This is a genomic window from Paenibacillus sp. Y301, assembly GCF_059445505.1.
In genome coordinates this window covers 519,043-634,385 of sequence record NZ_JCAIUL010000001.1, presented here as the reverse complement: position 1 = coordinate 634,385, position 115,343 = coordinate 519,043, and the positions used below count along the sequence as shown (strand labels likewise).

At 40.3% G+C, this 115,343-nt stretch carries 100 protein-coding genes, 2 pseudogenes and 1 other annotated feature (2 of these 103 only partly in view); of the genes and pseudogenes, 31 read left to right on the top strand and 71 right to left on the bottom strand.

From position 1 onward, the window contains the following. Nucleotides 1-142, top strand: partial view of a hypothetical protein gene (locus tag AC1D69_RS03090; RefSeq protein ID WP_495454663.1) — the 3' end only. Its footprint begins 506 nt before the window's first position; only the last 142 of its 648 coding nucleotides appear in the window; its start codon lies beyond the left edge, outside the window; the stop codon is at nucleotides 140-142. A gap of 370 nt (nucleotides 143-512) precedes the next feature. Beyond that, nucleotides 513-1,241 carry a hypothetical protein gene (locus tag AC1D69_RS03085; protein ID WP_495454662.1) on the top strand — a complete coding sequence of 243 codons (729 nt, stop codon included), beginning with the start codon at nucleotides 513-515 and terminating at the stop codon, nucleotides 1,239-1,241. 130 nt (nucleotides 1,242-1,371) lie between these two features. Here the strand turns inward: AC1D69_RS03085 and AC1D69_RS03080 are convergent, their stop codons facing one another. After that, the gene (locus tag AC1D69_RS03080; RefSeq protein WP_495454661.1) at nucleotides 1,372-2,508 is read right to left on the bottom strand and encodes an SGNH/GDSL hydrolase family protein; all 1,137 of its coding nucleotides are present in this window, start codon (nucleotides 2,506-2,508) and stop codon (nucleotides 1,372-1,374) included. A 160-nt stretch (nucleotides 2,509-2,668) separates the two neighbouring features. Next, the gene (locus AC1D69_RS03075) at nucleotides 2,669-2,989 is read right to left on the bottom strand and encodes an MOSC domain-containing protein (RefSeq protein WP_495454660.1); all 321 of its coding nucleotides are present in this window, start codon (nucleotides 2,987-2,989) and stop codon (nucleotides 2,669-2,671) included. Nucleotides 2,990-3,202: 213 nt separating this feature from the next. Here AC1D69_RS03075 and AC1D69_RS03070 point away from each other — a divergent pair, with 213 nt between their 5' ends. Further along, entirely contained in the window at nucleotides 3,203-4,669 is a 1,467-nt protein-coding gene (locus tag AC1D69_RS03070; RefSeq protein ID WP_495454659.1) for an ATP-binding protein, read from the top strand. 581 nt (nucleotides 4,670-5,250) lie between these two features. Beyond that, nucleotides 5,251-5,610 carry a putative zinc-binding protein gene (locus AC1D69_RS03065; protein ID WP_495454658.1) on the top strand — a complete coding sequence of 120 codons (360 nt, stop codon included), beginning with the start codon at nucleotides 5,251-5,253 and terminating at the stop codon, nucleotides 5,608-5,610. 142 nt (nucleotides 5,611-5,752) lie between these two features. Here AC1D69_RS03065 and AC1D69_RS03060 read toward each other — a convergent pair whose 3' ends face one another. Further along, nucleotides 5,753-6,340 carry a TetR/AcrR family transcriptional regulator gene (locus tag AC1D69_RS03060; protein WP_495454657.1) on the bottom strand — a complete coding sequence of 196 codons (588 nt, stop codon included), beginning with the start codon at nucleotides 6,338-6,340 and terminating at the stop codon, nucleotides 5,753-5,755. A 143-nt stretch (nucleotides 6,341-6,483) separates the two neighbouring features. Between AC1D69_RS03060 and AC1D69_RS03055 the strand changes: the two genes are divergently transcribed. The 3 genes and pseudogenes from AC1D69_RS03055 to AC1D69_RS03045 all read left to right on the top strand — a co-directional run. Beyond that, complete coding sequence (locus tag AC1D69_RS03055; RefSeq protein ID WP_495454656.1) at nucleotides 6,484-6,855, top strand: MFS transporter permease; 372 nt, start codon at nucleotides 6,484-6,486, stop codon at nucleotides 6,853-6,855. A gap of 187 nt (nucleotides 6,856-7,042) precedes the next feature. Further along, nucleotides 7,043-7,231, top strand: a pseudogene (locus AC1D69_RS03050) (helix-turn-helix domain-containing protein); the annotation flags it as partial. A gap of 9 nt (nucleotides 7,232-7,240) precedes the next feature. Continuing rightward, nucleotides 7,241-7,450, top strand: a pseudogene (locus tag AC1D69_RS03045) (DDE-type integrase/transposase/recombinase); the annotation flags it as partial. A gap of 128 nt (nucleotides 7,451-7,578) precedes the next feature. Here AC1D69_RS03045 and AC1D69_RS03040 read toward each other — a convergent pair. The 5 genes from AC1D69_RS03040 to AC1D69_RS03020 all read right to left on the bottom strand — a co-directional run bounded on the left by AC1D69_RS03040 (nucleotide 7,579) and on the right by AC1D69_RS03020 (nucleotide 14,343). Then, nucleotides 7,579-8,640: a DUF871 domain-containing protein gene (locus AC1D69_RS03040; RefSeq protein WP_495454655.1), complete on the bottom strand. Its 1,062-nt coding sequence runs from the start codon at nucleotides 8,638-8,640 to the stop codon at nucleotides 7,579-7,581. A gap of 18 nt (nucleotides 8,641-8,658) precedes the next feature. Then, a complete protein-coding gene (locus tag AC1D69_RS03035; protein ID WP_495454654.1) occupies nucleotides 8,659-10,077 on the bottom strand; it encodes a PTS transporter subunit EIIC in 1,419 nt (472 codons plus the stop codon). A gap of 26 nt (nucleotides 10,078-10,103) precedes the next feature. Continuing rightward, nucleotides 10,104-10,991 carry an N-acetylmuramic acid 6-phosphate etherase gene (gene murQ, locus AC1D69_RS03030; RefSeq protein WP_495454760.1) on the bottom strand — a complete coding sequence of 296 codons (888 nt, stop codon included), beginning with the start codon at nucleotides 10,989-10,991 and terminating at the stop codon, nucleotides 10,104-10,106. A gap of 700 nt (nucleotides 10,992-11,691) precedes the next feature. Next, on the bottom strand, nucleotides 11,692-12,231 hold the full coding sequence (locus tag AC1D69_RS03025) for a YkvA family protein (RefSeq protein ID WP_495454653.1): 540 nt from the start codon (nucleotides 12,229-12,231) through the stop codon (nucleotides 11,692-11,694). Nucleotides 12,232-12,333: 102 nt separating this feature from the next. After that, nucleotides 12,334-14,343, bottom strand: a complete 2,010-nt coding sequence (locus AC1D69_RS03020; RefSeq protein ID WP_495454652.1) for a methyl-accepting chemotaxis protein — start codon at nucleotides 14,341-14,343, stop codon at nucleotides 12,334-12,336. Between the two features lie 870 nt (nucleotides 14,344-15,213). On the opposite strand from AC1D69_RS03020, the gene AC1D69_RS03015 reads away from it, so the two are divergent. From AC1D69_RS03015 to AC1D69_RS03005, 3 genes are read left to right on the top strand one after another with little or no spacing between them, the layout of a single operon-like run. Beyond that, complete coding sequence (locus tag AC1D69_RS03015) at nucleotides 15,214-15,540, top strand: PadR family transcriptional regulator (RefSeq protein WP_044876632.1); 327 nt, start codon at nucleotides 15,214-15,216, stop codon at nucleotides 15,538-15,540. Continuing rightward, nucleotides 15,540-15,944: a permease prefix domain 1-containing protein gene (locus AC1D69_RS03010; RefSeq protein ID WP_495454651.1), complete on the top strand. Its 405-nt coding sequence runs from the start codon at nucleotides 15,540-15,542 to the stop codon at nucleotides 15,942-15,944. The genes AC1D69_RS03015 and AC1D69_RS03010 overlap by 1 nt, the downstream gene beginning before the upstream one ends. Nucleotides 15,945-15,959: 15 nt before the next feature. Then, the gene (locus AC1D69_RS03005) at nucleotides 15,960-16,592 is read left to right on the top strand and encodes a hypothetical protein (protein ID WP_495454650.1); all 633 of its coding nucleotides are present in this window, start codon (nucleotides 15,960-15,962) and stop codon (nucleotides 16,590-16,592) included. An 859-nt stretch (nucleotides 16,593-17,451) separates the two neighbouring features. Here AC1D69_RS03005 and AC1D69_RS03000 read toward each other — a convergent pair. Then, on the bottom strand, nucleotides 17,452-18,027 hold the full coding sequence (locus tag AC1D69_RS03000) for a hypothetical protein (RefSeq protein WP_495454649.1): 576 nt from the start codon (nucleotides 18,025-18,027) through the stop codon (nucleotides 17,452-17,454). A 169-nt stretch (nucleotides 18,028-18,196) separates the two neighbouring features. Beyond that, on the bottom strand, nucleotides 18,197-19,207 hold the full coding sequence (locus tag AC1D69_RS02995; protein ID WP_495454648.1) for an ABC transporter substrate-binding protein: 1,011 nt from the start codon (nucleotides 19,205-19,207) through the stop codon (nucleotides 18,197-18,199). 163 nt (nucleotides 19,208-19,370) lie between these two features. On the opposite strand from AC1D69_RS02995, the gene AC1D69_RS02990 reads away from it, so the two are divergent. The 3 genes from AC1D69_RS02990 to AC1D69_RS02980 are packed head-to-tail and all read left to right on the top strand — an operon-like array spanning nucleotide 19,371 to nucleotide 22,245. Next, the gene (locus AC1D69_RS02990) at nucleotides 19,371-20,357 is read left to right on the top strand and encodes a FecCD family ABC transporter permease (protein ID WP_495454647.1); all 987 of its coding nucleotides are present in this window, start codon (nucleotides 19,371-19,373) and stop codon (nucleotides 20,355-20,357) included. Continuing rightward, a complete protein-coding gene (locus tag AC1D69_RS02985) occupies nucleotides 20,354-21,397 on the top strand; it encodes a FecCD family ABC transporter permease (RefSeq protein WP_495454646.1) in 1,044 nt (347 codons plus the stop codon). Before AC1D69_RS02990 ends, AC1D69_RS02985 begins: the two co-directional genes overlap by 4 nt. Before the next feature lie 20 nt (nucleotides 21,398-21,417). Then, entirely contained in the window at nucleotides 21,418-22,245 is an 828-nt protein-coding gene (locus AC1D69_RS02980; protein WP_495454645.1) for an ABC transporter ATP-binding protein, read from the top strand. A 270-nt stretch (nucleotides 22,246-22,515) separates the two neighbouring features. Here the strand turns inward: AC1D69_RS02980 and AC1D69_RS02975 are convergent, their stop codons facing one another. Beyond that, nucleotides 22,516-23,967: a 4-hydroxyphenylacetate 3-hydroxylase family protein gene (locus tag AC1D69_RS02975; RefSeq protein ID WP_495454644.1), complete on the bottom strand. Its 1,452-nt coding sequence runs from the start codon at nucleotides 23,965-23,967 to the stop codon at nucleotides 22,516-22,518. A gap of 155 nt (nucleotides 23,968-24,122) precedes the next feature. Here AC1D69_RS02975 and AC1D69_RS02970 point away from each other — a divergent pair, with 155 nt between their 5' ends. Both AC1D69_RS02970 and AC1D69_RS02965 read left to right on the top strand, forming a co-directional pair. Next, entirely contained in the window at nucleotides 24,123-24,398 is a 276-nt protein-coding gene (locus AC1D69_RS02970; protein WP_495454643.1) for a GNAT family N-acetyltransferase, read from the top strand. A gap of 38 nt (nucleotides 24,399-24,436) precedes the next feature. Further along, complete coding sequence (locus tag AC1D69_RS02965; RefSeq protein ID WP_495454642.1) at nucleotides 24,437-25,297, top strand: GNAT family N-acetyltransferase; 861 nt, start codon at nucleotides 24,437-24,439, stop codon at nucleotides 25,295-25,297. Between the two features lie 165 nt (nucleotides 25,298-25,462). On the opposite strand, the gene araA is transcribed toward AC1D69_RS02965, so the two are convergent. Further along, nucleotides 25,463-26,956: an L-arabinose isomerase gene (gene araA / locus AC1D69_RS02960; RefSeq protein WP_495454641.1), complete on the bottom strand. Its 1,494-nt coding sequence runs from the start codon at nucleotides 26,954-26,956 to the stop codon at nucleotides 25,463-25,465. 323 nt (nucleotides 26,957-27,279) lie between these two features. Here araA and AC1D69_RS02955 point away from each other — a divergent pair, with 323 nt between their 5' ends. Both AC1D69_RS02955 and AC1D69_RS02950 read left to right on the top strand, forming a co-directional pair. Next, nucleotides 27,280-28,143 (top strand): class I SAM-dependent methyltransferase, encoded by an 864-nt coding sequence (locus AC1D69_RS02955; RefSeq protein ID WP_495454759.1) that lies wholly within the window; start codon nucleotides 27,280-27,282, stop codon nucleotides 28,141-28,143. Between the two features lie 4 nt (nucleotides 28,144-28,147). Next, nucleotides 28,148-28,861 carry an RluA family pseudouridine synthase gene (locus tag AC1D69_RS02950; RefSeq protein WP_495454640.1) on the top strand — a complete coding sequence of 238 codons (714 nt, stop codon included), beginning with the start codon at nucleotides 28,148-28,150 and terminating at the stop codon, nucleotides 28,859-28,861. A gap of 630 nt (nucleotides 28,862-29,491) precedes the next feature. Here the strand turns inward: AC1D69_RS02950 and AC1D69_RS02945 are convergent. Continuing rightward, nucleotides 29,492-30,202 (bottom strand): glycosyltransferase family 2 protein, encoded by a 711-nt coding sequence (locus tag AC1D69_RS02945; RefSeq protein ID WP_495454639.1) that lies wholly within the window; start codon nucleotides 30,200-30,202, stop codon nucleotides 29,492-29,494. Between the two features lie 125 nt (nucleotides 30,203-30,327). After that, complete coding sequence (locus tag AC1D69_RS02940) at nucleotides 30,328-30,789, bottom strand: MarR family winged helix-turn-helix transcriptional regulator (protein ID WP_495454638.1); 462 nt, start codon at nucleotides 30,787-30,789, stop codon at nucleotides 30,328-30,330. A gap of 216 nt (nucleotides 30,790-31,005) precedes the next feature. Here AC1D69_RS02940 and AC1D69_RS02935 point away from each other — a divergent pair, with 216 nt between their 5' ends. Both AC1D69_RS02935 and AC1D69_RS02930 read left to right on the top strand, forming a co-directional pair. After that, nucleotides 31,006-32,022, top strand: a complete 1,017-nt coding sequence (locus tag AC1D69_RS02935) for an SDR family oxidoreductase (RefSeq protein WP_495454637.1) — start codon at nucleotides 31,006-31,008, stop codon at nucleotides 32,020-32,022. Between the two features lie 87 nt (nucleotides 32,023-32,109). Beyond that, complete coding sequence (locus AC1D69_RS02930) at nucleotides 32,110-32,970, top strand: AraC family transcriptional regulator (RefSeq protein ID WP_495454636.1); 861 nt, start codon at nucleotides 32,110-32,112, stop codon at nucleotides 32,968-32,970. Between the two features lie 271 nt (nucleotides 32,971-33,241). Here AC1D69_RS02930 and AC1D69_RS02925 read toward each other — a convergent pair whose 3' ends face one another. The 3 genes from AC1D69_RS02925 to AC1D69_RS02915 all read right to left on the bottom strand — a co-directional run bounded on the left by AC1D69_RS02925 (nucleotide 33,242) and on the right by AC1D69_RS02915 (nucleotide 35,091). Next, the gene (locus tag AC1D69_RS02925) at nucleotides 33,242-34,114 is read right to left on the bottom strand and encodes a class I SAM-dependent methyltransferase (protein ID WP_495454758.1); all 873 of its coding nucleotides are present in this window, start codon (nucleotides 34,112-34,114) and stop codon (nucleotides 33,242-33,244) included. Next, nucleotides 34,086-34,808, bottom strand: coding sequence for a hypothetical protein (locus AC1D69_RS02920; protein WP_495454635.1), 723 nt, complete (start codon nucleotides 34,806-34,808; stop codon nucleotides 34,086-34,088). Before AC1D69_RS02920 ends, AC1D69_RS02925 begins: the two co-directional genes overlap by 29 nt. A gap of 88 nt (nucleotides 34,809-34,896) precedes the next feature. Further along, complete coding sequence (locus AC1D69_RS02915) at nucleotides 34,897-35,091, bottom strand: hypothetical protein (RefSeq protein WP_495454634.1); 195 nt, start codon at nucleotides 35,089-35,091, stop codon at nucleotides 34,897-34,899. A gap of 265 nt (nucleotides 35,092-35,356) precedes the next feature. Between AC1D69_RS02915 and AC1D69_RS02910 the strand changes: the two genes are divergently transcribed. Further along, on the top strand, nucleotides 35,357-35,563 hold the full coding sequence (locus AC1D69_RS02910; protein WP_495454633.1) for a hypothetical protein: 207 nt from the start codon (nucleotides 35,357-35,359) through the stop codon (nucleotides 35,561-35,563). Between the two features lie 492 nt (nucleotides 35,564-36,055). Then, nucleotides 36,056-38,896: a glycosyl hydrolase gene (locus tag AC1D69_RS02905; RefSeq protein WP_495454632.1), complete on the top strand. Its 2,841-nt coding sequence runs from the start codon at nucleotides 36,056-36,058 to the stop codon at nucleotides 38,894-38,896. 105 nt (nucleotides 38,897-39,001) lie between these two features. On the opposite strand, the gene AC1D69_RS02900 is transcribed toward AC1D69_RS02905, so the two are convergent. The 24 genes from AC1D69_RS02900 to AC1D69_RS02785 form a co-directional block, all read right to left on the bottom strand. Continuing rightward, nucleotides 39,002-40,222, bottom strand: coding sequence for an MFS transporter (locus tag AC1D69_RS02900; protein WP_495454631.1), 1,221 nt, complete (start codon nucleotides 40,220-40,222; stop codon nucleotides 39,002-39,004). A 68-nt stretch (nucleotides 40,223-40,290) separates the two neighbouring features. After that, nucleotides 40,291-40,713: a MarR family winged helix-turn-helix transcriptional regulator gene (locus tag AC1D69_RS02895; RefSeq protein WP_495454757.1), complete on the bottom strand. Its 423-nt coding sequence runs from the start codon at nucleotides 40,711-40,713 to the stop codon at nucleotides 40,291-40,293. A 250-nt stretch (nucleotides 40,714-40,963) separates the two neighbouring features. Continuing rightward, entirely contained in the window at nucleotides 40,964-43,396 is a 2,433-nt protein-coding gene (gyrA, locus tag AC1D69_RS02890; protein WP_495454630.1) for a DNA gyrase subunit A, read from the bottom strand. Nucleotides 43,397-43,407: 11 nt separating this feature from the next. Next, nucleotides 43,408-45,390, bottom strand: coding sequence for a DNA topoisomerase IV subunit B (gene parE, locus AC1D69_RS02885; protein WP_495454629.1), 1,983 nt, complete (start codon nucleotides 45,388-45,390; stop codon nucleotides 43,408-43,410). A 76-nt stretch (nucleotides 45,391-45,466) separates the two neighbouring features. Next, a complete protein-coding gene (locus tag AC1D69_RS02880; RefSeq protein WP_495454756.1) occupies nucleotides 45,467-46,447 on the bottom strand; it encodes an ABC transporter permease in 981 nt (326 codons plus the stop codon). Nucleotides 46,448-46,451: 4 nt separating this feature from the next. Beyond that, complete coding sequence (locus tag AC1D69_RS02875) at nucleotides 46,452-47,429, bottom strand: ABC transporter ATP-binding protein (RefSeq protein WP_495454755.1); 978 nt, start codon at nucleotides 47,427-47,429, stop codon at nucleotides 46,452-46,454. Between the two features lie 29 nt (nucleotides 47,430-47,458). Beyond that, complete coding sequence (locus AC1D69_RS02870) at nucleotides 47,459-48,328, bottom strand: GDSL-type esterase/lipase family protein (RefSeq protein WP_495454628.1); 870 nt, start codon at nucleotides 48,326-48,328, stop codon at nucleotides 47,459-47,461. A 256-nt stretch (nucleotides 48,329-48,584) separates the two neighbouring features. Continuing rightward, complete coding sequence (locus tag AC1D69_RS02865) at nucleotides 48,585-49,421, bottom strand: CAP domain-containing protein (protein ID WP_495454627.1); 837 nt, start codon at nucleotides 49,419-49,421, stop codon at nucleotides 48,585-48,587. A gap of 262 nt (nucleotides 49,422-49,683) precedes the next feature. Further along, nucleotides 49,684-50,691: a galactose/methyl galactoside ABC transporter permease MglC gene (gene mglC, locus AC1D69_RS02860; protein WP_495454626.1), complete on the bottom strand. Its 1,008-nt coding sequence runs from the start codon at nucleotides 50,689-50,691 to the stop codon at nucleotides 49,684-49,686. Between the two features lie 21 nt (nucleotides 50,692-50,712). Next, on the bottom strand, nucleotides 50,713-52,224 hold the full coding sequence (locus tag AC1D69_RS02855; RefSeq protein ID WP_495454625.1) for a sugar ABC transporter ATP-binding protein: 1,512 nt from the start codon (nucleotides 52,222-52,224) through the stop codon (nucleotides 50,713-50,715). A gap of 135 nt (nucleotides 52,225-52,359) precedes the next feature. After that, entirely contained in the window at nucleotides 52,360-53,388 is a 1,029-nt protein-coding gene (locus tag AC1D69_RS02850; RefSeq protein WP_495454624.1) for a galactose ABC transporter substrate-binding protein, read from the bottom strand. Between the two features lie 133 nt (nucleotides 53,389-53,521). Beyond that, complete coding sequence (locus AC1D69_RS02845) at nucleotides 53,522-54,499, bottom strand: substrate-binding domain-containing protein (protein WP_495454623.1); 978 nt, start codon at nucleotides 54,497-54,499, stop codon at nucleotides 53,522-53,524. After that, on the bottom strand, nucleotides 54,496-56,202 hold the full coding sequence (locus tag AC1D69_RS02840) for a sensor histidine kinase (RefSeq protein WP_495454754.1): 1,707 nt from the start codon (nucleotides 56,200-56,202) through the stop codon (nucleotides 54,496-54,498). The genes AC1D69_RS02845 and AC1D69_RS02840 overlap by 4 nt, the downstream gene beginning before the upstream one ends. A 94-nt stretch (nucleotides 56,203-56,296) precedes the next feature. Then, complete coding sequence (locus tag AC1D69_RS02835) at nucleotides 56,297-57,979, bottom strand: response regulator (RefSeq protein WP_495454622.1); 1,683 nt, start codon at nucleotides 57,977-57,979, stop codon at nucleotides 56,297-56,299. A 160-nt stretch (nucleotides 57,980-58,139) separates the two neighbouring features. Next, a complete protein-coding gene (locus AC1D69_RS02830; RefSeq protein ID WP_495454621.1) occupies nucleotides 58,140-58,595 on the bottom strand; it encodes a GNAT family N-acetyltransferase in 456 nt (151 codons plus the stop codon). Then, a complete protein-coding gene (gene purT / locus AC1D69_RS02825; RefSeq protein WP_495454753.1) occupies nucleotides 58,585-59,775 on the bottom strand; it encodes a formate-dependent phosphoribosylglycinamide formyltransferase in 1,191 nt (396 codons plus the stop codon). Before purT ends, AC1D69_RS02830 begins: the two co-directional genes overlap by 11 nt. Nucleotides 59,776-59,955: 180 nt before the next feature. Beyond that, the gene (locus AC1D69_RS02820) at nucleotides 59,956-61,818 is read right to left on the bottom strand and encodes an ABC transporter ATP-binding protein (protein WP_495454620.1); all 1,863 of its coding nucleotides are present in this window, start codon (nucleotides 61,816-61,818) and stop codon (nucleotides 59,956-59,958) included. After that, nucleotides 61,815-63,587, bottom strand: coding sequence for an ABC transporter ATP-binding protein (locus AC1D69_RS02815; protein ID WP_495454619.1), 1,773 nt, complete (start codon nucleotides 63,585-63,587; stop codon nucleotides 61,815-61,817). Before AC1D69_RS02815 ends, AC1D69_RS02820 begins: the two co-directional genes overlap by 4 nt. 357 nt (nucleotides 63,588-63,944) lie before the next feature. Continuing rightward, nucleotides 63,945-67,610 carry a dynamin family protein gene (locus tag AC1D69_RS02810; RefSeq protein WP_495454618.1) on the bottom strand — a complete coding sequence of 1,222 codons (3,666 nt, stop codon included), beginning with the start codon at nucleotides 67,608-67,610 and terminating at the stop codon, nucleotides 63,945-63,947. 191 nt (nucleotides 67,611-67,801) lie between these two features. After that, nucleotides 67,802-68,074: an NAD/NADP transhydrogenase alpha subunit gene (locus tag AC1D69_RS02805; protein ID WP_495454617.1), complete on the bottom strand. Its 273-nt coding sequence runs from the start codon at nucleotides 68,072-68,074 to the stop codon at nucleotides 67,802-67,804. 30 nt (nucleotides 68,075-68,104) lie between these two features. Beyond that, the gene (gene nth / locus AC1D69_RS02800) at nucleotides 68,105-68,779 is read right to left on the bottom strand and encodes an endonuclease III (RefSeq protein ID WP_495454616.1); all 675 of its coding nucleotides are present in this window, start codon (nucleotides 68,777-68,779) and stop codon (nucleotides 68,105-68,107) included. A gap of 89 nt (nucleotides 68,780-68,868) precedes the next feature. Beyond that, complete coding sequence (locus AC1D69_RS02795; RefSeq protein ID WP_495454615.1) at nucleotides 68,869-71,631, bottom strand: S-layer homology domain-containing protein; 2,763 nt, start codon at nucleotides 71,629-71,631, stop codon at nucleotides 68,869-68,871. Between the two features lie 80 nt (nucleotides 71,632-71,711). Further along, nucleotides 71,712-72,395, bottom strand: coding sequence for a GerMN domain-containing protein (locus tag AC1D69_RS02790; RefSeq protein WP_495454614.1), 684 nt, complete (start codon nucleotides 72,393-72,395; stop codon nucleotides 71,712-71,714). Nucleotides 72,396-72,519: 124 nt separating this feature from the next. Then, entirely contained in the window at nucleotides 72,520-73,938 is a 1,419-nt protein-coding gene (locus tag AC1D69_RS02785; RefSeq protein WP_495454613.1) for an N-acetylmuramoyl-L-alanine amidase family protein, read from the bottom strand. Nucleotides 73,939-74,137: 199 nt separating this feature from the next. Between AC1D69_RS02785 and AC1D69_RS02780 the strand changes: the two genes are divergently transcribed. After that, nucleotides 74,138-74,419: a hypothetical protein gene (locus AC1D69_RS02780; protein WP_495454761.1), complete on the top strand. Its 282-nt coding sequence runs from the start codon at nucleotides 74,138-74,140 to the stop codon at nucleotides 74,417-74,419. 147 nt (nucleotides 74,420-74,566) lie between these two features. Here AC1D69_RS02780 and AC1D69_RS02775 read toward each other — a convergent pair whose 3' ends face one another. The 4 genes from AC1D69_RS02775 to leuC form a co-directional block, all read right to left on the bottom strand. After that, nucleotides 74,567-75,118: a GerMN domain-containing protein gene (locus AC1D69_RS02775; protein WP_495454612.1), complete on the bottom strand. Its 552-nt coding sequence runs from the start codon at nucleotides 75,116-75,118 to the stop codon at nucleotides 74,567-74,569. 33 nt (nucleotides 75,119-75,151) lie between these two features. Continuing rightward, nucleotides 75,152-76,624, bottom strand: a complete 1,473-nt coding sequence (locus AC1D69_RS02770; protein WP_495454611.1) for an N-acetylmuramoyl-L-alanine amidase family protein — start codon at nucleotides 76,622-76,624, stop codon at nucleotides 75,152-75,154. A gap of 308 nt (nucleotides 76,625-76,932) precedes the next feature. Then, nucleotides 76,933-77,535, bottom strand: a complete 603-nt coding sequence (gene leuD, locus AC1D69_RS02765) for a 3-isopropylmalate dehydratase small subunit (RefSeq protein ID WP_495454610.1) — start codon at nucleotides 77,533-77,535, stop codon at nucleotides 76,933-76,935. Between the two features lie 24 nt (nucleotides 77,536-77,559). Beyond that, nucleotides 77,560-78,981 (bottom strand): 3-isopropylmalate dehydratase large subunit, encoded by a 1,422-nt coding sequence (gene leuC, locus AC1D69_RS02760; RefSeq protein ID WP_495454609.1) that lies wholly within the window; start codon nucleotides 78,979-78,981, stop codon nucleotides 77,560-77,562. A gap of 189 nt (nucleotides 78,982-79,170) precedes the next feature. On the opposite strand from leuC, the gene AC1D69_RS02755 reads away from it, so the two are divergent. Then, a complete protein-coding gene (locus AC1D69_RS02755) occupies nucleotides 79,171-80,082 on the top strand; it encodes a LysR family transcriptional regulator (protein WP_495454608.1) in 912 nt (303 codons plus the stop codon). A 16-nt stretch (nucleotides 80,083-80,098) separates the two neighbouring features. Here the strand turns inward: AC1D69_RS02755 and AC1D69_RS02750 are convergent, their stop codons facing one another. Next, nucleotides 80,099-80,917: a carbon-nitrogen family hydrolase gene (locus AC1D69_RS02750; protein WP_495454607.1), complete on the bottom strand. Its 819-nt coding sequence runs from the start codon at nucleotides 80,915-80,917 to the stop codon at nucleotides 80,099-80,101. Nucleotides 80,918-81,070: 153 nt separating this feature from the next. Between AC1D69_RS02750 and AC1D69_RS02745 the strand changes: the two genes are divergently transcribed. The 7 genes from AC1D69_RS02745 to mtnB all read left to right on the top strand — a co-directional run bounded on the left by AC1D69_RS02745 (nucleotide 81,071) and on the right by mtnB (nucleotide 88,684). Next, entirely contained in the window at nucleotides 81,071-82,282 is a 1,212-nt protein-coding gene (locus AC1D69_RS02745) for a pyridoxal phosphate-dependent aminotransferase (RefSeq protein WP_495454606.1), read from the top strand. Nucleotides 82,283-82,611: 329 nt separating this feature from the next. Next, the gene (gene proB / locus AC1D69_RS02740; RefSeq protein ID WP_495454605.1) at nucleotides 82,612-83,715 is read left to right on the top strand and encodes a glutamate 5-kinase; all 1,104 of its coding nucleotides are present in this window, start codon (nucleotides 82,612-82,614) and stop codon (nucleotides 83,713-83,715) included. A gap of 288 nt (nucleotides 83,716-84,003) precedes the next feature. Next, a complete protein-coding gene (locus tag AC1D69_RS02735; RefSeq protein ID WP_495454604.1) occupies nucleotides 84,004-85,257 on the top strand; it encodes a glutamate-5-semialdehyde dehydrogenase in 1,254 nt (417 codons plus the stop codon). Nucleotides 85,258-85,278: 21 nt separating this feature from the next. After that, nucleotides 85,279-86,136, top strand: coding sequence for a pyrroline-5-carboxylate reductase (gene proC, locus AC1D69_RS02730; protein WP_495454603.1), 858 nt, complete (start codon nucleotides 85,279-85,281; stop codon nucleotides 86,134-86,136). After that, on the top strand, nucleotides 86,137-87,348 hold the full coding sequence (locus AC1D69_RS02725) for a 2,3-diketo-5-methylthiopentyl-1-phosphate enolase (RefSeq protein WP_495454602.1): 1,212 nt from the start codon (nucleotides 86,137-86,139) through the stop codon (nucleotides 87,346-87,348). It abuts the gene before it with no gap. Continuing rightward, nucleotides 87,348-88,031 (top strand): 2-hydroxy-3-keto-5-methylthiopentenyl-1-phosphate phosphatase, encoded by a 684-nt coding sequence (locus tag AC1D69_RS02720; protein ID WP_495454601.1) that lies wholly within the window; start codon nucleotides 87,348-87,350, stop codon nucleotides 88,029-88,031. Before AC1D69_RS02725 ends, AC1D69_RS02720 begins: the two co-directional genes overlap by 1 nt. Next, nucleotides 88,028-88,684 (top strand): methylthioribulose 1-phosphate dehydratase, encoded by a 657-nt coding sequence (gene mtnB / locus AC1D69_RS02715; protein ID WP_495454600.1) that lies wholly within the window; start codon nucleotides 88,028-88,030, stop codon nucleotides 88,682-88,684. The genes AC1D69_RS02720 and mtnB overlap by 4 nt, the downstream gene beginning before the upstream one ends. Nucleotides 88,685-88,900: 216 nt before the next feature. Here mtnB and AC1D69_RS02710 read toward each other — a convergent pair whose 3' ends face one another. The 10 genes from AC1D69_RS02710 to AC1D69_RS02665 all read right to left on the bottom strand — a co-directional run bounded on the left by AC1D69_RS02710 (nucleotide 88,901) and on the right by AC1D69_RS02665 (nucleotide 98,540). Further along, nucleotides 88,901-90,034, bottom strand: a complete 1,134-nt coding sequence (locus AC1D69_RS02710; protein WP_495454599.1) for a hypothetical protein — start codon at nucleotides 90,032-90,034, stop codon at nucleotides 88,901-88,903. Between the two features lie 23 nt (nucleotides 90,035-90,057). After that, entirely contained in the window at nucleotides 90,058-90,507 is a 450-nt protein-coding gene (locus AC1D69_RS02705; RefSeq protein ID WP_495454598.1) for a hypothetical protein, read from the bottom strand. Continuing rightward, on the bottom strand, nucleotides 90,504-90,992 hold the full coding sequence (locus AC1D69_RS02700) for an RNA polymerase sigma factor (protein ID WP_495454752.1): 489 nt from the start codon (nucleotides 90,990-90,992) through the stop codon (nucleotides 90,504-90,506). The genes AC1D69_RS02705 and AC1D69_RS02700 overlap by 4 nt, the downstream gene beginning before the upstream one ends. 217 nt (nucleotides 90,993-91,209) lie before the next feature. Further along, nucleotides 91,210-91,917, bottom strand: a complete 708-nt coding sequence (gene deoD, locus AC1D69_RS02695; protein ID WP_495454597.1) for a purine-nucleoside phosphorylase — start codon at nucleotides 91,915-91,917, stop codon at nucleotides 91,210-91,212. A gap of 147 nt (nucleotides 91,918-92,064) precedes the next feature. After that, on the bottom strand, nucleotides 92,065-92,988 hold the full coding sequence (locus AC1D69_RS02690; RefSeq protein ID WP_495454596.1) for an EamA family transporter: 924 nt from the start codon (nucleotides 92,986-92,988) through the stop codon (nucleotides 92,065-92,067). 207 nt (nucleotides 92,989-93,195) lie between these two features. Beyond that, nucleotides 93,196-94,965, bottom strand: a complete 1,770-nt coding sequence (locus tag AC1D69_RS02685) for a DUF4179 domain-containing protein (RefSeq protein ID WP_495454595.1) — start codon at nucleotides 94,963-94,965, stop codon at nucleotides 93,196-93,198. Next, nucleotides 94,943-95,527: an RNA polymerase sigma factor gene (locus tag AC1D69_RS02680; RefSeq protein ID WP_495454594.1), complete on the bottom strand. Its 585-nt coding sequence runs from the start codon at nucleotides 95,525-95,527 to the stop codon at nucleotides 94,943-94,945. The genes AC1D69_RS02685 and AC1D69_RS02680 overlap by 23 nt, the downstream gene beginning before the upstream one ends. A gap of 218 nt (nucleotides 95,528-95,745) precedes the next feature. Next, the gene (locus tag AC1D69_RS02675) at nucleotides 95,746-96,300 is read right to left on the bottom strand and encodes a hypothetical protein (RefSeq protein ID WP_495454593.1); all 555 of its coding nucleotides are present in this window, start codon (nucleotides 96,298-96,300) and stop codon (nucleotides 95,746-95,748) included. 88 nt (nucleotides 96,301-96,388) lie between these two features. Beyond that, nucleotides 96,389-97,612 (bottom strand): MFS transporter, encoded by a 1,224-nt coding sequence (locus AC1D69_RS02670; protein ID WP_495454751.1) that lies wholly within the window; start codon nucleotides 97,610-97,612, stop codon nucleotides 96,389-96,391. A gap of 52 nt (nucleotides 97,613-97,664) precedes the next feature. Further along, nucleotides 97,665-97,927: a binding site (T-box leader), on the bottom strand. A gap of 49 nt (nucleotides 97,928-97,976) precedes the next feature. Then, a complete protein-coding gene (locus tag AC1D69_RS02665; protein WP_495454592.1) occupies nucleotides 97,977-98,540 on the bottom strand; it encodes a DUF1697 domain-containing protein in 564 nt (187 codons plus the stop codon). A 333-nt stretch (nucleotides 98,541-98,873) separates the two neighbouring features. Between AC1D69_RS02665 and AC1D69_RS02660 the strand changes: the two genes are divergently transcribed. After that, entirely contained in the window at nucleotides 98,874-99,674 is an 801-nt protein-coding gene (locus AC1D69_RS02660; protein ID WP_495454591.1) for an AAC(3) family N-acetyltransferase, read from the top strand. A gap of 187 nt (nucleotides 99,675-99,861) precedes the next feature. Here the strand turns inward: AC1D69_RS02660 and AC1D69_RS02655 are convergent, their stop codons facing one another. From AC1D69_RS02655 to AC1D69_RS02585, 15 genes are all read right to left on the bottom strand, one after another. After that, the gene (locus tag AC1D69_RS02655; RefSeq protein WP_495454590.1) at nucleotides 99,862-100,563 is read right to left on the bottom strand and encodes a DnaD domain-containing protein; all 702 of its coding nucleotides are present in this window, start codon (nucleotides 100,561-100,563) and stop codon (nucleotides 99,862-99,864) included. A 17-nt stretch (nucleotides 100,564-100,580) separates the two neighbouring features. Then, nucleotides 100,581-101,876 (bottom strand): asparagine--tRNA ligase, encoded by a 1,296-nt coding sequence (gene asnS / locus AC1D69_RS02650; RefSeq protein ID WP_495454589.1) that lies wholly within the window; start codon nucleotides 101,874-101,876, stop codon nucleotides 100,581-100,583. Between the two features lie 41 nt (nucleotides 101,877-101,917). Then, nucleotides 101,918-103,123 (bottom strand): acetate/propionate family kinase, encoded by a 1,206-nt coding sequence (locus AC1D69_RS02645; protein WP_495454588.1) that lies wholly within the window; start codon nucleotides 103,121-103,123, stop codon nucleotides 101,918-101,920. Continuing rightward, on the bottom strand, nucleotides 103,120-103,992 hold the full coding sequence (locus AC1D69_RS02640) for a 3-hydroxyacyl-CoA dehydrogenase family protein (protein ID WP_495454587.1): 873 nt from the start codon (nucleotides 103,990-103,992) through the stop codon (nucleotides 103,120-103,122). The genes AC1D69_RS02645 and AC1D69_RS02640 overlap by 4 nt, the downstream gene beginning before the upstream one ends. Nucleotides 103,993-104,128: 136 nt before the next feature. Continuing rightward, nucleotides 104,129-105,631, bottom strand: a complete 1,503-nt coding sequence (locus AC1D69_RS02635) for an AAA family ATPase (protein WP_495454586.1) — start codon at nucleotides 105,629-105,631, stop codon at nucleotides 104,129-104,131. Beyond that, nucleotides 105,624-106,154, bottom strand: a complete 531-nt coding sequence (locus tag AC1D69_RS02630) for a hypothetical protein (protein WP_495454585.1) — start codon at nucleotides 106,152-106,154, stop codon at nucleotides 105,624-105,626. The genes AC1D69_RS02635 and AC1D69_RS02630 overlap by 8 nt, the downstream gene beginning before the upstream one ends. Nucleotides 106,155-106,386: 232 nt before the next feature. Continuing rightward, nucleotides 106,387-106,902, bottom strand: coding sequence for a cell wall elongation regulator TseB-like domain-containing protein (locus AC1D69_RS02625; protein WP_495454584.1), 516 nt, complete (start codon nucleotides 106,900-106,902; stop codon nucleotides 106,387-106,389). A gap of 35 nt (nucleotides 106,903-106,937) precedes the next feature. Then, the gene (locus tag AC1D69_RS02620) at nucleotides 106,938-108,251 is read right to left on the bottom strand and encodes an amidohydrolase (protein WP_495454583.1); all 1,314 of its coding nucleotides are present in this window, start codon (nucleotides 108,249-108,251) and stop codon (nucleotides 106,938-106,940) included. Continuing rightward, nucleotides 108,214-108,888: a redox-sensing transcriptional repressor Rex gene (locus AC1D69_RS02615; RefSeq protein WP_495454582.1), complete on the bottom strand. Its 675-nt coding sequence runs from the start codon at nucleotides 108,886-108,888 to the stop codon at nucleotides 108,214-108,216. The genes AC1D69_RS02620 and AC1D69_RS02615 overlap by 38 nt, the downstream gene beginning before the upstream one ends. Before the next feature lie 39 nt (nucleotides 108,889-108,927). Further along, the gene (gene dinG / locus AC1D69_RS02610) at nucleotides 108,928-111,786 is read right to left on the bottom strand and encodes an ATP-dependent DNA helicase DinG (protein ID WP_495454581.1); all 2,859 of its coding nucleotides are present in this window, start codon (nucleotides 111,784-111,786) and stop codon (nucleotides 108,928-108,930) included. Nucleotides 111,787-111,948: 162 nt separating this feature from the next. Continuing rightward, a complete protein-coding gene (locus tag AC1D69_RS02605) occupies nucleotides 111,949-112,578 on the bottom strand; it encodes a tetratricopeptide repeat protein (RefSeq protein WP_495454750.1) in 630 nt (209 codons plus the stop codon). Between the two features lie 127 nt (nucleotides 112,579-112,705). Then, nucleotides 112,706-113,089, bottom strand: a complete 384-nt coding sequence (gene panD, locus AC1D69_RS02600) for an aspartate 1-decarboxylase (RefSeq protein ID WP_495454580.1) — start codon at nucleotides 113,087-113,089, stop codon at nucleotides 112,706-112,708. Next, nucleotides 113,082-113,978 (bottom strand): pantoate--beta-alanine ligase, encoded by an 897-nt coding sequence (panC, locus tag AC1D69_RS02595; protein WP_495454749.1) that lies wholly within the window; start codon nucleotides 113,976-113,978, stop codon nucleotides 113,082-113,084. The genes panD and panC overlap by 8 nt, the downstream gene beginning before the upstream one ends. Continuing rightward, complete coding sequence (gene panB / locus AC1D69_RS02590; RefSeq protein WP_495454579.1) at nucleotides 113,978-114,847, bottom strand: 3-methyl-2-oxobutanoate hydroxymethyltransferase; 870 nt, start codon at nucleotides 114,845-114,847, stop codon at nucleotides 113,978-113,980. The genes panC and panB overlap by 1 nt, the downstream gene beginning before the upstream one ends. A 305-nt stretch (nucleotides 114,848-115,152) precedes the next feature. Further along, on the bottom strand, nucleotides 115,153-115,343 hold the final stretch of the coding sequence (locus tag AC1D69_RS02585) for a biotin--[acetyl-CoA-carboxylase] ligase (RefSeq protein ID WP_495454578.1). Its footprint extends 781 nt past the window's final position; 191 of the gene's 972 nt are visible here — the last part of the coding sequence; the start codon falls outside the window, past its right edge — the gene reads right to left on this strand; the stop codon is at nucleotides 115,153-115,155.

Sequence of the window (115,343 nt, the reverse complement as noted above, 5' to 3'; positions counted from 1 at the left end):
GCTTGGCGGATATTGGGTTAATGCTCTGGAACAAGGTAAGCATGAGGTATCTGGAACTGATGTAGAAGAAAAAACCATGCAAGCTACGAATGACCAATATAATGAACTGAAGAAAAGTGTATTAGAAAAATATAAACAATGACTATACCAGGTTAACCAAAGTAGTGCCTAGATTCAGGGAGACCACTAAAAAAGTAGTGTTTTTGGAAAACTCATGAATTTTAGAGGGTCAAATATGACTCCCTATACGTAAAACGAGCCTTAGAAGCAATTCTAGAGGCTCGTTTTCTTTCACATATTTTTCCGTTCTGAAAAAGCGGACTTTATCAGTGACCTCAGATTCAGGCACTACTTTTTTTTGTTAGATGCACAGACTAGAAGCCCGAGTAATTGATACCTTTCCAAACCGACTTATCATCGGCTTAACAATGGTATTGAATAAAAATACCAAATAAAAGAAATAGATTAATAGGATGAATAAAACATTCAAAACTGGCATCATTTCTTGTGCATTGGTACTTAACTTAAGTCTAGTATCCGTTGCTATGGCTGCACCAGACGACTCCAATGCAGCCCAATCATTTACTGAGGTTCAGACTTCTGGAGTCTCCAAAGCAAAAGTTGGAATCTATCAAGGCGACGAAGCCATCATTATGGATGACAAGGGTAACCAAACAACCGTAGGTGAGCTTGAAAAATATACAAGCTTCGTTGCACCGACGGATGCTATTGGTAAAGATATCATCAAGTCTTCCCTACAATTTGAACAAATAACTCCCTTTTCTTCAGTTGCCTATGGAAGCGCTTGGGCTTATTATCAAGAAAATTCAACCAGCATTAACTGCTACGGTTACGCAGTTGGAATTCCTTGGGCAATGAACCCTGGTGATGGTGATGGTACTTCAAATGTATTTGATACTGGCTACTTTACTAACGTTAATTACGGTGCTGGACTTGCCGTTTCAGACGGAAATTACAACCAATTATACCTGAATAATTCATGGATAATTCTTTCCAGTAGAACAGCTGCGATAAATAGCGATGAGCATCGTATCGCTTTCCGAGTCGGCTGGATTGATTCTAATAACAACGGAAAAGTTGATGTTTATTCAGATGTGGTTGACTATCACTTCATGGTTCAGAATGACACTGGTAAATGGTCAGAAAAACATGGTGAGGAACCATCCATTAACACTGGTATTACTCACCCAAGCTCTTTTAGCTGGAATCTTTACACTTGAATCAATTTCATAAATTCAAAGCCTTACTGTGCTTAAGTTTTTAGAACACAAGCATAGACGGCTTCGCCGTCCTTTAGCGGCGATGAAACGTTTAGCGTTGAAATATAATTCTATTTATAAGCAGAAATACTTATAAATTCTTATATTTTAATAAATCCTTCAAATACGCAGCTAACTCTTTCGCTGTTTGCTCATGGGCTAATACTCCAGGATGGCTTCTTGCACCGACAGTTTCCTCTGTCATATTGGGAAGTTGAACAACAGAGACCTTCTTCTCACCTGTGTTCTTGCTATAGGCATCGACCGCACGATAGATCGCTGGCATCATGGGGATACCTAGCATTCCGTAAGCCCATACGATGTGTGCATTTTTATTATTTTTTCTAAGCTCCATCAGAAACTTCTCGGCAGCGTCCTCAAAAGCTTGTATATCATCCTTATGAAAAGTACCATCATCATTTAATCGTTGCTTATGGATCTCCCCTGTTATGCTATCTTCCCATTCTGGTGAATGAAAAGCTCCCCCATCGTTTGTTCCAAGATTAACGACAACAACATCTGGCTGCCACGTATCAAAATGATATTCTTGCATAGCACCCAAAGCTTCATTCTTAGCTCCAGTAAGAAGACCACACACCTGCTCATAGCACGCTGGAATGTTACCCTGTGGATTATTATCCCAACTTGTAAGAACTCCCCACCCACTCTGGGAAATCACTCTATAGTCTGCATTCAGAGCATCTGCTGTCATCGCAGTATAATTATGTATTGCACTAAACCACATCGGAATCCAATCTTCTTCAGCTTGAGCTCCAATCGCTCCTTCACCGGAAGTAATACTGTCACCAATAAATTCTATTTTAAAAGGTTTGTCCTCCACAGGTAGAAATTCTCCATCCGCCTTCACAGCATGAATCTGCAAAGAGCAATCAGGGTCCCCACTCATCGCTTGCACATCTTTTACAATACGAACATTATTCACAACACTGTTATTCATGCCTCTAAATATACAAACCCAATACCTTCCTGCTGTTAGCATTTGTCTACTTACTGGAACTGAGTTAATAACTACACTAATCCAAGGCTCATAAACATCATAATCCACTTCTACTTCAATCCACAACTCAGATCCCTTTACATTGAATTCAATCGCACTACCTGTCCAAAATAATGTTAAAGGAGAAAGACTTCCTGTTGTTCTACCATGAACTTTTAAATGTTCGATTTCAGATAAAGCATGTACCTGCAATTGATCATTCTGATTCATTATATTACCTCCTAATTTCCCCTACACGGCATTAATGCATGGTGTTTATTAATAAATCTTTTGGTTATTTCTCCTACAATAATCGGAAGCTGCATCCAGACATAAGCATGGTTACTTGCGTCCAATCTATATGATTTCTGTTTTTTTTGAAAAGTGTATGTCATGTAAACCCCTCGTTTTCCGTTAAGAACGCTGCCTTCTCTGCCGCCACCTTCTGTGTGTTCGCATAACTTTGCCCTTTACCTCTATGAGATCTGTTCAATTCCCCCAACAGTTTTGGTTCCTTTTCAAGGGTATCAAGGTTCATCGTTATGACCATACATATCTCACAAAAACTATCCACCTGTAGCTGCACATCTCCTATGGAGAGCCGCCGCCCAATCCAATCCCCTTCGAATAGCGATTCATCGTTCAGAGCGATAACAAAATTCCCACGAAACTGCCGTTGATCCAGTGATTGCCCCCCCCCCCCGAATTTCACCAACGATTGATTGCAATTAAAATGCCTCCACTTACTATAAAATACAACTACAACTATTCTCTCATTCTACAAGAATTCCTAATTACTTGAAATTATATATATTTAATTAGGATATATGTTTTATACTATGACTGTGACTGTGACATATATTGCAGATTGAAATAATGCTCTGAACCCTATTCCTGGAATTATAAAAAGAGGTGACTTGCAGTGATGCCAAATGAAATCCCAAGTTATGACTTTGTCTTTACACAAGCTGCAATGGGTATGGCTTTTATTTCGTTTAAGGGAACCCTTCTGAAACTGAATTCTGCATTATATGATCTTTTGGGATATGATCCGAATGAGTTTGATTCATCCTCTCCTTCCGTCCGTACCCTTCTAGAACAAATCTATGAAAACGCTCAGTTGCGAAAGTCAGTTCCATCCATGAACATCAAACCGTATCGATATGAACAGAATTACCCCCATCCATCTGGACACCGGTTATTACTAGATATCAGTATTTCTATCATTCGGGATGCCAATGACGCACCTCTGTTTTATTTTGTTCAATTTGAGAATAAGACCAGCGCCAGACAAATGGAGATTCACCTAGAGGTTGCGAAGACAAATCTACTTGAGAAAGAGAAATCTTTCCTGAAACTGTTGGAAGAACTGCCTCAAGCCATCCTTATAACTAAGCAAGGGATTATTCAGTATGCGAATCCAGCAGGATTACAATTAATTCATGCAGAGAGCCTGGATCAAGTACTTGGTCTGTCCACTATGGATATTATAGATCATTCCAATTATGAAATCCTCACAGAACGAAGAAGAAAGTTTTACAGTGATAAAACATTAGACTCTGTCTGCTACCTAATCAATTGTTTAAATGGTCAGCAGAAATATGTGGATGGAGTTACATTACCGATTACATATAAGGGAAACGGAGCCTTCATCGGAATATTTAAAGATATATCATATCAAATGCTGGAAGATGAACGGATAATCCAATCCGAGAAGTTATCTACTGCGGGGCAATTAGCAGCCGGAATTGCTCATGAAATACGGAATCCCCTTACAGCCATTAACGGATTTATGAAGCTACTTCGCTCTTCTGAGCGGATGAATAATAAATATTTTTCTATTATTGAGTCAGAACTAAAACGCATCGAATTCATCGTCAATGAGCTACTTGTCTTATCCAAACCTCAAACGACGCATATCAGTAAACCTGTGGATTTGTTGTCGTTACTAGAGCAAGTAATCACATTAATGAACGGACAAGCAGCGTTGAAGAACATCAATATTCTCCCTGTATGTACGGATAAATATATATGGATTCATGGTGAGAATTATCAGCTTAAACAGGTATTTATTAATTTATTTAAAAATGCGATGGAGGCGATGAATAACGGAGGAAACATAGTTATTCATATTCTAACAAATGAAAGTGAAGCTCGAATCAGTGTGAAAGATGAAGGTTCCGGGATGACAGAAGATCAGATCAATTCACTTGGTAAGCCGTTTTATACGACCAAAGAAACAGGAACGGGTCTTGGTTTTATGATCACTCAGAATATTATACATAACCATGGCGGAGCAATCACTGTAGAAAGTCTCCCCCATCAAGGCACCACTTTCACTGTGATCATTCCAACAATTATAGTGCCAGCTGATGTTCAACCATTTCCATGACTATTACGTTAGACGATCTCAAGAGTCACATCTTAAATCTAAAATCAAATGCTAGTACTTAGAGTCATATTATAGCTACCTGGAGTCCATTACATACAGCAATTACATATAGCAAAGCAGTGATTCTCCTGATATTGGACAAACGCTGCTTTGTGTTATTGGTCGCCCTTCTATCTGCTTCAATAGGCTTACGACCTTTGGTATCCCGTTAGCATTCAAAATGTGTAATAATGCTGTGTTTAGAGTCAACTGTGTCCGTTAGCGACTTCATCCCTGCCTGCAAATGTTATCGAACGAATCAAACTAGCGGAATCTTCAACAGCAAGCCTTGATATTTGTCCTTTTTCCGCTTCTAGTAGCAAGATATCAGATTTTAGACGGTGTTTGGACAGCTTCCTTAGCTCTTTAGATCCAATGGATACCAAAAATTTCGTATCTCGATTGGAGAATAAAATACCATTTTATTCACAACTAAAAGTGACCCCCCTCACAGGTCAGTCATTAAATTCAGGTTATGATACTAAAGATTTATTCAATGCAGACATACACGGATCAAAATTAAATGTGAGGAGAGGTCCCCAATGATTAAAAATGATTTTCCTCTTGTTTATTCATGTTCTGGATGTTCCTCGGCAGCGCAGACCGCCAACATGATTGCAATTAAAATGGATCGAGAAAACCTAGCTGAAATGTCCTGCATCGCTGGTGTCGGTGGTGATGTCAAATCGCTTGTCAAAACAGCAAAGTCAGGACGTGACATCATTGCAATTGACGGTTGTCCCTTGGCCTGTTGCAAGAGTTGTTTAGCTAAACATGATGTTCAACCTACGTATCATTTCGATTTATCTAAGTATGACGTTCCCAAACTTAAAGGAAAAGATCCAAACCCCGATCAATTCTTGAATGCTTACAATCAGATTCTTGAACTAGTAGCTAAATAACAACGGTTTGACCCCTCAGTGAGCCGCGGAACCCTTTTACAGCATAGAAGGATTCTGCCCCATTGAGGTTTCCCTCATGATATGTCCTATTCTACAAAATAGATAATAATAACAATATGAAATGGAATACTATCTATACTTATCACATTTTCCTTATAAAAAAGATAATCTTAATATACATATCAGCCATTTCTTCAGGTGATTCTGCTAGGGCTTTATCAAGCCATTGTTCAATCAATCCTAAAAAAGCTGAAGTAGCAAATGACGAGATATAATCACTTGGAATCGTCAAATTTCGAAAAAACATCTCATTTTTTATCATTTTCTCACTAAAGTGTTTAACGAAAAATTGTTTAAGCCGCTTATGAAAACCGTAGTGATTATTTTCCCCTAAGAACACTTTGAAGCAATCTGCATTTATTTGTATATAGCGAAAAACTTCAACAGCCAGCCTTGAGATTTGCCCTTTTTCTGCTTCTAGTAGCAAGATATCTGGTTTTAGACGCTGCAAATGCAATTCGAGCCCACTTAATAAGCTTTCCTCCATTTGGCTAAGAAGATCATATTTGTCCTGAAAATGTAAATAAAAAGTTCCCCTGTTAATAGCTGCAATGGCTGTGATATCCCGAACAGATACTTTCATGAAGTGCTTTTCCGTTAGCAGCTTCAAAAAGCTATTCTGGATTTTCTCTTTCGTCTTTTCGATCATTTCATCGTAGATTGATTTCATGCCATTTCCTCCGTCAATGAACAGTTACATCCTTATTGTTTATTGCTTTGATTGTATCAACAACTTAAACTAATACTATACCACACGACAGTGTGTTGAATACATCTTAATCGCGGAAGGTGACCCCATTGAAAAAGACAAATATGATCATAATGGTTGTAACATTTCTAATTGCTGCAGGAATGCTCACGAGTGCGATAATAACGAATAATGATGTCAAAATGTATATACTCATCTTTTTTGCAGTTGGTTCAGGTTTAGGATTGTTGCGCGTGTTCGTTAACAGTTCCATCAAAAGAATGAAAGGTAAAGGGTGGCTAACCAAAGTATTGTTCTTCGCTGTTTTGCTTGGCATAGGGCTACCGTTCCAAGCTTGGTTTAGAAATAACGTTCTATTCAGCATGGATTCGGCCTATTTAGCGAGAAGTATCATTTCTATGGTTTTAGGCGTCTTTTTTATGACAACATTCTTCAGTTATATGACCAAGAAAAGAAAGATAAAGAGCGTGCAATAAGGTCTTCGACCCTTTTATCCTTCTGCCAACTTCGCCATCATAGCTTAATTTAAAAACACCTCGGTGTCGATCTCAATCTCAATTGATTAATCACACCCAATAACCAAGACCCCTATACATCCTTAAGTGCACCCCTTAGAATTGACATTGGATAAAACCCCTGGTTTGTCCGATGTAATTCTAGAGGATTCATTTTTTATGCCAACGACAAAAGGAAAAAGGAAAGCCATTTAACAAGTACACGTTTGAAATCAAGATTGAGGCGATACGCCTTCATATTGAAGAAGGTTGGACGTATCGAAGGCTTATGGAGAGGTTTGAAATCACAGACCGGCATCGTTTAAAAGTATGGATGAGAAAGTATAGAGAACTCGGTGAGTTCGGACTTTCTGCCATTAAAGACTTGTTTAACAATGAAATTATTGCATATGAGATGAGTAACCGAAACGAAAATGAACGGGTATTGCAGACGTTTAAGCAGGCGTGGACTCAGCAAAAAGACGTAACTGGACTGATCATTCACAGCGATCAGGGATTCCAGTACACGTCTCATGCGTACCATGACATGCTGCCAAGGTTGGCGCCCTATATTTGATTTTACAGCCAACATCGACCACAACGAAGGCTAAATAAGCTGCCTCCGGTAGAGTTCCGGAAGCAGCTTACAGCCTAGGGTCTTTTTTCAGTGTCTATAAAATGGGGTCTTGACCATGGGAGTAATCATTAAGTAGCAGTTGTAAAGGAAAAACGGCTTCCACCTTTTCTAATGTAGTCCAATAGTGGAATGTCTTCTTCTATAACATGACCAATCACATTAACGCCTTCATGTGCCGGCAGATCCGTTAACGTGATCTGTAACTCATGTTCATAGCGACCATACAAATAATTATCGACAGTAATACTTCCTTTAGGTCGCTTGGTCGTATGGATAGGTGAAATATTTTTATCCATTATAAAACGATGTTCATCAGTTCTTGCAGTTTCTGAGCGAACCACATCACGAGCAGCGTCAAGACGATTTTGATGAACAATATCCCATAATGCATAAGGCAGTTCCTTGGTTACTCGCAAAGGAATAACTCCTTCCTCATACCTTTGAAATTGATGCTGAGACCATTCTGAAAGTGTTAAATCTCCAACAAAAATTTTATCCACGCCACAATCTTTCTCCAATTCCAAGTAAGCTAGAAAAGAAGATTGATTCCGATGCTTCTCTAATGTAGGTAAACTTTCAAATAATGGTTTTCTCTTCAGCCCGTCTCCAGGAATAAAGGCCATTGTCGTAATGCTTTCAGATTGCAGCCATCTGTTCTTCTCTATAAACGTTTTTTTATCAAGACCTGTTTCGGGACGGGGATAATAATTATGCCAAGCTTCAATGTTCTCAAGACAAATATGATGATCCTTTAATGTAGCTAAGAACTCTGCTGTTAAGGTGCTTGCGTTTAAGGCAATTTTCATTTTTTGCGAGTAGGCAGCAATTTCATGGGCGCCAAATCCAAAATCCATCCGCAAACCTGTCACACCTGATTGCAATAAAAAGGGGAAAGAAAATTTCTCCAACGCTTTCCCAGAAATATCTGCCATCAAGTCCATGTCTAATTGTTTTGCAGCGTTTGCAATTTCCAGGAATTTCTTCTTCAATGTTTCTATATCATCTTCTGGCATATGAAGGGATGTAAATATTTCTGTACAACCTGCTTCCTTCATTTCTTTCATATAATTCATGTTTTCTTCTAACGTCCGGTCCGCTACAAAAATTGAAATTCCTAACAATCGAATCACCTCAGTATTTCTAGTTGTTTAATCCTGTTCTGCCATAGCCTCTTTTGGTACACCGAAGAAATAAGTGGTTATAAACCCACCAGCATAAGCTGCAATTAACCCTATTACATATTTCAACCATAATCCATTCGCGATCAATGGAATTAACGCCAATCCAGATGGCCCAATAGCAATCGCTCCAACGTTGCCAAATAAACCAATGACCGCACCACCAATACCTCCACCAATACAAGCTGTAATAAATGGCCGACCTAACGGTAAGGTTACCCCATAAATTAATGGCTCACCGATTCCTAGAATACCAACTGGAAGAGCACCTTTTATCATGTTCGTTAATGATTTATTCTTCTTGCAACGAATCCATAATGCAATGGATGCCCCTACTTGACCCGCACCAGCCATAGCAAGCATCGGAAGTAATACCGTCATCCCTGAACTACTAATCATCTCAATGTGAATCGGCGTCAATACCTGATGCAGTCCCAACATTACAAGTGGTAAAAACGCTGCTCCTAATACAAAACCTGAGAATGCACCACCCACGTCTATCGTCCAGTTAATCGCTCCGATTAAGTTATTAGAAATAAATCCAGCGAATGGCATAATGAAAAATATCGTAAACAGCCCCACGACTAGTAAGGCTATTGTAGGTGTAACGATAATATCAATTGCATCCGGAATAACTTTACGCAAATATTTTTCAACGATAGATAAAATCCATACTGCGATTAGTACACCAATAATTCCTCCTTGCCCTGACGTTAAAGGCGCACCGTTAAATATATTATGAATGGGCAGTTCAGCTGTAGCACCTGTTAAAAGCGTTATCCCACCGATTACTCCACCAAGTGAAGGAGTAGCACCAAATTCTTTAGCTGCATTGATACCGACATATATGACTAGGTAAGTAAAAATTGCATTTTTGATAACATTTGATATTGTTACATATTGCTGCCAAGTTGTTGCGTCTAAGTTGCCTGCTGTAATATTGTTAGCTAGAATCGAGCCAATACCCGCAATTAAACCCGCTCCAACGAATGCAGGAATTAGGGGTATGAAAATATTTCCTATTTTACGCAAAAAGTTTTTGAACGATGTATCATTTTTCTTTTTTAATTGCGCTTTCATTTGTGCACCTTTTGCTTGTAAATGTTCAGCCGAAGATGAACTTCTACCCTCCGAGACACTTGCTTCTAACACTTTACCAAATTCTTCTGCTACTTTGGTCACTACCCCTGGTCCGAGAATGATTTGATACGTTTCATCTTCCACTACACCTAGAACCCCATCAATCTTCTTCAATTGCGCTTCAGCGATTCGACTGCGATCAACAACAGTTACTCGAAGACGAGTCATGCAGTTGGTATATGAGGATACATTTGAACTACCACCGACAGCCTCTAATATTTTGACAGCTAAATCATGATATTTACTCATGTTTATGCCCCCTTCTTACTTTCAAATTATTTTATCGCTTGACGTACAAAACCTTGTGATTCTTCCAAACGTCGTACAGCTTCTTCTTTAGTAAGCGAAGCAAGAATCATTACAATTGCAATTTTCGGTTTATGATCTGCCTTTTTCAAATAATCTTCTGCTGTTTCAGCATCACAATCTGTCGCATCCATAACAATACGTTTAGCACGTTCTACCAGTTTTTCATTAGTTAACTGTACATCTACCATTAAATTACCATATACTTTCCCCGTACCAATCATCGAAGCTGTTGATAGCATATTGCAAATTAATTTTTGAGAGGTCCCAGCTTTTAAACGAGTTGACCCTGTTAACACTTCCGGTCCGTTTACGACTTCAATCGCAATCTTGGCAACTTTACCAATTGCTGAATCTTTGTTGCAACTCACGGCTACGGTAGGCGTTCCAATAGAATTGGCATATTCTAATCCACCGATTACATAAGGCGTGCGTCCGCTAGCGGCAATTCCTACGACAACATCTTTGGCTGTTAGCTTAATATCTTGTAAATCTTGCACCCCTAATTGTTCATTGTCCTCTGCACCTTCGACCGCTTTAATAAATGCTTTCTCTCCACCAGCAATTAGCCCAACTACCTCTTCAGGTGCTGTCCCAAATGTTGGTGGACATTCAACAGCATCTAGCAAGCCAATACGTCCACTCGTTCCAGCCCCCATATAAATTAAGCGTCCACCTTGTTTGATCGCCATTGTAATTACTTCTACGGCTTTGGCAATTTGCGGAATTTCTTGTTTAACAGCCTGTGGGACCTTTTGGTCTTCTTCATTCATCACTTCCAGAAGTTCAAGAGGTGTTAATTCATCCAAGTTCATTGTCTTCTTATTGCGAGTCTCTGTTGTCAAATGCTCTAACATGATTTTTATCATCATCCTTTTCCGTTAATGAAATCGCTTTCTAAATGAAGGATAACATCTTTGAAATACTATTTCAATAATATTTGATTACCATTAAAATAAAGTGCCAAAACGCAGGAACTATCTCTATACTCAAGAAACGTCTTCAGGAGAGATTGAATGCCACCATTCCAATAGTGTCTAATTTTATGGGGTATAGATATAGTTATGTGGCACGCCTTCTAGGTATTCTTCCATTGAATTGGCGGTGTAATAGAATTCATTGGACATGTTCTCTTCTCAGCTCCCATCTTTGCATCATTAGACAGACAAAAAAGAGATCCATTAAGAAAGTAACATCCTTTCTATACTGAATCTCTAGTTAACCAGTCGATTGATTGCACGGTATTCGAATATACATTTTACATTTAAAAGCAAGGCTCTGTTTTCAAAAAAGGATTGGAAACAGATTATAGTGGTATTATCTCCTTACGGCAGACACTGAAAAAAGTGTTCATAATATTATGGAGTTAACAGTATTGATCGGAGTGGAGGCCTTTTTTTGGAATACTATTATCCCATAATAGTATCTCCTAGAGAATCTCCAAAGTTACTTATTGTTAGAATGAGTACAATGACGATAACTACTAACACGAGTGCAATAGCAACCCTTTTATGGGTAATCCTCATGTAACCATCCGTTATTTCTCCGTAAAAATGATTATTTCACAAACCATTCTTTCGCTTTCTGTCTATGCACATCTGTTACATGGACACTAATAATCTTATAAGCGGCCCAGAACGCAGCAGCATCATCCGTATAGCCCAGAGCCAAAATAACATCAGGAATGGCATCAAAAGGTAGTAATATATAGGCAAGTGCACCCATCGCTATTACTCTTGCTGATAATGGTGTATTGCTGTCTATGGCACAGAAGTACATCGTTACCGCATCTTTCGCAAAAGGGATTTTAGAAGCATGTTTTTTGATTTTTTTTAAAAATCCTTCCTTCACATACTCCTCTTTTTTTGCATCGTTTCCGATTTTTGACGTCCAAGAACTTACATCAACTTTGTCGTCCGGGGCAAATTCGGTATCAATCTCAAGAGCTTTGGCTAATTCATTATTTGACTTATACCCACCTAATACAACTAGACTACTAAATGTACCTTTACAAGATCCACATAAAGCTTCATCAATCTTTTGTGTATTAACATCATTAACTTGACCACAGTGTGGACATTCCAACGATTTAATCATAAGTTAGTCATCCCTTCCTATTTCAACAAGTTATTTATTTCGATTATAAATTACCTATTGTGCTCCTGGCAAATGGACCTATGGATGACGATTTCATTCAAGCTATTCATCTTTTATATTAAAATGTTCCACAAGGATCTCAAGTTCGTTGGCCGTGGCACTCACTTCCTCCGCGGAGCTCGCAAAGTTAATTATCGTCGCTGACTGTTCTTCAATTGCAGCAGAAACGTTATTACTATTCATTGCTGTTAATTCCGAAATGTTGCCCATCGAATCAATGAGACTGATGATCTGATCAGAGGTTGCTACTTCATCCTTAGTGATATCCAAGATTTCCTGTACATTTTCACTTATCCGTTCTACTGATTCAATAATATGAACAAAGGCATGATCCGTTTCCTGAACAATTAGCACACCTTCTGTTACAGCTTCAGATGCCCCTCTCATGGCAATCACAGCCTTCTCAATTTTATAAACCATACTATGAACCAATTCTGATATTTCTTCTGAACGAATATGAGATTCTTTCGATAGTTTCTTGACCTCACTAGCTACTACGCTAAATCCTGCACCGTTTTCATCCGCTCTTGCCGCCTCAATTGCAGCATTTAAAGCAAGCAAATTCGTTTGTTGAGATATCGAATTAATTGTTCCAATAATTGTAGAGACCTTATCCGACATTTCATTAATTGAAATCAGTATATCTTCGGTCTCCTTTGTACTGTTGCTAATGGCATCCATAGCCTTTACAGCATTCAAAACACCCGTTCTTCCTAACAAGGCTACCTTGTTTGTTGAAACCGCACTAATAGATGTAGCTTCCGCTTTAACTTGGGCCATCTGAACTAGACTCGACAACTGTACGAGAACCTGGGAAGCATGAATGACGGATTGATTATTATTTTCTGCACCAGAAGCAATTTCCTCAGTACTAGAACTAATGTCCTGAATGGATGCACTTATCTGCTCTGAAGATGCTGCCATTTCTTCAGACATGGAGCACAATACGTTAGAGCCTACTCTTATCTTTTCTATAATATCTGCCTGCGTATCTATCATCGTATTAAAAGATTGACTCAATTCTTGAAGCTCATCACCCGTTCTTAAGGAGGTATGTATGGTTAAGTCACCCTCACCAGCTATAGCCATCGCCTTCTTCAGTTTACCAATTGGTTTGATAATATTTAGTGTTGTAAATAAATAGCCTAGTATCATGGCAACAAAGATACAGATTACTATGATCAAGATCGTTTCGTTACGGATTCTGATGGCCGGTTCCATGTAATCCTCATAATTTGCGGTAGTGGCTACAATCCAATTACCCGCAGGTTGAAAGGTTACATACTTATACACGCCTTCATATGTGTAGAATCCTTGACTCGTTTCCCCAGCCTTCATCTTTTGTAAGAGTGCATTTAATTCGTTATTATCTGTTCCACCAAGATTCTCTACAAGTTCTTTTTCCTTTACTGGATGGGAGACGAATAGTCCTGTTTGGTCAATCATATAAGCATAACCGGTATCTCCTATCTTGATCTCAGATGCAGACTGCGAGATTGTATCAAAAAGTATTGTTGCAACCAATACACCCGTTGTGTGACTGTCATTCTGTAAAGGTAATGCGATGGCTACAATAGGATTATTAGTATCTTTTGAAATAATTACATTACTAATAGCTTCTGATCCTTGAAGCGCATTCTGAAAATATTCTCTATCACTCAGGTTCATGTCCGGTGATTCTGAACTATTAGTAATAAGTGCCGTTCCTTTTACATCAGTAATGATCAGCGATTCTATTAAATCCATATTCTCTTCTTGAATACTCGATATATATTGATAGACATTGTCCATTAAATCACGATTCATAGGGTCTATCGTAAGTTTGTCTAACGCATTATTCTTGGTTAATATTTGCAGATAATTCCTTGCAACTTCTAATTTATTATCAATCGTTTTGGCAGCTGAAGATGTAGTATTTATGAGTTCCTCTTCTATTATTGTTTGTGTGGATTGAGATGCCAAATTATAAGACATTATTCCAGAAATAGATAAAGGAATACTAATGATCAAAAACAAGAGTATGCTTATTTTTACTTTTAGACTAACCTTCATTGCTATCCTCCCCATTATCTTATGCATAGTAGATCTGTGTCATCTTTATCCTTAGGAACGGTTATAACAAATTTCGTACTATCGTATCGTTTAACGTTTTATCAATATGAATCCGTATTATGAATCATTTCTACATGCTCCGATAAACAACAAATTAGAAATAAACCTCTCCCTCCCTCATCAAACAAGTCATCATTGTCAATCTCCTCTGGAATGGAGAACTTCTCTGTTTCATCACCCCAGTCCTTCACTTGTATATTCTAGTGCATAACTTTTAGCTTACATCTGATATAAATAAATTGGCTTTGTACAATCTTTTTGGTTCCCATGATAATGGGCATTCATTATGGCCTCTGCCAATATAAATTTAACATCAAATGCGGATACTTCTATTCTTCAACAGCATCAACAAGTAATGTTGCAAGATGATTATTCTCAATATATACATCCATAATGCTCCATACACTGAGAATAACTCGGATTTTGAAGCAGGTTTTTTACAATGCTTATCCTTTGACATGAACATATTCCTCTCTATCATATGTAAGCTCTAGATGTGATTTAAGGACTATTTACCTAGTTATAAAGTAGCATATCATATTTAATAATATCCAGTTTCAGGACAATAAGATGTGATATTAGATATAGTACCTCTGATATCTCATAAATAAACAAATTTAAGGTAAATCTTATTCATCTAAATGAATATGTATTTTTTGAATTCACGATTTCTTCAACATCGTAACAAATGTATTATCCACAAGAAGTTCCCTCAGATATATTCGCCTATAATTACTTTGACAGATAGAGCAATGTATGATAATTTTACTCTATCAGGTAGAACACTTTTTTCCAAGAAGGAGGATACTAATGGTTCGTAGTGACATCATTCGTGGACATTTAGATGCTATTATTTTGAGGCTCATTTATGAGAAGGATCAATACGGTTATGAAATCTCCAAAGAAATCAGTCTACGGACAAATGACCGCTTTCAGATTAAGGAAGCCACCTTATATGCCGTATTCCAAAGGTTAGAGCGAAGAGAATTAATTGAATCCTATTTCGGAGACATTTCGCATGGGGGCAAACGTAGATACTATAAAATTACGAAGCTTGGCAAGGCCTATTTCAAAGAAACGGTTGAAGAGTGGCAAGAAATTAAGGAAATAATAAATATTTTTATGGAGGGTATGTAATGCGCCAAATTAAAAATCATGTTAAGGAATTGTTTAGAGATGTCCCTGCAAGCGATCACAAAGAATTGATGATGCAAGACATTATTCAGAACTTGGAAGAGAAAGTTAGCGACCTGATCTTTAGTGGTAAAGATGAGGAAGATGCTATTAACAAGGCCATTGTTGAATTTGGTGATATTGAAGATATTAAAAAAGAGTTGGGTACGAACCGATTGCCCGCTAAAAACCCCAAACGTTATTCTTTGCATTTAGGATTCTCACTTTGGGGAAGCGGACTTATTACGGCATTGTTCGTGTTTATCAATCTTTATTATTCACCAGATGTGATCTGGTTCGTGTATCCCGTGTTCGCTGTCGCTTGGTGGCCACTCTCGATGTTCTATAAATGGTTAGGAATGAAATAAGGAGGCGTTCAAATAATGAATAAGCAACAAGCAAGTTTTGCTACCGTTGCAAGTGTGCTAAGCATCCTGTTTTTTGCCTTTATTAATTACAGTACCACACCTCATGAGATATGGTTCATCTATCCATCCTTTGCTATTCTACAATGGCCGATCTCAGGCTACTTTTTGAATAAAGGAAAACTTCATCACTATTCAGCTATCACCTCATTCATCCTCATTGCGTTTCTAATCATCGAGAATATGCTAAAAAGTCCGGATCATATATGGTTTGTATTTGCAATCTACCCCATTCTCTTGTGGCCTGTCCTTATGTATTTAGGGAAATATCGTTCAACATTAACAACCGCCATCATTGGAAGTATAGGTACAATCCTGTACTACGCAGTGCTCAACACATTCTACGCACCTCAGTATCCTTGGGTCATATATCCCACCTTTCTCGTATTATGGTGGCCTTTAGCTATATACTTCGGGAGAATCAAGAAACATTACGCATTCTCTATTGCAGCAAGTATCCTCACAAGCTTATTTTTCATCACAACAAATGTTATTTCTACCGCGAACACCATCTGGGCAGTCTATCCAATCTTCGCCATTCTTTGGTGGCCCCTTAGCACGTACTATTATGGCAAGCGGAGAACACGGTAATAATATAATTGGAGATCAAGGCAATCTAATCATGACATACAAAATACACCTCTTAGCTGTTGCCACAGAAAAAGATACACATATCGCATATAGTTCTGCTAACAAAGTAAATTCACATATTTATATCCAAATATATATGACAGATTGTCTCTACGATTTGCTCTTGCCTCTGATCTCAAGACTAAATACCGCTTGAAGCGGTTGAAATCAGAGGGCAAGCTTATACTTCTGATGTAGCAAACTTGTAGGCGAATGCTTGCGCATCTCCATGATGATAACCTATCTCTGCATGATTTCATTTACCTGGAAATTATCCAGCTAAATGATGGGTAGAACCCGTTAAATCCCTCTATAACAGGAAATTTTCCAGTTAATATTGTATATTATTCAATAATTTCGGTATATCGTTCGAATTAAATGGAGAAATTCCAGTTAACTGATCTACGAAGTGTTCACTAGTCATATTAGCAGGAGTATTTCCTGTTATTATTAATGTGACTTCCGTTTCATTCCTTCATCCTGCTACTTCTTACATACTCCATTGTTTCAACACACAATTAAACTTAGTGCTTAGAGCCTTAGTGAATTATTGAATTAGTTACTTAGAGACTTAGAACATTGTTTATTTCGAAGAATTAGTTACTCAGTGACCTAGAGTATTAGTAACTTCGAAGCATTAGCGACATCGCGACTTAGTGTATTAGTAACTTCGAAGCATTACCGACATCGCGACTTAGAGCATTAGCGACTTCACGACTCAGAGTCTTACATCCTAACATCACTAAATCCCTAAATCCTTAGAAAGGGTCAAAAGGGTCAAAAGCCTTCCAACAACCGGAAGGCTTATTCATTCTCTTCATTATTTTAAAGTAGTCACTTCCGTCTCTAATAGCTTATACAGAAAAGCCATCGCAACAAAGAAAAGAAGGTCGACGAAAACAATAGTTAACGTTGGATAATCCGTCGTGACCATCACACCCAACATAGCCCCCATCATCCCTCCCATTATACCTGAGAGCATCCCGTCCATCGAAGCAAGAAGACTTAGTGGCAATCCTAATATATAGCCGACAACTATGCCAAAGAGAACGCCAATGACGGCAGACAATAATAATCGTTCAATTAGTATTCCCGCGATCGTTCCAACAACCATACTCGAGAGCATCCCCGCTGTCATTGTTGCCATCATACCTGACATTGTAGAAAGCGTTGATCCTTGTTTATGCAACCGACCCATCAGAACGGCTATGAGGAATATAACGATAATAAGAGAAATGATACCTGTATAAATCGTTAATGATGAAGTTCCTGTATTGTTAGTAGCATGACCCTCCCCATGAACATGGGCTAACACGGTTATACCTGGAATAATACAATACCCCACAATAATTACGCCGATGATTCTAACCCACATGAGCTTATACAGAGTTTTCATCCCACGTACCTCCTTCTCACATGTACCTACTAAATTAAGCCCTAATCTCGACCGTAACAGCAACATCTCATTAAATATATGGGTAAACAAATAGGTTATGCTATTTCTCATCATACAAAAACAGCCGACCCGTCTTGGGCCGACTGTTTCAATTCATTTATTCGCTTCTTTATTTCACATCATAAATGATGTAGAGCTCATCTAAGACTAGGTTAGCTGCTTTGATCCCACCTGCTGTATTCCAGATCGCATCATCCACACGATATACTCGTCCTTCTTTAACCGCGCTTAGACCTTTCCATAACGGATCATTGACCCATTCCTTTTCTGTATCGTTAGCTTTACCATCACCTGTGTCGTAAGTAAAATAGAACAAACGATGAGCATCCACTTCTGGTAAACGTTCTTTAGTGATTTCATCTACAAACGTTTCTTTACTATTCAATGTCATATCATTACGAGCAATACCGATCTGGTCGAAAATAATACCTGAGAATGTATCTCCATGATATACACGTGTCTTTCCGGCCATGAACCGAACCACGGACACCGTTTCTTTCAGTTTATCGCCAGCCTTAGCTTTGAAATCTTCAACTCTAGTGTCAAAAGCAGCCAGTTGCTTATCTGCTTCTTCTGATTTACCTAGTGCTTCAGCATAGAGCTTGAAGTTGATTTTCCAGTCACCACGTAGTGTTTCAGATTCAACTGTTGGTGCAATGGCCTTCAATTGCTCGTAGATCTCTTCATGACGCATCTTGTTAGCGATGATTAGATCTGGTTGCAATCCTGCGATTAACTCCAGATTAGGTTGTCCTTCTTCGCCTAACTCTTGAACACCTTCCATATCTTTTGCAATGTGATCATACCAAGGACTACCTGTCCATGATTTAACAGCTCCAACGGGTTTAATTCCAAGAGCCAACACGGCTTCAGTTCCTTCGTTGGTTAGAACGACTACACGTTGTGGTGTTCCTTTAATCTCAGTATCCCCCATAGCATGTTTGATGGTACGAACTTGGTCCGAGGATTGCTCTGTACCTACTGCATCGTCACTAACTTTATTAGACACATTTGCTGAATTATTATTATTAGATCCACAACCCGTTACGATCATTATTAGAATAAGAGTGCTTAGTACCCATCCCATTCTGGTCTTGGTCATATTGCCTTTCTTTAACATGCTAAATCCCCCTATGTATTAATAATTATTCCTACTGTGACCATAGTAATAATTATTCACCATATTGTCAATGAAAATGATTATCAATTGCATTGACACATGTACGTGAATCTACTAAAATTCTACTGTAGACTTACGCAAATGAAGCAGAAAGTAGGCATATATGAGATTACTTGGTCTTGCAAGTTCATTGTTATTACTAGTTGTAGCTATTATATGTAGTGTTATATATGGAGTTACCGATATTCCGTTATCCTCCATATGGGATTCTTTCCTTCATTATGATCCATTATCACAACAACATTTAATCATTCAAACGGTACGCGTCCCACGCGCCCTGATTGCTGCAGCTGCCGGTGCAAGTCTAGCAATAGCAGGAGCATTAATGCAAGTCATTACTCGTAATCCCATCGCTTCACCTAGCTTATTCGGGGTTAACTCGGGCGCTGCATTTATGGTCGTTATTGCATCAGGATGGCTCGGAATCAGTGGTATGCAATCACTGACTTTATTTGCTCTACTAGGCGCGGCCATAAGCGGATCTATCGTATTTTATCTTGGAAGTATCGGAAAAGATGGTATGACACCTATCAAAATTACGCTCGCAGGTTCATCCATTGCTGCCTTTTTTCACTCTATGACGCAAGGATATATGCTCACCAATGGTAAAATGTTCGATCAGATCCTCGTGTGGTTAGTAGGCTCTGTTGCAGGTAGAGATATGAATGCACTCATCAATGTGTTACCGTATCTATTGGTTGGCTTCGTTATAGCTCTATCACTCTCTAGACATCTTAACGTGTTATTAATGGGAGATGATGTTGCACAGACCCTTGGTCAACGTACGGTTGTAATCAAAACCCTAGCTTCTATTGCTGTAATTCTCCTTGCTGGGGGATCTGTCGCTATGGCTGGTCCAATTGCATTTGTAGGCATTATCATCCCACATATTGTCCGATTTCTCGTCGGCAACGATTACCGGTGGCTCATACCATACTCCGCCCTATTAGGCGGGATATTATTAGTAGGCGCAGATATTGGTTCCCGTTACATAGCTATGCCCAAAGAAATACCTGTTGGCGTAATGACGGCCATCCTTGGTGTGCCATTCTTCGTCTATATCGCAAGGAAAGGAAAACGAGTGCAATGAGTAAATACACATCACTGCGATGGAATAAGTCGAAATTTTCTTTCCTAATTGAGAAACGAACGCTATGGATTACTACGATATTATTTATTCTTACCGCCGCGCTTATTGTGATTAGTACTGGAATTGGTAGTAAATATGTGTCTCCTCTTGAAGTGATTCAGACGTTTGCCGGTAAAGGAAGTAGCGTGAATGACGTCATCATTATGAAACTCCGCCTTCCACGGATTATTATAGCCGTACTTGTAGGTGCCTCTTTAGCCGTTTCTGGTGCTGTTCTTCAAGGGATCATTCGCAACCCACTTGCTTCACCTGATGTAACGGGTATTACGGAAGGGGCTTCTCTTGGTACCGTACTGTTCATTTTCTTCTTATCTGAACATGTATCGATCCAATGGGCTCCCTTAGCAGCGATCATCGGTGCATTCGTCGTAACCGCTCTGCTCTATCTTCTGTCATGGAAGGATGGCGCATCCCCATTAAGGATGATTCTCATAGGAACGGGGTTATCTGCTGCTTTTAAGTCCATTTCTTATATGTTTATCATATCAGGCGCCTTTGTTCTTGCTAACAAATCAATGACATTTATGACTGGGAGCATCTATGGTTCGTCTTGGGAGAAAGATGTTACTACATTACTACCATGGGTTCTCATCTTACTCCCATTAACTTGGATTCAAGCACGACACGTGAATGTGCAAGCACTTGGAGATGATGTGGCTACAAGCGCTGGCGCAAACGTACAACTACACCGACTTATTCTACTATTACTTAGTGTTGCCCTGGCAGGTGCTGCTGTGGCAATAGGAGGCGCAATTACATTCATCGGTTTGATGGCACCTCATATGGCTAGAAAGCTAGTTGGTTCATCCTTCGGCGGATTGCTCCCTGTTAGTGCATTATTGGGTGCTCTGATATTACTTATCTCAGACCTAGCTGCAAGAACGATTTTTACACCTCTTGATATTCCAGCAGGCGTATTCACTGCAGCCATTGGGGCACCGTTCTTCTTATATTTACTATATCGTAGTCGAAATGCATAACTGAAGGAGGAATGACCTTAATGAGCATACTTGAAGCCAAAGACTTGGCCGTGTCCTACGGAGGAGTCTTCATCTTTGATCATTTAAACCTAGAAATACCTGAAGGGAAAATTACCGTCTTTATCGGTAGCAACGGTTGTGGCAAATCGACATTATTACGCTCATTAGCCCGTCTCCTTAAACCAGCGCAAGGCGAGATTCAATTGGACGGATCGAATATCTCAAACCTGGCTTCCAAATCATTAGCTAAGCAACTCTCTCTCCTTCCCCAAGGCCCCGTTGCTCCAGAAGGACTGACCGTCTTGCAATTAGTTAAGCAAGGTAGATATCCCTATCAGTCTTGGCTTCAACAATGGTCTAAGGAAGATGAATATGCTGTAAGCTCTGCAATACAAGCGACAGGTATTGAAGATTTAACGGAGCGGTCTGTTGATTCTTTATCTGGAGGTCAGCGTCAACGTGCCTGGATTGCGATGACACTAGCTCAACAGACCGATATTATATTACTTGATGAACCAACAACTTACCTTGATTTGACTCATCAGATCGATGTGCTAGATTTATTAAGTGAATTAAACGAACGAGACGGTCGTACAATCGTTATGGTCCTTCACGATATTAATCTGGCTTGCCGTTATGCGGATCATATCGTAGCCATTCAAGACGGAGCTGTATATACACAAGGACATCCTTCAGATGTCATTAATGCCGAAACCATTGAAGCTGTATTCCGCTTGAAATGTGAAGTAATGCCAGATCCTATATATGACTCTCCTATGATTGTCCCACAAGGTAAATTGCGAAGAAAAAGACAGAATTCACTCGGAGTTAATCTCTCCTCCATGTAAACACAGACAAAGAGCGCCACAATAGGCGCTCTTTGTCTGTTTATTCCTACGAAGTACTCACTTGAATAAAGTGCATATACATCCATTATGACTTTCCTTTTCCAACCACGAGCTCCATGATCATAATCATCAGCACAAGCAGTTGAATGAGCTGTTCTACGGTCATATCCGTCCGCCTCCATCTTATACAAGAATGGCTCTTTCGGACGGTTTCCCTCTCCTGTAAATCCGGACGTTCCCCCTACCATAGATATGCAAGTTAATAAGTGATTATGTCAGAAAATCATTCACTTTCTTGATTAAATGATCTTTATGCGAATAACCTTGAAATAGTCTCCTATTCACAGTATTAGCATCACCGAAGAAGAATCGCTCATATAGCGACTGTCGACCTCCAAACCCACTTGCACTTAGCTCCCATGCAAGTCGAAATAACTGTACCTTTTTCTTTGCATCCATGGAATTACCTTCTAAATAAGTACTTAAATAAGGTTCAATTTCCGTATTGAAGTCCGCTTCCGACGGAATCATAATGATGCCACTCGCTCCAATGAGTTGAATGATCTCCAACATACGAGGATATATTTTGGGAAACAACACGTTAGCTGTCCATAGCGAATTACGATCTGGCAACATACCTCCCCATCGATCAGCAGACGCATTAACCTCGGAAGCTATTAACAACGCCTTTAAGGTCTCGACACTAACGATCACTTCAGATACCTTTTCTATAATCTGTGGTTGTGCCCCTAGATCAAGAGACTCCACCATATTAAGAATGACACCTAGTAAGAACTCAGCTTTTGTAATGTACCTACACAATACTTGATGGGCAGAATGTGTATGAAATCCACTCTCACTAAATAAACGTTGAGATAAACGATCATTACCCGCAACAAATACACGGTTCCATGGAACAAGCACATGATCAAATACGATCAATGTATCCATTTCTTCGTACCTCGAACTCAACGGATAATCGAAGAGCGAACCCCCACCAACCATACTCTCACGGCAAATCCATTTCATCCCTGGTAAATTGTTAGGAACAGCAAATACAAAAGTATTGGGATTATTCGTCTCTTGAAGGTAGGTTGTAACCGGTGGATGAACCCATATCTCATCCGAAGTAACCCCTTGTGTAGCCAATAAAAAGGCACCGTTCACAATAATTCCATCCTTATTTGAATCTACTATCTTTGCCGCTTCGGTATCAAAAGATCCATTATCCATTAATTTCAGGACCCTACTTGCATGAGGTTGAACAAACACATGTGAAAGTGTCACGTCATTCTCACGGCAATACACATAATAATCTCTTAGATTCTGTGCATATTGTGGTGATCCCTCTGACAATATTTCAGAAGCAGCGTTAAATGACATCAAGGCCGTATTCATATAGTCCGGCGAACGGCCCATGAATCCTTGGTGCTGTTCACCCCACAATACCATCATCTCACGACGTCTGGCCACGTCTTCTTTGCTCTTGGGGTGCAGAAAAGACAGTCCTACTGGATTACCGGTTGTTGGAGAGCTAAAGGTCATTTTATTCTTATACATAGGCTCATGTTGCATATCGTACATGGAGGATTGTGTAACCATTAACCCTCGAAATGCTCTGTGATTAGATATCCGTCCCGAGAGCTTCTCTCCATGAAACCAGACTTCGGGCTTAGAGTGATCGATCTGCTGTATATATTGTGAACCTGTCTTGATCCCCATGTGTTAACCACCTTCTAAGCTTAATAATACCTCAGCATATTCTTTTCACCCAGGGTGAGAAAGGGGCAGACGCCCATTGTTTACAGAATACTTCACAACATTGGATTTCCTAGACTGTCAAATGTTACAATCTACAATATAAGGAGGCTTTGCCAATGAGTAACAACATTCAATCCGAAAAAGGAAGATTCTATATTGAAGAAGATGGACAGATGCTAGCAGAGATTACGTATAGTAGACCTGAACAACAGCAACTTCTTATTGATCACACATACGTATCTGAGACGCTTAGAGGCCAATCCATCGGTGAACAACTTGTTCGCCATGTTGTCGATCAGGCTAGACAAGAGAACAGTAAGATTATTCCAGAATGTAGCTACGCCAAACACCAATTCGAGAAACATCCAGAATATGCAGATGTATTGAAGTAACCTTTTCATGGGAGAGGACAAATTGGAGGAATCTGCACTTGCTTAATCAACAACAACTACAGGATATTCAAACACTTCAACACCTTTGTGAGAATACCGACGCTATCGCCCTTAAGCTTAATTGGGAATCATTACGTTCCCGAAAAGCAGAGGAAAAGAATGATTATTTCCATTATTCAGATGATGGGAATACGCTAATCGGCTTCCTAGGTGTCTATAAATTTGGTGCTAAATTTGAGATTTGTGGTATGGTACATCCCGCGTATCGTCGACAAGGGATATTTACATCCCTATTTCAAAAAGCCACACAGGACCTATTTGAAGTAGGCTATTCATCACTATTACTAAACACACCTGCTAATTCGGTCTCTGGGAAACAATTCCTTCAATCGATCCCTTGTCAATATGAGAGTTCGGAATATCAGATGCGATGGGATTCTGCTCATATCCAGGACCCAACAGGCTCTAATGAAGTAGATACACCTCAACATGATGTTACCCTTCGCAGTGCTATCGATGATGATATCGAAGAATTGCTCCGTCTGGATAAAGAAGGATTTGGAATGAGTGACGACGATATACTTGATATGAAGAAGTCCTTAACTGAAGATGGGCTACAGCATATGTATGTTGTGAACTCTGACAGTGCAACTGTTGGAAAAGTTAATGTTGTCCCAATGGAAGCACAAACATGGATCTACGGCTTCGTAGTGGATCAAGCTCTTCGTAGTCAAGGGATTGGTCGTAAAACACTCCAGCTCATTATTGAGCAGGAACGGCCTAAGGAGAAGGAAATCTGGCTAGAAGTAGCCGTTCAAAACCCTAAAGCCTTGAAGCTATATGAAGCCTGTGGGTTCGTTACACAGGAGCAACAAGATTATTATCAATACAGTGGATAACGGATCGGATCGAAAAATAAAGTGCATCATTTCTAAAAAAGAAAAAGAGACGTTCAAACGGAATCGTTTGAATGTCTCTTTTATCGTAGATAAGTATCTCCACAGGGAATCGTTTGACCCTCATATGAAAGAATATTGCATTATTGGCTAAATCAAATGATAAAATTAAGAATTCATTTTCCAGTACATATCGTTCCAACGAAGCTCATTCTTAAACAGTTGTGGCGTTGTATTCTTGTCAATGATGACACACTCGATACCCACCACTTCTGCCCAATCTACAAGCTGTTCTGTAGTCACTTTATATGAGAATACGGTATGATGCGCTCCCCCTGCAAGAATCCAGGATTCCGCAGATACCGCAAGGGATGGTTCCGGTTTCCACATGACGCGCGCAACGGGAAGTTTCGGCATATCATGAATGGCTTTAACGGCATCAACTACATTAATGATAAGACGGAAACGATTCCCCATGTCCACCAGAGAGGCAACAAGTGCCGGGCCACTACGACTATCAAAAATCATGCGAGCAGGATCTTGACGATCCCCAATGGACAATGGATGAACTTCAATGCGTGGTTTGTCAGCAGCAATCGTTGGACATACTTCCAACATATGAGATCCTAGAATTAATTCGTTCCCTGGTTCGAAGTGATATGTGTAATCTTCCATGAAGGAAGTACCCTCATTACGAGCAATGATCTTCATGAGACGAAGTAAAGCAGATGTCTTCCAATCTCCTTCTCCACCGAATCCATACCCTTGTTCCATCAGACGTTGAACAGCAAGTCCTGGTAATTGCTTCATTCCATGTAGATCTTCGAAGTTCGTTGTAAAAGCGGAGAATTCACCTTGCTCAAGGAATGCCTTCATACCAAGCTCAATACGAGCCTGTTCAAGAATAGCTTCTTTTACTGGACCCGCAGATTTCGCCTGTTCAGATAATACATATTTCTGTGTATATTCTTCAAAGAGTGCATTAACATCACCTTCAGACACGCCACTAATCACATCAGCTAGATCACCGATCCCATAAGCTCTTACATCCCAGCCTAACTTGATCTGTGCTTCTACTTTATCCCCATCTGTAACGGCAACATTACGCATGTTGTCCCCGAAGCGAGCCAGTTTAAGATGTTGACTTTCATTAATTGCTGAAGCCGTTGCCATCCAACTACTAATGCGCTCCACAACAGCAAGATCATCCCAATAACCCACAACGACTTTACGAGGAATACCCATACGAGCACCGATAAATCCAAATTCACGATCACCGTGTGCAGACTGATTCAAGTTCATGAAGTCCATATCGATGGCATCCCAAGGGATGTCACGGTTAAATTGCGTGTGTAAATGTAGAAGTGGCTTCTTCAATTGCAAAAGACCCGCAATCCACATTTTGGATGGAGAGAATGTATGCATCCATGTAATAATACCGGCACAATTCTCGTCACTATTTGCATCGATACACAATCTACGTATTGAATCTGGGTTCGTAAGAACGGGTTTATTTACAATTTCAAATGTGACATTGTCATGACGATTAAGGCCTTCTACTATTTTACGGGAATGTTCTTCTACTTGTTGAAGTGTTTCTGGACCATATAAGTGCTGACTCCCGGTTACAAACCAGAATTGAAACGGTTTCACTTTTAACATGAATAAATCCTCCTCTAATAACTTCCATAGATATTTCATGCAAGCTTCACTATCAGGTTGAAAAGTTCACACCGTATTGTACGTACAACTAGAAGTGCTAATCATTCTTTTTCAAAAGGTTACATATGATAACTGCCTAACGTATCACTTGTTTAAATATCACCTTGTACGTACAACTTGTTACATCCCCATTTTAACCTCATGGAACGAAGATATCAAGTACATATTCAAAACCTTTTCCTTCATAAGATGTATTGTGTGGGACAAATGTTGTACAATATAAGCTAAATGACTTTTAGACTGAAATGAAGGATGGATTAATGATGTATGTAGCACACGACTGGAAAGATTACGAATTATTAGACACAGGTGACGGTGATAAGCTTGAAAGATGGGGCGATGTCTTCTTACGTAGACCTGATCCACAGATCATTTGGCCACTAGAGAATGAAACTGACGCATGGCGTAAAGTCCATGGTCATTACACTCGTAGTTCAGCTGGTGGCGGTCAATGGGATATGAAGAAACCTATTCCAGATCGCTGGACTGTTTCTTACGATAAGTTGAAATTCCACATAAAACCAACGAATTTCAAACATACTGGACTATTTCCAGAACAAGCTGTGAATTGGCGCTGGATGATGGACAAAATTTCAGCTGCAGGTCGTCCGATTAAAGTATTGAATCTATTCGCATATACAGGTGGTGCCACGGTTGCAGCAGCTTATGCGGGTGCAGAGGTTGTACACGTAGATGCAGCTAAAGGTATGGTGCAATGGGCGAAAGAGAATCTTCATCTTTCCGGTCTACAAGACCGGCCGGTACGATTCATCACTGATGACGTATTTAAATTCGTACAACGTGAACAACGTCGTGGGAATAAATACGACGCTATCATCATGGATCCCCCTTCCTATGGTCGTGGTCCTGGTGGCGAGATGTGGAAGCTGGAGTCCAGCTTGTATCCGTTTCTTGAGAGCTGTATGGAAATTATGTCAGACAACCCTCTCTTTATGCTCATCAATTCCTATACGACTGGGATTTCACCAACGGTTCTGACCAATATGTTGTCTATGACTATGGCTCGGAAATATAGTGGTAGTATATCTTCAGGGGAAATTGGTCTTCCTATTTCTTCATCAGGCCTAACTCTTCCATGTGGTATTCTAGGTCGCTGGGAGGCTTAAATCTATGAAGCAAGAGGATACATCGAATTCCACTATACCTATCCTCTATGAGGACAACCATCTTCTTGGCATTGTTAAGCCTGTGAATGTTCCTACCCAAGAAGACGCATCGGGTGATCCCGACCTCGTGAATATTCTTAAACAGGATATTAAGGAACGGTATAATAAACCCGGCAACGTATACGTTGGGCTTGTTCATAGACTAGATCGACCTGTTGGAGGCGCAATGATTTTCGCGAAGACATCCAAGGCAGCTTCCCGTCTATCCGAAACTGTTCGAAGCCGTAGTTTCCGTAAAGTCTATTTAGCCGTCGTACACGGAACCCTATCTTCCCCACAAGGAAGATTACACGATATGCTGTTAAAAGATCCTAAGACGAATACTGTATCTGTTGTTGCGCGTGGTACAGCCGGAGCCAAAGAAGCGATCCTAGATTACAAAGTGATCGGAACCTCAGGTTCTTTAAGTCTAGTCCAAGTCGAACTTCTTACAGGGAGATCCCATCAGATTCGTGTACAGTTCAGTCATGCTGGTTACCCCCTATATGGTGATCAGAAGTACGGTCGTGGGGTGAACAAGGTTGGACAGCAAATCGCCCTTTGGTCGGTATTTGTTGGCTTCCCTCATCCCGTCACGAAGGAAGAAGTGACATTAATCTCTACACCGCCATCCCAATATCCTTGGGACTTATGGCCGCAAGATCAGATTAGATTATAGTGGAACAATTTCTATTCTTGGATGTCACTGACAAAGTCGACACATTGTGTAGGATGCCGCTACGATAACGGATTGTCCTTACGATCGCTGTTGCCCTCAGATTTCTTGATTGTATAACCCCCTATAGCGGTTGAAATCCGATGGCAAGATTATGCTTCCGATGTAGCTTTCCTAAGGAAAGCTTTTAGACGAACGCTTACGCTTCTTCAGGACAATTCCGTCATCTTCACTGCTTCGAACGTATTCCATTTTTTTCTTTACAGGCATCTATTTCACAATCTCTTTGTGCAAAAGGTGCCTGTTTTTTCGTATGATAAAGGTATCAAATCTAGACGGGTGTTCATGATGCTTCCCTCTATAAATATTGTCTCGATAATGGTCGCAATGCAGTGCCAAGGTGCGATGGCAGTATTCTCCGTCAATCTGAAACGAAACATAACTTTCTTGATGACAGAAAAAAACTGAAATACGGCGTAAAGAAAGGCGACCTTCCGTTTATAAATTGAACGAAAGATCACCCATTTTATTTTGTATGTTCACTTAAAATTAAACACGAAAGTTTTTCAGTTCCCTCCTAATCTTGAGGTGCTTTTTTGATCCTATCGTATATATGGAGCTTGAAACTTCGTGCTATTCGCCTTTTATTCTATACTGAACGACTCTTTTCTTGATCCACCCCAACATTATTGCATCCTTGTACCCAAGAAATGTTCGTTTATACAAACCATACTTTGAACCGCCATGCTTCTTGCTTTTCCTATGCGTTACGGAAACCTCAATAACAGAGAATCCATTCATTTTTGCCAGTGTGGGGAGAAATTGATGCATGCCATTATATAAGTAGAAACTCTCAGCCACTTCCCGTTTCATTAACTTCAGCGGACACCCTGCGTCTCTAATGGTATCACCTGTCAACCAATTTTGAATGCCATTTCTAATGCGTGAACATACCTTTTTAATCCAAGCATCCTTTCGATCCGTTCGTTTGCCATTAACAAAGTCCACTCTTTCAATAAAAGGCATTAATCTAAAAATATCTCGGGGATCTGTTTGTAAATCTGCATCAATTAATGCAATTAATTCGCCCTCTGACTTTCTAATGCCTGCCCAAATAGCCGCCGTTAGACCACAGTTTTTCTCAAAATGAATTACTTTTACGAACTCATCTGTACTCGCTATGTCATTCAGAACACTTGCGCTGCGATCCTTGCTGCCATCATTAACAAGTATAATCTCATAACTCTCAACTCTATCTTTTATTGCATCTGTAATACTACGATGAAGTTCTCTAATATGATCTTCATTATTGTACATCGGTGCGATTACAGATAACTTAATCATTCCGATTCACCTCTAACATCCACGATTTATTGTTCCATTCCATTCTCAAACAACCGACTCCGACCCATTATATCATCCTGTAAAATAAACTTCTTTCATGGACGGACAATGGCTTGCCATGTCTGTTATGATTTAAGTTCCTTCGACTCTCTAGAATATTCATAAACTTCTTCAAGCAGCATAATAAGTGTTGTAACTTTCTCCTCTCCAAGCCTCTCAATTAGACCCGTAAAGTGAGTGCTTACTCGCTCCCATGCTCTTTGAGTAAATTCCTCTCCACAATCTGTGAAGCGGAGTAATGTTATTCGTTTGTCCTTGGAGTCAGGTACACTCTTTACGTAACCATATTCAATTAATTGTTTCGTCACTTGAGTTACCGATGGAGAGGTTACGATTAGTTTTTTACTAATATCTGAAATGCTGACCCCGATATCACTCTCATCTGTCGTTAATTGTTTAATACACAGCAACACTCTGACCTCACTTGGTCGAATACCGAGGTTTTCTTTCTTACCCCAATCGATTTTAATAAATTTATCAAAAATCCCGATCATTTCTCTTGCGAGCAACGAGTTAGAATCATTCATTATCTTAAACACCTCTTTTTCAGGTAATAACATGTCAACCTAGTAAATATCCATTTACTGCAATAGTATTATTAAAACACAATACATTTAGGTTAGCAACCTATCCTTTTTTTGAACTAATTCCGAAGATTTATCTTTAAATCATACTCTACTGGTTAAAGTTCGCGCTATAATGATAGTGAAGGAAAGCGTTATACTATTTTACGGAGGTGGATCATGAAAGCACTATTTATTGGAGGAACAGGAACCATTAGTTCTGCTATCACAAGACAGTTATTGGACCAAGGGTGCGACCTTTATCTTCTAAATAGAGGTACGCATAATGATACTCTGCCAGCTGGAGTAAAGATCATTACAGCGGATATTCATGACGAAGAGAATGTATCTTCACTTATTGAACATATGGAGTTTGATGTCGTTGCAGATTTCATAGCATTTGAACCTAGTCAGTTGGAAAGAGATGTTCGACTGTTCAAAGGTAAGACGAAACAATTTATATTCGTAAGTTCTGCCTCTGCCTATCAGACCCCTCTATCCGATTATCGAATTACGGAGGGAACCCCTCTATCGAATCCGTTCTGGGAATATTCAAGAAATAAAATTGCTTGTGAAGAGTATCTGATGAAACAATATCGTGAACACGGATTTCCAATCACCATTATAAGACCAAGTCACACCTATGATGAACGTTCCATTCCGCTGGGTGTACATGGAGCAAACGGAAGTTGGCAAGTTGCTAAACGTATGTTGGAAAGTAAACCTGTAATCATTCATGGCGATGGTACATCCTTATGGACAATGACACATAATCGTGATTTTGCGAAAGGCTTTATCGGCTTAATGGGAAATATCCATGCGATTGGTGAGTCCGTACATATCACGTCAGATGAATCTGTTACTTGGAATCAAATATACGAGATCATTGCAGATGCCTTAGGTGTGAAACTCAACGCAGTACATGTATCATCCGAATTCTTGGCTGCGTCTAGTAAAGAAGATTTCAGAGGTGGACTTCTAGGGGATAAAGCTAATTCTGTCGTATTTGACAATAGTAAACTGAAAAGGCTTGTACCTGAATTCGTGGCAACCACTCGACTTGATCAAGGTATTAAGCAGACTGTTCAACACATACTCGCACATCCTGAACTTCAAAAAGAAGATAAGGAGTTTGATATTTGGTGCGATAAGCTTGTCCATGCATTAGATGCCGCTCTCATGACAATGATCGAATAAGACATGTAACCTGTCTTTAGAGAGCACGGAGGAACAGGTGCGGAGAACCTCATCATGATAGTATGAATTCAAGAGGAGATGGCAACCATGGAATGGCTTATCCGAATGAAGGAAGCTTTGGATTATATGGAGAGCAAGATGGAGGAAACCTTACTTATTGACGATATCGCAAAAGTAGCATACTCCTCCCCTTTCCACTTCCAGCGCATGTTCTTCATGCTGACCGGTGTATCGGTTGCAGACTATATTCGCAGACGTAGATTGACACTGGCTGCTCAGGAACTAGCAATCTCCAAAGTTAAAGTGCTAGACGTAGCTCTGAAATACGGATATGAGTCTCCTGAATCTTTCGCTAAGGCGTTCCGAAAGGCACACGGCATTGCACCTTCTACAGCGCGCGAGCCAGGAATACAACTTAAAGCGTTCCCCCGCCTCTCCTTCCACTTAGCTTTGAAGGGAGATAAAGAAATGGAATACAGAATCGTGGAAAAGGAAGCATTTACTGTTATCGGCAAACCCATTCAGCTTACGACTAGAGATGGGGAGAATACACGCGAAATCCCCCTCCTTTGGCAGAAAGCAAACGAAGACGGCACCTCCGATAAGCTTATCGAGATTGGTGTTGACAAGGATTTAATGGGTATCTGTACAGGTATGGAGCATGACAAAGAAACATTTTCTTATTGGATCGCTGTGGAAGGACGCCCTGAAACCGACCCACAAGGTTTCGCAACCACTGTTATTCCTGCTGCGAATTGGGCCATCTTCACTTCTGTAGGGCCCATGCCGCACGCCATTCAAGAGGTTTGGGAACGGATCTTTCAAGAATGGTTCCCTGGAACAGGGTATGAGCACGCGGGTGGAGCCGAGTTTGAACTGTATCTGCCTGGTAATCCAAGTGCTGAGGATTATCGCTGTGAAGTGTGGATTCCAATTAAGAAAAAATAATTCAGTTTATCGTTACTTCGACTTCTGTAAATAAAGTAAAAGAGGATAAGCATAAACGATCTCGTCGTCCTTTAACGACGAAGAAACGTTTAGCGTTGAAATATAAGCCATTTATAAGTGGAAATACTTATAAATTCTTATATTTCAAAAAAAGGCGACTTCCGTTCAGATTGAACGAAAGTCGCCCTTTTTAACCGATATTGTAAATGACGTTCTCGTTAGATTAATGGCAAGGACCCTACCTCTGCAGCATTTAACATCAACAATCTATCTATTCAACGGTACGTCCAATGTATAGAAGATGCGAGGAAATCCCCAACAACGATGGATCTTGAGCATTTTGTATAAGGAAATTGATCAACTGATCATATTCTTCTTGACCCCTCTGTTGCCAATATGACCATTGCTCTTCGTTCAATAACGCCCCGACATTGGTTGAACCAATCAGCTGAATAGATTCAAACCCATGACTCTCCATGAAAGGGTTAATATCTTCTACATTGTAGAAGTAGGCCCCGGTATATCTTCCTTCATCTGTATGATTAAAAATACCATCCTGCATAAACACTTGAATAGCATCCATATTGTCATTCGGTCTCCAATGATTCGGGGATAACAGCGACGCCAGCGCATGATTCGTACGAGAACGAAAAGCAACAAATACGTAATTCCCCTTCTTCGTCACTCGATGAAGTTCTTGGATAGCCATCCGACGGTCTCTCCCATCCTGTAGATGATACATCGGACCCAGCATTAACGATGCATCGAAGGAATCAGCTGCAAACACCGATAAATCCCGAGCATCCGCTACATGAAACCCATTAAAGAGTGCCTCCACTCGGAACTCACATGACTTTTCTCTAGCTATGTCTACAAGTTTAGGTGTGAGGTCAGCTAATGTCATTCGGTATCCCTGCTGAGCAAGTCTCATAGCATATTTACCTGGCCCTGCACCATTGTCTAGAATATGACCTGTGGGCGGTAAATACTTATTGATGTAATGACAATTCACGGTGAATTCAAGAGGTTCACGGTCTAAGCGACTCCACTCCCTCTCCCCGAAGCTATTATAATAATTCAATACCGAATTTGTCATGTGGATATCACCCTTCACTTCATTCCCACCTTCGCTCATGAACGCCATCACTCAAAGTAATCATCAATCCAGACCCAATGGTTCCCGTCATGCTCACAGAATAATCTATATCATAATCAAACTTCACACCATAGATTTCTTCTGAATGTGGCGCTAGATCCAACGAAGACAATCGGATATCAGGTAAGTTAGATAGCGGCTTGCCATAAAAAATAGGAACTTCGATGACAGGAGTTATTTCAACAGTATTTCTACTATAATTGGTTAATGTTAATTGACAGGTACCTGTATATTTGTTTTTTTCAAGAACATAATTACAACTAACATGATCCCGTTCCACTTCTACAGCATATACACCTGATGCAAATAACTGTTGATACGTCGTTATAACCCAACCTGGAGCACTATTCAATAACATCATAATAAGAATGAATGCTACAAATAGCCCCCGATTAAGAGCTCTGTCTAATACAAAGAATAAGACCACCAATATCAACAATACACCTATGTTCGCGTAATGAAATCCCATGCCATTCTCACCCGAGTGTATGGGTAACCCTACCCATTGAAAGAGCATTTCAGCCACAGTCAGCGGCCCAGGATAGCGAATGCACAATATAATCACTAACAACAACAGAGCCATCGCTATAATCAAAGACCGTCGATCACGAACGAACGGCGGCCGATCTTCCACTCTAAGGTCGTATAAATGGACAACATTATTCTTCTTTTTTATGAACATTCGGAGTCCCCTTCACTGTGTCGTTATCATATATAACGCCAAGTAGTTCATAAGGTTACAACCTTTTAGCTAAAATAACTTGAATGGCTTAATGTACTATCTCCGTATAGACCTTCCCATTCAACGTTTCGATCTCTACACGATCACCTAATTGCAGAACAAAATTCAGAAATTTACGATTTATCTCTAATCCATTTAACTTCATGACCTTCACATTCTCTAATTCCCAACCAAATTCATCATGTACATCCATATCAAAAATAACATCATATAACGTTTGCATCCTATCACCCTTCATTTCCTCATGTATAAATCAACGTAAGTATCATACCATCTAGCAAACATAACTACACACAAATAATTTCATTCTATGAATCTGCAAAAACAGACTATTGCTAGCTAATATTCGAAAGAATAGAGTCATAAATCATCAAAAAATAGTGGAAAATTATTAGTTTCAAGCTGCATGATATGACAATCTTTTTCTAACATAAATGATATATTTGTTCTACACCTAGTGAACTAGGTGCATAAACGGAGGGATTAATATGGGAGATTTAGAAAATGCTATCGTATTAGAAGATGAAGTCGTTGTTGATGAATTAGAAGTAACTGAATCAGCAGATCCCATCGAAGATTTAACAGAAGAAGTTGTTAATGAAGATGCCGATGAGGAAGAAGACGAAGATGAAGATGATGGTGAGGAAGAAGTAGAGCTTGATGAAGAAGTTGAAACAGAAGACGATCTCATCTAAATTATAAGTTTATTTTAACTCCCCCTTCATAATAAAAAAACATACGTGATAAAATTAACCTGTTCATTTATGAACAGGTTTTCATTTTGCTTCAGAGTCCCTCTAACGCCCCCCTAATAGATGATATCTTAACGAAAAATTTCGAACTCTTCTCTCACCTTATCTCCACAACCAAGAATCTCTCCTTCCCAAGATATTTTCTATTATTTTACGAAAATAATAATAGGGCTTTCGTAACCTATTTTTAACAAATTTATGGGTTTTTCGGATCATTTCGTTGATAATTAGTAACAATAGCTTGACTTGGTAATATTTGGTGATTAAGAATGAAGGTGTATACACCGTACAGCGCTGATATCTTGAGGTTCCATCATTACCTACAAATCATCCTAAGAAAGGAGACGCTCACGTATTTATCACGGTAAACATCATTGTAATCCTATGTATGCAAGTCATCCAATCCAATAATCTATTCTACAAAGGAGGATTTAAGTGAAGAAGATCATCTTGTATCTATTGATGCTATGTTTAGGTCTAGTATTACCGGCAAAAATGTATGCGTTTTCAGGCGAGATTAACGTAGGACAGGGATCGTATTCTACAATCCTTCCCTCCGGGGCAAATGCTGTACAGTCAGCCATATCTAAAACTTCCAATGTCACAGGTAAAATGCCTACAAACGATTGGTGGAGTAATCTAGCATGGGATAACTATTCAGAAGCACAATATCCACATCCACTCGCGATGAAGAATCAATCGGATGGCATACGGATTTATTATCCTGGCTCAAGAATCACAGCACAACCGGGATATATTGCTGGGTGGATGGGCGACATTCATGACTTCACGGTGGGACATACCTCAGAATCCGTATTCCCAGATGCTAAAGTGGACGGATTTAGTGATTGGTTTGTCAAAGCATTGTATCAAAAAGGAAACAACTCGATGAATGTGTCCTATGGGCACGGTTCTCCCTACGTGTATTTCACTTATGCAGGAGGAAACCCTAAGCTAAAGTTCTATACACCTCCTACAGTATGGTCTGGTGGAGCGAGTAGCTCCGTTCTTGGTATTACGATCGAAGGTGCACATTATGGGCTCTATGGCCCCACCGGGAGCACTTGGAGCGGAATCTCAACAACAACGTTAACCAACAATTTAAACGGCAAAAATTACTTCTCCATCGCCTCTCTTCCGGATTCATCGGTGGCAACTTTAAATAAATACAAACAATACGCGTATTCTCATGTGACGGATACCAAGTCCAACTACACTTACAATGAAAGTAGCAGCGAAGTAACGACAACCTTCACCGTGAGTACGGTGGCCAAAGAGGGAACTCAGACGGGGACGATTATGGCACTTTATCCTCATCAATGGAAAAACTCTCAGAATGCCACTCTATCTTACACTTATCCATCCGTAAGAGGATTGATGAAGACAGTCGAAGGATCCTCTTTTCAAACGAAGCTGAAATTCACAGGGGTTCTGCCTTCGTTACCTGATCAGGGTACTTATGACAAAAATAAATTAAATCAATATCTTAATGAAGCTGCACAAGAAGTATATTCGGATGCTCCAGATACGTACTGGGTAGGTAAACGTCTCGGTAAGCTAGCGACGCTGGCTCCCATTGCCGATCAGATGGGGAATACGGCGGTAGCATCCCAGTTCCGTAGTGAGATCAAGAGCAGGCTCATAGATTGGTTCACAGCAAGTGATTCATCTTCTAATTTAAAAAGCACTAACTTATTTTATTATAACAACAATTGGGGAACTGTTATTGGGTATCCCGATAGTTATGGATCCGCTCTTGAGTTGAACGACCATCATTTTCACTATGGATATTACATCAAAGCAGCGGCGGAAATTGCACGCTTGGATAAGAATTGGGCAAGTGATACGAATTGGGGCGGGATGGTCAAACTGTTGATCCGCGATATCGCCAATGTAGACCGTAATGACACCTCATTCCCTTACCTCCGAAACTTTGATCCGTATGCTGGACATTCTTGGGCATCCGGCCATGCCCGATTTGGAGACGGTAACAATAATGAGTCTTCTTCTGAAGCTATGAATGCTTGGGCAGGAATGATTCTTTGGGGTGAAGCTACCGGAGATAAAACGATTCGCGACGCTGGAATTTATCAGTATACAACCGAAATGAATGCTATTAATGAATATTGGTTCGATGTCGATGGCACTAATCATCCGGCAGGATTTACGAAGGAAACAGCAAGTATGATCTGGGGCGGGAAGACCGTTGGTGATGCCACATGGTGGACGGCTAACCCTGCAGAAGTGCATGGAATTAATTGGCTCCCTATAACATCTGCTTCACTGTATTTAACACAACATCCAGGATACGCCGCGATAAACTACAATGCTCTCTTATCCGAAAGCGGCGGTAATTTCAGTCCATGGGAAGATATCGTATACATGTACCGAGCCATTTCAGATCCATCTGATGCCAAAGCGAAATTTAATGCCCGGTCATCAACACTTGTACCAGAACAAGGTAACTCCAAAGCAAACGCCTATCATTGGATTTATAATCTAGATGCTCTAGGTAACGCAGACCGCAGTATTACAGCAGATTACCCCATGTATGCCGTATTTAATAAAAATGGCGTTAGAACATACGTAGTATACAATATGACGAGCAATGTCAAAACCGTAACTTTCTCTAATGGTCAGCAAGTGACTGTGCAGCCTAATAGTTTCAACATTGGTAATGGAGGAGGAACAATACCTCCGCCACTAGATACACAAGCCCCTACGGCACCGAATACTCTAACTGTCTCATCTAAGACAGCAACATCCGTTAGTTTAAGTTGGAATGCTTCCCAGGACAATGTAGGCGTTACTGGCTATGAAGTATATCGTGGCGGTACCTTAGCTACTTCCGTATCTGGTGCATCAGCTACCGTGAGTGGTTTAACAGCGAACACCTCGTATACTTTTACAGTAAAGGCCAAGGACGCTGCTGGTAACCTCTCTCCTGCTAGCAATGCAGTTTCTGTTACGACCGATTCTCCTAACGGAGGAAACGGAGAAATTGTAACAAACGACTATACCGCTGGGGTTACTCGACTCAGTTCCTCTGAAGCACAAATCTATTTCAGACCTGTCGTGGCGGCGTCATATGTAGATGTTCACTATACCGTTGCAGGAGGAGGACAACTAAATTATCGTATGACGAATAACAATGGAACATGGGAACAGGTTATCTCTAACTTGAACAATGGACATGTCATTGATTATTGGTTCACTTATGAGAAATCAGGACCACAATATGATTCACCGCATTATCAGTACACTCATTCCCAATAGTGTTTAAAGCAGAACATTAAACCTATCTGCATAAGTCAAAATAGGCGACTTCTCGTTCGATTATGAACGGAAGGTCGCCTATCTGGAGTACTGCACTATTCAAATCTACTCATCTGCTAATTCCATTCCCTTGGTCTCTTTACCCAAAAAGAGTACAGCAGCAGCGCCAATGAGGATCACCACGAAAAACATCATAAAGATAACTTTCAGTTCAATTCCTTTTGTTATAAGTCCACCCACTAATAATGGAGCGATAACTCCTCCTATACGTCCCATGGCCGTTGCAAGCCCAACGCCTGTCGTCCGCACCTTTGTTGGATATAACTCTGGACTGTAGGCATATAAACCTCCCCAAGCTCCCAAGTTAAAGAACGATAGAAATATTCCTGACGTTATTAGCATCCCTACGGATGTGGAATATCCAAACCACGCGGCACTAAGAGCTGTCATCACTAAGTATGTGATAAGGACGAATTTGCGTCCGAATTTCTCAATGAAATAAGCAGCGGTGAAATATCCAGGGAGTTGAGCTAAAGTCATAATAAGGACATACTCAAAACTCTTAACTAACGTGAACCCTTTCATTGTCATAATGGAGGGTAACCACAGGAACATACCATAATAGGAAAACACGACAGTGAACCATAAGATCCACAACATAATCGTAGATCGTCGATGCTCCATTGACCATACCTGAGCTACTTTTTCACGAAAAGAAACTTTACGTACCCCACTTTGTTTGATGAACCGAGGTGGGTCCTCAATCGCACGTCTTAGATAGAGAGCGTATATTGCAGGGACTGCACCAATGACGAAAGCGGCCTGCCAACCAAATTCAGGAATTATAAAGTAGCCAATCAGTGCAGCACAGATCCAACCGACTGCCCAAAAACTCTCCAGGAGCACTACGGCACGTCCACGTTCCTTCGCTGGCATAGATTCAGATACAAGTGTAGACGCTACAGGTAGCTCTCCACCGAGTCCAACACCTGATATAAATCGTAATACACACAATACGCCGAAGCCTGTTGCAAGGGCAGATAATCCGCTTGCGATCGAGAATATTAATAACGTCCACAACAATATAGATTTACGTCCATATCGATCTGCCATAACTCCTGCTAAGGCAGCGCCAAGAACCATCCCTAAGGAACTTATACTTGTTAGAAAACCAACCTGTCCCGCTGTCAGGGACCATTCCACACTAAGCGCTGCAACGATAAATGAAATGATACCCACATCCATGGCATCGAACAGCCAACTAAGACCTACACCAAATAGTAATTTACGTTGTTTAGGATTACGTAACACTTCCATCTTGTTCATTATGAAAGACTCCCTTTGTTGTCTCAACAGAGTTACTCTAACCTTGTACACAGCTTACCCTTAAATATTCATACCACTTTCGTAGTATTCGCTGTAATTTTTCCAAGAAGATATACAAGTAATTGTTGATTATGTGATGATATACGATTTAACACCGTGGATAAAAAAGCATCGCGAATCTGTATACCGCGCTCTGCCTCCTGTTTGCCTTTCTCTGAAATGGACACCCAGACGATACGGCGATCTTGACTATCACGCTCTCTACCTAACAGACCACTCTTCTCCATTCGATCCAATAGCATCGTGACTGCCGCTGGACTTGTAGCCAAATAAGGTATGAAATCGGAAGGTTTCATCGTGCCACGTTCCATGATGACCTCAAGAACAGTTAACTGAGCTTCTGTCAGTACAGGTGCAAGTTCACTTTCCATATGTAATTTATAATCTTTGCTAAGCTGGGACCATAATTTCGCGAATTCGGAAGTTTGCAACAGTATACCTACCTTTCTATATACCACTTCGTTTATATCATTAACTTTCGCGAAATTTGTTCCATTTCCTTCCTATCTCCTAAAATTTTCATTTTATTAGCAAAAATGGCCTCACCATTCTTTCGCGGTGAAGAAACGTTTAGCATTGAAATATAAGCCTAATTATAAGCAGAACTACTTATAAATTCTTATATTTTAAAGAAAGCATCCTCACTACAATCGTAGTAGAATGCCTTCTATCTTACCTATTTTACTTCTCGAACAAATCATTAATCTGATCATTTTTGTCTAGATGAATCAGTTGTTTACCCGTCGATTTACGATCGGATATTGGCGTTTGTTCGGAAGTCATCTCAACTGTAGTCCCCGCTTGACTCACAGCTACTAAATGAACGGGTTCCTTACAATAGAATGCGCCTACCAAGTGACTTCCATTTGGTTTGACACGTTTACCCTCTTTGAATTCAAATGTCGGTAATCCTTTGCCTCCGCGACTTTGGGATAAGTAGTCTACCAACAGGGATCGTTTGGCATAACCAATATCGCTGACCGTAAGAATTTCACCTTCATCGTCCTCCACCCATAGAGCAGACACGATCTCGTCACCTTCACGTAATTGCATTCCTCGTACACCCGTGGATACGCGACCCATCGAGTTCACTTCTTGTTCTTTAAAGCGAATACTCATTCCTAATTTACTTACGAGTAGTATGTCTTTACTGTTATCGCTCATCGTAACGGAGATGATCTCATCTGCCTCAGCTACTTTACAAGCAGCGACAGCATTTGAACGATTCGTCATATACTCTTTCAGTTCCGTACGTTTAACTTGGCCTTTTCTAGTAACAAATACAAGACTCTTACCTGGATCATCGAGTGTTGAAACCGGTATGAAGCCAACAATCTCATCTTCTTTGGCAAGATGTATGACATTCACGATGGCCGTACCGGCATCTTTCCATTTAAACTCTGGAATCTGATGAACAGGTAGTATAAAGTATTGTCCTTTTTGAGTGAAGACCAATAAGTTTTCGAGTGTGTTTAACTCAAGTACTTTTTTAAGGTAATCGCCGTCTTTCACTCCAGACCCTTCACGATCACCGCCCGATCTAGTAAACGACTGCATACTAGTTCGCTTAATATAACCATCGTTAGAGAGGGTCACAATTACATCTTCTGCATTAACCAATACTTCAAGATTCACCTTCAGTTCTTCAACTTCACCCTGAATAACAGATCGGCGGTCTATTCCATATTTTTCTCTTATGTCCATAAGTTCTTTACGAATGACTGCTAACAGCTTCTTTTCACTCTCAATAATGCCGCGTAGCGTAGCAACCTTCTTATTAATCTCGTCCATTTCTTTCGTTAATGTCGTGATCTCTAAGTTCGTAATTCGATATAGTTGTAAAGTAAGAATCGCATCCGCTTGACGCTCCGTGAAGCCAAACATCCATTGTAAGTTGTTCTGAGCATCCTGTCGGTTCTTAGAAGCTTTGATGGCTGCAATGACTTCATCTAGAATGTTAAGTGCCTTCACTAGGCCTTCGAGCACATGGAGACGATCTTCAGCTTTATTCAGATCATATTTCGTTCTACGAGTGACTACTTCACGTTGATGTTCAATATAAGCCTGGAGAATCGGTTTAAGCCCTAATTGATGAGGAGCCTTGTTCACGATCGCAACCATATTGAAGTTATACGTGATTTGTAAATCCGTTTTTTTCAACAAATAAGCCAAGATTCCTTGTGCATCGGATTCTTTCTTCAATTCAATAACGATACGAAGCCCTTCACGACCACTTTCATCACGCACCTCAGCGATACCCTCAACCTTTTTCTCTAAACGGATATTCTCCATAGCGGTTACAAGGCGTGACTTAACTACCTGAAAAGGGATCTCCGTGATCACAATCTGCTGCTTTCCACCACGCATAAATTCAATATCCGTCTTAGATCTTAAATAAATGCGTCCTTTACCTGTGCGATAAGCATCCATGATGCCTTCTCCACCCATGATTGTTCCACCAAGGGGAAAGTCTGGACCTTTGATAAAAGTCATCAATTCTTCCAGTTCAATCTCTGGTTTCTGCATGACTGCTATACATGCATCGATAACCTCACGCAAATTATGCGGAGGAATTTCAGTTGCGAAACCTGCAGAGATCCCACTCGCACCATTAACGAGAAGATTAGGATATCTCGAAGGTAATACCGTTGGTTCTTGTGTGGTGTTATCGAAATTGTCCTTAAATAATACAGTACCTTTCTCGATATCACGCAATAATTCTAAGGCAATCGGTGATAACCTTGCTTCCGTATAACGCATAGCTGCCGCTGGATCATCATCGATGGATCCCCAGTTACCATGTCCATCGATAAGCGTATGTCCCATTTTCCAGGGTTGTGCCATACGTACCATACCATCATAAATCGACGAGTCTCCGTGTGGATGGTAATTCCCCATCACATCTCCGACCGCCTTAGCTGACTTACGATATGGTTTGTCAGGCATATTCCCTGAATCATACATCGAATATAGAATACGTCGCTGAACAGGCTTCAGTCCATCACGTACATCGGGAATCGCACGATCTTGAATAATATATTTAGAGTACCGTCCGAAACGGTCACCAACGACCTCTTCTAAATAGGCCGGTAGATATTCTTCTGATAAGCTCATCTATTCACCTTCTATTCCTCAACTTCAGTAAAGTCAACATTATCAACAATCCAGCGTTTACGAGGATCAACTTTGTCACCCATCAAGGTGGATACGCGTCGCTCTGCTTTCGCTGCATCTACAATCTGTACTTTCAGTAGCGTTCTCATCTCTGGATTCATCGTTGTCTCCCATAACTGCTCAGGATTCATTTCTCCGAGTCCTTTATAACGCTGCAATTCGTATTTGTCTCCGAATTCTTTCAAATAATTCGCTAACTCTTCGTCGCTCCATGCATAACGCATCGTCTCGAGTTTACCCGATTTACGTGTAATCTTGTACAATGGCGGCTGTGCAATAAAGACCTTACCAGCATCAATAAGTGGTTTCATATAACGATAAAAGAACGTCAGAAGCAATACTTGAATATGCGCTCCATCCGTATCCGCATCTGTCATGATAATAACTTTAGAATAATTGCTGTCTTCCACTTCAAAATCAGTTCCAATCCCTGCCCCAATAGCCGATACAATCGCGCGATATTCCTCGTTCTTGAGGACATCAGCTAGTTTAGCTTTCTCTGGATTCAGCGGTTTCCCTTTCAAAGGTAGAATCGCTTGAATCTTAGAGTCTCGACCTTGTTTAGCTGAACCACCCGCGGAATCTCCTTCAACGATGAACAATTCTGTTCGAGTCACGTCTTTAGACTGTGCAGGTGTGAGTTTACCATTCAGGTTTGAGCTTTCACTACGCTTTTTACCCGTACGCATATCATCACGTGCTTTGCGAGCAGCTTCACGCGCTCTCGATGCCTGAACTGCCTTCTTAATCAATGTCTGCGCGACTTGAGGATTCTCTTCTAGGAAAATTTGCATGTTCTCCGAGACAATCGCATCCACCATGCTCCGTGCAGAAGCACTCCCTAGTTGGTCTTTGGTCTGGCCCACAAATTCAACGTCCGACATTTTGACACTGATTACCGTCATCATGCCTTCACGTAAATCTGTCCCTTCCAGATTCTTATCCTTCTCTTTCAGGAGGCTAGTTTTCCTAGCATAATCATTCATTATTCGAGTATAAGCTGTCTTAAATCCTGTCTCATGCGTACCGCCACCCCGCGTTGGAATGGAGTTAACGAATGAGGCCAGTGTCTCTGTATACCCTGCATTATACTGAAGGGCAACTTCAACTTCCACATCATCCTTCTCGGCATTAAAGTGAATGACGTCATGCAACACATCTTTACCTTCATTGAGGAATTCAACGAATTGGCTAGCACCACCTTCGTAATGAAATTCATCTTGTTTATCCGAACGAAGATCTTTCAACACAATACGAAGACCCGAATTCAAGAATGCAAGTTCCTGTACCCGTTCCGCCAACGTATCATAATTAAAGTGAATCCCATTTGCGAAGACACGAATATCTGGTTTGAATGTCACTTTGGTTCCTGTCTTGTTGGTATTTCCCAACACTTCAAGACCTGTAGAGGGTTCCCCTACATGTTCTACACCTTTTTTATCTACCCAATATTCGAAACGTTGGCGATGTATTTTACCATCACGATAGATTTCGACTTCCAGCCATTCTGATAAAGCATTGGTTACGGAAGCACCAACACCATGAAGTCCGCCTGATTTCTTATATCCTGAACCTCCGAATTTACCTCCTGCATGCAGGATTGTAAATACAACCTGAGGTGTAGGTATACCTGTTTTATGAATTCCTGTAGGAATACCGCGTCCATTATCTTGAACCGTCACGGATCCGTCTTTGTGTAATGTTATTTCAATTCTTGTGCAGTATTTGGCAAGATGTTCGTCCACCGCATTATCAACGATTTCCCATACTAGATGATGAAGTCCCGATGTACTTGTACTACCAATATACATTCCTGGTCTCTTGCGAACCGCAACTAGACCTTCGAGCACTTGAATGTCGTCTACATCGTACCCGGTATGGCCTTGAGCGCCGTCCTTGGAAGACTCTGCAAACAAATCGATCTGATCGACCATTCATGCTCCCCCTTTGTAAATCTTTATGTAGGATGTTCATCCGATGCAAACAGATGTTTTGTTATCCTTGTCCATTTTAATTCAAGATATCCCTTTTCGTAAAGACTCCGAATGAAATAATCACCGATATAATCGCCCAAATCCCCAGTACAATCAATGAAAAGTTAAGATTCATACCTTCAATAGGTGCTGGTGTACCGGCTAAATAATTCGTAAGTTGCAAGTTTACCATAAATAAATATTTAGCGCTTGTCCATGCTGATGCCATATTTGTCAAAATCGTACCAGCTATGAGTGCCGCCATCATCACGACGATACTTGCCGCAGTACTTCTAACTAACACAGACACCATAAATGCAAGCAAGGCCACAGTTACAGCTACGAACCATATTAATCCGCATTGCATCAACATATACTCCCATTGGGGTATCGCATGTACTGTTGACATATCCACATTAGAACCACTAATCTGAAACCCAGTAAACACGGGAATATTAAATCCCTTATATCCAAAAAAGGCTCCTGAGATCAAATAACTTATTACAAAAGTAGATAATACAATCAACGATACAAACATGATCATTGTAATCATCTTACTCAGCAGTACCTTCCACCTTTTTACGGGTCTTGTCAACAACATCTTGATCGTACCTGATGTCCTTTCACCCGATACAATATCCGAAGCGATAGCCATAATCAACAGCGGAATGAATAAAGAGATGGAATTATCCATAAACTCGCGTGTAAATGTCACCCCGTTGGGTTCTTTGGGATTAACATCATGGTCTAGATAATACTGTAGCTGTTGCACGAAAATAAGTCGATACTTCTTCCATTCCTCCGGTACACGATCGCTACCCAGTGAATTCTGATTATCTGTTATTTGCTGCTGCAGTTCAAGCTTCCAATCGCCATTGAACTTGTCTCGACTAAGCTCTGATGAACGCATTTGAGCATATGTGAAAATCGGCACCAGAACACATAGAATAAGTAGAATGACATAAAATCGTTTTTTCTTAATGATCTTAATACATTCATTTTTAATTAGAGGTACCATATGACTACTCAATGTTCTCACCTGCAGTCATTTGTAGGAATAGTTGTTCAAGTGTTGGATTAATCTTATTGACACCCTTCACAGCGATATCCGCCTTAACCAATTCTGAGATGATCATCGGAATAAGATCCTCCCCATTCTGTGTCACCACTGCATTCACTGACATACCCGCAACGATAGTATCATCGAGCTTAGATTCTGCCGACTCTACCAGCTGAACCCCTTCAAACTTAGATAATATATCTCGCCCCGCTTGCATAGGTTCCATTTCCCAAATGACATATTCAGCATTCTCTGACACCAATTCATTTACCTCACCCACAGCAAGTACTCTTCCTTGACTGATAATCGCTACACGATCACATAACAGTTGGATTTCGCTTAACAAATGACTGGATACAAATACCGCTAGACCTTCTTCTGCCAATTTTCGTATAAACACACGTAATTCCTTAATTCCTTTGGGATCAAGACCATTCGTAGGTTCATCGAGAATAAGTAACTTAGGACGACCCAATAGCGCTTGAGCTATACCAAGTCTCTGACGCATACCGAGTGAGTAAGTACTTACCTTATCATGGATACGTTGATCTAACCTAACAATATCTACGACTTCTTGAATTCTCACAACATCTACACCGGGTTGCATACGGGCAAAATGTTCCAAGTTCTCCCATCCTGTAAGATAAGTATACACTTCTGGATTCTCGACAATCGATCCTACATATTGTAAGGCATTCTCTTGATCACGGTTAACATCATAACCATAGACTTTTATGGTTCCACTACTGGGTTTAATCAGGTCAACCAACATACGTATCGTTGTCGTCTTGCCCGCACCATTGGGACCTAAGAAACCAAATATTTCACCCTCTCGCACGTCAAAAGTAACATCCTTAATAATCATTTTTTTACCGATTTTCTTATTCACATGTTCTACAGATAGAACAATATTGTCCGCGCGCTTCAATTCCCTTACCATAGTCAACTACCTCCCTCCAGAATGTCTTCTTACTGTATCCCCTGAACTATACGGTCCGCGATTTGTTGGTACCCCTCAGCGTTTGGGTGAAAATGATCTGTTGATAAATATCGTTTCAAATTGGATGTGAACAAATCATATGTAGGAACTACCGTCATATTCTCATAGTTATTCATCGTCGTGAGTGCTACATTGTTCCATGTCGCTACAGCCTCGTTACCCACCGTTCTCAATTCGGTTAGATCCCCGAATGGATTATACAAACCCACATATACGATATAAGAATCAGGATTAATCTCTCTTATTTTCTCCAACACAGTTTTCAGTTGTTCGGTTGCTTTAGGCAATGCACGCAATATCTTATCAGCTGTTACCTCTTCTACCGTAGTTGTCGACTTTGTATCTGCTGAATCATTAGAATTGTCAGAACTCCCAGCATCAGCTAAAAGCAATTGAGCTCCTTGAAATAAGTCATTTCCCCCAATAGAAAGAATGATAATATCCGCCTGTTTCAGGACGTATTGAACACCTGTCTCGTCCAACTTAGATACGAGTCCATCCGTAGTTAACCCGTTAATGCCTAAGTTGTTAAGTAATATAGACTTCTTACCCGTGTTCTTCGCAAGAGCATCCACACTTCTTTTCACGAACCCTCTTCCGGTCTGATCTCCCGTGCCTTTGGCTAAGGAGTCTCCGATAGCAGCAACCTTGTATTCCTTCTTGGTTTCCATACTATCCTTTACACCCGCTCCTTGTTGTTGTGTTGGAGCTATCATCTCTTTACCTGCCTGTGGTGCATTAATATCCTTTATGGCATATATAAATCCAGCTAGCAATATGAATGTCGTCACGATCGAGACGATACTCACCAAGCGCCAGATCCACTGTGATGATTTCATGTTCAATACCTCCCTTATTCTTGGTGTACCTGTCATCATTTTACCTAATACTTGGATTACCTATATTTAGTTTACATTAAAACTTCTAAATCAAATTTGCAAATGACGAGTACCCTAAAGACGATATAACAAAGAGTCAAAGTGTGTTATTCACCTTGTTTCGGGGTATGTAATGATCATTTAACACACAAAAAAGCGGCTGGGCATCTTATTAGAATAGCCCAGTCGCTAAATATATAATGTTTCTGTTTGTTTATTATTTGCTAATAAATTCTTGTACCCAGTGACCATTATAGAAACCCACGCCAATCGTTGTGAAGTTAGGGCTCAAAATATTGGCACGATGCCCTTCACTGTTCATCCACGAATTCATAACGTCAGCAGGTGTTTTTTGACCTTTGGCAATATTCTCACCCGCATAGCTATAAGAGATACCATAAGTCTTCATCATATCAAATGGAGACCCATAAGTTGGTGAATTATGATCAAAGTAATTATTGTTACTCATATCTTTAGCTTTATCTAGAGCCATGTTTGCTAGTTTAGAATCTACAGTCAATGCTTTAAGACCTGCTTTAGTACGTTCCTGATTTACTAGATCTACGACCTGTGCAGCAACACTTGATTTATCTGTAGTTGTAGTATTCGTTTCTGGAGTTGTTACTGGTTTAGTTTCTGGTTTAGTTTCTGGTTTTGCTTCTGGCTTAGTTTCTGGTTTTGCTTCTGGCTTAGTTTCTGGTTTTGCTTCTGGCTTAGTTTCTGGTTTTGCTTCTGGCTTAGTTTCTGGTTTTGCCTCTGGTTTTGCTTCTGGTTTTGCTTCTGGTTTTGCCTCTGGTTTAACCTCTGGTTTTGCTTCTGGTTTAGTTGTTGGTGTTGTAGGCTTAATCGTTGTTTGTGTCTTGTCTAACACGATAACTTTCCAATTTCCATTAACACTATGATTCTTAGCCCACTCTTGAAGAACTACATTGATATCTGTATAGTTACATATTTGATTGGAGGCAGCCGAGGCCGATCCAGGTAATGCAAGTCCAACTGCTAAAATAGAAGCAAATGTACCTGTCATAACTGTTTTGATCATTGATTTTTTCATATATAATACATCTCCCTAAATTAATATCGTATTTTCGTATCTCGAGGTTACAAAAAGGTTACAAAACTGTCATCAACAACAAAACTATTGTAACATGCTAGAATCTATTTTTGATCCTACAGATTTTGGGATTCGCCTCCAAACCTTGATATATCCATAGAAAATTAACTTTCCCAACAGAAAAAACCTTATATAAACGCACAATGTGCGTTCATATAAGGTAGAACTATGATACTAATTATATAAGATGGTTCAGTTCATCTTATTTCTTCGCAGCGTATTTACGCATATCGAAGGCTACTGCAGCAACGATGATCAGACCTTTAATAATCAGTTGCCAGTAAGGACTGATACCTATGAATGTTAGACCATAGTTAATAATTGTAAAGATCAGTACCCCAACAACAACTCCAGGAACTGTACCAATTCCACCCGTCGTTGATACACCACCAACTACGCAAGCTGCTATTGCATCAAGCTCGTACATATTCCCGTAATTATTCGTTGCTCCACCTGTTCTAGCGGACTCAAGCACACCGGCAAGACCATAAAGTGCTCCTGCAATAGCGTAAATATAGATTAAATATTTGGCTACATTAATACCAGATACTTTAGCGGCTTGAATGTTACCACCAATGGCATACATATTTTTACCAAGCTTCGTTTTATTGAAGATGACCCATACTACGAATGCTACAAAAATTGCGATAAGGACAATATAAGGTAAGGAGAACTTCCCTTCTCCGATGGAACCCGTTCCTATAATCGTAAAATCATCTCGAAGACCCGCTATAGGCTGGGAGTTATTCGGTTCCATATCCACATATAAGGAGTTAATTCCATACACGGCAACCATGGTCCCTAATGTAGCTATAAAGGGTGGTACATTAAGTTTTGCTACAATAAATCCATTCAGAAGTCCACAAAGCAGACCTACGAATATAGCAATTGCAACCGGGATGATAAACTGCATTTGCGGAAGATCTGGAAAGAAGCGAGCAGCATACTCCGCCTTCTGTAACATTGAAGCAGCAATAACTGCCGTTAACCCAACAATTCGACCTGCGGAAAGGTCAGTTCCAGCTGTAATAAGAATAAATGCAACACCTAGAGCTATAATAGCACGTGTAGATGATTGAATTAATACATCTCGCAATGAGTTAATAGATAGAAATGCTGGATTGTACGCTGTAATCCCAACAATCAGTACAACTAAAACAATATAAATCGCATACTGCGACGCAAAACCTTGTAATCTTTTCGTATTCATGAATATTCTCCCTTCGATGCCTTAATGCTGCGCGGCCAGAGTCATAATTTGTTCTTGAGTGGCAACATTTCCCTCAACGATTCCAGTTAGTCGTCCTTCGGACATCACCATAATCCGGTCAGACATCCCAAGCAGTTCAGGCATCTCAGATGAGATCATAATGATGCTTTTTCCTTGTTTCGCCAAGTCAGCAATAATGGAATATATTTCGTATTTTGCTCCTACATCAATTCCACGTGTGGGTTCGTCTAACAAAAGAATCTCTGGTTCCGTTAGCAACCATCTAGCTAATAATACTTTCTGCTGATTTCCACCCGACAAATTCATCATTAGTGTGCGAGTAGTCGGTGTCTTCGTACGTAGTTTTCCAACCATATGATCGACTTCTTTTTTCTTCTTCTTCTCATCAAGTAACAAATAGGGCTTCTGATACCGGTCCATATTCGCGATGGCGCCATTCTCATGAACCGATAATACGGAGAAAATACCCGTAGCTCGACGTTCTTCAGTAAGTAGGGCCATGCCATAACGTTTGGCATCTTCCGCCGATTTCACTTTGATCTCTTTGCCATTCAAAGATATCGTCCCTGAAACGATTTCTCTAAGCCCAAATAATGCTTCAATAAGCTCCGTGCGTTGCGCTCCAACTAAGCCACCGATTCCCAGAATTTCGCCTTTACGAAGATCAAATGTTATATTCTTAAATGAATTTGACTGTATCGAAGTTAATTCATGTACTTTCAAAATAACATCACCAGGCACATTTTCTTTTTCTGGGAACCGATTCGTAAGATCACGACCAACCATCTTCGATATGATACTATCTGTCGTTAATTCCTTTGCTGGCCAAGTCCCAATCTTCTTCCCATCTCGCATAATGGTAACATCGTCAGAGATTTGCAGAATCTCTTCCATTTTGTGCGATATATAAATAATGGCTACTCCTCGCTTCTGTAGGTCGCGGATAATGCGGAATAAGTGTTCTACTTCAACGCTCGTAAGCGAAGAGGTTGGCTCATCCATCACAATAACCCTCGAATGGAAGGAAACAGCTTTCGCGATTTCAATGGATTGAATTTTGGAAACAGATAACTTTCCAACAATGGTGTCCGGCAACAAATCAATGTCAAGTTCCTTGAATAGGTCTTCTGTATCCTTATACATTTTCTTATGATCAATAAACTGTATGGGACCGAATCCTCTGGTTGGAAACCGACCTAACCAAATGTTCTCCATCACATTGCGAAAAGGGACCGGATGAAGTTCCTGATGAATCATCGAAACACCTTGATTTAGTGCATCCTTGGAATTGTGTATTTCAACTTGTACACCATCCAACATAATCTGACCAGCATCTGGTTCATAAATACCGTAAAGACATTTCATTAGCGTTGATTTCCCAGCGCCATTCTCGCCCATGAGAGCGTGTACTGTTCCGGGACGAACTTGTAAGGTAACACCATCCAAGGCTTTTACACCCGGGAATTCCTTGGTGATATCTTTCATTTCTAGCAAAAACTCATGTTCAGCCATGGTCTCCACCGCCTCCTCCTACCTGACATATGTGTTGCCTTTAGAGGCACATCATTTTATATACGGATTCTTTCTTGTACAATCATTAGAGAGCTGGATTCTCGTGAAACATCCAGCTCCCCGAATGAATTTCCCTTATTTAACTTCGTCAACGTTGTCTTTTGTAATTTTCTTATATTGAATCCATACATATTGATTATCAGTGATATCAAAACCTACGTTTTCTTTTGTTGGTGCCTCACCGTTAGCTAATAGCGTAGCTAGAATAACAGAAGCTTTACCTTGATTATTCGCATCATTAAGTACCGTTCCAAGCATCGTTCCATCTTGTAATGCTTCAATTGCTGGTGCTGTAGCATCAACACCTACAACCGGCATATATTTATCACCTTTGAAATAACCAGCAGCTTTAAGAGCTTCAATAGCGCCTAATGCCATATCATCATTATTCGCAAGCACAGCTTCAATCTTGTCTCCATTTTTGCCTAAGAATGCTGCCATTTTTTCTTGTCCTTTAACGCGATCCCACATGGCCGTATCTTCAGCAAGTTTTTGTACTTTGATCCCTGCTGCTTCAATGGCTTCGACAGAATACTGTGTACGTAACTCAGCATCTTGGTGACCTGGTTCACCCATTAACATGGCATATTGGAGAACTCCGTCTTTATTCTTATCTGCTTCAGGATGCGCCTTCCAGTAATCAACAATAAGCTCCCCTGACATCGTTCCTGATTCTTCCGCTTTGGCTCCAACATAGTAGACTTTATCCCATTTCTTCATATCATCTGGAAGTGGCTCCCGGTTGAGGAATACGACAGGAGTATCTGCAGTCTTCGCTTTATCAATAATTACGCCAGCCGCAGTGCGGTCTACGGGATTAATCAATAGAGCATCCGTTTTCTTTGTAATAAACAGATCAACTTTGTCATTCTGAGTCGGTTGGGAATTCTGACTATCAACAATCTCTACCTTCGCTTTACCTTCAGCATTCGTTTTAATGGAGTTACGAACACCTGTCATGAAGGTATCATCAAATTTATAAATGGCTACCCCAATTTGAGGTTCTTTACCTCCGTCTGCTGAGTTTGAGCACCCTGCCACAACAGAACCAAGCAGTGCCCCTGCGAGTATAGCTGGTGTAATCTTCTTCAATCTTTTGTTCATTTAAATAGACCTCCCCATGACTTTTCTTTGACTTTGCATATCCTCTTGGATACGTTTTCATTATCGCTGATAACCTTACATAACCAAATATAAAATACTCATGTTTTATATAAAAATTCTCATGGTTTACTTTTCATCTAACAAATGGAAATAGTTGCTTCTGGTTCTCTGGCCATAACATATTATCAAGATCGATCAATTTAGAGCCTGTATCTACTCTTTCGGGAACATGAATCCCTTCAATCGTTTCAACAGCATGTTGGACAGCTAAATATCCATTGCTATATGGATTCTGAATAACCGTTGCTTGGACAATCCCTTCTTGTAACATTTCAATGACCTCGGGCGGACTATCAAATGTAATGACTTTCACTTTTCCACCTACGCCTAGCTTCTGGACTTCTTGTGATACACCAATCCCCGCCACTTCGTTTAACGCGATTATGCCTCTGAGATCAGGGTATTTCTCCAGTAATTCATTCGTTAAGCGCGCCGCAAGCTGCACATCAGAACCACAGTACACGATATCCATCACAGTAACATTAGGGAAACGTGCAATATAATCCAACATACCGGATGCCCGCTCACCCGCATTACGAGAGCCCTCAACAAAACTGACTAATCCAACCTGACCTCTACCACCAATCAATGTAATCAATCTTTCTGCTGCCCTCTGCCCCGCTTCATAATTATTAGTTCCTACAAAAGTCTTCACTCGAGCAGAAGCTACCTCTGAATCCATGGAGATAACAGGTACCTTGTGATAGGCTGCGCGATCGGTTACTTGTGCTAATTTCATATAATCACTGGCTGATAGGATGATGGCGTCCGTTTTTTGCTTTATCGCATCATCAACCAACTGAACTTGTCCCTCGATGTCATTCTCGCTATCTGGACCAAGGAAGGTTAAATCCACGTTGTATTCTTTCGCAGCGACCTCTGCGCCCATCTTAACGGTATTCCAAAAAGCACCACTGTCCATCTTTACAATCATCGTTACTTTACGTACAGTATCTGTCATGCGTAAACTTGTCGAACTCTCCGAACAAGAAACCAACATCAGAGAAAAGGTTGCCATAAGAACCATGATGATTTTCATACTTCTACTCATAACAATCCCTCTCTTTCCACACGATCTGTTTCGTTCGTTATCATTGGGAGGGTAATCGTAACCGTCGTACCCTCTTCTAATTCACTCTTGAATGTCAAGCCGTAAGCCTTGCCGTAATACAATTGGATGCGTTCATGGACATTCTTCACACCTACGCCTGATCCCCCTGCACTTTTCACTCTACCTGTTAACAGTTGACTCATAACTTGTGGAGTCATCCCGAGACCGTTATCCGTAACTGAAATAATAACTTTCTCACCTTCAATTTTTACTGTGATCTGTATCCACCCTTCGTCTGGCATAAGCTCGATACCATGATAGATGGCATTTTCTACTATGGGTTGAATTATGAGTTTCAATGTTGTACAACTTAATGCCTCATCTTGGATATCCATCTTGTAATTGAATTTGCTCTTATATCGTATCTTTTGAATTATTAAATAATGCCGAACATGCTCTAACTCTTCCTCTAGCGTAATCATATTTCGTCCTTCACTCAGACTTATTCGGAATAGCTTAGACAATGAAGTAATTGCGGTGACGACGTCCTCATTCTTCCCACGCTCCACAAGTCGGATGACAGAATTTAATGTATTATATAAGAAATGTGGATTAATCTGAGCTTGAAGTACATCTAGTTCACTTTTACGTTTTGCTTCCTGTTCATGTATGATCTGCCCCATCAACTGCCGAATCCGATGTAACATGAGATTGAATCTCTTAGATAATTGTTCTACTTCATAAGCACCTTTCACATCAATAGGTGTGCTCAAATCCCCTTGCCCTACCAGCTTCACAGCCTTTTCCAATCGGCGGATAGGTTGCGATATTTTGGCTGAGACAAAGATAGAGATCAATAGAACTACGAACATCACAATCGTAAGAAACCATACAACAAAATGATTAAGGTCCCTCTTCGTCGTAACAATCTCATCCGCATAGGCCACACCTACAACCTTCCAACCAATGGGCTTTACCGTTCTAACCGTAATATATCTTTGTTCTTCTGTTGAGCTATCCATATAACTCCCAAAGGCATATTCAAATACAGGCTCAATATTCTCATACTTAAGACCTGCATAAATTAACTGTTGCTGTGGATGGTAGATAATATTACCTAAGGAATCGATAATATAGGCATATCCCTTTTTGCCCAGACTTACTTTACTGCTTAGCTCGTCAATTGTTCGAAAATTAACATCAACCAATAGAATTCCCTGTTTCAATTCGCCATTTTCCTTATAATTGATCATTCTGCTTAATGAAACAACCCATTTATACTGTCCTTTGTATAAGTTCTGAATATGAGGTTGTGAGAAGGAAACGGATTCAGGTTGCTTAAGTGCGGATTGAAACCAACTTTGTTCCGTTAACTGTGTATTTCGTCTCATATTGGCATCAGGAACGTCCAATACCATGTTGCCTTGTGGAGTAAACAAGGCAACAGAGACTAAATCCCCGCGAGTATGTAGAAGTGTCGTCAATTGTTCTTTCAATAATGTATTTGAAATATTCTCCGTTTGATCAATCTGCTGTTCAACAACTTCATATATATCCTGCATTCCCTTAACATAGATCTCTAAGCTTGAGTTCACCTGTTCTATAATTTGTTGAATGTTCAGATACGCGTTTTCTTCAGCTGACTTTGCGAACTTGTTGTAGAGTAATAGGCTGACTAACAGAACCACAACAACTGTAATCATTGAGAATGAAATCGTAATGATGACCTGAATACTTCTGACATTAAATGAAAGAGGGACTTTTGGTTTTTTTGAAGATTTCGGTCGACGTGAATATTTAATGTTCACTCATAGCAGCCCCCGTGTTATTTCGATATTCTTTAGGTGAAATACCCAATCTCTTACGAAAACAAAAGCTGAAATAATTAGGGTCGATAAACCCCACCTTCTCCGCAATTTCAAACGATTTCATATCACTTGAACGTAGTAAATCCTTTGCAGCATCCATGCGTAGTTGCATCAAATAATTAACAAAAGTCATCTTCACTTCTTTTTTGAAAATGCTACTAAAGTAACCTGTACTAATGTGCAAATGTTTGCATACTTTGTTGATTGAAATATCACTCTCATGATAATGAACCGCTATGAAAGCTTTCGCATCTTCAACCAGCTGATTATAATTCGATTGACGCCCTTTCGAAATGTGATTCATAAGTTTAATACAAATACCGGTTATCCATAGTTTTACTTCATTCAAGTTATTAAACTTAGTAATCTCTGCAAATGGATACTCGTTAGATCCAAATATCTCATCAAATTCCAATCGAAACTCTTTGGCCACTTTCATGAGTGATGTTAGAATTTCTAGAACATATACATGACAATCCTTTACTGTTAGCTGTGTCATCTCTAAATCTGCAAATAGACCTGCTACGGAATCTCCTACTTCCTGAGCAGTCTCAACTTTAATAGATCGGATCAACGCCTGTTGTTTCAATTCATCATAGTGAAGTGGCTCATACAGAAGTGGGTCATGGCTTGTCTCCACATCGTAGATCCATATCACACGGTTATTTCCTAATATCAATCGATAATCTAATGCCTGTAACGCCTCATTATAGGAATGATGCACACCTTCAACGGAATGTGTAATCGTTCCTGCGCCAAGCGTGACGGTAAGCTTCAAGTATTTTTCTACATTCTGTCGAACCTCTTCTAACACTTCAAACAAACGTCCACCTGTCTTATCTGTTGCTTCTTCTTGATCCATTAGCAATAGAACTACATCATCGTTATGTAGGAACACCTCGCCAATCTGGTACTTTTGGCAAATCTCATTTGTAATATTCAGCACCGCGAACAATTGTAACTGTCGATCCTTAGTATCTTTCATAGACTCTGGAGCGTTAAGTACCTTTGGCTGTTCTATTACTTGTAACTCTGAATGGTTATAATCCACTCTTATAATAGAGGCCATATAGGAGTTGGCTATTAGATTAAGCTCATAACTTAGACTTTTCTCTTGAATCTCTGCAATAGGTACTCTTTTGGATACTAAAGATGATAAGAACATTCCTCTCAAAAGTGGTAGACTTTTTCGATAATGCTGCATTAGATTATCTAAGTTATCTTTCTCCGAGGCCTCTTCATCTAATTTATGTTTCACTTTTAACAGAATGTCGACAAGTTCTTTAGAAGAGAATGGTTTTAGTACGTATTCATCAATTTGCATTTTGATCGCTTTCTGTGCATATACAAATTCATCATATCCAGTCAGAATGATAATCTTCATATTCGGGTAATGCTTGCGAATCCATTCAGCAAGATCCAATCCATTCATAAATGGCATGTGGATATCCGTTACAACGACATCCGGTAAATGTCTTTCAATTAACTCCATCGCTTCTCGCCCATTCTCTGCCTTGTCTATGACCTGAAAACCGTATTCTTCCCATGCAATTTCTTCAAGTAAGCCTTCTCTCACATCTTCTTCATCATCTACCAAAATAAGATTATACATGTCATCCCTCATCGCTATAATGTAAACGCTTACCTAATTTAAAAAATTGGGTGTGATTTATGCAGGTATTGTATATCAAATCCCCAAATGATGTAAACAAAAAAAATCCCAACCCGATAAGGGATGGGATGGGATGGGGACGCTATGGCATTAGGTTGTCCTATAATTTTTTATTAAAACGATAACCTGTCTTTGTAAAGCCGATATGCTCATAAAATGCATGTGCAGGGGCACGCTCAACACGATTGCCACTAGTGAGAAACAGTAGTGTACTTCCTTGTCCCTTGCTCCATTCTACAGCTTGCTGAATCAATCTTTTACCTAACCCTTGACCTTGGAATTCTTTAGCTACTATGATCGCAGTAATCTGGGTAGTTCGTTCAGTACGACAAAAGGATACAACCTGGTGCAAGCTGATTTTGCCTACGACCTGACCATCAACTTCAGCTACCAAAGTGCAATACAAAGGACTGGACTCCATTTCTTCCATCCGTTCCCTCATCACACTTAGGGTTGTAGGATAGTTAAGTTCACGCATTAATGCAGTAATAGTCTCCAAATCATTCCATTGAAAATTACGGATACATAATGTAGGAGCAGACAAACTACTGTTCATGATCATATACCTCCACTTTTAATAGAGTAGCAGCATGTTTAGCTGTCTCACGAGCAATCTCTACATTCTCAGTACTACTTAGAGCAACGGCCATTCTTCTACCTGGCTTACATTCACCCTTACCAAATACCCTCACTTGAGTACGTGGTAATGCAAGAGCTTCAGCAACTCCGCTAACTACAAAATCAGAACTAAAACTATGGGCCTTCAGTGTTGCTGATGCACCCGGTGACAGAAGCTCTACTTGTTCAATTGGTAACCCAAGTATAGCTCTAACATGTAAAGCAAATTCCGATAAATCTTGCGTCACCATAGTGACCATACCGGTATCATGAGGACGTGGTGATACTTCACTGAACAGAATTCCATCGGATGTTAGGAATAATTCAACGCCAAAAACGCCGTAACCACCTAATTCATCCGTAATTGCTTTTGCAATGGCTTGTGACTCTTCAAGTTGTGCAATACTCATCTGATGCGGTTGCCAAGACTCCACATAATCGCCATCTTTTTGAATATGGCCGATCGGTGGGCAGAACAGCGTACCGGATACAGAACGTACCGTAAGAAGCGTAATTTCACTGTCAAACTGAACAAAGGATTCGATAATGACACGCATACTTTTAGCTCGTCCACCTTCTAATGCGGCAGACCAACAAGCTTCTACATCATTTGAACTCCTACATACACTTTGCCCTTTACCAGACGAACTCATAATAGGTTTTACTACACAAGGAGTTCCTAATTCAGCCACTGCAGCCTTTAATTCATCTAAACTGTCTGCGAATCGGTAGCTAGCGGTTGGCAACGATAAAGTCTCTGCTGCCAAACGGCGAATCCCTTCGCGGTCCATAGTTAGATTTGTAGCACGTGCCGTTGGAACTACATGATAACCTTCTTGTTCTAAATCCAATAGAGCGTGTGTTGCAATCGCTTCAATCTCAGGAACAATAACATCTGGTTGTTCTTGTCGAATAATGCATTTCAAAGCTTCAGCATCAAGCATATCGATCACATGGGACCTATGTGCAACCTGCATTGCAGGGGCATCTTTATAGCGGTCCACGGCAATGGTCTCAATTCCCAAACGCTGGGCCTCAAGTACCACTTCTTTTCCTAATTCTCCACTGCCCAGCAGTAACATTTTCCTGGAATATGCAGAAAAAGGAGCACCCCACACCACTTGCCATCCCCCCTATAGTTCTTTCATCTCTATTTTCAGGGTTTGGCAAGAATAATGCAAGAGTACTCTGCAAGTTTTCATCAAATTTCACAAATAATTTATCATAAAATAGATACATTCGGGTGAAAAGCTTGTTTAAATTTGAAGGATATGGAACGATTGTGTAATATTATATGATTAAATGAATTTAAATTGGGCTTCGATCAGGCCATTATAAATGCCCTTTCGTTTAATTAGTTCCGCATGACTTCCCTCTTCCTTAATTTCTCCATGATCTAGCACAACAATTTTGTCCGCATGTCGGATCGTTGATAATCGATGGGCAACAATAAAGGATGTTCGCCCTTCAAGAAGAACTTTCAATGCTTCTTGAATTTTAAGTTCGGTCTCTGTATCAATGCTTGCCGTAGCTTCATCAAGAATTAATATTCGAGGATTGGCTAGTAACGCGCGAGCAAAGGACAGTAACTGACGTTGACCCATAGACAGCATATTTCCGCGTTCCTCTACTTCTGTCTCATACCCTTTAGGTAACTTCGCGATAAATTCGTGCGCGTTTACAGCTTTAGCTACTGCTTCAATCTCCTCATCCTTAGCATCTAGTCTTCCGAATCGAATATTATCTCGAATCGTACCTGAGAAGATAAATGTATCCTGTAGAACAATACCAATCTGGCTACGTAGACTTTCTACTTTTACATCTCTAATATCGTATCCATCAATTTTGATCTGACCCTCTGTGATGTCATAGAAACGACTTAATAAATTAATAATCGTACTTTTTCCTGATCCTGTATGCCCCACCAATGCGATCGTCTGACCTGCCTCAACATTTAAGTCAATTCCTTTTAAAGCTTGGCGACCCTTCTCGTATTCAAAGACAATATTCTCGAACGTAATATTCCCTTTAATCTGCGGTATAGGTAACGCATTTGGTTTGTCATCAATATTAGGCTTCTCATCCATAAATTCAAATATACGTTCCGATGAAGCCATGGCGACCAACAATTGATTATACATTTGTCCTAGACGGTTAATAGGATCCCAGAAGTTACCTACATAACTAGAGAAAGCTACCAGTAACCCTACCGTTAATTCTCCCTGTTGGATCAAGTAAGCACCTAACCAGAATAGGATCAACGTTCCGAAACCACCTGTGATTTCTATAAGCGGTCCAAACCCTTGGTTCATGGTCGTCGCTTTATCCCAAGATTTCTTGGCATCTTTGTTCATCGCGTCGAAGAATTCCATATTTTCCTTCTCTTGCGTATACGCTTGAGTGACACGAATTCCTTGAATTGACTCATTCAGATGCGAATTGATACGAGATCCCTTCATGCGAACTTCCTGCCATGCTCGACGGATCTTCACCCGTAATTTCGTAGAAATAAAGAACATGATGGGAACAGTGATAATTACCGCAATCCCAAGCTTGAAATTGATCAATAATAAGATAATAACGATACCTACTAATTGAACCAAGTCAATCATTAAGTTGACAACACCATTGGTAAATAGCTCCTGCAGTGAGTTCACGTCATTCGTGACACGAACAAGCACCGAGCCTGCAGGTCTTTTATCAAAAAAGTTAAAGGATAACTTTTGAATATGCTTAAATAGATCTGCACGGAGGTCAAAAATGACCCTCTGTCCAATAATATTCATATATTTAATCCGAAAAGCAGTAGCTACCCACTGAATTGCGTATAGAACTAAAATACCCGCAGCAATCATATATAAGAGCTTCAGACTAGGGCTATCAGGTGATATCGCCTTATCGATCGCCATACTGGTTAGATAAGGAACTGTTAATTTGGTTATTGTTCCAAGAATCATCATCAATCCAATGAGAGGAAGCAACTGTCTAGCATAAGGTTTCATGTATGCAAATAATCGTCGGAACTGTCCCCAATCAAACGCTTTATCGATAATTACATCATCCTGATATACGAATCTTGCTCCGCCGGTACTTGCAACTTTTGCTTTCTCTGTGTTCCCAGATTGATCTTTCTGCCGATCTGTATTTACACGATCACTCATGATTTCACCTGCTCTTCTGCTTCATCATTTATCCGGGCAATATGGTCAGCGTACTGAATTTGGTAAACATCACGATAAGGACCTGGAACACGTATTAATTCTTCATGTCTTCCTCGCTGAACAACATTACCTTCATCCAACACAAGTATTTCATCCGCGTGGCGTAAGGATGAGATACGATGAGCAATGATAAATGTCGTCCGACCCTTCATCACTTCCTGGAACCCTGACTGAATTTCATGCTCTGTCTCCATGTCAACGGCACTCGTTGCATCGTCCAGAATAAGAATTTTGGGATTCTTCAGCAATGCCCGCGCAATAGCGATCCGTTGTTTCTGTCCCCCAGAAAGCCCCATACCACGTTCACCAACTACGGTATCGTATCCATCTGACATTTCCATAATAAATTCATGGGCTTTTGCAAGCTCTGCCGCACGAATGATTTCGTCCATCGTTACATCCTTTAATCCATAAGAAATGTTATTCTGAATGCTAGAAGAGAAAAGGAATGTTTCCTGAAATACGGAGGCAATCTGACTTCGCAAACTGTGTACGGTAATATCTCGAATATCGGTTCCATCCAACTTGATGGATCCTTCATTAACGTTATAAGCGTGCATTAATAACTGAATGATTGTTGATTTACCCGAACCTGTTCCACCTAGAAAACCAATAACAGAACCTGAAGCGGCATCAAAGTTAACATCCTTAATGGCTGCTATCTTATTACCATAAGCAAAAGTAACGTTCTCAAACGTCACATTCCCTTTAACTTCCTCCGTCTGAAGATCTTTTGCGCCTTCTCGGTCTTGGACATCAATCGGATGATTAAGTAGCTCTAAGACACGTTCTCCTGATGCTTCCGATTGCGTATAGTTATTTATTAAGTACCCAATATTCCACATAGGCCCAATTATGTACCAGACTAAGCTAAAGAATGCAACTAATTCTCCTAATGAAAGTGACCCGTTAATAACAAAGGTTCCTCCTACGGTAAGTAACAGTACCACTGTTATGGAAGCCAAGAACTCCATTAATGGGAAGAATCGACTCCATAATGTTGATGTAAAAATTTGATTCGTCTTATACCGTTCATTACGAACGGAGAACTTCTCTACTTCATAAGGTTCACGGGCAAATGATTTAACGGTTCTTACACCTGTGACATTCTCTTGTACAGCCGTAGTTAATGTACTAAGAGCGATCCGCATTTCTTGGAATGCTGGATGAATCTTACCTTCAAATCTCAAAGCTACAATGATTAAGAATGGAACACTGATCATGGTCACTAACGTTAACTGCCAGTTAATCGAGAACATCATGATGGAACCAAACACAACCATTAGAATGGTATTCATGATCTGTGCTAATCCAAAACCGATAAAGTTACGAATCGCCTCTAAATCACCTGTAAGACGAGACATTAAATCTCCAGTCTTAGCCGTGTCATAATAACGAAAGGATAGAAATTGCAACTTCTCATAGCAAGCGTTACGTAAACGGTAAGCTAGATGGTTACCCAATCTGCCTCCGAGCATTCCACTTAGAAACTGCATAATCGCCTTTACAATGACGACTAGAATTACGGTTAAAGCGAGCATAGGTACTTTGTCAAACTGCTTGGGGGTAATGACATCATCAATTAGAATTCGAAGCAGGTTAGGTGTTACCAGTCCTAATGCAGTGGAAATCGCTAAGAATAGAATTGATAGATACAAAAACTTCCGTTTGTCCCAGAAGAAGCCCTGCAGTTGCCTGAGAACATTCATGTTTCTCCTCCTTTGGATAGACTGTACTAAAGTTTACAATCCCCTAAAGTCTGTCATTTTGAGTAAAATCCAGAATATAGGGTATTCCCCTTTAGTTCAATCCCTTTAGATACATTAGATCTAACTAATTCATTTAGTAATATGTGAACATTAATGAAGTTTAACATCGTCTTTAAAAGGCGGCAAAGACCATAAGCTAGCATAATCAGGCACGATACCTTCCCATAGGTCAAATATTAGACACAATCATGATATATTTATTAAATGTTGCCAATTACTCCATATCCCTAGGTAACACAAGCATAAAAAAAGAAACGCTATTAAAGCGCTTCCTTCAATAATCTATTTTTTCCAATTTTAGTGTGTTATTTGCTCATATGACTTCAGTTTCTCAGCTAAATCCAGCCACGATACAGGAGAATCTGTTAATTGTAGCGTACTTTCCATTGCGCTATAGCTTTCTAATAATTGCTCCTCTAATAGTGAAACCTGTCGAGTCAGAGCTTCACTATATTCATGAATATAGAAATGACATAAGGAAGATTCTTGCGCTTTAACAGCTTCTGTTATGTTTTCATTAAGCATAGGTTCTACGATCATCTTCAATTTGTCACGGCCCTTACCTTCAAAAAATAACTTAGGGGATTTGAAAGTAGACCACAGCGTACTCCAATCTATCTGTTGATGGAACTGACTGCTGTGCAAATCAGGAATAATCCAGTCTTGTTCTTCTTTGATAGGGGTAAGTAATAATCCTTCGTCAAGAGCATTAATCTGATCTGTGACCCGTACTGCAGCTTCTAGAAGAATAGACTTCGCTTTTAACTCAAGTCGTAATGTCGTAGCCCATAGTTCTTGATCGATTTCCCTTAATAAAGATTGTTCTAATTCACGACCGCAATCGATAAAGATCCCTTTCAATGATCCTGTTCCTTCGCGGAGTAATGATGGATGAAAGGCCTCATTAAAAAAAGCTACCCAATTATAATCCATTCGCTTCCTTACGTGGAATAACAATTCTACCGCCTCTTGCTCAATGATTCTATCTTGTCCTGAAACCTGCGTAAATTGGCTCAACATGGACTTCGCCTTCGCATAGATGTTCTCAAGTTCAAGTCGTCGTATCTCTCGAGTCTCCTCATCTTGCTGTGATAATCGATCCCATTCTTCGGCACGTCTACGCGCAGATACAATCTCTTGTCTAGCAGCCTGAATAGACAATCCCGGAAGTTCTTTCCCTGCAAAGTCACCCAGTGCAGTTTCAAAAGTTGTAAATCCAGAAGATAACCTTTGGGAATCATTATCTGTAAGTTTTCCTTCTAAGGCATTCATACTAGACACAGCATAAATATGCGGTGAGCCAATGCCATTACTTTTCAAGTTGGTTTGAACATGTTCAATCACTTGATCCAACTCATCACTTGATTCTGCCAAATCCGCGGCGTTGATAATAAAGAACATCTTATCCAGTGCAAAGCTATCCTTCACTCTTCCTAACTGAGAGAGGAATTGGCGATCACCTTTGGAAAAGGCATGGTTATAATAAGTAACAAACACCAAGGCATCTGCATGCTTCATATACTGAAAAGTTACGCCCGTATGTCGTGCATGTAATGAATCGGCCCCTGGTGTATCCACTAGAATAATCCCCTGCTCCGTTAGGTCACAACTATAAAACAAATCTATTCGTTCAACAAAACAGGATTTGGTCTCATCTGCTACAAACACGCGATATTCTGGGAGCTCAACGGTTTGGACCGTTCTTAATAACCGTTCAGCATTTGCCCAACCTAGGGAAGCGGCCTTTAAGAAACTATAGTGAGGTAATCCCGCAGGATGTATCCCTTCGGATGATAGGGAATTTACGACATCACTCCAATGCATCGGATCCGGTTCCCCTAATCTAAGGATAGAGAACGATATTCTTAGATCTTCCATAAGTGTCTCACGCGACTTCATAACCACCTGTGCTGTTCCATGCACAAATTCATCATGTGGCGCAAGAATCCGATTAATCGCCGCGGTTGTTGGATGTGGCGATACCGGTAACACGTCTTCGCCTAGCAAAGCGTTGGCGAAGGAAGATTTACCGGCGCTGAATGCCCCGAACAGCACCAGCGTGAACGTGCCGCCCTCCAGGGCAGCGGCACGTTCACGGATTCCCCGCGCGGCGGAAGCCATCGCGGGGTACTGCTCTAGCAGCGCAGCAGCGCCATGCAGCTGCGCAGCCGCGCTTGCTAGCCGCTGGCGGCGGCCTGTGGCCGCACCGCCGCGCGGGTGTGCCCCGCTACCGCTGTGCGGCGGGGCAAGAACTTGCGCGGGCGCAGCGCGTAGCGCGCCCGCCTCAGCCGCCTCCGCAGGAGCGGGCGGCTGTAAGGGCTGTAGGGGCCTCACCGCCGGCAGAAGGCCGGGGGTGAGGCTTAGGCGCAGCGGCAGAAGCTCGGCTAGAGCTGCCGCGTGCGCGGTCTCCTCCCGCTGGAGCGCAGCGTAGCGGGAGGCGGCGACCGACTGCTGTTGCAAGTCGGTCAACTGCTGGCTCAGATGTTGCAGCTCGCGTGCAACATCCTCTTCTAAGCGTAGCAGAAGTTGTTCAGTGAACGTCATTAGGCTAAGCCGATATTGGCTTTTTATATGTTCTGCTACACTACGGCAATAATTTAGAACGTACTCACCTGACAAGATTGCATCAGACTGAAGCGTCTTTACAATCATGTCTTCATCCATCGTGGGAATACAAAGATCCATCTTCTTCGACCATTCATCATTCCATAAATGATGTTTCTCACCCCAGGCTGCAATGGATTGTCGAATATGCCATTCAACTTGTGATGAGACTTGTTCTTGAAGCTTCCGAAGAAATATAGCTTTTCTATGATCTTGTTCGATACGTGTCTTATTTCCAGCTAACCATAATCCCTTTTTGAATCCAGGCTTTCGACTTTCTACAAAATTGTAAGCTATATCTCTTAATTCTGCGGGCATAAGATTGGCATTGTCCAAGATTTTATTTATATCCTGACGTAACGTTGCTCTTTCTTCCTGTATACGATTTCGAAGCCGATCCTGTTCTTGAACTAACGAGAGTCTCTCATCTTCCAACCGATTTAAATATTCCATTCCTCCGAGTTCTACAAGGAGGCTTTCCTTTTCATCCGCTAGAGATGCTACGTATTGCTCAAGATGATCATCCACAATATGTTGGGCCGAGCAGGAGACACTATATTGTACTAATGCATCCTTTTGCATGATTAACTCTTCTATTAATCCCTTCAAACTCTCATATTGATTATAAGGATGATCGGCATCTTTGAGTGAATTAAAGAGTAATCCAGCATACCGCACCTGCCACCGATCAAAAGCCGAGACCACTCCCTCACGGTACGATTGGAAAGACAACTCCTGTTCACGATGTTTATCAATCTGGTTTACAATAAGATACAGTGGTTTCCCCCAATCTGACAGACTTTTAGCAAACACCAGGTTATTCTCCGATTGAACATGATTATAATCCATCACATAAAAAACAACATCGGCCAAATGAAGAGCTGAATGCGTAGCTTTCTTATGTCCATCATCTGTAGAATCCACTCCTGGAGTATCCATTAGAACGCCCTCAGAAGTAAGAAAGGGAATGTGTTCCCATATTTCTACCGCAGAATAAGCGCCCCCGTTAGTACAATACTCATTAAGCTCATCTGTAGTTACCTCTTGGGGGATATGACCGCCCTCAGGTGTATAAATAAGCGCACGAGATAACCCATTTCGAATCGTAACGACATTGGCACTCGTTGGTACAGGACCCGATGGTAGTACATTCATCCCACATAATGCGTTAATTAGACTCGATTTACCTGCTGAGAAATGACCGCACCATGCGATCGTAAGTTCACTTAATTGTTCCTTATGTATTAAATCATCCATCGTATCTATTGCTTTACTATCTCCCCAAGATGATAGTTGACTCTTAAGCGCTTCCAAGGATGCACGGTTATTCTTCCTGTTGCTCTCTGTCGCTGCCATCATGGTCTACTCTCTCCCTTGTCCCTTGTGATCTATCTCATAGAAATAACACTATTCTAACATTTCAAGAGTCTTAGTGAAATGCCTTTACCCTAAAAAAATAAAACCGAAGAAAATTCCTTCGGTTTTATTACACAACTTCGTTGAAAGTTGAAAGACCTTGTAACTAAAGCATCGAGGCAGTGATTATGAACCTACGCCAATACAGTCTCAAGGTCAGGCATCAATATCTCGAACACAGAACCATGTTGAAGAATCGTAACCCCACGTGATTTATCTTTCATAACCACAACTTCTGGTTTCTGTGACATGCGCTCCAAGTAGAACTCAGGTACTTCTCCAGAGTGGCTAACCGTAATACCTTCTACTTCCTTTTCTTCATTCTCTTCAAAAACAGTTTCCACAACATTCTCAAAAATATCGGAGAACGCTTCAAAATTATTTGTGTATACAGAAATGCACTTCATCTGACATCCCATCCCATCTCTAATGTTCAACTATCCTATATTCTCTTTATCTTTCCTGATTTGGGCCATCTTCATACGTTTTTTGCCTTCACGACATACGTCAAGAAGCGGACAAATTTGGCACTGTGGATTTTGAGCCTTACAATGATAGCGCCCAAAGAAAATAAGTCTATGATGAGTATCCGTCCACTCTTCGCGAGGAACCTTCTTCATCAGCTTTTTTTCCACTTCGAGTACAGAGTCTTTCCAACCTGCTAAACCCAGTCGTTTGGATACTCGCTCTACGTGTGTATCTACTGCAATAGCAGGAACACCAAATGCATTAGACACGACAACATTCGCCGTCTTTCGCCCTACTCCTGGAAGTAAAATCAATTGATCATGTGCTTGAGGAACATCACCGTCATATTGTTCAATCAATATTCGGCATAAATTCTGAATATGCTTGGCCTTATTCCGAAAAAGACCAATACGTCGAATATCCTGCTCCAGTTCCTCAAGAGGAACTGAGATATAATCTTTAGGTGATGTATACTTTTGAAACAAATCTTTGGTGACCTTATTTACCGTCTCATCTGTACATTGAGCAGAAAGTAATACGGCAATTGTCAGTTCAAAAGCGTTACTATGGATCAATTCACAATGCGCCTCAGGAAACATTTCTGCTATTGTATTCAGAATGTGGCGTACCGTTTCAGACTTCATGATGAATTCCTCCTGCAAAAAAACCGTCATGATACAGGAAGTACCCCCCGTATCAAGACGGTGTATTTCATGACCATTCCCAAAGCAGATTATTGTTTCTGTATCTCCACAATAACGTCATTGTTTAAATACACTACAATATTATCATTTTCTTTGAGAGATTGCACGAGTAATGTCGTGTCACCTTGATGAATATATGCGTTTGGTGACAAAACATAACTATTAGTATCTGTCGCACTTTGTCGTTTAACGAATAATTCCTTGGTCACACTATCATATTTCCAGAAATCACGATTTGCTGAATTTATAACTTTGATAATCGAAGTTCCATCCATATCTTTACGCAATTCCACACGATCGGTTGGAATAAGACTATTTAAGTTAATATTAGTAGTTCCAGCACGAACGATTTTAACAGCACCATCTACCTTAAAGACTTCTGTGGTACCATTGTAATTTTTAAATGTCACATTCTTAGTTGTCGCATCAACTTTCAGCACTTCGCCTGTTAATAATTTAACTATTTGTGCTGAAGAAACCGTGTTACCACTGAAATTCACATTTATAAACTGGCCTGCTTGCAGATCAGAAGCTTTCAACGTTTCTCCACTAATTCCTGTAATTGCTGCTTGATCAAAATAAACTAAGCTAGTAGTTCCACTATTTTTCAAATAGACTCGATTACCTGTATCCGTAGACGCGACTTCAAATTGACTGGAAGATTTAACATTGATTTTAAATGCAACACTCTGATTGTTTGAAAGCACCAATGATACTTCGCTTCCAACTTTCACATCAGATATATTCAGATTACTCTTACCATGCCACTCAATCAAAGGTGATTCATAACCAACAATAACACTATTCCCTCCAGCCACTTGAAGGGTAATTTTCTTGGTACTTGTATCCACCACAGTCACAATTCCATCGTATTTATTAATAACTTCTAGTGATAACGCGCGGTTACTTATATAACTCAGATTAATTTTACGAGTACTTGTTAAGAGTGGTTCAATGCCAGCTAACGTAGGAGTTGCCGCATTATAAATCAACTTAGTCTTGTCATCTAATGTTACGACAAATGGCTTATTATTGGAATCCAACAGAGTCAATATCTTAGTCTTTGAATCATAGGATACAACAGTTGAAGAAGGTTTCTGCTCCATTTGTCTATTCAGTACAACAATCTTTTTAACTACTTCTTTAGAGTCCAAAGTCAATTCTAATTGATCACCCGCAGAAACATCAGCGATCAGATCAGAAAGTACAGGTTTATCAATGCCACTAATCACAATTTCAGGTTTATCAGATAGAAGTTTAACTTCTAATGAACCTCCTGTTTTTTTATAGGTAATCGTATTCCCGTTAGAACCAAGTTCATATAGAGAACCAAGAACCTTGCGCTCAACAGCTTGAGTAACTTCTACGGAACGAATCATATTGTTTTGAATTGTATAGTTAATCGTTGAACCTATTTGCAGTTCCGCTGGAGTCAATATTTGATCATGGTAACGAATCATAGAAGAATCATCCCATTTGTAACTTTCAATGCTACCTGCAGCATTCTTTATTCCTATTGTCTTAGAATTAATCTCTAGCGTTTCCAACGTTCCTGTAGCTGTCTTATTCACAATGCCTGTTTTCACTTGAACAATGAGAATACTCTTATTCGTAGTGTAGTTTTCACGTTTAATAATAATTTGACTTCCCGCAGTTAAATCTTTAGATTCAATCTTATTCCCACTCACATCTAGGAAAACGGTGCTGCTATCATAATTATATGAAGCAAAACCTTTATCGTCAGATACCCCTAAAGAATTACCTTGGAATAAGCGTTCAAAGGTAGTCTCTATACTCTCTACTTGTTCCTTTGGATCCGTCACTTCTACGTATACAGCTTTGCCAGCATTCTCAACGACCATCACTTTAGAATATATTTTAAGCTCAGATAAGGGAATCTTCTTTTCTGAAACACTAGTATAATAAGAAGTCGCACTATCTAACGAGAAATTACGTACACTCCCATTAATGTATAGACTAATAGCATTGTCACTCAGTCCTGTAACAACACCTTCCTCAGAATTAGCATATTTCGTATCCATGAATGCTTCACCACGGCTGAAGAAGGTCGCTAGCTGAGCACGAGTTACAGATCCCAACGGGTCGAAGAGATTTCCTTCTACACCTGTAGTTAACCCCATCTCAATTGCTGTGTTCACATAACCAAGTTTGGATGCGGAAATTTTACTATTATCCACAAAGGATGTTGCTTTATTCGCGAATGAGGCAGCCTCACTTTCCTTTCCAATAGAGCGCACTAACAATTCAGTAATCCATTCGCGACTTGCTCTTGTCTCACCCCAAGTCGTTTTCGATTTAGTATCATCCACTACTAACTTCGAATCCAACAAATTCTTCTCGATCGCTAGCGTGACAAACGGCTTGAAATAATTATTCACAGTTGCATTAGCTGGCCAAGTTACTGTGGTTCCTGAATTTAATTGATCCTGAATATTCATGAACCGAATAGCCATTGTTACTGCTTCCTGTTGTGTTACATAATCATTAGGTCTAAATAAACCCTTGTCACCTAAAAGAATACCTTGAGACGCTAATTTATAAATGTGCTTTTCTGCCCAGAATCCACTCTTTACATCGCTAAATAAGCTGCTTGTTGTAACTGATTGATTCGTAACCATGGGTGTTGTCACATCTCCGGCAAAGGCAACCGTTCCTGAGCTCAAAGTCACCATACTGACGAGTATAGCTGACACTACTTTTTTAGAGTTTATAGAATTACTACGTTTAATAGAATTACTTCGTTTAATAGAATTACTACGTTTGGACTGCATATGGTTTCCCCTCTCTAAATCAAAAACTCCTACTACAAAAATAGTATATTCGACATTTGAGCTCTATTTCCTGCTTTTTTTTAATTCTTCATCATGGGATGCTCTAAATCGACATGCCCCATTAAACTTTCTACTTGTTCTCCATCTACAAGAAGTTCTATCGATTTCACTTCTGCAAATTGAAAAAACGTGTTTTGTAGAGCTTCGAGTGCGAACATCTCTCCACCTGAACCAAGACGCGCTTCGTCAGGAAGATGGATATCCATCGTCATAGCTCCCTTATTAATTTCGATAGATTTCAAATCTACCTTACCCCATAAAGGTACTAGTTCATCATTACCGCTAGTTTGTAGCGCCATAAAGGCTACTTTATATTTTTCTAGATCATCCTTAAATGAAATTTCTTGTTTAGACGATTTCAATTCCATTTCCTGCGTATCCGTATAATACACTGTGATCGTTTCTTTATTAGATGACGTTTGATTCTCTACCACATTACCTTTGTCTTCTGCACCCTTATCTAGGGTACCATCATCATCGTCATCATCAACAATTCCTTTTTCTTCGTTCTCTGTTACCGTATTACTTGCATTATTTCCGTCCGAGGCATTCGTTGTTGGAGCATTCTCTTCAGGTACAGTCACAATTCCAGATTGATCTTCATTCGGGACATTGTTAAGCGCTACCTGTGGTTTATCTCCGCAACCTGTTCCAATAACTACGACTAACGCTAGGAGTCCCGTACACCACCCTATTTTATTCATGATCTTCCTCCTAAAAGTTTTGTATCGATACTTCATGATATACTTCGTCAAAACTCACATCAGAAGCATTACCAAAAGTTTTGTAGCGATACTTCTTGATATACTTCGTCAAAACTCTTAAACATTAATTTACTCCAAGGTATTCCTTGATTCCATCCACAATACCTTGAGCCACCCGATTTTGCAGGCTATCTGTAAAGAGTGCAGACTCATTACTCTTATTACTTAGGTACCCAGCTTCCAGTAAAACAGCAGCCATATTCGTCTCACGAATAACATGGAAATTCCCGTAAAGAACTCCGCGGTCTGTGAAACCAGTAGCTTTCACGATATATTTATGCATAACATTAGCAAACGCCTTACTACTACTATTCTTATAGTAAGTTTCAGTTCCTGCTGCGGTAGAAGACCCAGCACTATTTGCATGTATGGATACAAATACATCCGCATTTAAATCATTAGCTATTTTAACACGTTCTTTTAACTCTAAGAAGATATCATTACTTCGTGTCAGAACAACGTCTATATTAGATTCGTTTTTTAGTAATTTCTCTACTTTAAGTGCAACGGCCAAATTGTAATCTTTTTCTTTCTTTCCTGTTATACCAATAGCTCCTGGGTCTTGATTACCGTGTCCAGCATCTATAACAGCGATTTTTTTACCATTCCCACCCACCTGTGGTACTCCGGAACCCGAATTTGACGTATTTAAATCTACAATAAGTAAACTGCCTTCAGCATATAATTTATAATTTTTAGCATAATTCAAATCTATCACAATTCTCACTGTCGATGGGGAATCGTTATAGAGGGAGTAACGAATTGTAGATACATCACTATAACCCATCACAGAAAATGTTCCTTGTGAATTACTATCTAGTTGATTACTTGATCCAAAAGTTTCTGCAAACTTAGCATAGGGTATATCAATAATAATACGGTCAGGTGAAGACATAACGGATGCCTTAGGCTCTATACTTCCCGTAGTAGAAATGATTAAACGATTGTCACTGAAGTTTAGACCGTCTATTGTTGCTAAGTCACTGCTTGTTGTGTCGTCAGGGTTAGGTATTGTTCCTACGGTTCCATCATCCGTGTTTCCTGAACCTCCAGTAGGAGAAAACATATATACTCTCTTAGTTGTGTTATCCCAGTCAACTTGAAGTCCCATTTGTTCACTAACAAAACGAATAGGTACTAATACGGTATCTGTTTTTAATACTGGACCGATGGGCAATGTAACTTTACTTCCATCCACTGTAGCAATTTTGTTATTTACAATAAGCTGTATCGTTGTCTTGTTATTTTTTATAGTTACCGTGCGCGCCTTTTGCTCCCATATAACATTAAATCCCAGATTCTCCACGACGACACGAACTGGAATCATAATATTGTTATTAATCATTTCAATTTTAGCATCTGTAGCTAAGACAAGTTCCTTACCGTCCAAATATATATTTGAATGTTCAGAAGCAGCTTGTCCCCTACCAGGAAATGCCATGACGAAGATGATGACCATCATCAACAAGCTAAATTTCTTCATTATTCACCCTACCATCCTTTATTAATTTTGTAATCTCTCATGCATTAGTCCTGGTCTCACATCCTTTCGATGGACAACTATTAGACGCAATTCTGTGCTAAAGGTTGCGAATATATTCCTTTTTTCGAAAAAAATATCCTACTTTTTCACTATACAACATACGCAATCATGAAAATATCCCCAATTAATCCAGTTTGAATTGTCGGAGGAAAATGGTTATATTGTCGAACTTTATAGCAATAATCCAGATGCGCGTGTAGGTCACAAAACGGCCGATCCCTCTTTTTCTTACTATAAGACACATATTGCAATGAATGAAGAGCGTATTATTACAGCTGCTGTAATTACGAAAGGTGAAAAAGGCAATTGGAAACAACTTCAACAATCAGTAGCTAAATTAGGGATATACGTTTGTAAAGTAGGACATATGGCAATTCGCGAGGCATTTACGCGGACAAAGAATGTAGGACAAATCAAGTGAATACGTTATAAAATTGAAGCGAAAAAAGTAAATTAAAACACAGACACGGGTATGAACATTACGCAAACCGAAAATAACGTTCACTTCCGATTGTAGTATCAGAAATGAACGCTTTTAGTGGTTCCTCATAACAAGATTATCTATTATCTAATCTCTTAGCATTGGATGTTCTAGATCAGCATGACCCATTAAAGTCTCAATAGATTCACCATCTACGAGTAGTTCAATACTTTTCACTTCATCAAATTGAAATAACGTATTTTTTAATGATTCTAAAGCAAATTGTTCACCACCCGCTCCCAATCTTGCCTCATCTGGCATATGGATATCCAACATTACCATCCCTGCATTAAACGAGATAGTTTTTAACTCCATTTTACTCCATAAGGAAATGAGCTCAGGATTACTATCATTTTGTAAAGCTTTGAATGCCTTTTGATATTTCTCAATGTTATTTGCGAATTGAATCTCATCTTCAGCCTTTTTTAGTTCCATCGCTTGTGGATCTGTAAAATACACCTGGATTTTTTGGCTTTCTTCCTTAACCTTATCATTACTTGCCGTCGCTGATACTTCTTGGTTATTCGTTGAACCCAGAACCGTTTGCGCACCTGAATCGCTCAATGGCTTCTGTCCACACCCTACACCTATAAACATCATAAGCGACAATATAAGGGTACATCCTACCTTTTTATCCACTATGACCACATCCTTCAGAAAATTCTCTTCTCTTTATTTATTACCCAAATATTCTTTAACTCCATCAACAATAGCCTGTGCAACTAGATTTTGTTTTTCTTCAGAGAATATAACCTGCTCATCCGTGCTATTACTTAGGAATCCAATTTCCACAAGAACGGCAGGCATATTAGTTTCTCTAATCACATGTAAACTATTATTCTTAACACCACGATCACTTAGACCTGTTGCTTGGACTAAATATTTGTGTATGATATTTGCTAGATCTTTACTACTAATTCGTTCGTAATAATATGTTTCTGTTCCACCTGGTTTCGATGAAGGGTTACTATTACCATGAATGGATACAAACACATCAGCATTTAATTCATTTGCCAATTTCGTCCGTTCAGAAAGAGTAGGATAAGTGTCACTATCACGCGTCATCACTACATCTATATTCGATTCCTTAAGAAGAAGCGCTTGCACTTTCAGACCTACTGCTAAGTTAAAGTCCTTCTCGTGCTTTTTCGTGACACTTAGCGCTCCTGGATCTTTCCCTCCATGACCTGGATCAATGACAACAACCTTATGTCCCGAATTAACAACAGGTGGAACAGTGACTGTCTTATTGTCTTCTGTAACGTTCAAATCAATAACTATCATATTAGAATCCAAATCATAATTTAGTTGAAACGCATTAGCATTATTTAGTGAAATAACAACGCAAACTGCGTAAGGATCACTTGGAATCAATGAATAACTTACTTCCGACACATTAGGATTCTCACCAACTTCCAATTTACCTTTCAATCCCGGATCCAAAGGTTGCACGGTCCCAAAGGAATCCACGAATGTGGTATTTGGTAGATCCACCACAATTCGATCAGGATTCTTTAATGTTGAAACTGCAGGCTTAACTTCTCCGTCTAAAGATATAATAAGCTGATTATTGACAAAATTCATTCCACTAACATGGTTTAATGATGAACCTTCACCTGTACTTACATCTGAATCTCCTGAAGGTTGTAAGTGATCTTGTGTACTTGGAGATCCTGTACCTACTTGTTCATCGTGGAAAGACTCTTTATTGCCACTCGTCAGATAAACCGTCTTATCTACATTGTCCCAACTCACGACAAGTCCCATTTGTTCACTTACGAATCGAATAGGAACTACAACAGTCTCATTCTGAACTTGAGGAGCAACATTTAATATGACTTGTTTCCCTTCCACTGTTGCTTCTTGCTTATTAACCGTTAGGAATATTATCTTTGCATCTTGTTGGATCTTGACACCTTGAGACTTTTGGTCCCAATCCACCTTAAACTTCAGATTCTCAACAACTACACGAATCGGAATCATAACATTCTCATTCATGACTTGAACTTGGACATTAGAAGGCATACTAATTTCCTTACCATCAAGAATGATCTTTGACTGAACCGTTGCTGCGTTACCTTCATTTGGAAAACTGATAATAAAGAACACACATAACAAAATAAATAAGCTAAATTTCTTCATCATACACCTCAATTGTACATTTTTTGTTTTAATCTAGTAGTTATTTCTCAACCCGATTTGCTCAATGCTAACAATATTCTACCTATGTATAGGCAAATCCTCCTTTAGTTACATTTTTTCCCTTGAATATTTTAACTATTACGACATTATCATGAACTCGTTCATTTGTTGTCATCCTTTGTAGAATATTGGTATCAATGAATGACATTTAATATATGATGTCAGTCTGGTCAATTACGAAACAACAAAAACAAGCCTCTGCGCCCTCAATGGGAACAGAAGCTTGTTAAGATACTAATTTATTTAAACGATTATGCTAATGCGAGATTAGCACGTTTTTGCTCATACGCTGTGATCTCAGCTTCATGTTGCAACGTTAGACCAATATCATCAAGACCCTGCAATAGGAACTGACGACGGTGCTCATCGATGTTGAAATCAATGTGAAGACCATACTCATCTGTTAGCGTCTGATTCTCAAGATCCACATTCAATTGATATCCATCATGAGTTGCTGTACGTTGGAATAAATCTTCCACTTGCTCTTCAGACAACTTTATCGGCAAGATACTATTCTTGAAACAGTTATTATAGAAGATATCTGCAAAAGAAGGCGCAATGACACATTTAAAACCATAATCCAAAATCGCCCATGGTGCATGCTCACGTGAGGATCCACATCCAAAATTAGCTCTCGATATGAGTACAGACGCACCGCTGTAACGAGGTTTATTCAGTTCAAAACTGTCAATATCGTTTCCTTCCTGATCAAAACGCCATTCATAAAATAAAAACTGACCAAACCCCGTCCGTTCTATTCTTTTTAAAAATTGTTTTGGAATAATAGCATCTGTATCAACGTTGACACGATCTACCGGGCCTACAATCCCTGTTAATTTAGTGAATGCTTCCATAATGATTAGCTCCTCTCTTCTCTTTTAGTTCGCTATTTCCGTTTTGAAGTTCCACTCGCGAATATCTACGAATCTACCTTTAACAGCAGCCGCTGCTGCCATAGCAGGTGATACTAGATGTGTACGTCCACCACGACCTTGACGACCTTCAAAGTTTCGATTAGATGTAGAAGCACAGCGTTGTCCTGGTTCAAGAACATCTGGATTCATTGCAAGACACATACTACAGCCTGCTTCACGCCATTCAAATCCCGCTTCAGTAAAGATTTTATCAAGTCCTTCTTCTTCAGCTTGGATTTTAACTTTCCCAGATCCTGGTACGACGATGGCTGTAACTCTATTGTCTACACTATGACCTTTCGCTACAGCAGCTGCTGCGCGTAAATCTTCAATCCGCCCATTCGTACAAGAACCAATAAATACATAATCAATCTCAATCTCCGTCATTGGAGTTCCTGGTTTAAGATCCATATATTCAAGTGCTGCCTCAGCAGCTTTACGTTCATTTTCTGTAGGTAATTCAGCAGGTACAGGCACCTTCGAAGTAATATCGGTTCCCATTCCAGGACTTGTTCCCCAAGTCACTTGTGGAATCAGTGTATCGACATCGAATTCCAACACAAGGTCGAATTCAGCACCTTCATCTGTACGCAGTTGTTTCCATGTCTCAACAGCAATATCAAAATCCGCTCCTTGAGGTACATGCTGACGTCCACGCAAATAGTCAAATGTCGTCTGGTCCGGAGCGATCATTCCTGCTCTAGCCCCACCCTCAATGGACATATTACATACAGTCATACGCTCTTCCATTGTCAATGATGCAATAGATTCACCTGTATATTCAATAACATAACCTGTAGCGAAATCTGTACCATATTTAGCAATAACACCAAGAATCATATCTTTTGCTGTAACTCCTGGATTTCTTTTTCCAACAAAACGAATTTCCATGGTCTTCGCTTTGGATTGTTGTAAACATTGAGTTGCTAGTACGTGTTCAACTTCACTTGTACCAATACCAAAAGCTAAAGCTCCAAAAGCTCCGTGAGTTGAAGTATGGCTATCCCCACACACAATTGTTTTCCCTGGATTCGTAAGACCCAGCTCAGGGCCCATTACGTGAACTACCCCTTGCTCTACCGTATTCAAGTCGAACAATGTCACACCGAAATCACGACAGTTCTGTGATAGTGTATCGATTTGTTGTTTGGAGATTGGATCTTTAATGTTGAAACGATCTTTCGTTGGTACGTTGTGATCCATGGTTGCGAAAGTTAACTCTGGTCGACGCACCTTGCGTCCACTTAGTCGAAGTCCTTCAAATGCCTGTGGAGATGTCACTTCATGAACGAGGTGCAAATCGATATATAGGATACTCGGCTTGCCCTCTTCCTGATGAATGACGTGATTATTCCAAATTTTCTCAAACATTGTCTTTTTACTCATCATATTCACCCCATCTTAAATTCGAACTTTGGAAGATTTGCCAACAGAAGGCATCTCTTGAATGAATCAATGATATCACCGTTGTCTTAATTGTTCCAAGATATAATATCTATAAATGCTATAGGTTTGAGCTATAAGATGTTAAAATAAAAAAGAAGTAACTCACAAATATTAGAGGATGATGATTTCATGGAACTAAGACAATTACAATATGCCCTACAGATCGCTGCTGAACGTAATTTCTCCCGAGCTGCAGAAAAGTTACATATTGCTCAGCCTTCACTCAGTCAGCAGTTATCCAAGCTTGAGAAGGAAATCGGTGTGCTTCTTTTTCAAAGAAATACAAGTAGTGTAGAACTAACCCATGCTGGAGAAGCCTTCATGGAAAAAGCACAGAAAATCATCGATGAAGTAGAGTTATTACGTCAGGAGATGTCCGACATCTCACAACTTCGTGGTGGAAAGGTTGTCGTAGGAAGTATGCCGATTACAGGTTCTCATCTCCTTCCTTATGTGCTCCCAACATTCAAACGATCTTTTCCGAATATAGAAATAACCCTACTAGAAGATTCATCAATGAATCTAGAGAAGTTAACCGCGCTTGGAAAAACAGATCTAAGCCTGCTCTCTCTCCCTCTTGTAGAACCTTCTCTAGCCTATGAGATTATAGGAGAAGAATTGATTGATCTCGCTGTACCAACAAATCATCCACTTGCTCTAAGAGCTACAGCCAATAACATGCCAGTACCGGTTCAACTAGAAGAGCTCAAAGGAGAACCCTTCATTATACTTAAGAAAGGTCAAGGTTTTCGAAAAATGACCATTGAACTTTGTCAGCAAGCAGGGTTCGAACCTCATGTCGTATTCGAAAGTAACAATATGGAGACCATTCAATCTTTGGTTGCAGCTGGCATGGGTGTGACGCTCGTCCCACGCTATATCGCTCGTGCACCTAGATCAGAGTTCGTCCCTATCTATTTACCATTGGCTGATCCTGTACCTTACCGAACGCTTGTCGTCGCTTATAGAAAGGGTCGTTATCTCTCCAAAGCCGCTGAGGCTTTTATAGAGACTTTCAAAACCTCAATGGCGGATCTATAAGTTTAGTAAGTTTAGACTACTTAAAGTAAATGTCAGGCCGGCGATCGTTAAAGATGGGAATACGACTACGCACCTCATCAACAAGCGATAATGAGATTTCCCCTGTAACGATCTCTTCCCATTCTCCACCTTCCACTATAATCTCACCCCATGGATCAATAATCATGGAATGACCGAAGAATGAAACCTCCCCATTGTCCCCTACTGTATTACATGCGATGACATACATCTGATTCTCAATGGCCCGCGCCATGAGTAATGTACGCCAGTGATGCAATCGGGGATGGGGCCATTCAGCGGGAACAAAAAGTACTTTCGCACCATTTAATGCTAGACTCCGTGCCATCTCAGGAAAACGGATATCATAACAAATGGACACGCCTGCTTTAAAGTTATCATTCACAGGAAAAGTAACTAACTCCTGTCCTGGAACTAAGTATTTCTCTTCATTCATTAAGCAAAATAAGTGAATTTTTGAATATTTGGCGATCTCTTCACCTTGTCTACCAAATACATACATTGAATTCGTGATCTGATCCTCATTACTTTCAGCTATTGAACCCCCAATTACAAATACTTCATGTTGCTTGGCAAATGATTGTAACCATCCCTTGCTATGTTCACCTTGCTTATCAGCTATATCTTGGATTCGTTCCAATGCATACCCTGTATTCCACATTTCAGGCAACATGATAAGATCAGGCTTCGGGATCTGTGTCATAGCCTTCTCCATTAAGGAATGGATATGTTTCTCATTCGCTTCAGGGTCCCCTAATTGTATAGTCGTTTGAATCAATGCTATTCGTAAACGGTCATCATTCTCTATTTTTGTCATAGAATCTCCTCTATTTCCGCTGTGATATATAACATCTTATATTGACCAGCACACCCACGCAATACTTGCTTACTTTTAATTCACCCTATACAGCTCGGTTAAATGATGATAAATTAAATTTACTATATTTACATGAGAGTAGTGTGATTAAGGATGACCACGCAACCCATTAGCCAGCGCAACATTTCAGCCTTTCACATCGAACCGGCCGATGTTATTAAAGAACTCCCTAGTCAATTTTTTGCTAATCTAGTTCAAAAAGTGAACCGTGAAATTGCGGAAGGCCATGATGTCATCAATCTAGGTCAAGGTAATCCAGATACGCCGACGCCAGATCATATCGTAAAAGAGTTACAGCGTGCAGCTGCTAATCCGTTGTATCATAAGTATTCTCCTTTTTCAGGTTATTCCTTTCTAAAAGAGGCTATTGCTAAACGATATCTCGAAGATTACGGTGTTGTTCTTGATCCTGAGAAAGAAGTCGCTATCCTCTTTGGGGGTAAAACAGGACTTGTAGAATTGCCACAAGTTCTCCTTAATCCCGGTGATCTCTGTCTTGTGCCAGACCCTGGTTATCCAGATTATTGGTCAGGTGTGGCGCTTGCACGGGCTGAAATGTCTTTCATGCCTCTACTCAAAAACAACAACTTCTTACCTGATTACAATCACATTAGTGAACAAGACAAAGCGCGTGCTAAACTTATGTTCTTGAATTATCCTAACAACCCAACGGCTGCAACAGCTCCACTTTCTTTCTATGAGAATACCGTAGAATTCGCAAGAAAGAATAAAATTATCGTGGCCAGCGATTTTGCCTATGGAGCTATTGGGTTTGATGGACAACGTCCAGTCAGTTTTCTCCAAGCACCAGGTGCTAAGGAAGTCGGGATTGAACTATATACCCTCTCCAAAACCTATAATATGGCTGGTTGGCGTGTAGGTTTCGCTTTAGGTAATGCCGAAGTGATCTCGCACATGAATTCTCTTCAAGATCATATGTATGTCAGTTTATTTGGTGGCATCCAATCGGCAGCTGCGGTCGCACTTACTTCTTCACAGGATTGTGTTCACGAGTTAGTAGATCGTTATGAATCAAGACGCAATGCGCTACATAGTGCACTAGATCGTATCGGTTGGCATACAGATAGACCTAGTGGATCCTTCTTCAGTTGGCTACCCGTTCCTGATGGGTATTCGTCTGTTTCTTTCTCAGACCTTCTTCTTAAGGAAGCCAAAGTTGCTGTCGCTCCAGGCATTGGATTTGGTAACTGTGGAGAAGGTTACGTACGCATTGGATTGCTTAGCTCGGAGGATCGACTACGAGAAGCAGCCGCGAGAATCGGTAAACTTGGCATCTTTTCTTAATCTTTGCAAAGCCACCATTTACATGGTATCCTAGTTGAAAATAAAACTAACCTTATACTTGAAAACGTGTTGACGGGACTATTAAGTAAGGCTATTCACGCTTGTAGAGAGTAAATTCCTTGGCTGAGAGAGTTTACCGTGAATCCTATCTGAACCTACCCCTGAGCGGCCTGCTTGCAGGACAGTACCTTCTGTTACAAGGTTATTAAGTTGGATGATTCAGTCATCAATAAAGGTGGTACCGCGGAAGCTATAACTTTCGTCCTTTGCTCGTCAAGGATGAAGGTTTTTTTGTTGTAAATATGACTTTTTATGAGGAAGTGAATGTTGTGTCATCGCGTATTGTCGTCAAGATCGGAAGTAGCTCCCTTACCTCTAATGAAGGAGCTTTGAACCGTGAAGCTATTATATTTTTCGCAAGAGAAATGGCTTCCCTAAGAGCTTGCGGTCACGAAGTATTGTTGGTTACATCAGGTGCGGTTGCAGCAGGATTCCGTGAAATTGGATATGATGCTCGACCACGACTATTACATGAGAAACAAGCTGCAGCTGCGGTTGGCCAGGCCCTTTTAATGCAAGCTTATCAGCAAGCCTTCGCTGCGCATGGTATTGTCACCGCACAATTATTGCTCACACGGACCGACTTCTGCAGTCGTAAACGCATGAATAATGCCGGAATGACCGTTGAGGAATTGTTGAAACAGGGTGTCATCCCTATTTTTAATGAAAATGATACGGTCTCTGTCGATGAACTGAAATTCGGTGATAACGATACGTTATCCGCTCTTGTCGCCAATCTGGTTAAAGCGCGTCATCTCTTGATTCTCACAGATATGGACGGTCTATATACTGGAGATCCCCGGCACCATCCAGATGCCGTACGTTTCAGTCATGTGACTGAAATAACGGATGAGATCTATGCTATCGCTGGTGGGGCTGGATCCTCGCTCGGTACAGGGGGAATGAGATCCAAAGTAGATGCAGCTAAAATTGCAACTCGAGGTGGTGTCCCTGTATTCGTAGGGAAAGTATCTCAACATGGTGATCTTCAAAGTGCTGTAGATGGAATTGGACGGGGAACCTATTTCGATACCAAACTATCCTCATTATCCATGAAGAAACAATGGCTTGGCTTCATGTCCACACCGCTTGGTTCCATCACCGTAGATGCAGGCGCAGAAGAAGCTTTAATTCATGGAGGGCATAGCCTCCTTCCCGTAGGCGTTAAACAAGTAGATGGTCATTTCCATGCAGGCGATGTTGTGGAAGTACTTAATTCGGAAGCATCCGTGATCGGAAGAGGCGTCATTAATTATGATGTTGATCAATTGCGGCTAGTATGTGGGATGTCGAGTTCAGATGTATTTCAGAAAATTGATAATATTCATCGGTTGGAGGTTGTTCATCGGGACGAGTGGATTACATTGAAATAGGGGCTCATTTGGAAGACCGCTACGGTGTCGGATTGTTCTTACGATCGCTGGTGCCCCCAATTTTTTTTGAATATATCGCTGTTAGCGATAAAATTCGAGGGCAAAGGCGAACGCTACGCTTCTCCAGAACAATTCCGTCCCCTTCGCAAGGCTACAACGTGAGATTTTTGCGTAGGGTATTAGAACAAACATAGAGATCTCAAAAAAATAACACCATGCTTCCGATGTGATTTTTTTGCGTAGATCATCTGAAAGTGGCACTCCAAAAAAATTTAGGAGGTTATCCCAATGAACAATAGTGAAGTGAGAGAAAAAGCAACACGCGCTAAGGCTGCTGCTACTGTGTTAAATAGGCTCGATACTCAGCAGAAGAATGAGGCGTTGCGGTTGATGGCTCAAGCACTTAGACAAGAACAAGAGCTTATTCTGAAAGCGAATCTTGAAGATCTTGAGCGCGGACGTCAGCAGGATACTGCTCCTTCCCTACTCGATCGTTTGGCACTGAATCCAGAACGGATTAACGCGATGGCTGAAGGATTAGAGCAGATTATTGCTCTTCCAGATCCCATCGGTGATTTACTAGAAGCGTTAGATCGTCCAAACGGATTAATGATTGATAAAGTCCGCGTTCCTCTAGGTGTTATCGGTATCATATATGAAGCTCGTCCGAATGTAACCGTTGATGCGGCTGGTCTGTGCCTAAAGACTGGGAATGCGGTTGTCCTTCGTGGTGGTTCTTCCGCAATCTCGTCGAACCGTCAAATCATTGAAGTGTTACAGCGCGCGCTTGCTGCTTCAGCTATCCCCGTTGATGCCTTACAAATCATCGAAGATCCGAATCGTGCGTCTGTCGATGAAATGTTGAAGCTGAAAGGATTGCTTGACGTTGTCATTCCACGAGGTGGTCGATCCCTTATCCAGAATGTCGTAGAAAATGCTACTGTACCTGTCATAGAAACGGGAGCTGGCGTATGCCATACGTACATTGATGCTTCAGCAGATCCTACTATGGCTTCAAATATTAGCCTGAATGCCAAAGTTCAGCGTCCTTCTGTTTGCAATTCGATGGAGACCCTTATTGTACATCAAGATTTTGCTGCCGGTCATCTTGCGCTTCTTGCTGAACAATTCAAGGAATCCAACGTAGAAATACGCGGATGTGAGGAGACACTTACTTACATACCTTGGGCTATTCAAGCTTCCGAAGAAGACTATTCTACTGAGTATAATGATTATATTCTGAATATTAAAATAGTCCACACCCTGCAAGAGGCTTTAGATCATATAGCAAAACATGGTACGCAACATTCAGAATGTATCGTAACGGAAGATAAGGAACACGCTGCAACCTTCATTCAAGAAGTGGACGCTGCTGCGGTCTACCATAACGCATCTACTCGTTTCACGGATGGTTTCGAATTCGGATTTGGGGCAGAAATAGGAATTAGTACTCAAAAGCTACACGCGCGTGGTCCTATGGGACTGCCTTCACTTACATCCACTAAATACAGAATCTATGGTAACGGACAAATTCGTCGGTAACACCAACAGGAGGATTAAATCATGAGCCAACAACAACATGTATTTCAGAATGGTATTACCTTTTATGGAGCAGGATCAATGGCTGAAGCCATTGTTCGTGGACTCATTGCACGGTCTGTCGTTCGACCTTCCGATATCTTCATGCTTAACCGTAGTAATTCCGAACGTCTTGAAGAATTGCATAATCGATATCAAGTGAAAACGAGTAATGACGATTCCGCCAGAACAGGAATTCTACAGAATTCTTCTGTTATCGTTCTAGCTATGAAGCCTAAGGATGCGGGGGCTGTTCTTAAAGAGTTAGGTCCTCTCCTTAAAGAAGATCAGTTAATTGTTTCCGTCATCGCAGGTTTGTCGATTAAAACGATGCAACGACTATTAGATCGCAAACAACCCATCGCGCGTACGATGCCAAATACATCAAGTTCAATCGGTCTGGGTGCCACGGGTATATCTTACTCTAAAGAAATGACGGAAGAGCAACGTCGAACGGTCATGACATTATTTGAAGCTGTCGGCACGATCACGATTATTGAAGAGAAGAACATGGATTTATTAACTGGAATCTCAGGTAGTGGTCCTGCTTATATCTACTATATGATGGAAGCGATGATTGCGGCTGGTATTCGTGGAGGTCTGTCGGAAGAACAGTGTAGAGCGTTGACCATTCAAACGGTGCTTGGTGCTGCTAGAATGGCACAACAAACGGGTGAAGAACCTAGCGCTCTTAGAGCGAAGGTAACTTCTCCGAATGGCTCTACTCAAGCTGCCATTCGCACACTTGACGATGGAGATTTTTTCGAAGATGTCATCGCTGCTGTCAATCGCTGTAGTGAACGATCACGTGAAATGGGCGTTGCACTAGAGGAGGGAATTTAAATGAGTTTTTGCACAGCTACCTATAGATTGTACGATCCTAAGGCAGATTTCCACAAGAAAGCTGAATCCATCGCTGTCGGGTTAACCGTTGGTAGTTGGACAGAACTGCCTCAAGCGAAACGAGAAGCCATGCAAAAGCACCTCGGACAAGTTCTACATGTCCATGTGGTTGAAGATTTGATCGGTGTAGATCGGTACGCGGATATCACTATCGCCTATCCTGATGTGAATTTCAGCCGAGACATTCCAGCACTTCTTGTCACTGTATTTGGAAAGATTTCTATGGATGGAAGAATCAAATTAATCAAACTTGGCTTCTCAGAATCATTCCAGTCTGCTTTTCCAGGACCTAAGTTCGGGATCGATGGCATTCGACAACAACTGGATGTCTATAAACGTCCCCTTCTTATGAGTATATTTAAATCTGTCATAGGTCTTAATCTAGAAGAACTACGTGAGCAATTCATTCTCCAGGCGCTGGGTGGCGTTGATCTGATTAAGGATGATGAGATTTTATTCGAGAATGAACTCACACCTATCGAGAAACGTGTTGAGATTTGTGCACGGGCTGCCGAAGAAGCCAGTAAAGAAACAGGTAAAAAACTTCTGTACGCAACGAATTTGACTGGGCGCACTTCTAACTTGAAACAACAGGCTCTAAGAGCCATTGATGCAGGAGCCAATGCACTTCTGTTCAATGTCCTATCCTATGGCTATGATGTCCTTCATGAGCTTAGCAGTGATCCTGATATTAACGTTCCCATTGCTGCACATCCTGCATTAGCAGGTGCATACTACCCTTCGGCACATTATGGCATATCTGCCTCCGTTCTCCTAGGACAGTTAATGCGTTTAGCAGGTGCGGATCTGGTGTTATTCCCTTCGCCATACGGATCAGTCACCATGCCAAGAAATGAGAATTTAGCTATTCGAGATGAACTTATAAGTAATGATTTGAAAATAAAGACAAGCATGCCTGTCCCATCCGCTGGTATTCATCCTGGTCTTGTGCCTTTAATTATGAAGGACTTCGGAACAGATGTTGTAGTTAATGCAGGTGGAGGTATTCACGGACATCCCATGGGTACATCTGCAGGTGGTCGTGCTTTCGTTCAAGCCATTGATGCAGCGATGCATGATATTCCTTTAGCCGACTATGCTCATGCCTTTCCTGAACTACAAACGGCATTAAATACTTGGGGAGGAAAGTAATGACATCACATAAAAAAATCGTTATCTTTTGCGATTTCGACGGGACCATCACGATTACAGATAACATTGTTGCAATTATGAAGCACTTCAAACCTGAAGGTTATGAACCTATTATGGATGATACAATTAACCAGCGAATATCTTTACGCGAAGGTGTAGGAGCTATGTTCGCGCTTATGCCTTCAGACTTGAAAGAGAACATTGTTGATTTCGTTCTAAGCTATGCAGGTATACGAGAAGGATTTCAAGACTTGTTAAATTATCTCGATCAATCCGACATTGAATTTAATGTCACTAGCGGGGGCATGGATTTCTTTATCGATCCTCTTTTGAAACCATTTGGTATTCCTGAGGACCATATCTATTGCAATCGTGCTGATTTCACAGGGGAGCATATCAAGATCACTTGGCCTAATCCTTGTCAACCTCCTTGTGAGAATGGGTGTGGAATGTGTAAAACAACCGTTATGAGGCGTTATCCAGAGGATTCTTATAACCGTATCCTGATTGGTGATAGTCTAACCGATTTCGAAGGCGCTAAGATTGCCGATCTTGTCTATTCCCGTTCTTGGCTTACTACGAAGTGTGAAGAACTTGGTGTAGCACATGTCCCATATGAGACATTTCATGATATCTTGAATGATCTACGACAGAAACAAGAGCAAGGAGTGTTACGAAGATGAGTTTTCTAAATATTACGTTAGAAGAAAAACAGCAGGCTTTAGATGAGCTACGAACAGTTAAGAGTCTATTTGCCGAACGGAATTGGTTTCCAGGTACGAGTGGGAATTTATCGATTCGCGTGGGCGAATTTCAAGAGGATCAATTTCACTTTGCTGTAACTTCGAGTGGCAAAGACAAATCACAGAATACACCACAGGATTTTTTATTTGTGGACCAGAATGGTCAAGCGTGCGAAACAACGAATCTTAAGCCCAGTGCAGAGACTTTGATTCACTGTGAAATTTATAAAATGACTGGGTGCGGCGCTGTCTTTCATGTACATACCGTATATAATAACCTCATTAGTGAATGGCTTGGTCAATCAGGGCTAGTTAGAGCTAAAGGAATTGAACTTATTAAAGCTTTTAATATCTGGAATGAGGATGCTGAAATTGCGATTCCTGTTCTTCCTAATTATGCTGATATTCCAGCCATTGCTACAGAGGTACCTGGTGTACTGAACCCTGCAATTCCAGGGATATTGTTACAGAATCACGGAATTTACGCCTGGGGTAAGAATGCTTCTGAAGCGAAGAAACACCTGGAAGCCTTTGAATTTATTTTCGAATATTTATATCGTAGTTTACTTCTCCATAACGTAGCTAAGAAATAGCCCTTCTTTTATCATCCAATACAAAACATCCCACTCCCTCGTATGATTGAGAGAGTTGGGATGTTTTTTGCTTCTATTCGATTAGATTTAGATTATGCTGTAGTCTGAACCAACTGACGGATTAGAGCTGGGAACCACGATTTCAATGGTGTGAATGGGAATCCCGCCTTAGCCCCCTAGTAGCAATGTTACGTCCATGCCTTTGTATCCTAACCATTAACGACGAGGTCGAATTTTTTCTGCTTTCTTGTTCATGTTCTTATTTCCTAGTACTATCTTCAGTCCACCACCGATAAATAATAATGAGACAATGATGGTTTGAATATAGGTACGGAATCGATAGTCAAGCTGAAATTCAGGAAACCTTGTATCCAATTCAGGAATAATGAATTGTGTGCTTAGATAATACAACCCTATGAAAAGCAATGCTATCCCTACTAACCCTCGGTGATTATCTATTCCTTCGACTAATGGACGATCCACTAATGGTTCTTTACCATAGCGAGAGGCCTGTTGTAAACCATCAAAGAAACTATAGAACCAAATCACAGGTATGAGGAACAAGAATAGTGACAGTCTGAGAATATCAAGAATATAGATGGAACCCAGAAACAATACCATCAGTTGTAACCCTCTTTTTTGAAGCCCAAGATACATATGCCCCGCACCTGGGAAGGCAGACAATAACGTCACTAATATTTTACTACGTTTCCCTTCTTCACGACCTTCTTCAAATTCCTCAAATAATGTACGGTCCACTAACAGCTCACCTGCTTGCTTCCGATTGAGTTGTTGTACGACATCGAACATACAATATAGCCAGATAATTGGGAGCACACCCAGAAATAACAAGAATACGGATTGATTTGTAATTCCCGTAACAAACACCATAATCGTTGCTAGTCCAAAGAAAGCGACCAAGAAAGATAATCCGCGTTGCATCAACCCCAGTTGAAGATGACCAAGCCCTGGGACAAATGATAGCAGGATCGTATAAAATCGCTCGCTGTGCTCATTCTGAGTACGTGGTTCACTCACTAACTGTCCGTGTTCATCCACGGCATGACCAAGTTCATTGCGCAAATGAGTCGGAGTTGGAGATGGTGCTTTTAAAATGTATATGATTAAATCAAGCATGCTTAAACACCAGAAGAACAACCCGCTAACGACTCCAACACCTATAAAGAATTCCTCACTACTTGCTAATGCCAGCAGAGCGCTCACACCTATACTTCCGAAAAACAATATAGGATAAAGAAACCCTCTTCCCTTTCGTCCTAAGAAATAGTGCCCTAACCCAGGGAATACATTTAAAATAAAAGCAAAAAATCCATTTCGTTCATTCTGCATGTTAGATCCATCCTCTCCATCCATTATCGTTTCAATTGGTCAAGCCAAGACACTGTAATATCCATCATCTGATCACTGTAAGACGTTGTCTGTTCGGTAGCAATAACATGATTTAAATCTCCAGCCACGAGCTTATCGAATAACCCGGTTGTCAAGAACAGTAAAGTTATACAAGCAGCCACGGTATAATGAAAAATGGGATGTTCGAACCAGCGTCGTCGCTGTTGATAGCTGTCTTCTTTCTCATAGAGATGTTCAGGAATTCTATTCATGACCTCATCGGTAAATTGCATTGCATTCGCTATATCCGGCATACGCAGTTCCGTGGAAGATAGGAGTTGAATATGTATATCCATTGCTTCAGTATCTTCAAGTAGTAGAGATTCCCAAGACTGTTCTTGTTCTAGCGTACACATACCGTCAATATAGTGTTGGGCTAGTCTTCGTTTGTCGTCCTCACTCAAATCATTCATTTCCAATCTTCCTCCTTCCATTTCTTCCGAATCCACTCTCTTGCCCGATACAATTTAGATTCTACCGTTTTCGGTTTCACATCTAGCTCATGAGCGATTTGTTCGTAGTTCTTCTCATCTAAATAAAATGCCGTAAGTACTACCTTATGATTATCCGGAATCGTTTGTAGCTTTCTCTTGAAAAGTTCTTTCTTTTCCTTACGAATTGTGTGGGATAAGGGATCCTCTTCGTCCGAAGGTACTAGCTCCATATCGAACAGGGGATATATCGTATCCTCACCTCGCCGAGTTTTCTTTCGTTTCAAATCAATCGCCTTATTCGTTGCTATTCGAGTAATCCAGGATTTAAATCCTTGGGATCGATATTGAGAAAGAGACTTATAGATTTGGATAAAGGTCTCTTGGGCAACATCTTCTGCATCTTTCACATCGCGCAATACCGAGTATGTCGTATGGAATATATGTTTACTATATTGATCTACAATGAAACGAAATGCAGTCGAGTCCCCTTGAAGAATATCTTCTATGATTTTGTCCTCGTCAATAGTTCTCCTCTCCTTCCCCTACTCTTAGACGTTCATTTTATCATTACCCCTGCATTTCTTTTCAAAAAAAATATTCCAAAAAAAAGACTGAACAAGAATTTCCTCGTCCAGTCTCTATATCTATCATGTTAATCCATGGTGCGCACTGTACACATTATTACAATGTGATTGCTGTTTCCAATGCCACTTCCATCATATCATTAAAGGTAGATTGACGTTCTTCAGAAGTAGTCTCTTCCCCAGTCAATAAGTGATCACTTACTGTGAGAATCGTTAGGGCATTTACACCAAACTTCGCTGCTAATGTGTATATAGCCGTTGTTTCCATTTCCACAGCCATAACACCGTATTGCATAAATTTCTCAACAACCGATTTATCATCACGGTAGAAAATATCAGAACTAAACACATTACCAACATGTAGGTTAAGTCCCTTTGTTACTCCTAGATCATAAGCCGTTTTTAGTAAGTTAAAGTTCGCAATAGGTGAGAAATTATATCCACCAAAATTGTGATGATTCACACTAGAATCCGTACATGCAGCCTGCGCAAGAATAACATCCCGGACATGAACATCCTTCTGCATACTTCCACAAGTTCCTACACGCATTAAGTTCTTAACGCCATATTCAGAGATTAATTCATTTACATAAATGCTAGTTGAAGGAATCCCCATACCCGTTCCTTGAACGGAAATACGTTGCCCCTTATAAGTACCCGTGAATCCAAGCATGCCTCTTACTTCGTTATAACAGATGACATCCTGTAAGTATGTTTCAGCAATAAATTTCGCGCGAAGCGGATCTCCTGGTAAAAGTATTGTTTCGGCAATCTCGCCAGGTTTTGCTGCAATGTGAGTACTCATTCGTTTTCCCCCCGAAGGTTAATTTGTTTAGCTTTTTTATAGTAAATGGCTCTAATTCCCCCAATTGATCTCAGAAAATCATACCCAAGACTATCATATCATAATTTGTAATCTTTGACGTTATCACTTACTTATCCATGGCGTCTATTATGAGGCCTGTCTAGTAGGAGGCGCCAACGTATCTTCTATTTGATGTTTGAACGATATTCTTCTCATTATTTCTGGAGAAATGATTCCTAGTACAATCAAGATCATACCAGTCCATTGTATTGGTGTAACCAATTCGCCTAAAAAGATGACAGAAACGATCATAGCTGATGGTAATTCAGCCGCACACAAAATTGTTCCTAACCCTGCTCCTAATTTTGGCATACTTATGGCGAATAATAAGAACGGTAAAACCACACCTAACACCCCAAGTAGCAGTCCATATCTCCATAGATTCGTCTCGGTAAGTTGGGTAACGATGTGTATAGGATTTGTTGTAAATGATACGGTTAGAAGCGCTCCAGTCCCAATAAAGAATAACCTTTTGGGAGCCGCCTCTTTGGTAGCAACTTTAGATGAAAGTACCATATATAACGCATAGAAAAAGGCAGCAAGCAATCCAAATAAAACGCCTTTGATACTTAGTGATGCTAATGGTTGCTCAAAGATAGCTCCTGCACACAATGAACCTATGAGCAATAATAGGATAGCTACTAATTTACTTTTACTTGGCCATGTTCTAGTCATTAAACTTTCAATAACAACACCGATCCAAGTAAATTGGAAAAAGAACACAACCGCTATAGAAGCAGGCAATTCAGATACAGAGACTGAATAGGTTATTCCCACTAATGCGGTCATTGCACCCGTAATCACTAGCTGCCCAGCGTTTTTCCATGAAATCTTGTAGTTAAATGAGAACAAATAAAGAGCAGCAATCATGATCCAGCCAAGGGTGTATTGACTGCCAACTAATTCTCCTGAAGAAAAACCTTCCTGATATCCTAACTTAATCATCGTTGACAATGTACCATACGATATTGCTCCCAATATCGCGAAAATAGAATACTTAAACAAATTCAAATTTGACACTCCTTCTAATAAAAAATAAAAGTCGCCACCTGTCCTTATGGACAGATGACGACCGAAAAAAAGGTTTCCCTTTTAAAAATTTCGTCTCTCAAAATTACTGAGTTTGTAGAAGCAAGTTGTGAAAGCATTACGTAATCTTTACAGATTATAATTCAAAATATAGACTCTGTCAATAAAAGTTGAAGAATTTAATACAATTCATTTACCGCTGTTGCTATCTTCTTTCATTGGCACTGACCAATCTACGTTCGTATACAGTCGATCAACGACTGTACGAATCAGTTCAAGTCGCTCTGGGATCATAGTCATGCCTGGTGCGCGGAACTCGAAGAGTCCGTCGACCGAACTGCCTCCAAGTATAATATATCCCTCTTTCCACCCGGATGCTTCCGTTGTCGAACTGCCTCGCATAGTGATATTATACTCTCTATCATTGGGAACTTTTAATGTCCATTGATCGTATCTAGATTCGTTCCACAGCTTACCACTTAGATGTATCGCTCCCTCCGACACTTCTCCATTTGTATTCGGTGGGGCTTCCACCGTAAAATCTTCCAACATCATCTTATCACCATCATAATAAAAAGGTACCGGATGATCTTTAAGCTTGGAAGGTTCGAACTGAACTGATGAATCATCAGACTCCGCGACGGAGTAACCGTCGAATACGAATGTATAAGGCTTATCTTGCGGTAAATATTTAAACGTATAGCTCCAATGCATCAATCCTGGTTTCTCACCAGGGAGATGGGACTCCGCCATCAAGCTGTCCATATATTGACCCACTCTCGTATTGACACTGTGAATTTCATTACCTTTCATATCCTCAAAATGAAACTTTAAGCCTTGTTTCTTCCATAATTCTCCTTGAGAACGAATTAACGCCTCCTCACTAAGTTCAGTATCAAGCTCTAATCGAACACCTTGAACCATCCGAGTCAGTCTCTTCAAGCTAACTGTCATTCCATCCGGTGTGGTATAACTTCCCTGTAATGGCGTAACGGTCGTTTTCTTGTTCGCTTCCTTCAAATCGATAGAAAAGTCAAAGTTCCATTCTCCTTGGGAATATTGAATATTTCTCATTTTACTGCCTAATTGCGAAATACGACCTTCAATGCTAATACGGTCGGTTTGAATGGGTTCCGCGAAGAAAGCAACCATATAATAAAAATTGTTAGTGACACCCATATCATACATTTCCCCGACGATTTCCCCTTGTTCATCTTTTATATTAATGTTATTTGCACGAGAAAACTCTAAGCGATTTCGATCATGTTTGCCATCAGGACCGAATAATTGTAGTGCAATGATCACACGAGTAGGGTCTGCTACTGCCTCATTGATTTTGATAGTATAACCCTTATCTTTCACGGTAATATTCGGATGTTCGACTAACCCAAACTCTTGCGCTCGTAATAACCCAATGTCAACACCAGAATCTTGCCCAAATAGGGAACGAAGCTTCTCCGCTAGCGTAGGTACGGAATACATAAGCATGGAGCTCATGATAATCAATAGCGCGGCCACTCCAACCGTTAGCTTCCATAAGCCAATACCTCTTCGCTTGAACAGGCCTTTTCTAACTGAAGGCACTATTTCGTTATCAGATACAGTTTCTATGACGACTTCAGGCATGCTAGGTCCATCAGTCTTCTCTAAATATGAAGTATCTAATATACTATCCTGTCTACCCTTTTGGTCCGTTGCTCTCATTAATACATTCGAGATAATATCTTCTTCAAACTCTATCTCTTCTCCTTCAATTAATACCATTAAATCGGTAGTAAATGAATCAGGTAAGACTTCCTCATACAACTCTAAAAACCAAACTTCTTGCTCTTTGAGCTGTTTATGATAAAGAGAAAGGCATCGAAGACAGGTAGCAATATGTGAGTCCATTTGTTGTTTGTTCGATAAAGGTGAATTCATTATGTATTCTTCCATTTCATCGCTGGTTAAGCATTGCATCAGTCCTCACCTCCTCTGCAGTTAGCATCTTTTTCAAACTTAATTTCGCTCTATAAAGGTCATTTTGGATTTTGCTAAGGGGTACGTCCAACACTTCGCTCATTTCTTCATAGCTCAGATCATTCGTATATCTGAGTAACAACGCTACTCGATAATTCGTCGGCAGTCGCCTCATCAGAACCTGTATCTCCATTCGGTGCTCAACCTGCAATAGAATCTCTTCAGGATCATCGGCTGATAAAGGCTCTAGTAAAGGTTCTACTATCCAGCCTATGTGATGAGTCCTTTTCCGTAAATCTTTCAGTAGATTCGTCGCAATAGTATACAACCATGCCGCAAAACTTTTACTCGGATCATGGGAAGCCAGTTTACGATATGCCTTAATAAAGGTCTCCTGAGTTAGGTCCTGAGCATCCTGGTGGTCAGCTCCCATTCCGCGGAGTAGGCCATATATTTTATTTTTGTAATGGTCTACCAAAAAGGCATATTCCTCTTTATGTCCTGACAACACACGGCTTATCCATCGTTTTTCATCATCATTCTCATGTATTCGATCTTCCACTGGCAAGCCTCCTAGGAGTTCTATACTATATAGACGAGATTTATTTGTTAAACTCTCACTTGGGAGATAAATATTTTTTTGATAGCTTATCGTTAGGTTCAGATCTGTACGAAAAAGATTAGCGGATGAACAAAAAAAGACAGCTGCCTAAGCACCCGCTTTTCCACTAATGTTATCTATTAGTCTAATAAAGTCATTATCCGTTGTATCTGTCGATACTAAATACCGAACAAGCTGATTGAATTCATATCCTTCAATCCGTCCGGTAAATCTTTCTTAGCTATACTAATAAGTGATCTTACGAAGACCTTCCCTTTCATTTTATCATCTGAAGTATTTTCGTTACTTACAGGTGTTACCTCAATTCTTAATGTTGAATCACTATCTTTTACTTTATCTAGAAGTTCTAGTGATTTAATCTTAAACCCCTGCCTTACGGATTCCCTTTCCCCTATACTTACACAAATAAAGTACTCTGTTGGTGTTTCTTTTACAATAAATCCACCCGGCACTGAATTTTTATACGTTTCATACTGATCTAATAGTTCATCTTGTAAATCTTCAGCACTACTCCACCCCCAAGTAAACTGCGAAGAATATTTTGTGTATATAAGTTCTTTATAAGGAATGCTCTTATGATATTCATTAACTACTTCTAATGTTTTCGTTATTCCGTCCACATGCTGATTCTCGTTTCCCTTTAACTCCGCACTACACCCTGCCTGTAAACTTACAATAATAATCATAAAAATTACCTTCATTATTCTCGCCATTTTAATCCCCCTTATTATCTGAGACTCAAACTCCCTAATAATAGACGTCTAAAAGGAATTCAAAGTTCGAACATTCTAATATTCAATACTATATATTTTCTTGTAAGTGAGGCTGTGCTAGATAATAATCATTTTTCGATGGAAGTAAGACAACTGCACATAATGTAATTCCAAGTAACACCATCACCAAGACCCCTATGATCACGACAACTTGAAGGGATATAAATTCCGTAGCACCACCAAGTACAAAGGTTGTAATCATAATGAATATAGCTTGAATAAAGTCATTTAGACTACCTACCCTACCCATAACGTCCACTGGAATATTGTTTTGATACATGGTCGCAAATCCTGTATTTACAAAAGCAAGACAGAATGCCAAGATGAAAAATCCAACAGATGCACTTACAAATGAACTGGAGAAAGCATAAATAGCATACCCAAAACATACTCCTAGTGTGCCAATACCAATCATCTTCGAGCATGATACTTTTTTAACAATCAGAGTGTTCAACAAGGAACCAACAATAATACCTACCCCCGCTATGCTGACAAGAACCCCATATTCACCCTCAGACAAGTGGAGAACGATCGTTGCAAATGAAGCTTCAAGTGAGTCCACGGCGGATGCCATGACGACAAATACACTTCCAAACAAGAAACAGATTACCATGATATATAGGTTACGCCGATAAAATTGCAAAACGACGATCCAGTCTTTTTTTAATACCGATAAGGACAGATGTTGCTCTGTGGTTGTTCCAAAGTTCGTGTTCGTTGTTTGTTTATTTAGATTAGGCATTAGTAATGTAATGATTCCAGAGACGAATAAGGCAATAGCATTAATATAAATAGCGAATAAAGGTGAACCCATTAGAACTAGAAGTCCCGCGATTGCTGGACCAATTAAAAAGGCACCTGAACTTATTAAACTATTAAGTGAATTAAACCGTGGTCTTTGTTCTGTTGGAATAAGTTGTGTTATGTAAGTCATCGATGTGGGTCCAAACATAGAACCTGCCATGTTTATTAATAGAACAAGTATATATATGTAGCCTATAGAAGTGTACAAAGGCAACAAGGCTATAAATATAGCTCGTATGATATCTAGGAAAACCATAAGGTTTCGTTTATTTAATCGATCAATTAAGCTACCCGCCCAAAGATTCGTAAATACAGTAGCCAAAGGTTTCAACATATAAAGTACCGTTACAGCGAACGGTGATTGAGTCATATCCAATACCATTAAATTAAGTGCAATAAAGTAAATCCACGATCCCACATTCGAAATGCCTATCCCAAACAATAACATGGAGGCATACTTCCAATAGTTAATCAAAAAAATCCCACCCTCAAGACTTAGTCTTGAGGACGAGATTTGAAATTCGCGTGGTACCACCCCAGATTCGCTAATATGTTACCATATTAACCTCTTCAAGTACGGCATCCCAACGATGCTTATACTCTAGCTCTATAACAGGAGCTCCTGTCACACCATCCCCTATGAATCAGGTTCCGATATGATGCTCATAGACTTGTTTCGATAAATCATGATTTACTCCTTCTCAGCTATCGGAGTTCTCTGTGAAATCATCTATTTATCTACTCTTCTCTTCATCGCATTTGAAATATTTGAATTATCATAGCATAGAATCCAAAATCAGTAAATTTATATTTTAATCATTCTCTATGGATTGTGCTATCGCGAACAGCTTATTGAGTGTTTTCCAATTACGTACCGTCGAAGGTGTATCCAGCTTATGTAGATTGTTTGCAAGTTTAGAGTTCCTTACACTATGATGAAATAACAGGTACATTTCCCGACCTTTAATACTGTACTCGTCATTCTGACTTGCGTAGATGTTCATTCGATCCTGTGCTTCTTGAACAGGTATTTCTGCCAACATCGCCACATAGAGACATTCTCCTACGGATGACACCTCAGCTTCTGCGATGCGCTTCTCTGAGAACGGACAATTCTGAAGAATCCATTCCAACTCCGCAGCTGTTCTTAACATAACAGGGACTGTGAATCCAAAAACCGTTTCAATTTCATTCTCGATTCGCCCAAGAAGCGTAGCTTCCAACTCGTCCGACTTAAACACAACATTTCCACTTTGAATGTAGGTTTGCACATGTAGAAAACCCATCGTTTCAAACATTTGTTTTAACAAAGCCATTTTGATCATATTCTTTCCACCTACGTTGATCCCTCGCAAGAACGCAATATATGTAGTCATTATACACCCACTCCTGTTCTTCTATTTTTCAAAAAGATCCTGTTTGAGATATTCATATCGTTCTGAACTTCCAATTATTTCTTCCAATAATATTATACACGACTGTCAAATGTAAACGTATTATTTAACGGTGGATCCGTGCAGTACCTATACACATAAAGATTAACTTATAGGCATACGATATCCATATAGCTATATATACCAAGTATAATACCTGTTATAATATTCCTGTAAAAACAACATAAGGGCAATGTTACTCTGGCGATACCGGACACAACCCCCGTTACTACGTAGGGTTGTTTTTGTTATTTTAATTGAATGGAGGTTAAACAAATGACGTCAAATGAGACAAGGGTCATCTTAACAAAGGAAGATCTAATCAAACAATTTAGAAAATGTGGTGTAGCAGAAGGTCAGACCCTAATTGTACATACTTCTTTAAAGAGTCTCGGATTTGTTGTAGGCGGAGCTGAAACATTAATAAGAGCGCTTCTTGAAATTGTGGGAGACGAAGGAACCCTAATGATGCCATCACAGACATGGAAGAACCTCGATCCATCCACGGGCGTTCATTGGGAAGAACCCAAAGAATGGTGGCCTATCATTCGCGAAAACTGGCCAGCATATGATAAAGATGTCACACCAGCTATTAATATGGGCGTTGTCGCAGAAATGTTTAGAAAGTGGCCTGGATCAACCCGATCAAGTCACCCGGCAAGATCGATCACTGCCGTAGGCAAACATGCACAATATATAACCTCTGATCATGATCTCAGTAATATTTTTGGTATCGACTCCCCTGTAGATAAATTATATACATTAGATGGATATGTGCTATTAATCGGTGTCGATTATGATAAGAATACCTCACTTCATTTAGCTGAGACCAGAGCAAACTTTCCTACTAAACGATTTACAGATGAAAGTAGCGCGATCATGATCGATGGAAAAAGACAATGGGTAACGTATGCAACGCAAGCCGTCGATGATGAGGATTTCATTAGATTAGGTCATGAATATGATAAAGAGAATAATAACGAGGTTTATAGAGTAGGGAATGCTGATGTTCGATTCATGAAACAAAGACCCTTGATTGATTGGACTGTTAAGTGGATGGAAAAGCATAGGAACTAGATGAATCTGAAACGGGCTGTCCCAAAAGTAGATTTTTTAATTGTAATGATAGGTACCCTACCCATGTTTGACATTTGGGACAACCCCGCCCGTTTCTGCGAAAATATAAGATACAAGGTGGTAACATCAATTCCTAATCCACAAAAAAGGCCCCCTTATCACAAGGGGACCTTCTTCAATCTAGTTATTAACTTCTACCGTTACTTCGGAATTTCTGCGTATATGCTTTCGCGTCATTCACATTCTTAACACGATTGCGGCTCCATTCCAATAAGATGCGGTCGATATAACGGAAATGAACCTTTCCAGCAAACACAGCCTCTTTCAAAGCCATGAGAATCAGTTCGTCTGGATACTTGTCTTGATCCAACCATCCCGATATCGTCTCACATTCCATCGGAGATAGTGGCCGTCCAAATTCTTTCTCGAAGATGGTAAACATATTACGTTCAGCTTCGGGTTCGCCTGCATCAGATATGGCTGTGTCACGTTGAATAACAGCTTGTTTAGCCTTATTCTTAGCATCATTCGCCATACAAATGCTTAACTTATCATATAAGCCTGATACATTATAACGTTCATATTGAATACCACTATCTTCATCGAACTCTTCGTCAATACTGAGAAATCCATCTTTCATCAGCTTCTGTAGAGTAAGGGATATGGATGCTGTCGTTCCTCCTGCGAGTTCCTGCATATCTTCTAACGTAGGGAACTCTTTATGTTCCACCTGTTTAAAAGACATCAAGTGCATTAACAATAAGCATTCATTGTCACTCAGCTTCAATCTACGATAGTACCGGAACAATGCGTAAGGAATGATAGCTACTCCTGATCCCATTCCCGATGAAGCTCCCTCTGCCCATGTTCTCCATCCTGTAATATCCATGAGCTTCACCTCTTAACTTAAGGATAAAGACGATATAACGTACGTGGGAAGGCAATCGTCTCACGGACATGATCAAGACCGCAAATCCAGGCTACAGTACGTTCCAATCCAAGACCAAATCCAGAATGGGGAACGGAACCATATTTACGTAAATCCATGTACCATTGATATGTCTCTAAGGATAAAGAGTGTTCTTTAAAACGCTCTTCTAACAATGCTTGGTCATCAATACGTTGAGACCCACCGATAATCTCCCCGTAACCTTCAGGGGCAATCATATCCGCACACAAAACAACTTCAGGACGTGTTGGATCAGGTTTCATGTAGAATGATTTGATCCCTGCAGGATAGTGTGTAATAAATACGGGTTTGTCGTAGCTCTCAGCGATAGCCGTCTCATGAGGAGCACCGAAGTCATCACCCCAAGGAATATCGAAACCTTTGCCATGTAGAAATTCAATAGCCTCATCGTAAGTAATACGTGGGAAAGGTGCATGAATTTGTTCCAATTTGGAAATATCCCGACCTACCGTTTCTAACTCAGTACGACAATTCTTAAGGACAGATTGTACAACATAACTAATAAAGTTCTCTTGTACACGTAAGCTTTCTTCATGATCTGTAAAAGCCATCTCTGGCTCAATCATCCAGAATTCAATCAGATGACGACGTGTTTTGGATTTCTCAGCACGGAACGTTGGTCCGAAGGAATACACTTTACCTAAAGCCATCGCAGCAGCTTCCATGTACAACTGACCACTTTGTGTTAAGTATGCATCCTCATCAAAATATTTCGTGTGGAACAAGTTCGTTGTTCCTTCTGCAGTTGTTGGAGTAAGAATGGGCGGATCTACCAAAGTAAATCCATTGGTGTCAAAGAACGCACGAACCGCACGAATAATCTCTGCACGGATAACAAGAATTGCACGTTGTTTGTTGGACCGTAGCCATAAATGACGATGATCCATCAAGAAATCTACACCATGTTCTTTAGGCGTAATGGGATAGTTCTCAGTGATATGTATCACTTCGATTCCTGTTACTGTCATTTCGTAACCTGAAGCACTTCGTGGTTCTTCACGAATAATGCCTGTGACATACAGGGAACTTTCCTGTGTTAAGCTCTTAGCAGCGTCCCATACTTCTTCTGAAACCTCGCTTTTCACCACAACACCTTGAATATATCCGGTACCGTCACGTAATTGCAAAAACTGAATTTTTCCGCTTGAGCGTTTGTTGTTGATCCAGCTTCCAATCGTTACTGTTTCGCCAACATACTGATTCACTTCACGAATCACACTTTTAGTGGACATGCCTTAATCTCTCCCTTATTAACTGATCCTAAAACAGAAAGCTATTCTATTTCGTTAACAATGCGATACGTATCACGCGCAATAACCAATTCTTCATTGGTTGGAATAACCATCACTTTTACTTTGGAATTATTTGTCGAGATCAATCGTGGTTCACCAGAACGAATAGCATTCAGTGCATCATCAACCTCCACGCCAAGGTAAGTTAAATTCTCGCATACTTTCTCACGAACAACAATAGAGTTCTCACCAATACCAGCTGTAAATACGATCACATCGACACCATTCATAGCTGCAGCATAAGAACCAATATATTTACGCAAACGGTATTCATACATTTCAAATGCCAGTGTGCAATTCGGATCGCCTTCTGCCATACCGTCTGTAATTTCTCTCATGTCACTGCTTATTCCAGATATCGCTAGAAGTCCACTATGCTTATTAAGCATGGAGTTCACTTCATTCACAGTCAAATCTTCCTTATTCATAACAAATGGTACAATCGCAGGATCAAGGTCACCACTGCGTGTTCCCATCATCAAACCTTCTAGAGGTGTCATACCCATTGAAGTATCGATTGATTTACCACCTGCAACGGCAGTTAAACTTCCTCCGTTACCGATATGACAAGTAATAATCTTCAAATCCTCTATAGGCTGACCCAAGAATTCAGCTGCAACCTGACTAACATATTCATGCGATGTTCCGTGCGCACCATAGCGACGAACTTTGTACTTATTGTAAAAAACTTTAGGAATAGCATACAAATATGCCTTCTCAGGCATAGCTTGATGGAAAGCAGTATCGAATGCAACAACTTGAGGGATACCTGGCATATTAATTTCTGCTGCATTAATCCCCATCATTGCTGCTGGATTGTGAAGTGGTGCTAGGTCGAACAAACGACGAATCTCCGATTTCGCAGGGCCATCAACAAGGGCAGATGCTTTAAAGGATTCGCCTCCATGAACCACGCGATGACCAACAGCTTGAATCTCATCGATGGACTTAATTACGCCATGTTCTGGATCGGTTAACATAGATAATACTTTACGAATAGCCGTATTATGTTCCAAAATCTCTTTAACTTCCGTTATTTCCTGACCTCCAGTAGGTTTATGAGTCAGAATGGAGGAATCCATTCCAATTCGTTCTACAAGACCTTTAGCCAGTACAGATTCGTTTGTCATATCATACAATTGATATTTCAAAGAAGAACTTCCTGAGTTAATTACTAATACTTTCATACCCGGTCACCATCCTTGTCATACTTGAAGAATCCTTCGCCTGTTTTAACACCTAGATGCCCTGCACGAACCATCTTCTTAAGGATGGTGGAAGGACGATATTTCAATTCACCAAATTCACGGAACATTCTTTCAAGAGCTGCAAGTACAGAATCAAGTCCGAAACGGTCTGCCATTTCTAAAGGACCATTCTGGAATTGATATCCAATACGCATCGCATCATCGATATCTTCAGCAGAAGCAACGCCTTCTTGAAGGGTATGAAGTGCTTCGTTAATTAGCAAACAGATTAATCGTGACGTTACGAATCCAGGAGATTCATAAATCATGATACCCTTTTTATCCACCACTTCTTCTACAAATTTCTTCGTTTCCAAGAATGTGATATCTGAGGTTTTCAATCCACGGATGATTTCAACTAGATCTACTTTTCCAACCGGGTGAATGAAATGCATTCCAATGACACGTTCAGGATATATCGTAGAACTTGCAAGTTCCGTTAAACTTAGTGTTGATGTGTTACTGGCAAGAATTATATTATTAGGACATACTTGATCCAATTGAGCGAATACTTGTTTTTTTGCTTCAATATCTTCAGAAATAGTCTCAATGACCATATCACAGGTACCTAGCTCAGCGAAATGAACCACTTTCTCGATTCTGCTAAGAATAAGCTTCTTCTCCGCTTGTGTGATCCCCCATTTTTCAAGCTGTTTGTCGAGATTCAATTCAATCATATTATAAGAATAATCTAATTTTTCTTCAGATTTCTCAACTAATAATACATCAATGCCCTTTGCAGCAAGCATTTCAGCGATTCCTTGTCCCATCGTGCCACCGCCGATGACACCAATTTTCTTAAATAACATACGGTATGCCAACTCCCTTTCTGTGTCTGATAATCAATATTGTACCCTTCATTAGAAAAATACATTATTCTCACTCCAACATATAATAATATCTTAGCACGGAACAAAAGTAAAAAAAAATAACCAGCATCATAATTTATGCTGGTAAAAGTGAAGTTTCACGAAATAGACATCGAAATTGCTCGCCGGAAAGATTTTCCTCTAAAAGTAAGATATTTAGGGATTGATCAAAGATATTGCGATGCTGTTCCAGTGTACTTTTTGTACGTTCCATAAGCTGTTCTAAAATGGCATTATTCTCCTTCATTAACTCAGCTTTCGTTACCATTTCCATACTTATAATGCCTAAAGATGTGAGTCCAGACTTCATCATTGTTTGTACAATATTTAGGGCCTGCTCAAAGTCATTACTAGATCCTGTGCTTCGACCTCCATAGTACATTTCTTCCGAAGCAGCTCCACCAAGGGCAATCATAATTTGCTCTTCTAAAAATGTCTTGGTATAGAGGTATTGTTCTTCTTGTGGATTATGACGAACATATCCAAGAGCTTGACCACGTGGACTAAGTGCCACTTGACTAACGCTTCCTGGACGAACGATTTCAGCCATGATCGCATGTCCTAATTCATGAATAGCGACTCTCTTTTTCTCTTCCTGAGTCGACTCTCGATCCGTTTTCTCACCCATCATAACTTTATCAATAGCCATCGACATATGACGTTGTTCGATCTCAACTTTACTCTCTCTCATCATATAAATCGCAGCTTCATTCATAACACTCTCAAGTTGAGCACCAGAGAATCCATAAGATTCTTCAGCAATTTTATCCATACTAGCTTCTGCATGTATAGGCTTGTTCTTTGCATGAATTTCCAATATATGTTTACGCCCTTTCTTATCCGGCAGGTCCACTTGTATATGCCGATCGAATCGACCTGGACGAAGAAGAGCACTATCCAACATTTCCTTACGATTGGTAGCTGCGATAAGAAGTATTCTTGGAGTGTCGGAATTATATATGCCATCCATTTCTGTTAATAATTGATTAAGTGTCTGGTCATACTCGCGCTGTTGTCCACCCTCACGCTTACCTCCTATAACATCGATCTCATCAATAAATATTACGGCACTGGTCTTATTCTCCTTGGTTGCACGATTACGTGCATCACGGAATAAATCACGAATTCTTCCAGCACCCACACCAACATACATTTCGACAAACTCACTTCCTGCTGCTGCAACAAACACGGAGTCTGTATAATGACTAGCCGCTTTTGCAAGCAAGGTCTTACCTGTTCCCGGAGGTCCCGTAAGTAGAATTCCCTTCAGAGGACGAATCCCAAATTTCTGAATTTCTTCATGTCTAATAAGAAAGTTGAGGGCTTCCATCAATTCCTCTTTGGGATGTTCCTGACCTCCAATTTCATTAAAAGTGAGCTTATCTGGTCCTTTTTTCTTACGCTTACGATCACCTGCAGCACCTACAGCAAGTCCACCCTTAACATTAGACAACAATAGAACTCCTGCCACAATTCCTACTGCGAGTAGTATTGGAATAATATTCACTCCGATAAATACAAGAAAAACAAGAAGTACGGGTACGAAACCTATCACTATTTCTTTCAACAATTTAGGCATTACTCCACACCCCCAGAACTGCTGGATCACGAGGTAAAATGATGAATTTACTTGCTTCTCCCTCAGTTAAATTAATATATACATTCGTATCATCCATTTCAGTTGTCACTTTCACGGGCGAACTTTTTTCCATTTCCTTCAATTTATCTACAATCTCTGTATAACGTTTATTCTCCATCGCCTCTGCCACTGGGAACATAGCCTGATCCCAGAAATCATCGATGGTTTCCGTCGAGTGATCAACAACATCCAATTGAAGTGACCGTTTACCAACGATAGATTTGCCTTCAGTCATTAATTCATGAACTAATCCTGGTAACCGAGTTCCTGGTTTAATATCTAGTTTCACTACGACCTCATCGCGGGTAATATCTAATTGAGCATTATTCACTCCGTCATAATCTGTCACTATTTTTTGTAGAGGACTCTGAAGAGTAACTTGTTTATGAACAAACCATCCGCCAAACAAAAGCGAACTTGCGATAACAACTGTCAATGCAATTGGCATTACTCTTAACTTCATATAACAGCCTCCTTCAATATCCATTGATGTCTAATTACTTATGATTTAATTGAATTGATATACAATTACGTATACCACTAGTACACAAATTAGTATATCACATTGAATATACTATTTCGTCGAAAAATTATGGATATATTTAAAATTCTATGTGAATATTCAAAAAAAACTGACGAAAGAATCATTCTTTATAGAATAATTTCGTCAGCTTTTATTTGGTGAATCGTCATTTTTATCGATTGGGTAATGTATATTGTTCTCCTAATTGTGTTCCATCACTGAATCTATAGAATCGATAGTAGTAATGATCTTTCTCTTTGTAAAAGAGTTGCCACACAGGGGTCCCATGAAACAACCCGAGCTGTAAACGAATCTCATCAATGTTTGGAAGATCACTCTGAATAATAGCAGTAATCTGTCTTTCAGATAATCCATCCTTTATAAATTCGCTATGCACAGACCCAGATGTTTCGTCTACGTTGTACTCATCTGTGAATGGAACCCACACGATAAGAGCTTGATCATCCTTATTTTTACCTTCGATGACCCAGACTACATTATCCCACACCGATTTGTCCGTTTTTGTGACTTTCACTAATTCGGTTTGTTTCTTTGCTGCTGTAATAGCGATGTCTTCCTGGCTCCATTGGTCCTTCATAACATATATGTAATAACGATAGAGTCCAAACAATACAACCACACAGATTGCAATTCCTAGTAAAATCCATCTCTTCTTGTTCTTCTTCAACCTGAACTTCCTTTCATCAGGAATAGCCTATCATCTTAGCGGTTTAATAAGCCTTCAAAAGATGACTGAGCTTCACGATGAATCCGCTCTTCATCCATAGTAAGACAAGCCCCATTCTTTACAACTTGTTTGCCGTTAACCCACACATGCTCTACATCTTTACTACTTGCAGAGTAAATGGAATGTGAGATGAAGTCTGTATGTGGTAGGAAATGAGCCTGATCGGTATTTAATGCGATAAAGTCTGCTTTCATACCTGGTGCCAATCTACCTATGTTTTCTAGAAATAGAGATTTGGCTCCATAACTAGTACCCATTCGAAGTGCTTCAGCAGCAGGAATTGCTGTTGGATCTCCTGAAATACCTTTGTGAATAAGCGCTGCTAGACGCATTTCTTCAAACATATCTAAATTGTTATTGCTCGCTGGACCATCTGTTCCTAAGGATACAGTTACGCCTGCCTTCAATAGATCTGTGACCCGTGCAATACCACTTGCTAACTTCAAGTTGCTTCCTGGGTTATGTGACACGCCCACTTGATGGGCAGCTAATATGTCAATTTCTTCATCTGTCAAATGTACACCATGAGCGACAAGAGATGGACGTGTGAACATGCCGAGTTTCTCTAAATGTTGAACAGGTCTAAGACCATAATCAGTCACATTCTGTGCCACTTCACTCAGCGTCTCAGACATGTGTGTATGCATCGGAAGATCTAGATCATGCGCTGCCTGTACAAACTTCTCAAAAAAGGATGGAGGACATGTGTAAGGCGCGTGCGGGGACATCATCGTAGTAATACGTCCTTCTGCTTGACCGTTCCAATCTTTTGCAAAGGCAATCGCTTCTTGAAGTTTATGTTGTTGCATTTCTTCTGAACAGAACCCAATAACACCTCTTGTTAGTACCGCACGAATACCCGATTCTTGCACTACTTTAGCGACTTGATCCATATGATCATACATGTCTAGAAAAGTAGTTGTTCCACCTTTTAACATTTCCAATACAGAGAGCGATGATCCCCAATAAACATCTTTTGAGGTAAACTTCTCCTCCATTGGCCACATTTTTTCCTGCAACCACACTTGGAGAGCTAAATCATCACCATAACCTCTTAGTAATGACATCGCCGCATGCCCGTGTGTATTCACAAGTCCAGGTAAAAATAGAAGATGCGTACCATCAACGACGGGGATATGATCAGAATCAGCTGGTTTGTCCTCGCCAATATACGTTATAAGGTCATCTTCAATAAGCATATAGCCCTTTACAACGGATTGTTCATTATTCAGAACAGCAAACGTACCATTCTTAATGATCCATTTCTGTGTTTGATTGTTCACTGTCATGTGATTCTTCCTTTCCATTATCCAAATAATAAGCAAGACTAAGCATATCCGTTGTGAAATCAGCTGCATGAATACGAACATCCGCTGGAGCTTTCAACACAACAGGTGCAAAATTCAAAATCGCCTTAATCCCAGCTTCTATTAACTTATCTGCAACATGCTGTGCTTCTGTTTCTGGAACCGTAATAATACCTATTCTTATATTTTGTTGCTTAATGGTATCCACTAGATCCTCCATAGGTTGGACCTTTAACGTATTAATAACGGAACCTACCTTGGGAGCATACGAATCAAAAACAGCGATAATCTTTAAATTTTCCTTTAGATAAGCATTGTAATTGGATAAAGCATGACCAAGATTACCTGCACCTATTAGAACCACATTGATTTGTTGATCGAGATTCAGGATATGACCAATCTTCTCAATCAAATAGGCCACGTCATATCCTATACCTTTACGTCCGAAGTCTCCAAAATAAGCGAGATCTTTACGAATTTGTGCAGGATTCAAATCGAGTTTTTGACCTAACTCCTGTGAAGAGACAGTGGCTACTTCACGTCTCTGAAGATCTGAAAGATAACGCAGATATACAGGTAATCTGCGTACAACAGCTTCTGAAATTTTTTCAGATTTCATTCTTGCTCCCCCTAATTATTAACTCTTTAGGATCCTTCTTCAAGAAGGATCCCTTTCACTTAACCACTCTGAAATCCGTGGAACCATTTGATTGGTCGGCATATGCTCCATCTTAGGACCAGGTAATGAATACAGGAAATGTTTGCCGTAATATGATTCGATTACTCGCGTATCATATACGATTACAATCCCCCTATCATTCGCAGTACGCACTAACCGACCAAATCCTTGTTTGAACCGAATGACCGCTTGCGGAACCGACAGTTTCATGAATGGATTTTTCTTTTGTTGCTTAAGAAGTTCACTCTTTGCTTCAACCAAAGGATGGTTCGGTGGCTGAAATGGTAGTCGAACAATGGCCAAACAAGTCAGTGCTTCACCGGGAATATCGACACCTTCCCAGAAGCTACTTGTTCCTAACAGTACCGATGCACTACTGTCTTGAAAACGACGAATCAACTTGCTTCGACTTCCAGTATCAACACCTTGGCCGAGTATCGTTATATCACTTGAGGACAGTTCATTACGTAATGGTTCATAAACTTGACGAAGCATGCGATAGGATGTGAATAACACTAACATACGTCCATGCGTAGCTATAGCTGTGTCAGCTAACGACTTCACCAGCGTCTCTACAAAAAGAGCATCTCCTACACTTCCCTTAACACTTGGAAAGTCACGTGGAATCACGAGCAATGCCTGATCACGATATCGAAAAGGCGAAGGTAGCTGAACTGTTACAAGTCGACCTTGATCTGATGCTTCTTGTAAGCCTAGATTTTCAATCATATACTGAAAGGATTTCTCGATAGATAACGTTGCTGAAGTTAGAATAATACTCTTCTTTTTATCGAAGAACACTTCCTTCAACTGCTTGCTTACATCGACAGGCACGGCATACAATTGTAGAGATTTGCTACGAAAATGTCCATTAGCCTCCATCCAGTAAACATTGCCTAAATCGTTAAGCGCCATGAACATGTGAAGATCTTCGCGTTCACTCGATAAATCCTTAATCAGACCGCTTATGTCCGTTATCAGACTATCTGAGTTGAAATCGTCTAGTTCTTTAATGTCGTTCAACATTCTCTCCGATTTACGAATGACCTCTCCAAGCGTTACGTATATTTGATTCTCAATTGCAGACAAGAGTTCCCAATCCTTTGGTTTCTTTGTAGGTTGCAATCGAAGCACGAATTGTCCAGTCTCACCAGGTGCTGCATCACTTCGCTCGGGAAGAAGAGCAAACAACATATCATTCAGTCGGTCCCAGTGCTCCTTCACTTCAATTAATTCGCCACTCAATATATCGATTGAAGTTATCCAATCCGAAGCCTTTTCATCATGTGAAGAACGAAGTTGTTGAATTAACGCTGGAAATTGTCCATTACGATTATCTTTATACAGTCTTGTAAGTGTATGGACGACGGTGAAATATTTCATATGAAGACCTAAATGCTTACCTGCCACGTCTTCTAAATGATGTGCTTCATCAATAACTAAGTGCTCATAAGCAGGTAATAATTGATGTCCAGCTTTAACATCCGTAAATAACTTAGAGTGGTTCGTAATAACCACATCAGCAATTCCCGCTTCATGCTTAGCACGATGATAATAACATTTACGGAACCAAGGGCAGGCACGGCCAAGACATGAATCAGAGTCACTAGAGACGGTTTCCCAGAAATCTCCGCCACGCCCTCCAAGATTCAGTTCTTCATCATCACCGTTCTCCGTCTGTGCTAACCATACAATCATCTGTGCGGCTAAGATTACATCTTCTTTAGGATTAGCGAAGTCTCTCTTGTTTATTTTATGTTCAAATTTTCTCAAACACAAATAATGCTGTCTCCCTTTGAAAATAGCCGCTTTAAATGGAAAGGGAACGACCTGAGTCAGTAATGGAATATCTCGTTCCCTTAATTGTTCCTGAAGGTTAATGGTGTGTGTACTTACCATGACTTTCTGCTCATTTTTCACACTCTGATAAATGGCAGGAATTAAGTATCCTAACGATTTCCCAGTGCCCGTCCCTGCTTCAATTAGAAGATGCTTATCATTCGCAAGTGCATTCATCACTTCACCAAACATCATGCTCTGTGATTCACGCGGCTCATATTGTGGCATAATTTCTCGAAGCCGTTCTTCAATATTCTCAAGGAATCGCGGGAAATCCATGGATTTCAGAGGATTATCATCTGCATCATTACGCGGTGTTGAGATATCGATCCAATCTTCTACGGCTAGAGCCAATTGTCGGTAAAAGGTATGACTCTCAAGGTCCTGTGCGGGTTCACTTTCCTTCTCACGACATAGACCATCGAAATACCAAGCTAAATCACTATCCTCATCACCAAATAACTCACTCAACCTTTGAAGTGTAATCAATGGTAAACTAATCAATTCATCCAGACATTTCAATAATACATGCGCTGTTGCTAATGCATCACTGTCGGCCTGATGGGGTCGATCGTGCTGAATACCAAATTGTGTAGATACCAGACCTAATTGGTAAGTGGTTAACGATGGGAAACAGATTTTCAGGAAATCTATCGTGTCCAGTATACGACCGTTGTATGGTAAATAACCACATCGATCAAGTGCATTTTGCAAAAAATTAAAATCAAACGAAACATTATGCCCGACTAATACCACATCATCAAGCATGGGAACTAACTCCATCATCATCTCTTCTAAAGAAGGAGCGTTCTCAACATCACTATTGGTTATACCTGTTAAATTAGAAATAAATGGCGGGATTGGAATCCCTGGATTAACATAAGACCCGTAAACACGGGATATCGATTGATCTTCTTCGATTATGGCAAGTCCAACTTGAATAATTTCATCGGCGGACTGGTTGCCTGTTGTTTCAAAGTCCAGTACGGCAAATTTCATGTTTAAATATTCCCTTCAATCCAGTCTCTCTAACAGCATAACAGAAGATCAGAATTTATTCATCAAGTAGACCCAGCTAAGCCATCATTTTTAAAGGACGGAAGAAAAGGCGATACTCCGTCGCTTTCGCAAGTACGGGCATCGCCTTAATTTGAGTCAATACTAAATTAATGAAATGAGCTGACTTCCATACTGGAGTTGACCGCGATTTTGATTGCAAACTTGCAGATTAATAAGTGGATCAGGTAAGCTCGGATCATTTTGTAAGGCTAATGTGAAATATTCCTGGGCTTTCCCCGTATCCGCAAGTTTAGCTTGAATACAGCCTAATGCATTGTAGATCATAGCTTTCAACTTCTTATGCTCCGCCAGTGGAAGAATCCATTGGAAATGTTCTAAAGCTTCTGTCGTTTCCTCCAAATGAAGGTGAGCCATCGCAATATACATCCGAGCAAGTAAACTGTCTGGATAATCGTAGACGATCTGAGAAAATTGCTGTATAGATTGACGATACATCAGTAACTTATAATAACCCTGTCCTCTAACAAAAGAATCCATTCCCATCTCAGGGGTGTCCCCTAAAGGAAATACAGGTGGAAGCACCGTATGTTCTCGGAACGTACTCATTTTGTCTTCAAAGGCTAACCACTCCTCAATTATCCCATCGCTCATGGCCTTAAGCATATTCCATCTTTGAATCAATAGCTGCTTTTGGGACTCTTGCGCGGTTGGGTAATGCTTGACAATTTCCCCTAACATGTGGTTCATTTCAGCGAATACATGTTGAAACATGGCCTGCATCCCACCCTTAACCATAATGAAATCAGTGCGTCTTCCTGCTTTCATTTTTTGTTGAAGTGGTCCTTTTCATGCGCCATCCCATACATTACATAATATGTTGAGAACTCTTACCTAATTATTAGCGAATCGTTGCATGTACTTCTTTATCCATTAACTCAATCGGTTGATTCTTCTCATCTACAAATACTACCGTAGGTTTGTGAGAAGCAAGTTCCTCTTGAGAAATCATCGCATATGAAATAATAATAACTGAATCTCCAGGTTGAACTAATCGAGCTGCTGCGCCGTTAAGACAAATAACGCCAGTTCCACGTGGACCAGGAATCACATACGTTTCTAGACGAGCTCCGTTGTTATTATTTACAATCTGTACTTTCTCATTCTCAAATAAATCTGCTGACTCCATTAAATCTTCATCTATGGTAATACTACCTACATAATTTAAATTAGCTTCCGTGACCGTTGCACGGTGGATCTTGGACTTCATGATATGTCTATACAAGAGATAATACCTCCTTTGGAGTGAATAACATATTGTCTATAAGTCGCGTCTTTCCAAACTTCACAGCCACAGCCATGATAATTTGCCCTGTGATATCAGTCAGCAGAATATCTTCGTTCACACGATTTAATTCTGGAAAGGTTAGCACCTCAACATAATCAATAACAGCCATCGGTGAAGCACCAATTAAATTCACGAGCTTCTCACGAACCACAGAGGTCTTAACAGCCATTTCATCATTCAATGCATCCATAACAACATGTAAAGAGCGAGAGAGCACCAAAGCCTGTTTACGTTCTTCTGAGCTTAGATAAACATTTCTTGAACTGAGTGCCAATCCATCTGCTTCACGAACGATAGGACAAGGAACAATGTCAATATTCATATTTAAATCATGAACCATCTGTTGAAGTACAGCGACTTGTTGTGCATCTTTTAAACCGAAGTAGGCTTGATCCGGTTGTACAATGTGAAACAACTTACTCACAACGGTAGTCACACCATCGAAGTGCCCTGGACGAGATGCTCCGCACAATAACTGTGTTACTTCACTCACTCTAATGGTTGTCTTGGTCGGCGTGGGATACATTTCTTCCACAGTGGGAATAAATACGATATCCACTCCTTTACTTTCAGCTAAGGTTACATCTTTCTCTTCATTACGAGGATAAGTCTCATAATCTTCACCAGGTCCAAATTGAATGGGATTCACAAAAATACTTAGAACAACCAAGTTGTTTACATCACGAGCACGACTTATTAAGCTAGCATGACCTTCATGAAGAAAACCCATGGTAGGAACTAATCCAACCGTGCCATTCCAATTACTTTGTGCTCTAAATTGGTTCAACTCTTGACGGAGTTCTGTTATATTTCGAATGGTCTTCATCATTTCTCCACCTTTGCGGCACTGTTCCCATAAAGAGACTCCAGCACGTGATCCTCAGCTATAAACACATGTTCTTCGGACGGAAAAGAGCGTTCTCTCACATCTTTCACATAGTTGACTAACCCTTCACGGATGACGGATCCTATATCGCCATATGTTTTGACAAAACGTTTATTTATATAAGGAGATGCATATTGAAAAACATCATGGAATACAAGCACTTGTCCATCACAGTATCGCCCTGCACCAATACCGATGGTCGGAATGGATAATTCTTTGGAGATAGCTTCAGCAACCTGTTCCGTTACCAATTCAAGAACAATCCCAAATGCACCCGCAGCTTCTAATGCTTTGGCTTCATTCATCAATCTTTGAGCATCTACAGGATCTTTCCCTTGAATTCGATATCCACCAATCTGGTTCACAGATTGTGGGGTTAAACCAATATGCCCAAGCACAGGAACACCCGATTTAACGACAGCTTCTACGGTAGCACAAATTTCGATGCCACCTTCCATCTTGACGGCTTGTGCATAACCTTCTTGCATCAGTCTTCTGACACCTCGTAACGTCTCATCCAGACTTCCGTGATACGTCATAAAAGGCATGTCTGCTACGATAAACGTATGCTCAGCCCCTCTTGCTACCGCTCGTGTGTGATAGACTATGTCGTCCAATGTCACAGGTATTGTACTGTTATACCCTAGGACCACATTACCTAGCGAGTCTCCAACAAGAATGAGATCTACTTCCGCTTCTTCAGTTAATTTCGCAGAAGGATAATCGTATGCCGTAACCATGGTTAAAGGCGTACCTTCTACTTTCATTTTTTTCATTTTCACAATGTTTAATGCGGATTTCCTTGGCATATAAATGTGCCCCTTTCTCTTCTTAAAAACGGCCTGTTGTGTTAGAAAACCCTTTGGTATTTAACACAACAAAAAAACCTTTTAGCATGTGCACTAAAAAGGTCCGATAGTCAAAAAAGAGTCACTTTCGATCGTCCCTTCTGTCTCGGTCCTTTCGGCTCAGAGCAGAATCCAACGTCACCCACTACATATTATTCATGTAACAGATGTAGTTCTATTCAATCTAATCTTCTAGCTTAAGTGCAGTTCGATTCGTGATCGGTACCGCCTCAAAACCAGTATAACAAATAAGGTATCAACTTTCACTATTTAAGTTTGACATCTCCAGAGACTACGGGGACGATGTTCCCCATCCCTATATCTACAAGTAGTGCTCCACTCGGATCTAATCCCATAGCAACACCTTCTCTTAGCCCATGTACCGTATTAATAATAACCTCTTGGTTGATTGTCACGGACAGTGCTTCCCATAAAGATGCAATTGGAACGAAGCCTT

Bases quoted from the DNA above. Each gene is read 5' to 3' on its own strand.
- AC1D69_RS03080 (WP_495454661.1), bottom strand. From the start codon at position 2,508: ATGAATCAGAATGATCAATTGCAGGTACATGCTTTATCTGAAATCGAA.
- AC1D69_RS03070 (WP_495454659.1), top strand. From the start codon at position 3,203: ATGCCAAATGAAATCCCAAGTTATGACTTTGTCTTTACACAAGCTGCA.
- AC1D69_RS03065 (WP_495454658.1), top strand. From the start codon at position 5,251: ATGATTAAAAATGATTTTCCTCTTGTTTATTCATGTTCTGGATGTTCC.
- AC1D69_RS03060 (WP_495454657.1), bottom strand. From the start codon at position 6,340: ATGAAATCAATCTACGATGAAATGATCGAAAAGACGAAAGAGAAAATC.
- AC1D69_RS03055 (WP_495454656.1), top strand. From the start codon at position 6,484: ATGATCATAATGGTTGTAACATTTCTAATTGCTGCAGGAATGCTCACG.
- AC1D69_RS03035 (WP_495454654.1), bottom strand. From the start codon at position 10,077: ATGAGTAAATATCATGATTTAGCTGTCAAAATATTAGAGGCTGTCGGT.
- murQ (WP_495454760.1), bottom strand. From the start codon at position 10,991: ATGTTAGAGCATTTGACAACAGAGACTCGCAATAAGAAGACAATGAAC.
- AC1D69_RS03025 (WP_495454653.1), bottom strand. From the start codon at position 12,231: ATGATTAAATCGTTGGAATGTCCACACTGTGGTCAAGTTAATGATGTT.
- AC1D69_RS03020 (WP_495454652.1), bottom strand. From the start codon at position 14,343: ATGAAGGTTAGTCTAAAAGTAAAAATAAGCATACTCTTGTTTTTGATC.
- AC1D69_RS03015 (WP_044876632.1), top strand. From the start codon at position 15,214: ATGGTTCGTAGTGACATCATTCGTGGACATTTAGATGCTATTATTTTG.
- AC1D69_RS03010 (WP_495454651.1), top strand. From the start codon at position 15,540: ATGCGCCAAATTAAAAATCATGTTAAGGAATTGTTTAGAGATGTCCCT.
- AC1D69_RS03005 (WP_495454650.1), top strand. From the start codon at position 15,960: ATGAATAAGCAACAAGCAAGTTTTGCTACCGTTGCAAGTGTGCTAAGC.
- AC1D69_RS03000 (WP_495454649.1), bottom strand. From the start codon at position 18,027: ATGAAAACTCTGTATAAGCTCATGTGGGTTAGAATCATCGGCGTAATT.
- AC1D69_RS02995 (WP_495454648.1), bottom strand. From the start codon at position 19,207: ATGTTAAAGAAAGGCAATATGACCAAGACCAGAATGGGATGGGTACTA.
- AC1D69_RS02990 (WP_495454647.1), top strand. From the start codon at position 19,371: ATGAGATTACTTGGTCTTGCAAGTTCATTGTTATTACTAGTTGTAGCT.
- AC1D69_RS02985 (WP_495454646.1), top strand. From the start codon at position 20,354: ATGAGTAAATACACATCACTGCGATGGAATAAGTCGAAATTTTCTTTC.
- AC1D69_RS02980 (WP_495454645.1), top strand. From the start codon at position 21,418: ATGAGCATACTTGAAGCCAAAGACTTGGCCGTGTCCTACGGAGGAGTC.
- AC1D69_RS02975 (WP_495454644.1), bottom strand. From the start codon at position 23,967: ATGGGGATCAAGACAGGTTCACAATATATACAGCAGATCGATCACTCT.
- AC1D69_RS02970 (WP_495454643.1), top strand. From the start codon at position 24,123: ATGAGTAACAACATTCAATCCGAAAAAGGAAGATTCTATATTGAAGAA.
- araA (WP_495454641.1), bottom strand. From the start codon at position 26,956: ATGTTAAAAGTGAAACCGTTTCAATTCTGGTTTGTAACCGGGAGTCAG.
- AC1D69_RS02955 (WP_495454759.1), top strand. From the start codon at position 27,280: ATGTATGTAGCACACGACTGGAAAGATTACGAATTATTAGACACAGGT.
- AC1D69_RS02950 (WP_495454640.1), top strand. From the start codon at position 28,148: ATGAAGCAAGAGGATACATCGAATTCCACTATACCTATCCTCTATGAG.
- AC1D69_RS02945 (WP_495454639.1), bottom strand. From the start codon at position 30,202: ATGATTAAGTTATCTGTAATCGCACCGATGTACAATAATGAAGATCAT.
- AC1D69_RS02940 (WP_495454638.1), bottom strand. From the start codon at position 30,789: ATGAATGATTCTAACTCGTTGCTCGCAAGAGAAATGATCGGGATTTTT.
- AC1D69_RS02935 (WP_495454637.1), top strand. From the start codon at position 31,006: ATGAAAGCACTATTTATTGGAGGAACAGGAACCATTAGTTCTGCTATC.
- AC1D69_RS02930 (WP_495454636.1), top strand. From the start codon at position 32,110: ATGGAATGGCTTATCCGAATGAAGGAAGCTTTGGATTATATGGAGAGC.
- AC1D69_RS02925 (WP_495454758.1), bottom strand. From the start codon at position 34,114: ATGGCGTTCATGAGCGAAGGTGGGAATGAAGTGAAGGGTGATATCCAC.
- AC1D69_RS02920 (WP_495454635.1), bottom strand. From the start codon at position 34,808: ATGTTCATAAAAAAGAAGAATAATGTTGTCCATTTATACGACCTTAGA.
- AC1D69_RS02915 (WP_495454634.1), bottom strand. From the start codon at position 35,091: ATGCAAACGTTATATGATGTTATTTTTGATATGGATGTACATGATGAA.
- AC1D69_RS02910 (WP_495454633.1), top strand. From the start codon at position 35,357: ATGGGAGATTTAGAAAATGCTATCGTATTAGAAGATGAAGTCGTTGTT.
- AC1D69_RS02900 (WP_495454631.1), bottom strand. From the start codon at position 40,222: ATGAACAAGATGGAAGTGTTACGTAATCCTAAACAACGTAAATTACTA.
- gyrA (WP_495454630.1), bottom strand. From the start codon at position 43,396: ATGAGCTTATCAGAAGAATATCTACCGGCCTATTTAGAAGAGGTCGTT.
- parE (WP_495454629.1), bottom strand. From the start codon at position 45,390: ATGGTCGATCAGATCGATTTGTTTGCAGAGTCTTCCAAGGACGGCGCT.
- AC1D69_RS02880 (WP_495454756.1), bottom strand. From the start codon at position 46,447: ATGGTACCTCTAATTAAAAATGAATGTATTAAGATCATTAAGAAAAAA.
- AC1D69_RS02875 (WP_495454755.1), bottom strand. From the start codon at position 47,429: ATGGTAAGGGAATTGAAGCGCGCGGACAATATTGTTCTATCTGTAGAA.
- AC1D69_RS02870 (WP_495454628.1), bottom strand. From the start codon at position 48,328: ATGAAATCATCACAGTGGATCTGGCGCTTGGTGAGTATCGTCTCGATC.
- AC1D69_RS02865 (WP_495454627.1), bottom strand. From the start codon at position 49,421: ATGAAAAAATCAATGATCAAAACAGTTATGACAGGTACATTTGCTTCT.
- mglC (WP_495454626.1), bottom strand. From the start codon at position 50,691: ATGAATACGAAAAGATTACAAGGTTTTGCGTCGCAGTATGCGATTTAT.
- AC1D69_RS02855 (WP_495454625.1), bottom strand. From the start codon at position 52,224: ATGGCTGAACATGAGTTTTTGCTAGAAATGAAAGATATCACCAAGGAA.
- AC1D69_RS02850 (WP_495454624.1), bottom strand. From the start codon at position 53,388: ATGAACAAAAGATTGAAGAAGATTACACCAGCTATACTCGCAGGGGCA.
- AC1D69_RS02845 (WP_495454623.1), bottom strand. From the start codon at position 54,499: ATGAGTAGAAGTATGAAAATCATCATGGTTCTTATGGCAACCTTTTCT.
- AC1D69_RS02840 (WP_495454754.1), bottom strand. From the start codon at position 56,202: ATGATTACAGTTGTTGTGGTTCTGTTAGTCAGCCTATTACTCTACAAC.
- AC1D69_RS02835 (WP_495454622.1), bottom strand. From the start codon at position 57,979: ATGTATAATCTTATTTTGGTAGATGATGAAGAAGATGTGAGAGAAGGC.
- AC1D69_RS02830 (WP_495454621.1), bottom strand. From the start codon at position 58,595: ATGAACAGTAGTTTGTCTGCTCCTACATTATGTATCCGTAATTTTCAA.
- AC1D69_RS02820 (WP_495454620.1), bottom strand. From the start codon at position 61,818: ATGAGTGATCGTGTAAATACAGATCGGCAGAAAGATCAATCTGGGAAC.
- AC1D69_RS02815 (WP_495454619.1), bottom strand. From the start codon at position 63,587: ATGAATGTTCTCAGGCAACTGCAGGGCTTCTTCTGGGACAAACGGAAG.
- AC1D69_RS02810 (WP_495454618.1), bottom strand. From the start codon at position 67,610: ATGATGGCAGCGACAGAGAGCAACAGGAAGAATAACCGTGCATCCTTG.
- AC1D69_RS02805 (WP_495454617.1), bottom strand. From the start codon at position 68,074: ATGAAGTGCATTTCTGTATACACAAATAATTTTGAAGCGTTCTCCGAT.
- nth (WP_495454616.1), bottom strand. From the start codon at position 68,779: ATGAAGTCTGAAACGGTACGCCACATTCTGAATACAATAGCAGAAATG.
- AC1D69_RS02795 (WP_495454615.1), bottom strand. From the start codon at position 71,631: ATGCAGTCCAAACGTAGTAATTCTATTAAACGAAGTAATTCTATTAAA.
- AC1D69_RS02790 (WP_495454614.1), bottom strand. From the start codon at position 72,395: ATGAATAAAATAGGGTGGTGTACGGGACTCCTAGCGTTAGTCGTAGTT.
- AC1D69_RS02785 (WP_495454613.1), bottom strand. From the start codon at position 73,938: ATGAAGAAATTTAGCTTGTTGATGATGGTCATCATCTTCGTCATGGCA.
- AC1D69_RS02770 (WP_495454611.1), bottom strand. From the start codon at position 76,624: ATGATGAAGAAATTTAGCTTATTTATTTTGTTATGTGTGTTCTTTATT.
- leuD (WP_495454610.1), bottom strand. From the start codon at position 77,535: ATGGAAGCATTCACTAAATTAACAGGGATTGTAGGCCCGGTAGATCGT.
- leuC (WP_495454609.1), bottom strand. From the start codon at position 78,981: ATGAGTAAAAAGACAATGTTTGAGAAAATTTGGAATAATCACGTCATT.
- AC1D69_RS02755 (WP_495454608.1), top strand. From the start codon at position 79,171: ATGGAACTAAGACAATTACAATATGCCCTACAGATCGCTGCTGAACGT.
- AC1D69_RS02750 (WP_495454607.1), bottom strand. From the start codon at position 80,917: ATGACAAAAATAGAGAATGATGACCGTTTACGAATAGCATTGATTCAA.
- AC1D69_RS02745 (WP_495454606.1), top strand. From the start codon at position 81,071: ATGACCACGCAACCCATTAGCCAGCGCAACATTTCAGCCTTTCACATC.
- AC1D69_RS02735 (WP_495454604.1), top strand. From the start codon at position 84,004: ATGAACAATAGTGAAGTGAGAGAAAAAGCAACACGCGCTAAGGCTGCT.
- proC (WP_495454603.1), top strand. From the start codon at position 85,279: ATGAGCCAACAACAACATGTATTTCAGAATGGTATTACCTTTTATGGA.
- AC1D69_RS02725 (WP_495454602.1), top strand. From the start codon at position 86,137: ATGAGTTTTTGCACAGCTACCTATAGATTGTACGATCCTAAGGCAGAT.
- AC1D69_RS02720 (WP_495454601.1), top strand. From the start codon at position 87,348: ATGACATCACATAAAAAAATCGTTATCTTTTGCGATTTCGACGGGACC.
- mtnB (WP_495454600.1), top strand. From the start codon at position 88,028: ATGAGTTTTCTAAATATTACGTTAGAAGAAAAACAGCAGGCTTTAGAT.
- AC1D69_RS02710 (WP_495454599.1), bottom strand. From the start codon at position 90,034: ATGCAGAATGAACGAAATGGATTTTTTGCTTTTATTTTAAATGTATTC.
- AC1D69_RS02705 (WP_495454598.1), bottom strand. From the start codon at position 90,507: ATGAATGATTTGAGTGAGGACGACAAACGAAGACTAGCCCAACACTAT.
- deoD (WP_495454597.1), bottom strand. From the start codon at position 91,917: ATGAGTACTCACATTGCAGCAAAACCTGGCGAGATTGCCGAAACAATA.
- AC1D69_RS02685 (WP_495454595.1), bottom strand. From the start codon at position 94,965: ATGCAATGCTTAACCAGCGATGAAATGGAAGAATACATAATGAATTCA.
- AC1D69_RS02675 (WP_495454593.1), bottom strand. From the start codon at position 96,300: ATGGCGAGAATAATGAAGGTAATTTTTATGATTATTATTGTAAGTTTA.
- AC1D69_RS02670 (WP_495454751.1), bottom strand. From the start codon at position 97,612: ATGTTATTGTTTGGGATAGGCATTTCGAATGTGGGATCGTGGATTTAC.
- AC1D69_RS02665 (WP_495454592.1), bottom strand. From the start codon at position 98,540: ATGACTACATATATTGCGTTCTTGCGAGGGATCAACGTAGGTGGAAAG.
- AC1D69_RS02660 (WP_495454591.1), top strand. From the start codon at position 98,874: ATGACGTCAAATGAGACAAGGGTCATCTTAACAAAGGAAGATCTAATC.
- AC1D69_RS02655 (WP_495454590.1), bottom strand. From the start codon at position 100,563: ATGGATATTACAGGATGGAGAACATGGGCAGAGGGAGCTTCATCGGGA.
- asnS (WP_495454589.1), bottom strand. From the start codon at position 101,876: ATGTCCACTAAAAGTGTGATTCGTGAAGTGAATCAGTATGTTGGCGAA.
- AC1D69_RS02645 (WP_495454588.1), bottom strand. From the start codon at position 103,123: ATGAAAGTATTAGTAATTAACTCAGGAAGTTCTTCTTTGAAATATCAA.
- AC1D69_RS02640 (WP_495454587.1), bottom strand. From the start codon at position 103,992: ATGTTATTTAAGAAAATTGGTGTCATCGGCGGTGGCACGATGGGACAA.
- AC1D69_RS02635 (WP_495454586.1), bottom strand. From the start codon at position 105,631: ATGCCTAAATTGTTGAAAGAAATAGTGATAGGTTTCGTACCCGTACTT.
- AC1D69_RS02630 (WP_495454585.1), bottom strand. From the start codon at position 106,154: ATGAAGTTAAGAGTAATGCCAATTGCATTGACAGTTGTTATCGCAAGT.
- AC1D69_RS02620 (WP_495454583.1), bottom strand. From the start codon at position 108,251: ATGACAGTGAACAATCAAACACAGAAATGGATCATTAAGAATGGTACG.
- AC1D69_RS02615 (WP_495454582.1), bottom strand. From the start codon at position 108,888: ATGAAATCTGAAAAAATTTCAGAAGCTGTTGTACGCAGATTACCTGTA.
- dinG (WP_495454581.1), bottom strand. From the start codon at position 111,786: ATGAAATTTGCCGTACTGGACTTTGAAACAACAGGCAACCAGTCCGCC.
- AC1D69_RS02605 (WP_495454750.1), bottom strand. From the start codon at position 112,578: ATGTTTCAACATGTATTCGCTGAAATGAACCACATGTTAGGGGAAATT.
- panC (WP_495454749.1), bottom strand. From the start codon at position 113,978: ATGAAGACCATTCGAAATATAACAGAACTCCGTCAAGAGTTGAACCAA.
- panB (WP_495454579.1), bottom strand. From the start codon at position 114,847: ATGCCAAGGAAATCCGCATTAAACATTGTGAAAATGAAAAAAATGAAA.